The sequence below is a fragment of the Sporanaerobium hydrogeniformans genome (assembly GCF_002735925.1).
GTDB lineage: Bacteria > Bacillota > Clostridia > Lachnospirales > Cellulosilyticaceae > Sporanaerobium > Sporanaerobium hydrogeniformans.
Genome location: NZ_PEDL01000004.1, coordinates 1 through 115,343, shown reverse-complemented (window position 1 = coordinate 115,343; position 115,343 = coordinate 1). Strand labels below are relative to the sequence as shown.

General features: G+C 34.7%; 109 protein-coding genes, 4 tRNA genes, 1 rRNA gene and 1 riboswitch (1 of these 115 running past the window's edge). Of the genes, 106 read left to right on the top strand and 8 right to left on the bottom strand.

From position 1 onward, the window contains the following. From CS063_RS06245 to CS063_RS06185, 13 genes are all read left to right on the top strand, one after another. On the top strand, positions 1 to 1,367 hold the 3' portion of the coding sequence (locus CS063_RS06245) for a phosphodiester glycosidase family protein (protein ID WP_099448835.1). Its footprint begins 1,465 nt before the window's first position; the window shows 1,367 of its 2,832 coding nt (coding positions 1,466-2,832); its start codon lies beyond the left edge, outside the window; it ends in the stop codon at positions 1,365 to 1,367. Between the two features lie 29 nt (positions 1,368 to 1,396). Continuing rightward, positions 1,397 to 1,828, top strand: coding sequence for a hypothetical protein (locus CS063_RS06240; RefSeq protein WP_099448834.1), 432 nt, complete (start codon positions 1,397 to 1,399; stop codon positions 1,826 to 1,828). A gap of 291 nt (positions 1,829 to 2,119) precedes the next feature. After that, the gene (locus tag CS063_RS06235; protein ID WP_180270710.1) at positions 2,120 to 3,247 is read left to right on the top strand and encodes a glycosyltransferase; all 1,128 of its coding nucleotides are present in this window, start codon (positions 2,120 to 2,122) and stop codon (positions 3,245 to 3,247) included. Between the two features lie 58 nt (positions 3,248 to 3,305). Continuing rightward, entirely contained in the window at positions 3,306 to 4,406 is a 1,101-nt protein-coding gene (gene csaB / locus CS063_RS06230; protein WP_099448832.1) for a polysaccharide pyruvyl transferase CsaB, read from the top strand. 15 nt (positions 4,407 to 4,421) lie between these two features. Then, the gene (murJ, locus tag CS063_RS06225) at positions 4,422 to 5,948 is read left to right on the top strand and encodes a murein biosynthesis integral membrane protein MurJ (protein WP_099448831.1); all 1,527 of its coding nucleotides are present in this window, start codon (positions 4,422 to 4,424) and stop codon (positions 5,946 to 5,948) included. Positions 5,949 to 5,958: 10 nt separating this feature from the next. Beyond that, on the top strand, positions 5,959 to 7,815 hold the full coding sequence (locus tag CS063_RS06220; protein WP_099448830.1) for an O-antigen ligase family protein: 1,857 nt from the start codon (positions 5,959 to 5,961) through the stop codon (positions 7,813 to 7,815). Beyond that, positions 7,812 to 8,963, top strand: a complete 1,152-nt coding sequence (locus CS063_RS06215; protein ID WP_099448829.1) for a glycosyltransferase family 4 protein — start codon at positions 7,812 to 7,814, stop codon at positions 8,961 to 8,963. Before CS063_RS06220 ends, CS063_RS06215 begins: the two co-directional genes overlap by 4 nt. Continuing rightward, a complete protein-coding gene (locus CS063_RS06210; RefSeq protein WP_099448828.1) occupies positions 8,956 to 9,465 on the top strand; it encodes a DUF4330 domain-containing protein in 510 nt (169 codons plus the stop codon). Before CS063_RS06215 ends, CS063_RS06210 begins: the two co-directional genes overlap by 8 nt. A gap of 30 nt (positions 9,466 to 9,495) precedes the next feature. Beyond that, the gene (locus tag CS063_RS06205; protein WP_099448827.1) at positions 9,496 to 9,984 is read left to right on the top strand and encodes a DUF4330 domain-containing protein; all 489 of its coding nucleotides are present in this window, start codon (positions 9,496 to 9,498) and stop codon (positions 9,982 to 9,984) included. A gap of 93 nt (positions 9,985 to 10,077) precedes the next feature. Then, entirely contained in the window at positions 10,078 to 10,746 is a 669-nt protein-coding gene (locus CS063_RS06200) for an HAD family hydrolase (protein ID WP_308415441.1), read from the top strand. Between the two features lie 636 nt (positions 10,747 to 11,382). After that, positions 11,383 to 12,408: a TRAP transporter substrate-binding protein DctP gene (gene dctP, locus CS063_RS06195; protein ID WP_099448826.1), complete on the top strand. Its 1,026-nt coding sequence runs from the start codon at positions 11,383 to 11,385 to the stop codon at positions 12,406 to 12,408. Positions 12,409 to 12,417: 9 nt separating this feature from the next. Further along, positions 12,418 to 12,888 carry a TRAP transporter small permease gene (locus CS063_RS06190; RefSeq protein ID WP_099448825.1) on the top strand — a complete coding sequence of 157 codons (471 nt, stop codon included), beginning with the start codon at positions 12,418 to 12,420 and terminating at the stop codon, positions 12,886 to 12,888. Next, positions 12,889 to 14,196, top strand: coding sequence for a TRAP transporter large permease (locus CS063_RS06185; RefSeq protein ID WP_099448824.1), 1,308 nt, complete (start codon positions 12,889 to 12,891; stop codon positions 14,194 to 14,196). On the opposite strand, the gene CS063_RS06180 is transcribed toward CS063_RS06185, so the two are convergent. Beyond that, on the bottom strand, positions 14,186 to 15,094 hold the full coding sequence (locus CS063_RS06180; protein WP_099448823.1) for a helix-turn-helix transcriptional regulator: 909 nt from the start codon (positions 15,092 to 15,094) through the stop codon (positions 14,186 to 14,188). The genes CS063_RS06185 and CS063_RS06180 overlap by 11 nt on opposite strands. A 122-nt stretch (positions 15,095 to 15,216) precedes the next feature. Between CS063_RS06180 and CS063_RS06175 the strand changes: the two genes are divergently transcribed. From CS063_RS06175 to CS063_RS06050, 26 genes are all read left to right on the top strand, one after another. Next, positions 15,217 to 16,338 (top strand): glycoside hydrolase family 88/105 protein, encoded by a 1,122-nt coding sequence (locus tag CS063_RS06175; protein WP_099448822.1) that lies wholly within the window; start codon positions 15,217 to 15,219, stop codon positions 16,336 to 16,338. Positions 16,339 to 16,424: 86 nt separating this feature from the next. Next, positions 16,425 to 17,894 carry a protein adenylyltransferase SelO gene (locus tag CS063_RS06170; protein WP_099448821.1) on the top strand — a complete coding sequence of 490 codons (1,470 nt, stop codon included), beginning with the start codon at positions 16,425 to 16,427 and terminating at the stop codon, positions 17,892 to 17,894. 188 nt (positions 17,895 to 18,082) lie between these two features. Beyond that, positions 18,083 to 18,260, top strand: a riboswitch (Lysine riboswitch). Positions 18,261 to 18,394: 134 nt separating this feature from the next. Then, positions 18,395 to 19,933: a Na+/H+ antiporter NhaC family protein gene (locus tag CS063_RS06165; protein WP_099448820.1), complete on the top strand. Its 1,539-nt coding sequence runs from the start codon at positions 18,395 to 18,397 to the stop codon at positions 19,931 to 19,933. A 173-nt stretch (positions 19,934 to 20,106) separates the two neighbouring features. Then, complete coding sequence (locus CS063_RS06160) at positions 20,107 to 20,421, top strand: ArsR/SmtB family transcription factor (protein WP_099448819.1); 315 nt, start codon at positions 20,107 to 20,109, stop codon at positions 20,419 to 20,421. 2 nt (positions 20,422 to 20,423) lie between these two features. Then, on the top strand, positions 20,424 to 21,428 hold the full coding sequence (locus CS063_RS06155) for a permease (RefSeq protein WP_330400985.1): 1,005 nt from the start codon (positions 20,424 to 20,426) through the stop codon (positions 21,426 to 21,428). 17 nt (positions 21,429 to 21,445) lie between these two features. Beyond that, positions 21,446 to 21,682: a thioredoxin family protein gene (locus CS063_RS06150; protein ID WP_308415440.1), complete on the top strand. Its 237-nt coding sequence runs from the start codon at positions 21,446 to 21,448 to the stop codon at positions 21,680 to 21,682. A 38-nt stretch (positions 21,683 to 21,720) separates the two neighbouring features. Then, positions 21,721 to 22,131, top strand: a complete 411-nt coding sequence (locus tag CS063_RS06145) for an arsenate reductase ArsC (protein WP_099448817.1) — start codon at positions 21,721 to 21,723, stop codon at positions 22,129 to 22,131. 125 nt (positions 22,132 to 22,256) lie between these two features. Then, the gene (locus CS063_RS06140) at positions 22,257 to 24,197 is read left to right on the top strand and encodes a DUF5693 family protein (RefSeq protein ID WP_099448816.1); all 1,941 of its coding nucleotides are present in this window, start codon (positions 22,257 to 22,259) and stop codon (positions 24,195 to 24,197) included. Between the two features lie 26 nt (positions 24,198 to 24,223). Beyond that, positions 24,224 to 24,964 (top strand): WecB/TagA/CpsF family glycosyltransferase, encoded by a 741-nt coding sequence (locus CS063_RS06135; protein ID WP_099448815.1) that lies wholly within the window; start codon positions 24,224 to 24,226, stop codon positions 24,962 to 24,964. Positions 24,965 to 25,248: 284 nt separating this feature from the next. Next, positions 25,249 to 26,361: an ABC transporter ATP-binding protein gene (locus CS063_RS06130; RefSeq protein ID WP_099448814.1), complete on the top strand. Its 1,113-nt coding sequence runs from the start codon at positions 25,249 to 25,251 to the stop codon at positions 26,359 to 26,361. 181 nt (positions 26,362 to 26,542) lie between these two features. Then, positions 26,543 to 27,640 (top strand): PucR family transcriptional regulator, encoded by a 1,098-nt coding sequence (locus tag CS063_RS06125; protein WP_099448813.1) that lies wholly within the window; start codon positions 26,543 to 26,545, stop codon positions 27,638 to 27,640. An 18-nt stretch (positions 27,641 to 27,658) separates the two neighbouring features. Then, complete coding sequence (gene ftsE / locus CS063_RS06120) at positions 27,659 to 28,366, top strand: cell division ATP-binding protein FtsE (RefSeq protein ID WP_099448812.1); 708 nt, start codon at positions 27,659 to 27,661, stop codon at positions 28,364 to 28,366. Further along, a complete protein-coding gene (ftsX, locus tag CS063_RS06115; RefSeq protein WP_180270709.1) occupies positions 28,335 to 29,228 on the top strand; it encodes a permease-like cell division protein FtsX in 894 nt (297 codons plus the stop codon). The genes ftsE and ftsX overlap by 32 nt, the downstream gene beginning before the upstream one ends. A 9-nt stretch (positions 29,229 to 29,237) precedes the next feature. Next, a complete protein-coding gene (locus CS063_RS06110) occupies positions 29,238 to 30,362 on the top strand; it encodes a murein hydrolase activator EnvC family protein (RefSeq protein WP_099448810.1) in 1,125 nt (374 codons plus the stop codon). A gap of 155 nt (positions 30,363 to 30,517) precedes the next feature. After that, entirely contained in the window at positions 30,518 to 31,690 is a 1,173-nt protein-coding gene (locus tag CS063_RS06105) for a S41 family peptidase (RefSeq protein WP_099448809.1), read from the top strand. 87 nt (positions 31,691 to 31,777) lie between these two features. Further along, positions 31,778 to 32,938: a S41 family peptidase gene (locus CS063_RS06100; RefSeq protein ID WP_099448808.1), complete on the top strand. Its 1,161-nt coding sequence runs from the start codon at positions 31,778 to 31,780 to the stop codon at positions 32,936 to 32,938. A 9-nt stretch (positions 32,939 to 32,947) separates the two neighbouring features. Next, positions 32,948 to 33,589, top strand: coding sequence for a hypothetical protein (locus CS063_RS06095; RefSeq protein WP_099448807.1), 642 nt, complete (start codon positions 32,948 to 32,950; stop codon positions 33,587 to 33,589). A gap of 125 nt (positions 33,590 to 33,714) precedes the next feature. Beyond that, the gene (locus CS063_RS06090) at positions 33,715 to 34,227 is read left to right on the top strand and encodes a hypothetical protein (protein ID WP_099448806.1); all 513 of its coding nucleotides are present in this window, start codon (positions 33,715 to 33,717) and stop codon (positions 34,225 to 34,227) included. Positions 34,228 to 34,537: 310 nt separating this feature from the next. Continuing rightward, positions 34,538 to 35,800, top strand: coding sequence for a glycoside hydrolase family 3 protein (locus tag CS063_RS06085; protein ID WP_099448805.1), 1,263 nt, complete (start codon positions 34,538 to 34,540; stop codon positions 35,798 to 35,800). A 17-nt stretch (positions 35,801 to 35,817) separates the two neighbouring features. Continuing rightward, complete coding sequence (locus tag CS063_RS06080; RefSeq protein WP_099448804.1) at positions 35,818 to 38,319, top strand: ABC transporter permease; 2,502 nt, start codon at positions 35,818 to 35,820, stop codon at positions 38,317 to 38,319. Between the two features lie 13 nt (positions 38,320 to 38,332). Next, entirely contained in the window at positions 38,333 to 39,004 is a 672-nt protein-coding gene (locus CS063_RS06075; protein WP_099448803.1) for an ABC transporter ATP-binding protein, read from the top strand. A gap of 55 nt (positions 39,005 to 39,059) precedes the next feature. Next, on the top strand, positions 39,060 to 40,211 hold the full coding sequence (locus CS063_RS06070; RefSeq protein ID WP_099448802.1) for an HlyD family secretion protein: 1,152 nt from the start codon (positions 39,060 to 39,062) through the stop codon (positions 40,209 to 40,211). An 18-nt stretch (positions 40,212 to 40,229) separates the two neighbouring features. Continuing rightward, positions 40,230 to 40,721 (top strand): DUF523 domain-containing protein, encoded by a 492-nt coding sequence (locus CS063_RS06065; protein ID WP_099448801.1) that lies wholly within the window; start codon positions 40,230 to 40,232, stop codon positions 40,719 to 40,721. Positions 40,722 to 40,841: 120 nt separating this feature from the next. Continuing rightward, positions 40,842 to 41,246, top strand: coding sequence for a PaaI family thioesterase (locus CS063_RS06060; RefSeq protein WP_099448800.1), 405 nt, complete (start codon positions 40,842 to 40,844; stop codon positions 41,244 to 41,246). 145 nt (positions 41,247 to 41,391) lie between these two features. After that, a complete protein-coding gene (locus CS063_RS06055; protein WP_099448799.1) occupies positions 41,392 to 41,814 on the top strand; it encodes a PBECR3 domain-containing polyvalent protein in 423 nt (140 codons plus the stop codon). 200 nt (positions 41,815 to 42,014) lie between these two features. Further along, entirely contained in the window at positions 42,015 to 42,212 is a 198-nt protein-coding gene (locus tag CS063_RS06050) for a DUF1858 domain-containing protein (RefSeq protein ID WP_308415439.1), read from the top strand. Between the two features lie 75 nt (positions 42,213 to 42,287). Here CS063_RS06050 and CS063_RS06045 read toward each other — a convergent pair whose 3' ends face one another. Next, on the bottom strand, positions 42,288 to 43,154 hold the full coding sequence (locus CS063_RS06045; RefSeq protein WP_099448798.1) for an SDR family oxidoreductase: 867 nt from the start codon (positions 43,152 to 43,154) through the stop codon (positions 42,288 to 42,290). Positions 43,155 to 43,378: 224 nt separating this feature from the next. Here CS063_RS06045 and CS063_RS06040 point away from each other — a divergent pair, with 224 nt between their 5' ends. The 7 genes from CS063_RS06040 to CS063_RS06010 all read left to right on the top strand — a co-directional run bounded on the left by CS063_RS06040 (position 43,379) and on the right by CS063_RS06010 (position 48,236). Beyond that, complete coding sequence (locus tag CS063_RS06040; RefSeq protein WP_099448797.1) at positions 43,379 to 44,380, top strand: biotin synthase BioB; 1,002 nt, start codon at positions 43,379 to 43,381, stop codon at positions 44,378 to 44,380. Positions 44,381 to 44,399: 19 nt separating this feature from the next. Next, positions 44,400 to 45,371: an ABC transporter substrate-binding protein gene (locus CS063_RS06035; protein WP_099448796.1), complete on the top strand. Its 972-nt coding sequence runs from the start codon at positions 44,400 to 44,402 to the stop codon at positions 45,369 to 45,371. Positions 45,372 to 45,373: 2 nt separating this feature from the next. Next, entirely contained in the window at positions 45,374 to 46,168 is a 795-nt protein-coding gene (locus tag CS063_RS06030; protein ID WP_099448795.1) for an ABC transporter permease, read from the top strand. Beyond that, on the top strand, positions 46,165 to 46,875 hold the full coding sequence (locus CS063_RS06025; RefSeq protein WP_099448794.1) for an ABC transporter ATP-binding protein: 711 nt from the start codon (positions 46,165 to 46,167) through the stop codon (positions 46,873 to 46,875). The genes CS063_RS06030 and CS063_RS06025 overlap by 4 nt, the downstream gene beginning before the upstream one ends. Before the next feature lie 34 nt (positions 46,876 to 46,909). Then, positions 46,910 to 47,302 carry a PadR family transcriptional regulator gene (locus CS063_RS06020; protein ID WP_099448793.1) on the top strand — a complete coding sequence of 131 codons (393 nt, stop codon included), beginning with the start codon at positions 46,910 to 46,912 and terminating at the stop codon, positions 47,300 to 47,302. 172 nt (positions 47,303 to 47,474) lie between these two features. Then, positions 47,475 to 47,672 carry a cold shock domain-containing protein gene (locus CS063_RS06015; RefSeq protein ID WP_099448792.1) on the top strand — a complete coding sequence of 66 codons (198 nt, stop codon included), beginning with the start codon at positions 47,475 to 47,477 and terminating at the stop codon, positions 47,670 to 47,672. A gap of 72 nt (positions 47,673 to 47,744) precedes the next feature. Further along, complete coding sequence (locus CS063_RS06010; protein WP_099448791.1) at positions 47,745 to 48,236, top strand: CarD family transcriptional regulator; 492 nt, start codon at positions 47,745 to 47,747, stop codon at positions 48,234 to 48,236. An 86-nt stretch (positions 48,237 to 48,322) separates the two neighbouring features. Here the strand turns inward: CS063_RS06010 and CS063_RS06005 are convergent, their stop codons facing one another. After that, positions 48,323 to 49,144 carry a rhomboid family intramembrane serine protease gene (locus CS063_RS06005; RefSeq protein WP_099448790.1) on the bottom strand — a complete coding sequence of 274 codons (822 nt, stop codon included), beginning with the start codon at positions 49,142 to 49,144 and terminating at the stop codon, positions 48,323 to 48,325. Positions 49,145 to 49,280: 136 nt separating this feature from the next. Between CS063_RS06005 and CS063_RS06000 the strand changes: the two genes are divergently transcribed. Then, a complete protein-coding gene (locus tag CS063_RS06000; protein ID WP_099448789.1) occupies positions 49,281 to 49,937 on the top strand; it encodes a hypothetical protein in 657 nt (218 codons plus the stop codon). Between the two features lie 34 nt (positions 49,938 to 49,971). Beyond that, on the top strand, positions 49,972 to 51,054 hold the full coding sequence (locus CS063_RS05995; RefSeq protein WP_099448788.1) for a hypothetical protein: 1,083 nt from the start codon (positions 49,972 to 49,974) through the stop codon (positions 51,052 to 51,054). A 58-nt stretch (positions 51,055 to 51,112) separates the two neighbouring features. Here the strand turns inward: CS063_RS05995 and CS063_RS05990 are convergent, their stop codons facing one another. Beyond that, a complete protein-coding gene (locus tag CS063_RS05990) occupies positions 51,113 to 52,150 on the bottom strand; it encodes an AP2/ERF family transcription factor (RefSeq protein WP_099448787.1) in 1,038 nt (345 codons plus the stop codon). 157 nt (positions 52,151 to 52,307) lie between these two features. Between CS063_RS05990 and tkt the strand changes: the two genes are divergently transcribed. The 6 genes from tkt (at position 52,308) to CS063_RS05960 (ending at position 58,421) form a co-directional block, all read left to right on the top strand. Beyond that, on the top strand, positions 52,308 to 54,290 hold the full coding sequence (gene tkt / locus CS063_RS05985) for a transketolase (protein WP_099448786.1): 1,983 nt from the start codon (positions 52,308 to 52,310) through the stop codon (positions 54,288 to 54,290). Positions 54,291 to 54,491: 201 nt separating this feature from the next. Then, complete coding sequence (locus CS063_RS05980; protein ID WP_099448785.1) at positions 54,492 to 55,178, top strand: SDR family NAD(P)-dependent oxidoreductase; 687 nt, start codon at positions 54,492 to 54,494, stop codon at positions 55,176 to 55,178. A gap of 15 nt (positions 55,179 to 55,193) precedes the next feature. Then, positions 55,194 to 55,502: a Dabb family protein gene (locus CS063_RS05975; RefSeq protein ID WP_099448784.1), complete on the top strand. Its 309-nt coding sequence runs from the start codon at positions 55,194 to 55,196 to the stop codon at positions 55,500 to 55,502. 491 nt (positions 55,503 to 55,993) lie between these two features. Next, positions 55,994 to 56,788 carry a basic amino acid ABC transporter substrate-binding protein gene (locus CS063_RS05970; RefSeq protein WP_099448783.1) on the top strand — a complete coding sequence of 265 codons (795 nt, stop codon included), beginning with the start codon at positions 55,994 to 55,996 and terminating at the stop codon, positions 56,786 to 56,788. Positions 56,789 to 56,944: 156 nt separating this feature from the next. After that, complete coding sequence (locus CS063_RS05965) at positions 56,945 to 57,685, top strand: amino acid ABC transporter permease (RefSeq protein ID WP_099448782.1); 741 nt, start codon at positions 56,945 to 56,947, stop codon at positions 57,683 to 57,685. A 13-nt stretch (positions 57,686 to 57,698) separates the two neighbouring features. Next, positions 57,699 to 58,421 (top strand): amino acid ABC transporter ATP-binding protein, encoded by a 723-nt coding sequence (locus tag CS063_RS05960; RefSeq protein WP_099448781.1) that lies wholly within the window; start codon positions 57,699 to 57,701, stop codon positions 58,419 to 58,421. A gap of 60 nt (positions 58,422 to 58,481) precedes the next feature. Here the strand turns inward: CS063_RS05960 and CS063_RS05955 are convergent, their stop codons facing one another. Then, positions 58,482 to 60,440 carry a diguanylate cyclase domain-containing protein gene (locus CS063_RS05955; protein ID WP_099448780.1) on the bottom strand — a complete coding sequence of 653 codons (1,959 nt, stop codon included), beginning with the start codon at positions 60,438 to 60,440 and terminating at the stop codon, positions 58,482 to 58,484. A gap of 271 nt (positions 60,441 to 60,711) precedes the next feature. Between CS063_RS05955 and CS063_RS05950 the strand changes: the two genes are divergently transcribed. The 3 genes from CS063_RS05950 to CS063_RS05940 are packed head-to-tail and all read left to right on the top strand — an operon-like array spanning position 60,712 to position 62,619. Continuing rightward, a complete protein-coding gene (locus CS063_RS05950; protein ID WP_330400984.1) occupies positions 60,712 to 61,071 on the top strand; it encodes a GntR family transcriptional regulator in 360 nt (119 codons plus the stop codon). 4 nt (positions 61,072 to 61,075) lie between these two features. Then, the gene (locus CS063_RS05945; RefSeq protein WP_099448778.1) at positions 61,076 to 61,978 is read left to right on the top strand and encodes an ABC transporter ATP-binding protein; all 903 of its coding nucleotides are present in this window, start codon (positions 61,076 to 61,078) and stop codon (positions 61,976 to 61,978) included. Continuing rightward, entirely contained in the window at positions 61,972 to 62,619 is a 648-nt protein-coding gene (locus CS063_RS05940; RefSeq protein ID WP_099448777.1) for an ABC-2 transporter permease, read from the top strand. Before CS063_RS05945 ends, CS063_RS05940 begins: the two co-directional genes overlap by 7 nt. A gap of 10 nt (positions 62,620 to 62,629) precedes the next feature. On the opposite strand, the gene CS063_RS05935 is transcribed toward CS063_RS05940, so the two are convergent. After that, on the bottom strand, positions 62,630 to 63,043 hold the full coding sequence (locus CS063_RS05935; protein ID WP_099448776.1) for an Lrp/AsnC family transcriptional regulator: 414 nt from the start codon (positions 63,041 to 63,043) through the stop codon (positions 62,630 to 62,632). 125 nt (positions 63,044 to 63,168) lie between these two features. Between CS063_RS05935 and CS063_RS05930 the strand changes: the two genes are divergently transcribed. The 13 genes from CS063_RS05930 (at position 63,169) to CS063_RS05870 (ending at position 76,110) form a co-directional block, all read left to right on the top strand. Continuing rightward, positions 63,169 to 63,702, top strand: coding sequence for a cysteine hydrolase family protein (locus tag CS063_RS05930; RefSeq protein ID WP_099448775.1), 534 nt, complete (start codon positions 63,169 to 63,171; stop codon positions 63,700 to 63,702). A gap of 64 nt (positions 63,703 to 63,766) precedes the next feature. Further along, positions 63,767 to 64,525: a 5'/3'-nucleotidase SurE gene (gene surE / locus CS063_RS05925; RefSeq protein ID WP_099448774.1), complete on the top strand. Its 759-nt coding sequence runs from the start codon at positions 63,767 to 63,769 to the stop codon at positions 64,523 to 64,525. A gap of 168 nt (positions 64,526 to 64,693) precedes the next feature. Further along, positions 64,694 to 65,581 carry a DMT family transporter gene (locus CS063_RS05920; RefSeq protein WP_099448773.1) on the top strand — a complete coding sequence of 296 codons (888 nt, stop codon included), beginning with the start codon at positions 64,694 to 64,696 and terminating at the stop codon, positions 65,579 to 65,581. Positions 65,582 to 65,818: 237 nt separating this feature from the next. Continuing rightward, positions 65,819 to 66,331: a QueT transporter family protein gene (locus CS063_RS05915; protein WP_180270708.1), complete on the top strand. Its 513-nt coding sequence runs from the start codon at positions 65,819 to 65,821 to the stop codon at positions 66,329 to 66,331. 147 nt (positions 66,332 to 66,478) lie between these two features. Further along, positions 66,479 to 67,018: a ribosome hibernation-promoting factor, HPF/YfiA family gene (gene hpf / locus CS063_RS05910; protein ID WP_099448771.1), complete on the top strand. Its 540-nt coding sequence runs from the start codon at positions 66,479 to 66,481 to the stop codon at positions 67,016 to 67,018. Between the two features lie 198 nt (positions 67,019 to 67,216). Next, a complete protein-coding gene (locus CS063_RS05905; protein WP_099448770.1) occupies positions 67,217 to 67,564 on the top strand; it encodes a hypothetical protein in 348 nt (115 codons plus the stop codon). Between the two features lie 315 nt (positions 67,565 to 67,879). Further along, a complete protein-coding gene (gene secA, locus CS063_RS05900) occupies positions 67,880 to 70,456 on the top strand; it encodes a preprotein translocase subunit SecA (protein ID WP_099448769.1) in 2,577 nt (858 codons plus the stop codon). Between the two features lie 359 nt (positions 70,457 to 70,815). Then, positions 70,816 to 70,892: transfer RNA gene (locus CS063_RS05895), tRNA-Met, on the top strand. 3 nt (positions 70,893 to 70,895) lie between these two features. Next, positions 70,896 to 70,967 (top strand) — tRNA-Val (locus CS063_RS05890). A gap of 86 nt (positions 70,968 to 71,053) precedes the next feature. Further along, complete coding sequence (locus CS063_RS05885) at positions 71,054 to 72,034, top strand: aromatic acid exporter family protein (protein WP_099448768.1); 981 nt, start codon at positions 71,054 to 71,056, stop codon at positions 72,032 to 72,034. Between the two features lie 144 nt (positions 72,035 to 72,178). Further along, positions 72,179 to 74,539 (top strand): stage II sporulation protein E, encoded by a 2,361-nt coding sequence (gene spoIIE / locus CS063_RS05880; protein WP_099448767.1) that lies wholly within the window; start codon positions 72,179 to 72,181, stop codon positions 74,537 to 74,539. An 89-nt stretch (positions 74,540 to 74,628) separates the two neighbouring features. Next, entirely contained in the window at positions 74,629 to 75,609 is a 981-nt protein-coding gene (locus tag CS063_RS05875) for a CapA family protein (RefSeq protein WP_099448766.1), read from the top strand. 138 nt (positions 75,610 to 75,747) lie between these two features. Next, positions 75,748 to 76,110 carry a hypothetical protein gene (locus tag CS063_RS05870; RefSeq protein ID WP_099448765.1) on the top strand — a complete coding sequence of 121 codons (363 nt, stop codon included), beginning with the start codon at positions 75,748 to 75,750 and terminating at the stop codon, positions 76,108 to 76,110. Here CS063_RS05870 and CS063_RS05865 read toward each other — a convergent pair. Then, positions 76,107 to 76,451, bottom strand: a complete 345-nt coding sequence (locus CS063_RS05865; RefSeq protein WP_099448764.1) for a phenylpyruvate tautomerase MIF-related protein — start codon at positions 76,449 to 76,451, stop codon at positions 76,107 to 76,109. The genes CS063_RS05870 and CS063_RS05865 overlap by 4 nt on opposite strands. A 104-nt stretch (positions 76,452 to 76,555) precedes the next feature. Between CS063_RS05865 and tilS the strand changes: the two genes are divergently transcribed. The 32 genes from tilS to CS063_RS05705 all read left to right on the top strand — a co-directional run bounded on the left by tilS (position 76,556) and on the right by CS063_RS05705 (position 112,358). Beyond that, complete coding sequence (gene tilS / locus CS063_RS05860) at positions 76,556 to 77,938, top strand: tRNA lysidine(34) synthetase TilS (protein WP_099448763.1); 1,383 nt, start codon at positions 76,556 to 76,558, stop codon at positions 77,936 to 77,938. An 8-nt stretch (positions 77,939 to 77,946) separates the two neighbouring features. After that, on the top strand, positions 77,947 to 78,465 hold the full coding sequence (gene hpt / locus CS063_RS05855; protein ID WP_099448762.1) for a hypoxanthine phosphoribosyltransferase: 519 nt from the start codon (positions 77,947 to 77,949) through the stop codon (positions 78,463 to 78,465). Between the two features lie 32 nt (positions 78,466 to 78,497). Then, positions 78,498 to 80,477 carry an ATP-dependent zinc metalloprotease FtsH gene (gene ftsH, locus CS063_RS05850; RefSeq protein ID WP_099448761.1) on the top strand — a complete coding sequence of 660 codons (1,980 nt, stop codon included), beginning with the start codon at positions 78,498 to 78,500 and terminating at the stop codon, positions 80,475 to 80,477. A gap of 62 nt (positions 80,478 to 80,539) precedes the next feature. After that, positions 80,540 to 81,541: a biotin--[acetyl-CoA-carboxylase] ligase gene (locus tag CS063_RS05845; protein WP_099448760.1), complete on the top strand. Its 1,002-nt coding sequence runs from the start codon at positions 80,540 to 80,542 to the stop codon at positions 81,539 to 81,541. A 3-nt stretch (positions 81,542 to 81,544) separates the two neighbouring features. After that, positions 81,545 to 81,985, top strand: coding sequence for a DUF6145 family protein (locus CS063_RS05840; RefSeq protein ID WP_099448759.1), 441 nt, complete (start codon positions 81,545 to 81,547; stop codon positions 81,983 to 81,985). Positions 81,986 to 82,149: 164 nt separating this feature from the next. Next, entirely contained in the window at positions 82,150 to 82,920 is a 771-nt protein-coding gene (locus tag CS063_RS05835) for a type III pantothenate kinase (RefSeq protein ID WP_099448758.1), read from the top strand. Between the two features lie 7 nt (positions 82,921 to 82,927). Beyond that, on the top strand, positions 82,928 to 83,914 hold the full coding sequence (gene dusB / locus CS063_RS05830) for a tRNA dihydrouridine synthase DusB (protein WP_099448757.1): 987 nt from the start codon (positions 82,928 to 82,930) through the stop codon (positions 83,912 to 83,914). 198 nt (positions 83,915 to 84,112) lie between these two features. Then, the gene (gene greA, locus CS063_RS05825; protein WP_099448756.1) at positions 84,113 to 84,592 is read left to right on the top strand and encodes a transcription elongation factor GreA; all 480 of its coding nucleotides are present in this window, start codon (positions 84,113 to 84,115) and stop codon (positions 84,590 to 84,592) included. Between the two features lie 29 nt (positions 84,593 to 84,621). Then, a complete protein-coding gene (gene lysS, locus CS063_RS05820; protein ID WP_099448755.1) occupies positions 84,622 to 86,163 on the top strand; it encodes a lysine--tRNA ligase in 1,542 nt (513 codons plus the stop codon). Positions 86,164 to 86,793: 630 nt separating this feature from the next. Further along, the gene (locus CS063_RS05815; RefSeq protein ID WP_180270707.1) at positions 86,794 to 88,281 is read left to right on the top strand and encodes an HD domain-containing phosphohydrolase; all 1,488 of its coding nucleotides are present in this window, start codon (positions 86,794 to 86,796) and stop codon (positions 88,279 to 88,281) included. Between the two features lie 269 nt (positions 88,282 to 88,550). Next, a complete protein-coding gene (locus CS063_RS05810; protein ID WP_099448753.1) occupies positions 88,551 to 89,795 on the top strand; it encodes a putative glycoside hydrolase in 1,245 nt (414 codons plus the stop codon). Further along, positions 89,792 to 90,229, top strand: a complete 438-nt coding sequence (locus CS063_RS05805) for a hypothetical protein (protein ID WP_099448752.1) — start codon at positions 89,792 to 89,794, stop codon at positions 90,227 to 90,229. Before CS063_RS05810 ends, CS063_RS05805 begins: the two co-directional genes overlap by 4 nt. After that, positions 90,216 to 91,241, top strand: coding sequence for a hypothetical protein (locus tag CS063_RS05800; RefSeq protein WP_099448751.1), 1,026 nt, complete (start codon positions 90,216 to 90,218; stop codon positions 91,239 to 91,241). The genes CS063_RS05805 and CS063_RS05800 overlap by 14 nt, the downstream gene beginning before the upstream one ends. Positions 91,242 to 91,432: 191 nt before the next feature. After that, complete coding sequence (gene cdaA, locus CS063_RS05795) at positions 91,433 to 92,260, top strand: diadenylate cyclase CdaA (RefSeq protein WP_099448910.1); 828 nt, start codon at positions 91,433 to 91,435, stop codon at positions 92,258 to 92,260. Further along, a complete protein-coding gene (locus tag CS063_RS05790; protein WP_099448750.1) occupies positions 92,253 to 93,545 on the top strand; it encodes a CdaR family protein in 1,293 nt (430 codons plus the stop codon). Before cdaA ends, CS063_RS05790 begins: the two co-directional genes overlap by 8 nt. A 206-nt stretch (positions 93,546 to 93,751) precedes the next feature. Further along, positions 93,752 to 94,762 (top strand): LacI family DNA-binding transcriptional regulator, encoded by a 1,011-nt coding sequence (locus CS063_RS05785; RefSeq protein WP_099448749.1) that lies wholly within the window; start codon positions 93,752 to 93,754, stop codon positions 94,760 to 94,762. Between the two features lie 365 nt (positions 94,763 to 95,127). After that, positions 95,128 to 96,489 (top strand): ABC transporter substrate-binding protein, encoded by a 1,362-nt coding sequence (locus CS063_RS05780; RefSeq protein ID WP_099448748.1) that lies wholly within the window; start codon positions 95,128 to 95,130, stop codon positions 96,487 to 96,489. A 115-nt stretch (positions 96,490 to 96,604) separates the two neighbouring features. Further along, positions 96,605 to 97,534, top strand: coding sequence for a carbohydrate ABC transporter permease (locus CS063_RS05775; RefSeq protein WP_099448747.1), 930 nt, complete (start codon positions 96,605 to 96,607; stop codon positions 97,532 to 97,534). Continuing rightward, a complete protein-coding gene (locus CS063_RS05770) occupies positions 97,531 to 98,376 on the top strand; it encodes a carbohydrate ABC transporter permease (RefSeq protein ID WP_099448746.1) in 846 nt (281 codons plus the stop codon). Before CS063_RS05775 ends, CS063_RS05770 begins: the two co-directional genes overlap by 4 nt. 106 nt (positions 98,377 to 98,482) lie before the next feature. After that, positions 98,483 to 99,502: a glycoside hydrolase family 130 protein gene (locus tag CS063_RS05765; protein WP_099448745.1), complete on the top strand. Its 1,020-nt coding sequence runs from the start codon at positions 98,483 to 98,485 to the stop codon at positions 99,500 to 99,502. A 17-nt stretch (positions 99,503 to 99,519) separates the two neighbouring features. Continuing rightward, positions 99,520 to 100,704 (top strand): AGE family epimerase/isomerase, encoded by a 1,185-nt coding sequence (locus tag CS063_RS05760; protein ID WP_308415437.1) that lies wholly within the window; start codon positions 99,520 to 99,522, stop codon positions 100,702 to 100,704. Continuing rightward, positions 100,697 to 101,872: a glycoside hydrolase family 130 protein gene (locus CS063_RS05755; protein ID WP_180270706.1), complete on the top strand. Its 1,176-nt coding sequence runs from the start codon at positions 100,697 to 100,699 to the stop codon at positions 101,870 to 101,872. Before CS063_RS05760 ends, CS063_RS05755 begins: the two co-directional genes overlap by 8 nt. A gap of 194 nt (positions 101,873 to 102,066) precedes the next feature. Further along, complete coding sequence (locus CS063_RS05750; protein ID WP_099448742.1) at positions 102,067 to 102,762, top strand: GntR family transcriptional regulator; 696 nt, start codon at positions 102,067 to 102,069, stop codon at positions 102,760 to 102,762. Between the two features lie 214 nt (positions 102,763 to 102,976). Beyond that, positions 102,977 to 104,044 carry a mannonate dehydratase gene (gene uxuA, locus CS063_RS05745; protein ID WP_099448741.1) on the top strand — a complete coding sequence of 356 codons (1,068 nt, stop codon included), beginning with the start codon at positions 102,977 to 102,979 and terminating at the stop codon, positions 104,042 to 104,044. 63 nt (positions 104,045 to 104,107) lie between these two features. Further along, positions 104,108 to 105,724 (top strand): mannitol dehydrogenase family protein, encoded by a 1,617-nt coding sequence (locus tag CS063_RS05740; protein ID WP_099448740.1) that lies wholly within the window; start codon positions 104,108 to 104,110, stop codon positions 105,722 to 105,724. Positions 105,725 to 105,799: 75 nt separating this feature from the next. Then, positions 105,800 to 107,149: a phosphoglucosamine mutase gene (gene glmM, locus CS063_RS05735; RefSeq protein WP_099448739.1), complete on the top strand. Its 1,350-nt coding sequence runs from the start codon at positions 105,800 to 105,802 to the stop codon at positions 107,147 to 107,149. Between the two features lie 173 nt (positions 107,150 to 107,322). Next, complete coding sequence (locus CS063_RS05730) at positions 107,323 to 107,628, top strand: DUF3892 domain-containing protein (protein ID WP_099448738.1); 306 nt, start codon at positions 107,323 to 107,325, stop codon at positions 107,626 to 107,628. Between the two features lie 567 nt (positions 107,629 to 108,195). Beyond that, positions 108,196 to 108,522 (top strand): hypothetical protein, encoded by a 327-nt coding sequence (locus CS063_RS05725; RefSeq protein WP_180270705.1) that lies wholly within the window; start codon positions 108,196 to 108,198, stop codon positions 108,520 to 108,522. 199 nt (positions 108,523 to 108,721) lie between these two features. Continuing rightward, positions 108,722 to 109,636: a ribonuclease Z gene (locus tag CS063_RS05720; RefSeq protein ID WP_099448737.1), complete on the top strand. Its 915-nt coding sequence runs from the start codon at positions 108,722 to 108,724 to the stop codon at positions 109,634 to 109,636. Positions 109,637 to 109,668: 32 nt separating this feature from the next. After that, positions 109,669 to 110,253 (top strand): hypothetical protein, encoded by a 585-nt coding sequence (locus tag CS063_RS05715; protein WP_099448736.1) that lies wholly within the window; start codon positions 109,669 to 109,671, stop codon positions 110,251 to 110,253. Between the two features lie 2 nt (positions 110,254 to 110,255). Continuing rightward, positions 110,256 to 111,272: a tRNA (adenosine(37)-N6)-threonylcarbamoyltransferase complex transferase subunit TsaD gene (gene tsaD, locus CS063_RS05710; protein ID WP_099448735.1), complete on the top strand. Its 1,017-nt coding sequence runs from the start codon at positions 110,256 to 110,258 to the stop codon at positions 111,270 to 111,272. Positions 111,273 to 111,293: 21 nt separating this feature from the next. Beyond that, positions 111,294 to 112,358, top strand: a complete 1,065-nt coding sequence (locus CS063_RS05705; RefSeq protein WP_099448734.1) for a PIN/TRAM domain-containing protein — start codon at positions 111,294 to 111,296, stop codon at positions 112,356 to 112,358. 115 nt (positions 112,359 to 112,473) lie between these two features. On the opposite strand, the gene CS063_RS05700 is transcribed toward CS063_RS05705, so the two are convergent. After that, on the bottom strand, positions 112,474 to 113,793 hold the full coding sequence (locus CS063_RS05700; RefSeq protein ID WP_099448733.1) for an APC family permease: 1,320 nt from the start codon (positions 113,791 to 113,793) through the stop codon (positions 112,474 to 112,476). Between the two features lie 215 nt (positions 113,794 to 114,008). On the opposite strand from CS063_RS05700, the gene ispD reads away from it, so the two are divergent. The 4 genes from ispD to CS063_RS05680 all read left to right on the top strand — a co-directional run. Beyond that, positions 114,009 to 114,698 carry a 2-C-methyl-D-erythritol 4-phosphate cytidylyltransferase gene (gene ispD / locus CS063_RS05695; RefSeq protein WP_099448732.1) on the top strand — a complete coding sequence of 230 codons (690 nt, stop codon included), beginning with the start codon at positions 114,009 to 114,011 and terminating at the stop codon, positions 114,696 to 114,698. A 219-nt stretch (positions 114,699 to 114,917) separates the two neighbouring features. Then, positions 114,918 to 115,003: transfer RNA gene (locus CS063_RS05690), tRNA-Ser, on the top strand. Between the two features lie 33 nt (positions 115,004 to 115,036). Further along, positions 115,037 to 115,128 (top strand) — tRNA-Ser (locus CS063_RS05685). A 143-nt stretch (positions 115,129 to 115,271) separates the two neighbouring features. Then, positions 115,272 to 115,343, top strand: a 16S ribosomal RNA gene (locus CS063_RS05680); the annotation flags it as partial.

Sequence of the window (115,343 nt, the reverse complement as noted above, 5' to 3'; positions counted from 1 at the left end):
CAAGTAAACTCCAAATTGATGAAAATAGCTCTAAGAGTGTGAAGGTATATGGCGTGGATGTAGAGGGCTATAAAATACCTATTTCTGCAAGTAAGCTCCATTGGGAAACCAATAATGGGGCTGTACAGGGAGTGGGTAATACCATTAGTGTAACGAACAAAGCTATCGCATTATTAAGAGCCGAGTATGGTAATGTATCTAGTGAAGTAGAGGTAATTGGCGGCGCCAGTGTTATTTTAGGTGATTCCTTTGAAGAAAGCGGCGCTAAATGGGGCGGAGATACCAGTACAGTAACAGGGAAGGTAGAGCACTCTAAAGAAGTTAAATATCACGGCACACAAAGTATCAAAATGACATATAACCTAGCTAAAACCAATAATAGGCAAACGGCCTTTATGAGCTTAATGAAGCCTATAACTGTTCCAACAGATGCAGCAACCATTAACCTATGGCTCTATGCCTCTAATCAAAAGGATGCTGTAAAACTTCAAGTGGAAGACAGTAAAGGGAGAAAGTACTACCTGAAAGTATCCGATAGCTTAACACATAATGGTTGGAAATACTTCTCGGTACCTTTACCACAAGGCATGCAATTACCTGCTAAAATCACCCGTGTCTATACAGTAGCACCTAAAGTAGCGGAAAAACGTACAAGTGCTATTTATGTGGATCATGTTTCCTTCACAAGAGGTAGTCGTAAAACTCAAGGGATTACCCTTTATGACCATTATAAATTTGACCCACTCTATCGCAGTGACTTAAGTGGTATAGAGGCTGGGCAGCAAACGCTTAATATAATTGGACCAACGGCTATTAATACACTTACCTTAGAAGAATCAACAAAGAAAACGATTGGTAAGGAGCTTTCAAAAGAGACTAACTTAGTAGTGCAAGCCTCTAATAAAAATAGTGAGCTACCTATTACAGCTTCTTTATATAGCTATAGGAATAAACTAGAGACACTGGATATGAATGCTACCAAAATTATGATGGTTGGTTCTGACTCTGGAAGTATTCGCCTAACTGATAGCTCAGCATGGGCAAAAATGACAAAACAAATTAATGAAACAAGTGCAAAAAATATTATCCTTATTACACGTGTAAATCCTTTAACTCAGTTTAATGACACAAGAGAGGGAATGGCTCTTCATGATGTTTTAAAAAGCAAAAGCGAAAAGGATGGTACCAATATCTTTGTTATTTTCACAGGTGGCAATGAAAGTGAAGTACGTATGGAAGATGGCATTCGCTATATCCGCTTAAATGGATTTGAATCTACAACCGATAATATTAATGACGCTATGTATCTACGTTTTAAAATAATAGGGGAAGATATTTATTATACCTTTAATAAGCTTATTAAATAATGAAAATAACTGGAGAAAAGGGGTGTCTTATGAAAAAGAGAACCAAGATTTTATTAGGAGTCATACTACTTGCCACCATTTCCACAGTCTATGCTGCACAGTATGGAGCAGGAACATCAGAAGACCCAGTGGTAACAAAAAGCTATGTAGACCAGAAGATAGCAGAGCTGAGCAAACAAAACACTACATCTACTACTTTTACTTATGAAGTAATGAGCCTAGAGCCAGGACAAATCTTACTTGGTAAGCAGGGGACAGAAATCATCATGCGTTCAGGTGAAGGACAAGTCATTGGTTCAGAAGCTGGAGGCGTACAAAATATTACAGCAGGCTCTGATATTGCAAATGGTAAACCAGTTCCTAAATACCACCTCTTACTCATTCCACGAGATGATGGTAGAGGAATTATCGCCACAAAACAGATGTATGTTATGGTGCGTGGGGGATATGTGGTGCAATAAATACAAAATTCTTTAAAGAAATAAGAGCATAGAAATAAGGCACTAACCTGTTAGAGATATAGGGTTAGTGCTTTATTTTATCCACACTGTGGAAGTCTGGAGGCGATTTGAATAAATTTTTACTTTCTTTTTAGCAGAATGAAAAGCTATGTACACCACAGATTTATGCAAAGGCTAGATTTGTATAGAGGGGGTATGCTATAATATAGGGTAAAGTTTTAGAGCAATAATAAAGCCATGTGTTTATAGGTACACCTAAAACCTAAATATATAATTGCAAGGATGAATAAGGTGCAAAAAGGTAAAAAAATCTTACTCGCATTAATGAGCTTTGATATAGGTGGGGTAGAAACCCATGTTTTAGAGTTAGCTTGTGGTCTTAAAAAAGCAGGACACATTCCCGTAGTTGTTTCCAATGGTGGAAGATTTGAAGAAGATTTAAGCAAGGAAGGCATTGGGCATATTAAGGTGCCTCTCCATAATAAAAATCCTCTCAATATGTGGAAGGCTTATAGAATGCTTAAATCCATTATAAAAGAAGAAAAAATTGATATTATTCATGCCCATGCCCGTATTCCAGGCTTTATTTTGGGCAAAATTCATAAGGAGACAGGTATTCCTTTTGTGACCTCTGCTCATTGGGTATTTAATACGGCTTGGATTTATCGTGTGACCACAGATTGGGGGCCACAAACTATTGCAGTTAGTGAGGACATTAAGAAATATTTGATGGATAACTACTCTATTCCAGAGTCACAGATTAAGGTAACCATTAATGGGATTTCCACTGAGCGGTTTAGTCCAGAGATTCCTCATGAAGATGTGGTTAAAGAGCTGGGGATTGATGAAAATAAAATAAAACTTGTTTATATTAGCCGCTTAGATGAAGATAGAAGTTTAGTTGTACATCATCTTTTAGAGGTTGCTACAGAGCTTTATGAAAAGCACCCTAACTTACAAATCATTATTGTAGGTGGTGGGAATGACTTTGAAAGGGTTAAGGCAAAGGTAGAGGCTATTAATAGCAAGCTAGGAGTTTCCTTCATTTTATTAGGAGGACCACGTACAGATATTAATAAGTTTACAGCTCTTGCAGATCTCTTTGTGGGAGTAAGCCGAGCGGCACTAGAAGCTATGGCTGCTAAATGTCCTACCCTTGTAGCGGGTAATGAAGGTTATATAGGGATTTTTGATGAAAGCAAATGGGCATCAGCAAAGGCTTCCAACTTTACTTGCCGTGGTGAAAAGATGTGTGAGCCATCCCTACTGAAAGAAGATTTAGAAAAACTCTTAGCACTTAATGAAGAAGAAAGAAAAAGGCTTGGAGAATATGGTTATGAGATTATTGAAAAGTATTACTCTGTAAAGAAAATGACAGAGGACAATTTAGCTGTTTATGAAAAGGTTTTAAAAGACTGAGAAGTACCAGGATAAAAGCAGCAATTAGCCAAATTGGTCAAGTTAGGAGTTTTACAAAATGATAGATGTATTGATATCAGGTTTTTATGGTTTTCGCAATAGCGGTGATGATGCCATTTTATTAGGTATGGTTCAGGAACTAAAAAGGGTTAATCCTCAAATCAAAATTGCTGTGCTTTCCAAGACACCTGAGAAAACAAAAGAAATTTATGGAGTAGAGGCTATTTCGCGTTTTAATATCCTTGAGGTCATTAAAGTGATGAAAAGGTCTCGTCTCTTTATAAGTGGAGGGGGTAGCCTCATCCAAGATGTGACCAGTACACGTTCGCTTCTTTATTATCTAGGGCTTATTAGGCTAGCTCATTTTTTAGGTGTGAGGGTTATGCTTTATGCCAATGGGATTGGACCTATTAAAGAAGAAAAAAACCGTAAGCTTTGCAAAAAAATATTAGATAAAGTATCGCTTATTACCCTTCGTGAGCCTATGTCTAAAGAAGAGATAGAAAGCTTAGGAATTACCCAGCCTCGTATAGAAGTGACGGCAGACCCAGCTATGCTTCTTAAAGAAGTAGAAGGAGAAAAAGTAAAGCTGCTTTTAAAAGAAATAGGTGTAGTAGAGGAAAAGCCTATTATCACCCTATCTGTGCGCCCTTGGGGTGAAAATATCGAAGAATATACCCAGGTTATCGCCCAAGCAGCTGATGAGATTTCCAGGAAATATGATGCTCAGATTCTACTTGCCCCTTTGCAGATGAGTCAAGATTTTGACGTTTGTGAGCAGGTGGCGAGTAAGATGCAGGCACCTAGCTATCTTTTAAAAAGAGAGTATCATATTACAGAATTACTCGCTATTATTAAGGCATCTGATTTAATGATTGGGATGCGTCTTCATGCACTCATTTATGCTGTGTCCATGTGTGTACCTATTGTAGGTATTGTTTATGACCCGAAGGTAGAGGGACTTTTACGTTATACCCATCAGCATTCGGCAGGAGCTGTAGAGGAACTTCATAAGGACAAGCTTCTAAGTGTCATTGAAGAGGTATGGACAAAGAGGCAGATCCTTAAAAAGGAATTACAAGATAAAAAGCCCGAGTTTGAGTGCTTAGCTCGGAAAAATACGGAAGAAGTTATAAAACTCATAGCTTCCTACAAATAATGAGGAGTGAAGAAGTTGGATTATAGTAAGACCATCAGAACCGCAGGGTTTATGGCCATCACCACCATACTTGCAAAAGTATTAGGATTGGTTCGAGATATGATTTTGGCAGCAGTCTATGCCACAGGTATGCAGGCCACAGCTTTTACAGCAGCTACAGAGGTACCGCTTAGGCTCTTTGATGTGGTCATCGGTGGTGTGATTACAGCAGCCTTTATTCCTATCTACAACTCTGTTTTAACCAAAGAAAACAAGAAAAAAGCGATGAAGTTTGCCAATGATTATGTAAATGGTGTGTTAGTCATTACCATTTTACTGACAATCTTTGGATTGGTTTTTAATAGATGGCTCATTGGCTTTATTGCACCGGGAATTGATGCTCCAACGACAGAGCTTGCTATTGGGCTTTCCCGTATTATGTTTGGAATGATTATTTTTACAGGGTTAACCTATGTATTTGTAGGCATACTTAACTCCAATGGTGAGTTTTATATTACCTCTATGCTGAGTGTAGTCTTTAATGCCCTTTTGATTGGTTATTTTTTGTTTTTCATAAAAAAAGGTGGTATTTATGGTCTTGCCATCACATGGGTATTAGCATGGGCGGCACAAGCCCTTGTACAGGTACCTCATTTAAAGAAGTTTGAATTTAAATATAGACCTACTCTAAGGCTCAATACACCAGAGATGCGTATGGCGCTTAAGCTAGCTGTGCCTATTTTGATTAGTTCATGGGCACCACCTATTGCTTCTCTTATTAACCTAAGAATGTCTTCTTACTTAAACGATGGAAGGGCATTTACAGCTCTTAGCTACTCTAATAAACTCTATATTGTTATTACAGGTGTCTTTGCTTTTGTAGCATCCAACCTCAGTTTTCCCTATCTTGCAAAGGCAGAGGCTTCAGGAAGAAAGGATGACATTAAGAAAATGAGGGGACTCTTACTAAGTACCATCACTTTTATTATGGCACCTATTATGATTGGACTTATTCTACTCGCCCTTCCCATTGTAAGGTTAGCCTTTGAAAGAGGAAACTTCACAGCAGCAGATTCAGCTCTTACAGCAGCTGCTCTTATGGGGTGTAGCTTCGGGATGCTGGCTCATTCTTACAATGAAATCCTTAATAAAATTTTTTATGCCCTTAAAAATTCCAAAACACCTATGTATACAGCTATGATTGGAATGGGCGTAAATATTATAGGGAGTGTTATCTTACCTCCCTATTTAGGAATCGTTGGTTTAGGGTATGCTATTGCACTTGGGTATATTGTAACAGCCATTTTAAATCTTATGATGATGAGTAGGGAACTAGGTGATTTTGCTCAGAAGGAAGAGCTTGTAGATCTGGGGAAAATGGTAATAGCTGTTACATTAATGGGCGGTATTGTTTTTGTAACGAGAGGATTTTTTGAGAATGCTATTTTAGGTGTAATCGTACCTACAATTATAGGTGCAACGGTTTATTTAGTAAGCTGTATCGGTTTAAAGGTGTCTACCGTTTGGCAATTTATAGACTTTATTCAATCAAAACTAAAGTGAGGTGAAATAAATGGAAAACAGCCTTTTTGGCTCAATGCTTCTTTATTTTTGGATGCTTTATAAGGACAGTTATCTTTATAAGCTACTTACTCATTTATATGCCTTTGTGGAAAGGTTATTTGTAAATAGCTTTTTTTATTCTTTACTAGTGAGGGAAGGTAAAAAAAGAGACTACAAAGAAAGTAGAACTTACAAGATTTTTTATACCCCCTTCAGGTGCTTAGAATGGATAGGAAACAAGATTTCTTTAGAGGGGGTAAGGCAGAGCTGTGTTTTAGGGGAATTACGCCGTTATATTTGGAGCGTTTTTTCTTTAAATACCAATCTAATAGGAGCTTTTTTGGTAAGCTTTACAGCTCTCTATGCCTTACTACATAGAGGGTTAAATAAATACGTAGTCATAGGAGCTATAGGAGTAGGAATAATAGGGATTCTTATGAACCGTGATGGGATGCGTATCATAGAGCATAGTAAAGTGATGCAAGCTGTATTTTATCTTTTAGACTTTAAGATAGACTTTGACTTTTACGTTTCTCAAGATAGGTTACGTCATCTGATTTATGGGATAGGCTTAGGTGTGCTGACAGCTGCTACAGGGGCACAGATAGGACCAGTTATGGCAAGTGTTTTAGTTGCAGCGTTTACAGCTTTATTTATGATTTTTTATCGTCCAGAGTATGGCCTTTATGCTGTCGTATTTGTTGCACCTCTTTTAGGTACTAAGTTTGTGCTACCTTTAGTCTTTTTAACGATTCTTTCTTTAGTAGTAAAAAGCTTTATGGAAAAAGGCTTTAAATGGGTATTAGATGAAGTAGGACTTCTTATTATGGGACTCCTAGTCGTGTTCTTTGTAGCAAGCTTATATTCCTACAGTCGTATGAGTAGCTTTGTACTTTGGTTTATTTACCTTTGTTTTATGGGCTTTTATTTGATAAGTGTGAATATAACTAATAAAAAAGAAGTGCTTATGAATGTGGTGAAATTCTTTATTTTATCAGGTACATTAGTTGCCCTTTATGGTATTATGCAATATGTATTTGGATGGAATGTAAATAATGGTTGGGTAGATCAAGAGATGTTTGAAGACCTTAAAATGCGTGCTTATTCTACCTTAGAAAATCCTAACGTTTTAGGGGCTTATCTGATTTTATCAACAAGTCTAGGAATGGGGCTTGTATGTACGAAACAAAAGTTACTACCTAAGCTTGTTTATTTAGGTTGTACAGGGATTATGATTCTTTGTTTAGCTTTAACTTATTCTAGAGGATGTTGGCTAGGGTTTGGGGTAGCCATTATTATATTTATGACCTTTTATAATGGCAGACTATGGGGTCTATTTATCCCCGCACTTTTAGTAGCTCCTTTGGTTTTACCAGATAGTATTATCAATCGTTTTGCAAGTATTGGTAATATGGAGGAGTCTTCTACTTTAGTTCGTGTGAAGATTTGGATGTCTTCCTTACGTATGGTAGGTGATTTCCTATGGACAGGCGTAGGGATGGGAACAGGTGCTTATGGATATGTCTATCCTTTCTATGCTTACTATTATGTATTTGCACTTCATTCACATAATACCTTTATTCAGCTTTTACTAGATGGTGGTATCATGGCACTTGTTTTATTTTTAGCTCTTATCCTTGTATTTATCAGGAAGATGGCAACGTGCTATACAAAGGCTATGAAGATAAAGGATAAAGATATAGCGATCATTACATTAGGAATGAGTGCTGGAGTGATAGGTTTCTTAGTGCAAGGCGTATTTGATCACCTCTTTTATAACTACCGCTTAATTCTTATCTTTTTTGTTTTTATTGCTCTAGCAATGAGTTTTTTACGTGTTATCAATAATAAGGAGGCATCCCTATGATAAAAGTACTGCATGTATGTAATGATACGAATATAGGGGGGGCAGGTAAATATTTAATAAACCTTTTGTCTGAAATAAATCAAGCTGCCTTTCAACTTATTTTAGCCTTACCAAAAGGTAGTTTGCTTAAGGGTTACATGGAAAACTTAAATATCAAGGTTATTGAATTAGATATTGAAGGAGACAAATCCTTTGCTCTTAAGGATATTATAAAGTTTAGGAAACTGATTCAAGAAGTTAAGCCAGATATCGTTCATGCACATGCTAGTTTAAGTACACGTATTGCTGCTAGGTTAGCAGGTGTAAAAGCAGTTGTTTATACACGGCATTATGTAGATACCTATGCATTAAAATCAGATAAAGGAATTAAGAAGGTACTAAAAAGTACTTTAAATAATGCTTTATGTGATGGTGTGATTGGGGTAGCCAATGAATGTTTACCTGTTCTTATGAATATGGGGCTTAAGGAAGAAAAGATAGACATCATTCTGAATGGTGTGGGGAAGCTTCCTCTTTTATCAGAACAAGAAAAGCTTGCGGTTCGTAAAAAATATAAGCTAGCGGAAGATGTTCCAGTCATTACGATTTTAGCAAGGCTTTCACCAGAAAAAGGACATGATATTTTTGTTCAAACAATGGCAGAGGTTTTTAAAGAGAGATCGGATGTAATTGCTCTTATTGCAGGGACAGGCCCCAATGAGGAAGCTATCAAAAAACAGATTGTAGAACAAGGACTTCAAGAGAAAATTCGAATGCTTGGTTTTGTAGAAAAGGTAGAAGAAATCCTTAGTATTACAACCATTCAAATGAATACAGCTTATACAGAGGCACAAAGCTTGGCGCTCTCTGAGGGGATGAGTATTGGTATACCAGCTGTTGTTACAGATGCAGGGGGGAATGCGAGTATGATTCGACATGGCATCAATGGTTTTGTAGCACCAGTAGGTGAGTATAAAATCCTAGCTCATGAAGTGCTTACTTTACTCCAAGACCAAGTGACTTATAATAAAATGAGAGAGAATGCCTTTATTGTTTATGAAGAAAATTATACGGCAACTGTTATGGCAAAAAAAACAGAGGCGTTTTATAGAAGTGTATTAGAACAAAAAGGTGTAAATAAGAAAATGGGTGGTGATAAAAGTGAGTAAGGAAATAAATAAAAAGAAAATGAAATTTAATATAATAGATGTAGTGGTAATCATTGTACTTATTGTTGCCTTTATAATAGGGAGCCGAATATTAGGCCTTGGCAAGAAGATGGGTATAGGCATGGAAGAAACAAAAGCAACTTTTACAGTAGAATTACGTGATGCACCCCTTGAGCTTTTTAATCAAATGCAAGTAGGCGATGAAGTTAATATTGCTATAGACAGTGTAGACTATGGCAGGATTACAGCTATCTCTGAACCAGAACCAACTATGGTTCAAGCTTTTGATACAACAACTGGAAAATATAACTTTGTAGCGCCACAAGATCCACGTTATACAGCCTATATTACAATTGAAGCAAATGCTAATGAGAGTGACGCCAGTGTTTTGGTAGGAAATACAGAAGTTAAAGTAGGAAAGGCTATTTTCGTCAAAGGGAAAGGCTATTCAGGAAAAGGCTATGTAGTAGAGCTTGATACAGCTAGTACACCTAACCCATAAGAGACTTTAAAGTGAAAGGAGTGGAGAAAGATGGATAAGAACGGGAAATTATTAGGTAAACTGAATATTATCGATTTATTAGCACTTTTAGTAGTCATTGTCCTCGTAGGTGGTGGCTTTTACCGCTTCTATGGTAAAATGGCAGCTGAGACTTCAACACCAGCTACCATTGAATATGTAATGGAAGTAAATAATATTAGACAGTTTACAGTAGATGCCCTCCAAAGAAAAGGAGATATTTTTACCCAAAAGACAAAATTGAATGGCGGAACAATTATAAATGTAGAGAGTGTGCCTTATGTGCAAGCGGCTACCATGCCTAATGGGACGGTTGTAAAAGCAGAGGTACCGGATCGCTATACAGCTTATGTGACAGTACGTACAGAAGGTCGTTCAGGTGAAAGAGTTTACCTAGATAGCTCCAATACAGAGATTTATGTAGGTGGAAATCTGGCGTGGGATACGAAGTGGGTGCAGCTTTCTGAGTGCAGTGTAAAGAGTCTTCAAGTGATTAAATAGTATTAAGAGGGTAGCGTACCTTTATTAGGAGAGGTAGGTTACTCTTTTTTAGACTAGACTAGAGGAAACAAAGCGAGTAAGGAGGAGGATTATATGTTGAAATATAAGTGCTTGGTTTTAGATCATGATGATACGGTGGTGAAGAGTACACCAGAAATTCATTTTCCCTCTTTTTTAAAAACATTAGAGAAGTTAAGACCAGAGCTTAAGATGACCTTAGAGGAATTTATGCTATACTGTTTTGAGCCTGGATTTAACAAGTTATGCTTTGAGGTATTAGGTTTTTCAGAAGAGGAAATGGCTTATCAGCTCCAAGTTTGGGAAGATTATGTAAATACACATGTACCTGTTTTTTATGAAGGAATGAGGGAGATTATTGCAAGATATAAGGCAGAAGGGGGGATTGTTTGTGTGGTTTCTCACTCTTCATCTTCAGCTATTCGTAGAGATTATAAAGAAAATGGAGGGATTCAGCCAGATAGGATTTTTGGCTGGGAACTAGGTGAGGAAAAGCGTAAACCTCAGCCTTATCCCTTACAGGAAATTATGCGTACTTATAAGCTTTTGCCAAGTGATCTCCTGATGGTAGATGATTTGAAGCCAGGTTATGATATGGCAAGGAGTTGTCAGGTGGATTTTGCTTGTGCAGGCTGGTCGCAAAGTGTGCCTTCTATCATTGAATACATGCATAAAAATTGTGATTACTATTTAGAAGAAGTAAAAGAACTTGAGAAGCTTTTATTTAAGAAAGAAGAGGAATAAACCGTTTTTAAATTGCAATTATGTTACTTTAGGTTACAACTAGAAGTCGATTAGGTTAAGGATAGATGAATACTCTTTTTACATAGGTTAACTTACTATATACTTTAATTAGTAAAAAAAGAAATAGTAGACTGTTCCATCATTAAGAAAAATTTTTTATTTATGATACCCCTTCATTAATAAATAGCTCTGACTGGTCTTTCATAAGACACGTCAGAGCTATTTCTATTGAGAAAAGAATTGTGGAAAAGTAGTAGCAAATAACTGTTTATATAAAAAGTATAGAAGAAATAAAAAATAAGGAGTATTTCATAAGCAATAAAGATTAAATAGAATAGATAAAGTGCATCTTTTTAAGAAGCTGGGTTAGAACTATTTTATAATAAATGAATGCGAAAAATAAAATCATAAGGAATAGTGTTCAATAGGCTTACCATAAAAGAGCAATATTATTTGAAAAGTGAAGGTCTTGTGCAATATAGGAAGAGAAGTATACTGTATTTCATGTTAAGATAGTAATATAAAAAATGCATACAAAACTATCTTTTTAAATGAGATAATATGTACAAATTGTACAATTTTATATGTGCAATATATACATATTAGAAGTCTAAATTTACTCGGAGGTTCATGAAAATGAAAAGTGTAAAAAAGGTTTTAGGCATTACAGCTGCAATGATTGGGCTCATTACATCAGTTTCTATATTTGGAAGTGTCTCTAGTGCAAACTATTCAGACAAAATACAAATTAGACTGGCACATAACCAAGCAAAAGAGTCAGAAATTGCGCAATCAATTGCTTTGTTTTCAGATTTTGTTGCCCAAGATCCAAGCAAGAATCTAGAAGTAGATATTTATGCAAGTGGTGTGTTAGGCTCAGAAAAAGAAGCTATTGAGATGGTAAAAGCAGGTGTATTAGATATGGCAAAAGTAAGTTCGAATACACTCGGACAATTTAATGATCACTATTCTATTTTTGCAATGCCATACTTGTTTACAGGGCAAGAACACTATTATGCAGCAATGGAAAAAAGTGAGGCAGTTAAGGCTTTATTTAAAGAAAATGAAGAAGAGGGCTACATTGCCATTGGCTATTATGCAAATGGAGCTAGAAATGTTTATTTAAAGGAAAATGTTCCTGCAACAGACCCTTCTGTACTGAAAGGGAGGAAATTGCGCTCTATGCCAAGTTCAGCTTCCATGAGGATGTTGGAATTAATGGGGGCTTCTCCTGTTCCAATGTCTGCAAGTGAAACGTATACCTCTTTACAGCAAGGTGTTATTGATGGAGCTGAAAATACAGAACTTGCCTTAACTGTTGATAAGCATGCAGAGATTGCAAAGTCTTATACATATACAGAGCATCAGTACTCACCTGATATTTATATCATCAGTACAAAGACTTGGAACGATTTAACAACAGAGCAACAAGACTATTTAGTAGCATGTCTTACTCAGGTTAATGACAATTTCAAGCAGATGTACAATCGTATGATGGAAGAGGCTATTGTAGAAGCAGAAGCAATGGGAATCACGGTATATCGTGATATTGATAAGAGTGCATTTATAGAAGCGGTACAACCACTACATGAAGAGTTTGTAGCAAAAGGTGAGGACTACCAAAAATTATATGAAGATATCCAACAATATAGTGGAAACTAGGGGAGGAATATGATGAAAGCATTAAATAAAATGTTAGGTACACTAATCGTTAGTTTAATGGGGATAATGGTACTAGGATGCTGTTGGCAGGTTGCAACAAGATTTCTCTTAAATAATCCAAGCAAGTATACAGAGGAATTTTTACGCTATGCACTGATTTGGCTAACGATGTTAGGGATGCCTTATGCCTATGGACAAGAAAAACATATTTCTATTAACTTGATAACGAAAACCTTCCAACTAAAAAATCTAATAAAAACAAAAATGATGATTGAAGTGGTTATTCTTATATTAAGTATTTTTGTATTAATTATGGGAGGAACCATGGTAATGCTAAATTCAGTTGGACAAATTTCTCCAGCTATGCAATTACCAATGCCTATTTATTACGCATGTCTTCCAATAAGTGGGGTACTTATGAGCTTTTACTGCCTAGTAAGATTAGTTGGATTTATAAAAGAAATGAAGGAGGAAAACTAGATGGAACTTCAAGTAGCATTAATGCTCGTTACTGTATTCTTCTTGCTCTTAGCATTTAGTGTACCAGTCTCTTTTAGTATTATTATCTCTGCACTCGTATCGATTATTGCATTTTTAACCCCACAATTTGGGATGTTCATTTCAGCACAAAAGTTAGTAGGTGGTATTGATAGCTTTACACTACTAGCTGTACCCTTTTTCATTTTAGCAGGGCTTTTAATGAGTAATGGTGGGATAGCAAAACGTCTTATTAATATGGCTTTATTAGTATTAGGTAAGGTACCAGGTTCTTTAGCCCTTACTAATATTGCTGGGAATGCTATGTTTGGTTCTATTTCAGGCTCAGGTATTGCCGCAGCAACAGCTATGGGAGGTGTACTTCATCCTCTTCAAAAGGAGCACGGTTATGAAGATGCTTATTCAGCAGCTGTAAATATTGCAACGGCACCTGTAGGACAATTAATCCCTCCAACAACGGCATTTATTGTCTTTTCTGCTGCCAGTGGAGGAACTTCCGTAGCAGCTTTATTCATGGCAGGCTGGATTCCAGGTTTGTTATGGTGTGCCTTATGTATGATTGTAGCCTTTATTTATGGTAAAAAGAAAGGCTATGTTATAAAAGGTGAGCATTTAACCACAAAAATTGTTTTAAAAACAATCTGGGATGCTATCCCAAGCTTATTCCTAGTTGTTATTATCATTGGTGGGATTTTATCAGGTTATTTTACACCAACAGAAGCATCAGGTATAGCCGTTGCATATGCGTTTTTCTTATCCGTAGTTGTGTATAAATCTATTAAATTAAGTAAAATCCCAGAGATTTTAAAAGAAGCAGGTGTTATGACGGCTATTGTTATGCTCATCATTGGTGCTTCTTCTGTACTTTCATTTGTTATGTCCTTTACAGGTCTTCCAGAAGCTATCAGTAACCTAGTACTAGGGATTTCCAATAATAAAATTATTATTTTACTTATTATCAATATTTTATTATTAATTGTTGGAACCTTTATGGATATGGCACCTGCCTTACTGATTTTCACACCTATCATTATGCCTATTGTAACAAGTATCGGTATGGATCCTATACAGTTTGGAGTAATGATGGTAATGAATTTATCAGTAGGTACGATTACCCCTCCAGTTGGGAACGTTTTATTCATTGGCTGTAGTGTGGCAAAGCTTCAAGTAGAAGAGGTTATGAAAACCTTAATTCCTTACTTTGTGGCTATCTTTATTGGTCTATTAATGGTTACCTATATTCCAGCTTTAAGTACATGGTTACCAACTGTATTAGGACTTATGGGTTAAGCTGTAGACCACTAGTAATAGGGAGATCGTTGGTATAAGTAACAATATTAAGTGTTTTACGGTATTTTAGGGGAGACAAAGTCATATAGGTTTTAAAGATTTTCTCAAAGTGAGTAAGGCTTTCATAGCCAAGCATTTGCGAGATTTCTGAAACACTAAGCTTAGTCTCCTCTAAAAGCTGTTTAGCCTTTTGAATACGATGAATGTGAATATATTCATTAATGCCATAGCCTGTTACTTCCTTAAAGCTTCTACACAGGTAATATTTGCTAAGAAAGAAGTAGCTTGCTAAGGATTCAAGGGAAAGTGATTCAGTATAATGCTCAGAGATATAATCAGATACAGCATAAATAGTTTGGTATTTGGCACTTGTATTGGAATTTATATCTGCAATTTTGTGTGCTTGATTTTTGCGCATAAATTCAATAAAATACATGATGATTTGCATAGCAATCATGGCATGAGAATGACGTTCTTTAGTATCAAACTCTTGTTTTAATGATTCGTAAAAAGTCATAAATTGCGTTTGTTGTTCTTCATTAAGGTGAAAAACACCATATTGCTCTCTGAAAAACTTTACAAGGTTAATAGTAGGAAAGAGGTTATCTAATTCCTTCATCTTTTGCTTATTAATGTAAAGAATAATCCGATCATGTCCTATATCCTCATCAGAATTTGCCCGAGTCATATGGATGGCATTTTCATTGACTAATATAAGGCTACCGGGTTTGATTTCATAAGCACGGTTATCAAAGAAAAACTGTCTTTTACCTTCTAATAAGTAGAAGATCTCATATTCATTATGAAAGTGTTTCACATTCATATCAAATTTACCTATACGTTGCATGCGTTCTAGTGCAATACCTTCTGTTTCAGCAAAATAAAGTAGTTTATCCAAGAATAGATTCCAGCCTTTCGTTAAATTTTAAAGTCATTATATTTAGTGATAGTATACAAGAAAACAAGATAACTTTCTAGAATAGTATCAGCTAGTTTTAAAAAAGATTGGAGAAAATAAGTATGAAAAAAATAAACCATTCAGTAATCCAAGAAAAATTAGACCGTGTGATTGACAAATTATTAAATTTAGAAGGACCTCAAAATGAAGAGGAATTAGCAAAAAAGGGTGGAGAAGCCATTGGTTACTTTAAAAGAGATTTTGGCATTAAAGAATGGGACTGGCCACAAGGCGTAGGTTTATATGGTCTTTTAAAGGTAATGAAAGCTAAAAAGAATAGTGAATATGAAGCTTTTTTATATGAGTGGTTTAAAGACAATATAGAGATGGGCCTACCCTCTAAGAATATTAATACGACAACCCCTTTACTGACCCTTGCATTGCTTAATGAAACAAAAAAGGATAAAGAGTTTGAAGCGCTTTGTCTCACTTGGGCAGATTGGCTTATGGAGTGTCTTCCAAGAACCAAAGAAGGTGGTTTCCAACATGTAACAAGTGCCAATGGAGATCGCCAAGGTGTACGTCTCAATGAAAATGAGATGTGGATTGATACTATTTTTATGACCGTACTATTTCTTAATAAAATGGGTCAGCTTTATAATCGCCAAGATTGGATTGATGAATCTATTCATCAGGTATTAATGCACATTAAATATTTACATGACAATAAAACCGGCTTATTCTATCATGGTTGGACATTCAATGGACGTAACAACTTTGGAGGTATATTTTGGTGTCGTGGCAATAGCTGGTTTACAGTAGGGATTCTTGAATATTTAGAGTTCTTCCAAGGCAGCTTAAATGCGGGTGTGAAACAAATCATCTTAGATACATACAAAATGCAAGTCAGCACACTTAAAAAATTACAAAGCAAATCTGGTTTATGGCATACGGTATTAGATGATCCTACTAGCTATGAAGAAGTTTCCGGTTCAGCAGCTATTGCAGCAGGTATTTTAAAGGGGATTCGTTTAGGTATTTTAGACGATAGCTATTTAGAATGTGCGCATAAGGCTATTGCTGCCATCCTTCAAAACATTGCAGAAGATGGAACGGTATTAAATGTTTCAGGAGGAACAGGAATGGGTTACAATAAAGAACATTATAAAAATATTTTGATTGCACCCATGGCTTATGGGCAATCTTTAACGATTTTAGCCTTATCAGAAGCACTTGAGCAATAAAAGAAATAATTTTTATAAACTAGGATAATAAGAAGGGAGATGTATAAACTAAGATAAAAATGAGTGTTAGGATAGGGGGAAACAAAATGAATAGAGCAGAAGTAGGAATAGATCAGTATGTAAACTTAAAGCATACGTACATTAAACTTCCTAAAAGTTTGTTTTCAGTACAAGCACCAAGTAAGGTACCGGAGCCTCGGCTTGTCCTATTTAATAGGCATTTAGCAGATAGTTTAGGTTTAGATAAAGCCTTTTTGCAGAGTCAAGAAGGAATACAGTTTCTAGCAGGTAACAAGGCTCCTAGAGAAGCTATCGCACAGGCTTACGCAGGACACCAATTTGGATATTTTACAATGTTAGGTGATGGACGAGCAATACTCTTAGGGGAGTACCAAGCAAAGGATAAGGAAGTCTATGATATTCAACTTAAAGGGGCTGGGAGAACACCTTATTCAAGGGGAGGAGATGGAAAGGCAGCACTAGGGCCTATGTTAAGAGAGTATATTATTAGTGAGGGAATGCATGCTCTTGGGATTCCGACGACAAGAAGCTTAGCAGTTATAACAACAGGTGAAAAGGTCATTCGAGAAGAAGCTTTAGAAGGTGCTAGATTGACGCGTATAGCCAAGAGTCATATACGTGTAGGAACTTTTCAGTATGTAGCAAGGTGGGGAACAGTCAAGGAGCTTAAGGCATTAGCAGATTATACCCTAACAAGACATTTTAAAGAGGGGATGAATGAAGAGAACCCTTACTTCTATTTGTTAAAAAGAGTGATAGAACGCCAAGCCATACTTATTGCAAAATGGCAACTTGTTGGATTCGTACATGGGGTTATGAATACAGATAATATGGCAATTAGTGGAGAAACAATTGACTATGGTCCCTGTGCTTTTATGGATAGTTATGATCTTAAAACTGTTTTTAGTTCTATTGATGAGTATGGGCGCTATGCTTATGAAAATCAACCCCCTATAGCAGCTTGGAACTTAGCAAGATTTGCAGAAACTTTAGTGCCTATTTTACATGCAGACAGGGAGGAGGCCATTCGGTTAGCGGAAATAGCCCTTTCTGATTTTAGGCAGCTTTATAGTAAAAATTGGTATGAGGGCATGAGAGCCAAGCTTGGTTTAGTTCATAAAAAAGAAGAAGATAAAAACTTAATTCAAGAGCTTTTAAAGCTTATGGAAAAATATAAAGCAGACTATACAAATACTTTTTTAAATCTAACTATTAATAATAGAGAAGGTATGGATTGGTTTAAGAATGAGGACTTTAAAAAGTGGTATACTATGTGGCAGAAGCGATTAGATGAGCAAAGAGAGTGTAAAGAGGTTATAAAAAGACTTATGGAAGCCAACAATCCAATGGTTATACCACGTAACCACAGGGTGGAAGAAGCCCTAGAGGCTGCAGCTGAGCAGAAGGATTATAGTGTAATAAAAGCACTTTTAGAAGCTATTACAGCACCTTATGATTATACAAAATATAATGCATACTATACTACTTTGCCAGAAAAAACAGAGAATAAATATAAAACCTATTGTGGTACATGAAAAGTATCCTTTATAGGACGAGGTGCTGTCTTATAAAGGATACTAATAAAAGGATAGCTGATAGATTACATAACTTCATGAGAGGTTTTACAAAAATTGTCAGACAAGAGCAAAGGTTTATTAAGTAAATTTTGCTTTACAACCTTTATATTATAAGTTATAGTATACATAAGATAACAACTAAATAGGAAGTAGATAGAGGTTGCGGTTTTTAAGAGTAAGCTTGTGGAGTTAAGCACATTGAAGCAAGCTGAAAGGAGAAATCGCCGAAGCGATGTAGTTAATGCTTTAGGACTATAACGTTGGGGTTATGTAGAATATATATAACACTGTCACAAATTAAATTTGTGGAGAGCTATCACTAAAGTCGATTTGTTGAATGAGAGGAGTGCCTGAGCGTTAGGCATTTACTTAGTCAGAAATGAAGCCTTGAGTGATTTGCTCAAGGCTTTTTTGTTATCTAAAGATTATAAAAATTAAGAGAGGAATAGGAAAAGATTATGGAAGCAATTGATGTTGGTTGGTTATCGATACTCCCACCTATTATAGCAATCGCACTGGCACTTATAACAAAAGAGGTTATTTCCTCATTGATTGTAGGTATTTTATCAGGGACACTTATTTATGCTTTTAACACAGGGGGAGGCATAGTTAAGGCCATGGATGTTACTTTTTCATTAATGGCTCAGAAATTAGGAGACAATGCACCCATCATTTTATTTTTGGCATTTTTAGGTGCACTTGTGGCTGTTATTACAATGGCAGGGGGTTCAAGAGCTTATGGTGATTGGGCAGGAAATAAAATTAAAACAAAAAAAGGAGCACAACTTGGAACCTTTGTTTTAGGGGGGCTTATATTTATTGATGATTACTTTAACTGCTTAACAATTGGTACAGTTATGAGACCAGTAGTAGATAAGCATAAGATTTCTAGGGCAAAGCTGGCATACATTATCGATGCAACAGCAGCACCTGTTTGTATTATTGCCCCTATTTCATCTTGGGCAGCATCTGTTATTTCAGCAATGGAAGGTTTAGAGGTAAATGGTGTACCACTTAATGGTATGGAAACCTTCATGGCGACAATCCCTTATAATCTTTATGCTATTTTAACTTTAATAATGGTCACTGTACTTTGTGTCACTCCTATTGAATTTGGCGGCATGGCTAAGTTTGAAAAGATGGCACGAGAAGGCAAGGAAATAGCAAATGCAGATACTGAAGAAGACGAGCTTTCTAAAGTGAAAATTTCTTCAAAAGGAAAAGTATATGATCTTATTATTCCTATTTTTGCGCTTATTGTATTTGCAATACTTTCTATGCTTTATGTAGGTGGCTACTTTGAAGGTGGTATGACATTAGCTGAAGGATTTGGTAACACAGATGCAGGACGAGCACTAGCTCTTGCAGGCTTTGGTGCACTCATTGTAGCCTTTCTTCTTTTTGTACCACGCAAACTCATAAGCTTTAAAGAGTTTATGGAAGGTATTGGTATAGGTGTTAAGACCATGGTAGGTGCGTTCATTATTCTTACTTTGGCATGGACTATTAGTGGTGTATGTAGAGAGCTGTTAAATACAGGAGGCTTTGTAGGGGGACTTGTAGCAAATTCACAAATGCCTGCAGCATTTATTCCAGCTAGCGTATTCTTAGTAGCAGGAGGACTTGCTTTTGCAATGGGAACTTCTTGGGGGACCTTCCTACTTTTAATTCCTATTGTAACAACAATCAGTGCAGCAGTAGCACCACAGCTTGTAATAGCAACTCTTGCAGCAACTCTTGCTGGAGCAGTATTTGGTGATCACTGTTCTCCTATTTCAGATACAACTATTCTTTCATCTACAGGAGCAGGGTGTCATCATATAGATCATGTCTCCTCTCAAATTCCCTATGCTTTAGTTGTAGCAGGCTGCTGTTTGGTAGGCTATATTGTCGCAGGTTTTACAGCTAGCTTGTGGATGACATTAGGAAGTTCAATTCTATTATTAGGGGTTACACTTTTCATATTCAATAAGTGGGATAAAGCAAAACAAAAATAGAAGGTAAAAAGTCTTACAATTACTTGGGTTTCAAGGATTGTAGGCTTTTTTTCTTTAAAAGAGGTAGTAAAAAATTTTAGTTAAACAGGAAATAATATATTGACACCTATCTATGTGCTAAGTAATATAATATATAGATAGATATCTATATGTTGTGCAAAGGAGAAATGAGTGTGAAATACAGTTATAGTGAATATGTGCCTTTACTCAAGGCGTTAGCAGATGAAACGAGATTAAAGATCATAGATATGCTTTCTTGCGGTGAGCTTTGTGCATGTAACATACTTGAAAAGCTCAACATTACACAGCCTACGTTATCCTACCATATGAAAATGTTAACACAATGTGAGCTTGTTAGTGCAAGAAAAGATGGGATTTGGATGAAATATAAGTTGAATGAAGCGAAGGTTATAGCGTATAAGCAATTTGTAGAAGAACTTTTATCGCATAAGGAGGATTGCATTTGTAAAGAAAAATGGGAGGGTTGAGGATGTTTACATGGATGAATGAACAGTTACTCCAGATGAAGTGGTTGTATGGCTTGATACAATGGTTTGTTGAAGAGGTGTTTGACCTAAATATTACAACTAGAATAGGAGGAAGCATACACTTCTTTATATATGACACCCTAAAGATTTTCATTTTATTAGGAGTACTCATCTTTATGATTTCTTATATACAAAGTTACTTTCCACCAGAGAAGACGAAAAAGATTTTAGGTAAATTTAATGGGATAAGTGGAAACATCATGGGAGCACTATTAGGAACAGTAACCCCGTTCTGTAGTTGCTCTAGCATTCCCTTGTTTATTGGATTTACACAAGCAGGCTTACCCATAGGAGTAAGTTTCTCATTTCTCATCTCTTCTCCATTGGTAGATTTGGCATCTGTCTTATTATTAGCTAGCATTTTTAACTGGAGTATTGCAATAACTTATGTAGTAGTTGGAATCATCTTAGCTGTAGTAGGGGGGACCATTATCAGTAGGTTAAAGGTAGAAAAGTATATAGAGCCATTTGTATTTGAACATGTAGAGGGGAAAATAGACATTACATTACCAACCTTAACTAAAAAGGACAGATTCAATTATTCCAAAGATCAAGTAAACGAGATTTTTATAAGAGTATGGAAATATGTACTCCTAGGAGTTGGAATAGGGGCACTTATTCATAACTGGGTGCCAGCACCCATTATTTCAGCAGTGCTCGGTCAAGAAAATGTTTTTTCAGTTCTCATTGCAACTCTTGTAGGTGCTCCTATGTATGCCGATATTTTTGGAACCATACCCATATCAGAAGCCTTACTCTATAAGGGAGTGGGACTAGGAACAGTTCTATCATTTATGATGGCAGTAACTACCTTATCTTTACCATCTCTTATTATGCTTAAAAACGTTATTAAGCCAAGGTTACTTGCTCTATTTGTAGGAATTGTTATAGTAGGCATTATCATTATTGGATACGCATTTAATATTTTTTCATTTTTAATGCTCTGAAAAAGAAAGGAGATAGGATGATGCATATTAAAGTTTTTGGAGCTTGTTGCTCAAAATGTACGAGGATGTATGCTTATGCAGAAGAAATTATCAAAGAACAAGGACTGGATGCAACACTTGATAAAGTAACAGACATTAAGGAACAGATGAGATATGGTATTATGAGTTTACCTGCCCTTGTAATTGATGAAAAGGTAGTTTCAGCAGGAAGAATGCTTTCTAAGAAAGACATGGAAACATATATGTGTAAATAATACTACAAAATGATTTGACAAAAAGGAGAATGAAATCGATGCAAAAGTTAAAAGTAGCTTTTATATGTGTTCACAACTCTTGTAGATCACAAATGGCGGAAGCCTTAGGAAAACATTTAGGGAGTGAAATTTTTGAAAGCTATTCAGCAGGTACAGAGCAAAGACCTGAAATTAATCAAGATGCAGTAAGGATTATTAAGGAGCTTTATGGCATAGACATGAATGAAACACAAAAGAGTAAACTCTTAACAGATATACCAGAGGTAGATATTGTGGTTACAATGGGATGTAATGTAGAATGTCCTAGTTTACCCTGTCGCTATAGAGAAGATTGGGGCTTAAGTGATCCGTCAGGAAAAGAAGATGCAGAATTCATAAAGACAGCACAGCTTATTGAAAAAAAGGTTTTAGATTTAAAGACTAGGATAGAGTCAGGTGTATTTAAATAAAACGAAATAAGTAGTTGATTGAAAAGGCATAGATAAAGTTTACTTATCTATGCCTTTTAATTGGTATGAATTTCCTCTCATTTGCACAAAATAGCTTTACAACGGAGAAGTGGGAGGAATAATGGATGAGAAAGCTAGAGCGAACATTCATACAGGGTTTGATGATGCTATCCTTTATAGTATGTCTGGTTATAGGGGGAAGACGTATAGCTATTGAAGGTCAAGAGCAAGGTGTGCGTATTGGTATTCGTTATGAAGATATTTTAAATATGTCACAAGAGAAGGATCAAGAAATTGGTGATTTGCTCATTCAGTTCAAAGAAGCAGGGGCTACAACTTTATTTATAAAAGAAAACACCTTATTACCTCAAGGGAAAGGCTCTTTAGATAATGAAGCAAAGCAGGGGCATATAAGGGTGTTAGCAGGTTATGAAGAAGCAAACATTTCAAAAGCCATACCACAGATAAAGGCACCTTTTATTTATATTGTGGTAAAAGAACCGGCTATCGCTGAACGAATAAAAGGACATTTAACTCATAAAGGAATTCCTAATAGAAGCTTTAACGTAGAGGATGAAACTTATATTGAGGTACGCGATGAAAGTAGTTTAACAACCATTGGTGTAGGTTTTCCAGAAGAAGGGATTCAGGTAGGTGCAAACCTGGGGTATGAAATTTGCTTAGGGCTTAGAGCTTGGCCAAAGGGATTAGAGGAAACAGCCGCCTATATAGTCTCAGAAATCAACAAACTTCCTTCTATAGGACCTTTGTATTTCTTAGAAGATAGGATTTCGGATTATGATTCACCTGAGCTTATCAAGTTAGTAGCTGAAAAAGGGGTGTTTTTTAGAGAATTCCTAGCTCATAAGCAAAAAGGATTTATTGCCTTGGTAAAAAGTGTTTATAATCATACGGGTACTTATCCTGTTGTTCGAGAATTTGGAGATGATAACCTTAAGAGCTTTTCTACATTAGATACATTGAATCGCTATAAATTAGCACTTAAGGAAAGGAAAGACCGTGCTTTTTTATTTAACCTACCTCAGCAGGAGCGAATGGCAATTCAGGATGAAGAAAGTTTGTTAGAGCTTATAACTTCATTTAAAAAAGAAGCAGAAAAAGCAGGCTATGAGGTAGGAGTTACTCAGCAGTATGATGAACTGAAACCAGGGGCTAGAACAGTTAGCACAGATATTCTAGTGAGTTTTATAGCTGGATTAGGTGCCATTGGTTTTTTTGTATTACTAATGGATGATTTTAATAGAAGAGGGCTGGGCTATGGACTGGCTATAGTGGGAATAATCGGTTATAGTCTTATACTTTATACGAGATGGGGATTAGGACTTAAGTTAATGGCTTTATTTGGGGCTATTATTTGTCCTGTTTATGCGGTTGTAACAGAGGTGAAACCTCAAAAACGTGATTATATTCAGGGAATAGGGGCATTACTTAAAATCTGCCTTATCTCCTTTGGTGGAGGTTTAACGATTATTGGAACTCTTTCAAGGACAAGTTATAGTTTAGGCATTGACCTTTTTAGTGGAGTAAAGCTTGCCTATCTTTTGCCTATACTAGGTATTGTACTGATTTTATTTTATAAATACCATGAGGAAGAGAAGCACTCTATAAGAGAGCTTATGCAATGCAAGGTGACGTATTTAGCGCTCATTATCATGGGTATATTAACACTTTTCTTTTTGATTTATGCCATTCGGAGTGGCAATAGTGCAGAGGTACCCCACTTTGAAAAAATCATCCGTGATACGCTTACCAAATGCTTAGGTGTTAGACCACGTACAAAAGAATTTTTAATTGGTTATCCCTTCCTATTGCTGGTTTTGTGTTGGGGTTACCAAGATAAGTATTTACCTTTAGTAGCATTAGGAGCCATAGGTCCAGTTTCATTAGTCAACACCTATGCTCATATTCATACGCCACTTCTTATTTCCCTATTACGTAGTAGTTATGGTATAATTCTAGGGATAGCTATAGGACTTGTTTTACTTGTTCTTACTAATTGGGTTATTTCTTACTTTCAAAAACACTATCCCTGTCACAAAGAGTGATAAGGTTTTAAGAAATGGGAGGCAACATGGATAAAAAACAATGTGAAAAAATAGTAATTATGGATATTCCAGTTTGTAATGTTACAATGAGAGAGGCAATTGGTCAAATTCAGCAGTTTACAAAAGGAGACAAAGTGCACTTAGTTTTTACACCTAATCCTGAAATTATTATGACTGCTAGAGAAAATGAACGACTTTCTTCTATATTAAATAAAGCAGACTTAGTAGTACCAGATGGGATAGGTGTAGTGATTGCATCTAAGTTTTTAAGAGGAAATACACTGAAAGAACGTGTAGCAGGTTATGACATGGTACAAAATACCATGAAAGAGGCTGTTTCTAATGGTTATAAATATTATTTTTTAGGGAGTAAGCCAGGTATTGCCAATAAGGCAGCAGAAGAAATGAGAAAGCTTTATCCAGGTATTCAAATCGTAGGTACTCATGATGGTTATTTTAAACCTGAGGAGAGTGAGAGGATTATAGAGGCTATTAATGCTTCGGGTGCCAACATTCTTTTAGTTGCATTAGGAGCACCTAAACAAGAAATTTGGATAGAAGAAAATAAAGATAAATTAACCCACATACGCGTTGCTATAGGGGTAGGTGGTAGTCTCGATGTAATGGCTGGAGTTGTTAAAAGGGCACCTTTTATTTATCAAAAGCTAGGCCTTGAATGGTTTTATCGTCTTGTGAAAGAACCTAGTCGTTTTGGAAGGATGTTAGTCTTGCCAAAGTTTCTTCTCTATGTTTTATTACGTAAATAATAGAGAAAGTACTTAAAAAAACGGAAAAAGATTAGATAAATTGTCTATAAGGCGGGTTTATGTCAATTAATTACTAAAATAGGCTATAAAATCTATAGAAAATACTACGTAAAGATGGTTTTTTAGAGGTACCCTATAAAGGTGTAAAGGGAGTTTGGGACTATTATCCAAAACAGGTAAAAGCTTTTTATAAAAATAGTCAATAGTTTGGCGAAGTCAAATATAGTATAGTAAATTAAGTCCAACGAGATAATAATTAATTCCAAACTAAGGGGGAAAATCTTATGGCAGGCTTAAAATTAAAAAACATTGTAAAAAAATACTCTAATGGTTTCGTAGCGGTTAAAGACTTTAACTTAGATATTGAAGACAAAGAATTTATCATTTTCGTAGGTCCTTCAGGCTGTGGTAAGTCAACAACGCTTCGTATGATCGCTGGTCTTGAGGAAATTTCTTCTGGTGAATTATGGATTGGTGACAAGCTTTGTAACGATGTGGCACCTAAAGATCGTGATATCGCGATGGTATTCCAAAACTATGCGTTATATCCACATATGACTGTATATGACAACATGGCATTTGGTTTAAAACTTCGTAAGACTCCAAAAGAAGAAATCGACCGTCGTGTACGTGAAGCAGCTAAAATCCTTGACATTGACCAATGCTTAGATCGTAAACCAAAAGCATTATCAGGTGGTCAAAGACAACGTGTTGCTATGGGTCGTGCAATCGTTCGTGAGCCAAAAGTATTCTTAATGGACGAACCTTTATCAAACCTTGATGCAAAACTTCGTGTGCAAATGAGAACAGAAATTTCTAAAATGCACCATAGATTACAAACAACATTTATCTATGTTACACATGACCAAATCGAAGCGATGACACTTGGTACACGTATCGTAGTATTAAAAGATGGTGTAATCCAACAAGTAGATTCACCAAGTAAATTATTTAGTGAACCACAAAACCTTTTCGTAGCTGGATTCATCGGTTCACCACAAATGAATATGATTGAAGCTAAAGTTGTGAAGAGAGGAGAAGGTCTTGCGCTTACCTTTGGTTCAGTAGAAGTACCAGTAGTTCCTGAAAAAGCTAAGAAATTAGCTCCTTACGTAGGCAAAGATGTTATGATGGGTATCCGTCCTGGCGATATCGCTGAGCCTTCAACTTTATTTGAAGAACAAAAACCAAATTATGCTTATGCAACAGCAACTGTAGAAGTAGTTGAAATGCTTGGTGCAGAAAAGAACTACTACATGGTTTGCGAAGGCAACAACATCACAGGTTGCTTCCCAGCATCTTGTACAGCTGTAGTAGATGATAAAGTGGATATTGCAATTGATATAACAAAAATCCACGCATTTGATTTAGAAACACAAAAGACAATTACAAACTAGTGATTGCTTAATGAATAGAGACAAAAGCCATAGGATACTTTAATATCCTATGGCTTTTTTGTAAGAAAGAAGAGATTACTGTAAGGTTTTTTTCATTTAAGCTTTTTTTTTGAACTATTATAGGATAAAATAGAAGGTAAGATAAAATAGTTATATCATTTGAATTTAGGAGCTGATAGATATGATTTCCAATCAAATTTTACAAAGTACAATAGACGGACTAAAAAATATTACACGCCGTGATTTTTGCATTATTGATGCAGAGTCAAAAATCGTTGTTTCTACAATTAGCAATAATGTAGGAGAATATGTACCACAAGTAGAAGCCTTTATTAATTCTCAAGCGGATAGCCAAGAGATGCAAGGCTCTCATTATTTCAAAATTTATGATGAATATTTAGTAGAGTATGTTTTATCAGTAAGTGGGGTAGATGATGAAGCTTATAAATTAGGTAAAATTGTAACCTTCCAAATTAAAAGTTTACTAGTAGCTTATAAGGAACGTTTTGATCGCGATAATTTTATCAAAAATCTTCTTTTAGATAACTTACTTTTAGTAGATATTTATACACGTGCAAAAAAACTTCATATTAAAAATAATGTACGTCGTGTTGTTTTTCTTATTGAATGTGATGATAAAAAAGATAACAATGTTTCAGATATCCTTCGTAATATTTTCCCAGACAAAACAAGAGATTTTGTAACAGCTGTAGATGAAAAGAACATGATTTTAGTAAAAGAAGTGATGTCAGATGATTCTGCTGAAATAGAAGGTTACGCAAAGATGATTTATGATACCTTAAGTGCAGAAGCTATGAGCAAGGTTTATGTAGCAGTAGGTGCAGCTGTTAATGACTTAAAAGATGTATCTAACTCTTACAAAGAAGCTACAATGGCTCTTGAAGTAGGTAAAATCTTTAACTGCGAAGGGCATATTTCACATTATGCAAAACTGGGAATTGGTCGTATTATTTACCAATTGCCACTTTCACTTTGCAAGCTTTTTATCAAAGAGGTATTAAAGGACAAGCGTGTAGATAGCTTTGACGAAGAAACCTTAACAACTGTTAACAAATTCTTTGAAAACAGTTTAAATGTGTCTGAAACTTCAAGACAACTTTATATTCACAGAAATACTCTTGTGTATCGTTTAGATAAATTATTAAAAACAACAGGTCTAGACCTTCGTCAATTTGACGATGCCATTGTATTTAAGATTACAATTATGGTAAGTCAATATATGGATTATATGGAGAGACAAAGTCAAAATAGAATGTAGAAACTTGGTGGATAGCATATGATTTACTTACAAAATGTATCAAAGGTTTATTCCAATGGGGCAGTGGGGTTAAATAATACAAACCTAAGTATCGAGAAGGGAGAATTTGTATTTATTACTGGGAATAGTGGCTCAGGGAAGTCCACCTTATTAAAACTTCTTTTAAAGGAAATTGAACCGACCCATGGTAAGATTATCATTAATAATAAAGATGTAACCAAGCTAAAACCAAAGCAAATTCCTTATCTAAGAAGAGATATAGGGATTGTTTTTCAAGACTTTAGGTTGCTTCCTAATAAAACGGTTTATGAAAATGTGGCCTTTGCCATGCAAATTGTAGGGGCAAGTGGGAGAGATATTCGTAAAAATGTCCCTATTGTGCTAGGGCTTGTTGGTCTTGCCCGAAAAGCAAGGTGTTATCCTAATGAGCTTTCGGGGGGGGAACAGCAGCGAACAGCCCTAGCACGTGCTATTGTCAACAATAGCCCTATTCTCATTGCAGATGAGCCTACAGGGAACTTAGACCCTGCTACGTCTTGGGAAATTATGAACTGCTTACAAGATATCAATAAAAGGGGAGTGACTATTGTCATGGCAACACATGAGCGTGAGATTGTTAACTCCCTTAAAAAGAGGGTCATAGAGATTAGAGAAGGCAATATAGTGAAGGATATACAAGAAGGAGGCTATGACGATGAAATGGAATACTCTCAAGTATTTATTTAAAGAGGGTATTATAAGCTTATGGAAAAATAGAATCATGGCGTTAGCTTCTGCAGGCACTATTGTACTTTGTTTATTGATATTAGGTGTTTCCTATGCTTTAGGAAGCAACATAGATACCATCTTGAAACAGGTAGAAACAAAGTTCGGTATTACCGCTTATGTAAAGGATGGAGTAGAAGAACAACGTATTTTAACCATTCAGCAAGAGCTTAATAACATTCCACATATTACCCATATAGAATATATTTCAAAGGAAGAAGCACTTAAGATTTTTAGTGATGACAGTGAAAGTGATACCTTATTTGAAGATTTTCAAAAAGATAATCCTCTTCCTGCATCCTTTGAACTTACGGTTGAAAGTATAGAATTTCAAGATCAAGTAGCAGAGAGTTTAAAAAAATATAGTGAGTTAGAAATTGTCTATTTGCAAAAGGAAACAGATATTTTTATGAAGCTTAATCATACAGTGAATTATGTTTCATGGGGGATAAGTGTTTGCCTAATTATTATTGGTTTACTGTTAATGGCCAACACCATTAAGTTAACAGTTTATATTAGACGAAAAGAAATTAATATTATGAAATATATAGGTGCCACAGACTGGTTTATTCGTTTACCATTTCTGATAGAAGGAATTGTCATTGGTTTTATAGGTTCCCTTGTTTCAATTGTATGTATAATTCTACTTTATAATAGTGTTCATGAGTTTATGATAACTCATCTATTAAGCTTATTAAATGGTTTCCATCTATTAGAAGTAAAAGAAATCATGAGAGAACTTATTCCTATTTACTTAAGTATAGGCATTGGTATCGGATTAATAGGTAGTGGCGTTTCTGTACATAAACATTTGAAGGTGTAGGAGGTAAATATGAGGAAAAAACTAGCTTTATTTTTGAGTTTTTTATTAATACTCACCCCTCTGTATGCTTCTAGTTTATCAAGTAAAAAAAATGAGTTAAGTAATACGCAAAAGGAAATAAAAGAAACTAAAAATAGCCTTGCTTTAACAGAAGAAAAAAAGAAGCAAATTAAAGAAGAAATTAAGAAGGTAGATACCCAGATTGTAGGCATTCAAGATAAAATTGATCAATTAGAAGTACAGTTAGCAGAAAAGGAAGAGGCTATTGAAAAGAGTGAGGCAGCACTGGAAGTAGCTACTGAAAAAAAAGAAGAGCAGTATGAGGATACCAAAAAGCGAATGGTACAAATGTACAAAAATCGCAAAATAGGGTATTTGCAAATTGTTTTTTCTTCAGGAAGCTTTTGGGAAGCGCTTAATCGCGTAGAATATATTAAACGTATTTCAGAAAAAGATAATAATACATTAGTGAGCTATGAAGAGCAAATACGGGTAATCGATGAGCAAAAAAAGCTTATTGAAGAAGAAAAGGTTGAGCTAGATACACTTTTTGAAGAGCAAGTAAGTCGTAAGCATGAACTGCAAGCTGCTAGAGAAGAAAAGGATAAAGCTATTAGCCAGCTAGCAGGTGAAGAAGATAAACTCAAGGCTCAGATTAAAGAGATGGAAGAAGAGTCTAAGAAGTTAGAAGCAGAGATAAAAAGGTTAACAGCTGCAAGTAACCTGAAATATGCAGGAGGAAAATTTGGGTGGCCAGTACCAGGTTTTTATCAATTAAGTTCACAGTACAATTCAAGAACAAGTCCTATTTCTGGACTTAGAGAATTTCATACAGGGATAGATATTCCTGCTTCCTATGGCTCACCTGTAGTAGCTGCTGCTGATGGAGTCGTTATTACTTCAGGTTGGATAAATGGTTACGGTTATACGATCATGATTAATCATGGAAGTGGTTTAGTAAGTCTTTACGGACACAACTCTTCCTTGGTAGTTCAAAAGGGTGATACAGTGAAAAAAGGACAAACTGTTGCTAAAATAGGGAGCACAGGGTATTCTACAGGTAATCATTGCCATTTTGAAGTACGTGTAAATGGTGCACATACAAGTCCTTGGAATTATCTTAGTAAAAAATAAGATTTTGGGTAAACTAACAGTATAAGAACATACATAAAAGAAGTAACTAATATATTATTATAGAGTTGCTTCTTTTTAAATGTTTAAGTATTGCTTGCTAAAGAAAAAAGGAATACAATGATAAAAAAATAATGGGCACATAAGGAGAGAGACCTTTGAAAATAAAAAAGATAATAGGGATTTTAACAGGGATGGTCGTAAGCGTAAGTGTAATGGGAACAATTGTTGGTTGCAATTTAGAACGTTTTACGGCTCCTCAGTATTCAAGAAGTAAGATGAATCAACTGAATAAGTATTTAGACTATAGCTTTTTAGGTGATATGGATCAGCAAAAGATCATGGATAGTTTGTATGCAGGTTATGTAAGTGGCTTAGAGGATCCAAGTACAGTTTATTTAAATGAAGAGGAATATGCGGCAGAAAAAATCTTTGAAAAAGGACAATATATAGGAACAGGTATATTTTTTACTTGGGGTATAAGTGGGAATGAAATTATAGTTACACAAGTATTAGAGAACTCACCTGCTGAAAAAGCAGGGATTAAGGTAGGGGATAAAATTATCCAAATTGATGAGATAGGTGTGCGAATGGCTAATCAAGTAGGGCTTTATGAAAAGTTAGCTTATACAGGTAGCCAAAAGGTAACTTATGTCATACAAGATAATTCAGGTAAAGAGAGTCGAACAGTAGAACTTGTTTCAGAGGTGATCCATATTCCGGGTTTAAAGACTGAGATTTTAGAGGGAAATAGAGGCTACATAGAAATGAAGACTATTACCCCAGATACCAGTGAGGAATTAGCAGAGGCCTTAAAAAGTTTTAAAGAAAAGCAAGTTAAAGATGTGATTTTAGATGTCCGCTATCTTACCAGTAGGAATCTTGAAGAAATTGTAGAGATTTGCGACTTGTTTATAGAAGATCAGCTTCTTTTCAAAGTACAAGACAAAACAGGTAACTTTAAAGAGTATAAAGGAAATGCAGGAATAAGTTATGATGGAAAAGTCGTTCTATTAGTAAATGAGGGAACAAGTGGTACTGTAGAGGCCATGGTAAGTACTTTAAAAGAAGTAAAGAAAATGCCAGTCGTAGGGAGTATTACCAGTGGAAATGGTGTGGTAACACAGTGTATAGATTTAAAAGATAAGACGGGGGTTCGTGTTACAACGGGTATTATTTACAGTATAAGTGAAGTCAGCCTAAAAGGTAAGGGCATTGCACCTGATATTGCTATAAAAAACACTGTTGAATCAGCTGTTGAGCTGATGACAAGTGGTGAAATATCTCTTAAAAATGATGCACAGCTTATGAAAGCTTTGGAGCAATTTTAAGCTTTAAAGGAAAAAACTGATAAGGATAAGAATGTTAAAATAAGGCACACTAAAAACAGTCACACATTTATAAAGGAGGTAGCATTGATGAAAAAAAATAGCTTTTTTCGAGGTGCTGCTATAGGTTTTTTATTGTCAACAATAGTATTGGTGGGAGCAGGTTTCATTGATAAGTACTATTATGTAGATAAAAAATTATTAGCGATAGAAGCAGTTATTAATGATTATTTTGTAGGCGAAGTTAATAAGGATAAGATGCAGGAAGGGATTTATAAAGGATTTGTAGCAGGAGTAGGGGATGTTTACACCAATTACTACACTTCAGAAGAATATGCAAGCTTTAAAGAAAAATCAAGTGGTGTCTATGCAGGGATAGGTGTACAGATGACAGTTGATGCTACTGACAATACCATTGTAGTAACAGAGGTATTTGAAAACTCTCCAGCTAAAGAAGTAGGCATTTTGCCAAAGGATAAAATTATTAAGGCAGAAGGTCAGACCATTACTGGGGATGATTTTGAAAATGTCCCTAAAATGATTAAAGGACCACCAGATACAACCGTTAATGTTAGCGTTTATAGGCCTTCAGAGCAAAAGGTTTATGATTTAGTGCTTACTCGTAAAAATATAACGTATCCTTCTGTAAGTTCTCGTATGTTAGAAAAACATATTGGTTACATCAAAATTACTCAGTTCGAAGAGTTAACCCATGAACAATTTGTAAAAGCTTTAAATGACCTGGAAAAAGAAAAAGCAAAAGGTATAGTTCTCGACCTTCGTAATAATCCAGGAGGGTTATTGCAAGTTACGACTAAAATTGTAGATGAACTTATACCAAAGGGACTTATTGTTTCCACAAAAGACAAAAATGGTAAGGTAGAAGAAATTTATGCAGATGATACCTACAATGCTATCCCTATCGTTGTTTTGGTAAATGGAGATAGTGCTAGTGCTTCAGAGGTGCTTTCAGGTGCACTTAAGGATCATAAACGTGCGCAGCTTGTAGGTGAAACCACATTTGGCAAAGGGGTTGTTCAAAGCATTGTACCCCTTACAGATGGTTCAGCCCTTAAGCTTACCACAGCTAAATATTTCACACCAAGCGGTGTGTGTATCCAAGGTATTGGGATTGAACCAAACTATAAAGTTAGCTTAACTACCAATGCACTTACAAAAGGCAAGCTAGAAGATAAAGAAGATACTCAACTCCAAAAAGCTATAGAGGTTGTAAAAAAAGAAATCAAATAGGAGGATGAGATGGAAAATAAATTAAAAAGATGGATAATGGGATGTTTTATAGGGATAGGTATTAGTTTTGTAATGAATAGAGTAGGAGGCCCATGGCCTCTTACTTTTAATTTATTTTGGTTACTCCCCATTAGTCTCATAGCTGGAGCTTTTCAAAGTAGGTGGTACTGTTTGGCATACAGTGTTCCTATTTTATATGGGGTTTATAACATAAGTAGTTATTTAGGGCTACCTAGCAAATGGTTTATAGTGCCTTATAGGCAGCTTATACTCTTAGTAGGATTATTACATATGGCAGAAGGGATAATGGCTTATTGGGAGGCACCCAAAGCTATAGTGCCTGTTAAGGGGTACAAAGGAAAAGAAAAAGTAGAGGGATACCAAACTTATTTAAGTTGGCTAGTCCCTCTTTTTTTATTTTCTTATAAACTTTTATTTATTCCTATGTTTATGGTATATAGTGATGATACAACTTCATTAAAACCAGTTAAGAAGTTTAAGTTCATGGGAGGATGCATTTTTTTATATGGTGCATGTATGACTTGCCTAGGTTGGATTTTAGTAAAAAAGAATCTCAGATTAGAGGTTGCACTTCTTTTCATGCCACTTTTGCATGAAATACTAACACTTATTCATTATAAAATAGAATAATATAGAAAATTTAATTTATTTTAAGTTGGCAGATAAAAAACATAGGATTATAATGAAGGAGAAGGAATGTTTGTAATTAATAGATAGAAAACTATGGGTAAACAGCACAGGAGGAGGAGAAAGGGATGACAAAACAAAGGCTAATAAGAAAAATTTTAACATGTATCATTAGGGAACAAAAACAGAAGTTTATTTGGCAGTTTGGGGTTTTGGGGAGAGCTATTGGACCTGCACTTATTGTGGAGGCTATAATAGGTATTTTTTTTGGAGAGCTGATACGTCATCCTCAAAACTTCTTAGTGAGTGTGTTTATTAAATTACTAGTACTTATGCCAATCGGTTTTATACAGGGTTTTATTTCTTGGGGGGTTTATAAGGAGCTACTTATCAAAGAAGTGTGGGATAAAAGTATGAAATGGCGCTATATTTTTTCAGAAGGTGTATTAGGTTGGGGACTTTTGTGTTGGATAGTTCTTTTTGATATATATCATTTTAGTGCTATTGCAGAAGGAGTTAGTTTCATTTTATTTATATTATGTGGAATAGGTTTTGGGGCAATGATGCGAATGACCTGGAACATTAAAGAGGTTCAAAAACTAGCTAATGACCTTAAAAAAGAGGGAAAAAGAGTAGCTTAAATAGAGAAATAAAGAAAGCTAAGTAAGAATTCATAAATTCTTACTTAGCTTTTTGGTGTAGAAAATTGATATGAGTTTAAAAATATTGTTAATAATGATTTTTTAAAAAATATACATTGACAGGTGAGGTATATATGAGTATCATATAAAATGTAAAATACTTCACTAGGTGAGGTATGTATAAAGTTAAAATAAATAATAATTGAATATAGTATAAGCAACAATAAGATGCATAGTAGGAAAAATAAAGAAGAGAAGTTGTCTTATGAAGTGTTTGTGTAGAATATGACGAATAAGCAGGAGGGATCAAATGAAGGGCTCATCAGAAAAAAGAAAAGTCAAAAAGAAGATATATGGTTTATTTTTGCTATTAGCTCTAGTTAGTATAGGGTGCTTTCTTATACTATTTTATAAGCTACCACAGAAAAAACAAATAGGGGAAGTTACATTAGAGATGAATAAAAAGCAACCAATAGAAAATGCACCTAAGGTGTTGGAAGAAAATAAAGTGATGAACTCCAAAGAGCAGCTTACAGCGTCAGAACCACAAACTGTCTTTAGATTTTATGAAAAGCAAGCAAAAGAAAAGCTACTTACAATGAGTTTAGAAGAGAAGGTAGGACAGCTTTTTTTAGCTAGATGTCCAGATGTAGGAGCTATTGAGCAAATAAAGAATCTAAAACCAGCTGGTTATGTGCTTTTTAGTCGTGATTTTAAAGATAAGACAAAGGAAGAAGTAATAAATACAATAAATGCTTATCAGGAAGCAAGTACCCTGCCCATGCTGATGGCGGTAGATGAGGAAGGAGGAAGTGTTGTGCGTATTAGCAGTAATCCACAGCTTGCCAAAGCACCTTTTAAATCACCACAGGCTTTGGAACAAGAAGGGGGGCTAGAAGCTATAAGACAAGATGCAGTTGCTAAGGCAAAGCTTCTTAAGGAGCTAGGGATTAGTCTTAATTTAGCACCAGTAGCAGATGTGACTAATGAGCCAAGTGCCTATATGTATGGGAGAGCCTTTGGTAAACAGGCATTAGAAACAGCAGAATACGTAGTAACTGTTGTAAAAGCTATGCAAAAGGCAAAGCTTGCTAGCACACTTAAGCATTTCCCAGGGTATGGAAGTAATGGAGATACCCATACGGATTTAGTAAGAGATACAAGACCTTTAAGAAGTTTTAAGGAAGTTGATCTTATTCCTTTTCAAAAAGGAATTGAACAAGGAGTAGAGAGCATATTAGTTTCTCACTCTATTGTAGAAGCAATGGATAGTGAATATCCAGCGTCTTTATCTTCTAAGGTACATAAGCTTTTAAGAGAGGAATTAGGCTTTACAGGTGTGATTATGACGGATGATTTAGCAATGGAAGCCATTTCCCTTTTTTCAGGAGAGATACACCCAGCAGTGTTGGCACTTCAAGCAGGCAATGATTTAATCCTTATTTCTGATTTAGAAGAGAGCTGTGCAGCAGTGTTAGCAGCTGTAAAGCACGGAGAGATAGAGGAAGCACTTATTGATGAAGCTGTAAGTCGTACTTTGGCATGGAAGTATAAGATGGAAATTATAAAATAGAGAAAGAGTAAGGGATTATGCAAATTATATTAAAATACTTGATAAAATCTATTACAGAAAAGAAAATGCGTACTTTTTTGGTAGTATTAGCTGTAGCTTTAGCAGGAGCTCTCTATTTAGCCTCTACAGCCTTATCTGCTTCAGTGGTTCAGATGCAAACAGATAAAATAAGGGAGACAGGAGGAAATGTAGAGATTCATATCTATGCAGGCAAAAAGATGGATACAAATCTCCTTAGTATGCATCCTGCACAGCAGCTAGAAGCTCTAGCAGACTATATTATTCCAGTGATTACAGGAAATGGGCTTTATGAAAAAAAAGACAAGGGCTATGATACGATTCAGTTAACAGGAATAGAACTTGAAGATTATATTAAAATGAATAAACTTGTCTTAAAACAACAGCTTTCAGGGGCAACCTTTGATGATAGAAGTCTTATTATCAGTCAAAAGACAGCTGAGAAATATAAGCTTCAAGTAGGGGATAGCTTTGAAATGCGAATTGGGGAGAAAAAAAGAAAGCTAGTGATTTATGGCATAGCTTATCCACAGGGACTATTTGGTAGTGAAACAGAAGAGGCAAAGGGATTAATGCGTTTTAGTGCTCTTAGCCAGTTCTTTGGAACGGAGCAAAAGCCTACTCTTATCTATATGAAGTCAGCTGCAGAAAAGATAACGATTGATGAGTTAATTGAGAAGCTAAGAGTAGCTTATCCTAAGGCAGAGGTAAAAGAGTTTGTTGATAGGAAGGATCTAGAAGAAAGCATTTCTTGGATTGCACAGCCCCTTCTCATGATGACTGTACTAGTTACTTTTATGAGTATCTATATTGTGCATTCTTCCTTTAAGGTAATTACCCTTGAAAAGCTTCCAGTAATAGGTACCTTTCGAAGTATAGGAGCAAGCAAACGCATGGTAAATAGGGTACTGCTTCTAGAAAGTATAGGCTATGGTATTATTGGTGGGATTTGCGCTATTTTACTAGGTTTTTTAATTCTTTTCCTAATGCTTCAATTTTTATCAACAGGGGAGCTAGAGGGTGCTAAAAAGATAAAAATGGAGGTTGGGGGAGTAAGATGCTTTATTACTTTCTGCTTTTCCCTTTTAGTTAGTGTAATAAGTAGTATGCTTCCTATTTTAAAGGTAGGGAAAATACCCGTTAAAGATATTGTGCTAGGTAATGGAGGCGGATATAAAAAGAAAAAGGTGAGAAAAAGTATAATAGGGACGGTAAGCTTATTCATAAGCATAGGGGTACTTCAACTAACTAACGGACAAAATATGATGATTTTATCATCACTCTCTCTCACCTTTCTGATTATAGGAGTTATCAACCTTTTACCAACCTTAGTAAGGTGGACTTCTTATACTTTACAAGGGATTTTTGAAGTTGTCTTTGGAAATATAGGGGTTTTAGCAGTAAGAAATATTAAAGCTAATAAAAATATGTTAAATAGTATTACCCTCATTACCTTAGGTGTGTCAATGCTTCTCTTTATTGTAAATATTAGTATCAATGTACAAGTAGAAGTCTTAAATTTCTATGACCAGACCTTCCAGTCCGATATGGTAGTATGGATGGAAAACATGGATAAAGGAGCGGCAAGAGCTTTAGAAAGTGAAAAAGGGGTAGAAGATGTAGTCCCTGTTTATGAGCAAGCAGCTATTAAAGTGCAGGAGTGGGAAGCAGAAATCTGGTGGGTAGAAGGTATAACTGGTCCTGAGTATGATAGGCATGTACAACTAGACTATATGGGAAAAAAGGAGGAATTACTAGGGAAGATTAATGAAGATCGATACCTAATTCTTACAAAGATCCTTAAAGATCGTTATGGTGTCAAGGAAGGAGATAAATTAAGCATTGCTACACCAAAGGGAAACCGTATTTACACAGTACTTGGCTTTATGAATACTTTTATGAACAATGGCAACTATGCCCTTATGAGTGAAAAATATTTAAAGCTCGATATGAATAAGAGATATTATGACAATGCTTACCTACTTACTAGTGACGATGAAGAGGAAGCTTTAAATAAATTGCAAAAAAAATATGAAAATCGTTATTTAAGTGGACGTTTGATCCGTTCCATGAAACAGAGTAACAAAGAGAGTAATGACCAAATGATGATGATGATGGTAGCTTTTTCAATATTAGCTGTTATCATTGGAATTGTAGGGATTGTTAACAATCTATTTATTAGCTTTATTGAGAGAAAGCAAAACCTAGCTGTTTTGCGTTCAATTGGTATGAGTAAGCGGCAAATCATGCAAATGGTATTTTTAGAAGCATTAGCCTTAGGGATACTGGGGGCAATTATTGGCATCGTTACAGGATGGGGCATGTTTAAGATTTCGCCTTATATATTAGAAGGTATGCAATGTCCAATACCTATGCATTTTATAAAAAGTGTACTATGGCTATATGTAATAGGGGCAATAGGTGTGACAATTATGGCTTCTATTACACCTGCAAGTAAGTCTTCAAAGTTCAATATTATTGAAGCTATTAAATATGAATAAGTGAGGGAAGTAAATGGAAAATGTAATAGAAACGCAAAACCTATGTAAGAGCTATGCATTAGGAAATGCAACAGTAGAGATCTTAAAAGATATCAATTTAGAAATTAAAAAAGGAAGCTTTTACTCTATTATGGGGCCTTCTGGTTCAGGTAAGAGTACTCTTCTTTATCTTTTAGGGGGATTAGATACACCTACATCAGGAAAGATTTTAATTAATGGTAAAGAAATGAGTAAGATGAAAGATGAGGAAGAGAGTAAAATGCGACGAAGTGATATTGGTTTTGTATTTCAGTTTTATAACCTAATTCCAAATCTAAATGTAGAAGAAAATATTATGCTACCTATTTTGTTAGACGGTAAAAAGATGAAAGCACATCAAGAGGATTTAGAAGCAATACTTGAAATAGTAGGGCTTAAGGAAAGACGAAAACATACACCTAGGGAATTATCTGGTGGGCAGCAACAACGAGTGGCTATAGCCAGAGCTCTTATTAATCAGCCAGATATTATTTTTGCAGATGAACCTATTGGGAATCTAGATAGTAAGACAGGGATAGAGATTATGGAGCTTTTACAACGTATTAATAAAGAACAAGATAAAACCATTATTCAAGTGACACATTCCAAGGAAGCAGCAGAGTATGGCACCCATCTTATCAAGGTAAGAGATGGGTACATTTGTTAAGAAGCTAGCTCAATAATAAGAGTGTGTTTCGTATGAAAGAAGGGGAGAAAGAGAAATGAAAAAGATGAAATGGGTAGTATGGATGCTAGTAGGCATACTTTTGGTAGGCTGCAATAAGAGTGAAGAAGCTAATAGTGGGCAGGTAACAACAGAAAAAATAGAAGCTGAGGTTCAAGAAGGCATTGATGTTTTTGGTGAAATTACAGCTAATCAGACAAAAGAAATATATATTGATTTTCCGGCTACTGTAGAGAAACTGTATGTGAAGGAAGGCGACTGCGTTAAAAAAGGAGATAAATTAGCAACACTTGATATAAAGAGCTATGAAACAAGTATCTTGAAAAAGGAAAAAGAAATGGAGCTTCTTGAGGTACAGTTGGGAGAGTTTGAAAAGAATTTAGATCCTACAAGTGTAGAGGCAAGTAAAATTAAGCAAGAGCTTCTTTTAAAAGAACGTCTTTTACAAGAGGAAACAGATCCTGAATTAAAGATGCAGACAGAGGAAATAGCTGAAGCTGAGAGAGTGCTTGCTAAGGCAAGGAAGGACTATGAGGTATTAGAAACTCTTTATGTAGCAGGAAGTCTAGCGAAGAATGAAGTAGATGAAGCTCAGCTTGGGATTCAGAGTAAAGAAAAGACTTTGAAGGAGGCAGAGGCTAAGCTAGAAAAAGCAAAGACAGAAAAACAGTTAGAACTTGATGCTTTAGCAGCGAGCTTAAAGGTTAAACAAACGCAGGCAAGCAATACCTCCTATTCAAATAAAAGTGAGATAGATGAGCTAATTATTAGGAGGAGTATAGCAGAGGTTGAACTTGAGGAAATGCAAAGTAGATTAAGGAAGAGTTATATAAAAGGTAAAGACATTATAGCAGAAACAGATAGTATTGTAGAAAAGCTAGGCATACAAGAAGGCTGCCTTGTGGGAAGAGATGGTCAAGGTGTCGCCTTAAAATTAGTAGATGAGACCAGTCTTGTGGCAACAGTAGATATACCAGAGAGCTTTATTAAAGATGTGAAATTAGGGAGTCAGGCAGAAGTAAAGTGTTATGCAGACGAAGAACAAGTGATAAAGGGACAAATTAGCCGTATTGCTCATAAAGCCATTGAAGAAAGTGGTGAAACGATTGTGAAGGCAGATGTTACTTTGGCAGGTCATGGTGCTTTTATTAAGCTAGGGTATGGTGTAGATGTAAAAATCTTAAAATAAAGATAGAGGAGTAATACAATGACCATTAAAGGGAGCAATCAAGTAAGAAGCAAGGAAAAACAAGCTCTTCTAGTAAGTGCATGTCTGTTAGGGATTAACTGTAAATACAGTGGAGGCAATAACTTTAAAGAAGAAATTTTAAATTTAAAGGGAAAATATCATCTTATTCCTGTATGCCCAGAGCAGCTTGGTGGTTTAACAACACCGAGAAATCCAGTAGAACTTAGAGGGGAAGAAAGAAGCGCATGGACGAGTTGTGGGGTAGAAGTAACAACGGCTTTTATTAAGGGAGCAGAAGAAACCTTGAAGCTTGCACAGCTATTTGGGTGTAAGGTAGCTCTTTTAAAAGAAAATAGTCCTTCTTGTGGTTTTGGGACAATTTATGATGGGAGCTTTTCAGGGCAAAAAAAAGAAGGAATGGGTATAACTGCAGAACTTTTGCATCAAAATGGCATCTTTATTTTAGGAGAGAATCAGTTAAGCGTTTTAGAGGAACAAATTAATGAATAAATGTTTTGCAGATTGTTTGTTTGCTATTTACAAGCTACTTGACGTATAATAAAAAAAACGAAGTAGGAGATACTGTAGTATATAGGTTGAATAAACTATAACGTGCAAGGAGTAAGCAACATGGATATTGAGAGAGTAAGGGAATTTTTTAAAGATGATAAGTTTGCGACAGGTGTAGGTATAGAAATTGAATGGGCAGAAGAAGGTAAAGCATGCTGTAGTATGCAAATACAAGAAAAACACTATAATGCCGGTGGCTCTGTACAGGGAGGAGCCATTTTTACTCTAGGGGACTTTGCTTTTGCGGTAGCCGCTAATATAGGTGGACAACTCACTGTTTCACTTAATAACAGTATTTCTTTTATTAGTGTGGCCAAGGGTAAAAAACTTATAGCAGAAGCAACAAGACTTTCAGAGAGCAAACGTATTGGTGTCTATGAAGTCATTATTACAGATGAACTTGGCACTAATGTAGCTCATATGGTAGTCAATGGTTATAAGAAAGATGTAACTATCCGTTTATAAAAACATAGGTAAAAAAACTACCCTTTTTGTCTAAAATAAAGACTAGAATTTTAGAAAATCTTGTCACAAAAGAATCAAAACGGAGTATAATAGAGATAAGACATACTCTAAATACCTCATGTGAACAGAGATTTAGGAGGGGCCTATGAAAGTACCAAAGGATGAGTGTAATGTAGTTGGTTTTATCAATCATGAAGTAGCTACCTTGGGAGAGTTTCCTTTTAGTGGAAAAGTGTATATGGCTCCGGGTGTAGTGAAACATGTCATGCGAAAGCATGGTAAGGATCTCGGGAAATACATCATCAGTCATATAGAAGATTATATCGAAGAGATTATCACAAATCCTGAGTATGTAGGTTGTCATCCTAAAAAAGTAGGCACAAGCTTAGAGCTGGTAAAGAAATTGGATAAAAACTTATTAGTAGCTTTAGAAGTAGATTTAGAGGAAGACTATATTTATGTAGCTTCTTTTTATCCCATTACACCAAGTAAGCTAGAAAACCGTATTTTTAGTGGTCGATTTAAAGAAAATTGCATTGACTGTGATAAAAAAGTGCAGTATAATTAGTGTATAAAATAGTATTAAAAAGTAATAATTTGAGGTGGGAAAGGGCTCCCCACGCGCTGCTTTTTGGTAGTAATCAGAGATGCAAGGTACGCCGGCTTGCCAAATTATTATTTTTGGATAGCACACCCAAGTGATTGGGTGTTTTTTACTATCAAAGTAAACAAATACATAGGTCTATGATGAAAGAAGGAGAAATAAAGATGATTACAAAAGAAATGGGAATTATAGAAGTCGTAGAAAAATATCCAGCAGCAGCAGGCGTATTTGCAGCTTTTGGTATGGGTTGCCTTGGTTGTGCAGCAGCACACTTTGAAACAATCGAACAAGGTGCAAATGCACATGGTATGGATATTCCATCTCTTATAGAAGCATTAAATAAAGTAGTAGTACAAGCTTAATAAAGAGTATAATAGTAAATAGTAAATAAGCTGTCCCAAAATAGTTTGGGCAGCTTATTTTTATGTGCTCTTTTATCAGCCGTTTACAATTTCACCGCCATTGATGTGGATAGTTTGACCAGTTATATAGGAAGCTGCTTCAGAGGCTAAGAAAACATAAGCACCGGCACATTCTACTGGTTGTCCAGCGCGACCAAGAGGTGTATTTTTCCCGAATTGTGAAACTCCTTTTGCATCCAGTGAGGAGGGGATAAAAGGTGTCCAAATAGGTCCTGGAGCTACTGCATTAACACGAATTCCTGAACCATTTTTAGCAAGGCAGATAGAAAGAGAACGTGTCATAGCCATAAGTGCACCTTTAGTCATAGAATAATCAATTAAGGTTTCATTTCCATGAAAAGCTACCACAGAAGAAGTCATGATGATACTACTGCCTGCTTTCATCACTTTAAGAGCTGCTTGCGTGAGGTAAAAAACCCCATATACATTCGTTTTAAAGGTTTTATCAAATTGTTCATCAGAAATGGCATCTAAAGTAGCTGCTTCGTATTGCACAGCTGCATTATTAATAAGGATATCTATTTTTTCAAAATGCTTAAGTGTAGTATCAACAATGGCAAGGCAGTCTTTTTTTTGTGTTAAATCGCAAGGGAAGAGGAGACATTTCCTACCTAGTGTTTCGATTTGTTGTTTAACGAGATTGGCATCGGCTGTTTCATTTAAAAAAGGGATAACGATATGAGCACCTTGTTTAGCATAAGCAATAGCAACTGCACGTCCAATCCCACTATCTCCTCCTGTAATGATAGCTACCTTGTCTTGAAGTAGTGTACCTGTTTGAAGATAGTGAGGGTCATCGTAGATTGGTAAAGGAGACATAAGTGATTCAATACCTGGATGTTGCTCTTGATGTTGCGGTGGAAAAGATGTTGGAAAGTTCATAGTAGTCCTCCTAGTTAAAATAGAGTCGTATGTAGTTAGTATGTGAATAAAAGTATATTTTATAACGTAAAGGGATATTTAACAAAATTTTTACAGAAGAATACAAAGTAAAAACGAAATAATTTATTAAAATCAAATAATATTACAAACATGAATGACCTAAAAAATTGTAGTATAAGTTTATAGTATATAGGAGTAAGTCTAATAATAAAGGAAGGTGCGATATGACAGATTTAGAAATAATTGCATATGCCGAGGCACAGGCAGAAACGGGAAAACTCTTACCGAGAGACTCTATTATTCAATTGCTTGCCATTGAAACAGGAAGCGAGACATGGAAGGAATTGGGAGCTGCAGCACGCCGTGTCACAAGCCGCTTAACACATGACCGTGCCTATCTTTGGGGAGCAATCGGTGTTGATTTTGCCCCATGCTCCATGAATTGTGATTTTTGTTCCTTAGGAGAGGCGTGGGGGATTGTTACCACTGAGAGGAAATATGACGAAGAGGAGACTGTAAAGCAAGTACGCGAGTATGTACAGCAAGGTGTACGTTGGATTGTTTTGCGTACTACGGAGTTTTATTCAAAAGAAGCACTGATGGATATGATTCGAGCTATCCGAACACGCGTCGTGGGCACATATGAACTAGGTCTTAATATTGGAGAATTTGATTTAGAGACAGCAAACTGGCTTCATACCTGTGGTGTAGATTTTATTTATCATTCTTTGCGACTAGGTGAAGGAAAAGACACTCACTTTGACCCTAAGGTGCGTATTGCAACTTTAGAGGCAGTAAAAGCATCACCACTGAAATTGGTATTTTTAGTAGAGCCTGTTGGGATAGAACATAGCAATGAGGAAATAGCAGATATTTGCTTACTTGCAGCTAATTGCAATGCCATTGTAACAGGTGCCATGGCTCGTATTCCTGTGCCAGGAACACCACTAGGAGTATATCCACAGATTGAAGAAGAGCGCCTTGCACAAATTATAGCTGTGACACGACTAGCTTGTGGCTCTCATGTACCAGATATTTGCGTGCACCCAGGCTCACAGCTACAGATGGAGTTTGGAGCCAATGTGACTGTTATTGAAACGGGTTCAGTACCACGGGATTCAAGCTGCTGCTGTGGTGGTAAGTGGAATCAGTTTGATGCAACAAAGGCTAAGGAATTGTTTCAAAAAGCGGGTTATACAGTTTATGCAACTGCTGAAGGAGAATAGAGAAAGGAATGTAGAGACAATGAAAAAGAAAGTTATTAGTTTATTAATAACTACTGTGACTTTAGTAGGGGTACTTGCTGGTTGTGAAAATAAGGTGAGTAACAATAGAGCTACTGAAAAAGTGCAGGCAACTGTAGGAACATGGAAAACAGCTCAAACACTTACACCCTTTTTCTATGAGGATTTTTTAACAAAAGGAGACCAAGTAGAAATTTTACCTTTTACAAATCCAGGTGATCAAAAGGTAGCATTACTTGCAGGAAGCTTAGATATGACAGGTACAACTCTTCCAACAGCTATTGCAGCTAGAGCAAGTGGTGAACCAATTAAAATTGTGGCAAGCTTATGTAATAAATGTTCAGCATTAGTGGTAAAAGAAGATTCAGCTATTAAAAAAGAGGCAGATCTTAAAGGCAAAACCATTGGGTATGTACCAGGAACCATGCATCATGTTTTGTTACTTGATGTACTTCAACGTGCAGGACTTAATGCCGATACGGATGTTACCTTAGTACGTATTGACTTCTTTGATATGGGACAGGCCTTGGCAAGTGGAGAAATTGATGCCTTTTTAAGTGGAGAACCTTATCCTTCTCAAGCAGTAAAAGAGGGATTTGGACGTATTTTAAGTTACCCTTATTTTGATGATAGTATTGGAACGATTAATGCAGCTATGATTGTGACAGAGGATATGATTAAAGAGAACCCTGGAAAGGTACAAAAGTTAGTGAATGCACATATTGCTGCAACAGAGTATGAAAATAAGAATCGTGATGCATGGTTAGAGAAAGCTGCCTCCTTTGGAACAGACAAGGCATTACTAGAGGTTTCAGCTGATAATATAGAGTTAGGCTGGGAGATTGATGAGATGTATATTCAAAATGCAAAAAATTTAGCAGAGCAAATGTTACAGTTAGGGATGATTGATAACATTCCAGATATTGATGCTATGTTTGACTTATCCTTTATTCAGCAAGCAAAGAAGAAATAGGTATGAGAAGATATAAGTTAGATGCTATGGGTGTAGTGTTACCAACGGTACTCGTATGTATATGGTTTATTGCAAGTGCCTCTGGTGCACTACCAGCCTATAAGCTGCCATCACCCCAGCGGCTCATAATGGTTCTTATAGATTTTGCAACAGGAACGTTAAACATAACACCCTACAGTGGAACCTTACTTTCCCATCTATTGTGTAGCTTAAGACGTGTACTTAGTGGCTTTACACTGGCTACGTTAATGGGCATATCCCTTGGATTTTTAACAGGGAGGGTATCTCTTTTTCAAAGGTTAGTAGATCCATTTTTAAATATGCTTCGCGCTATACCAGGCATTGGTTGGTTACCAGTTGCCATTGTTTGGTTTGGTGTAGGAGAAGGAAATACATTATTTCTTATTTCTCTAGCAGCATTTTTCCCTATTTATATGAATACAGCACATGGAGCAAAAGAAGTACCTGTTCTTATCTTGCGTGCAGGACGTATGATGGGGGCTAGGGGGCTTAACTTATTTGCTACTGTTATTTTCCCAGCAGCTTTTCCCCAAGTAGCGGTTGGACTAAGATTAGGGCTTGGCGTGAGTTGGGCCTATTTGGTTTTAGGTGAAGTTACAGGCGTATCTATGGGCTTAGGTGCAGTGATGTCAGATGGACGTATGCTAGGCCATGTAGATATTGTACTTGCTACTATGCTAGTAATTGCTATAATGAGTAAAGCAACAGATAGACTACTACTTTATTTGTGTAAGAAAATTTCTCCACAGTTACGTAAACGGAGGGAAGAAAGATGAAAAAAGGAATTTCTATTCATGAAGTAACCAAAAGCTTTTTAGGAACTAATGGCGATAAGGTGTATGCACTTGATAAGTTAACTTTTGAGCCACCACATGGAAAAATTACAGCTTTGATTGGTCCAAGTGGATGTGGAAAAAGTACACTTCTCAATATTATTGGAGGTTTTGAAACAGCAGATACAGGTGAGGTATGTCTACAAGCAATGAACGGGCAGAAACCGTGTATGGTTTTTCAGTCACCCGCATTGTTTGATTGGCTAACGGTTTCACAAAATGTGGAGTTTGGTCTTAAAAGGCAACACGTACCTATTAAGGAAAGGAAAAGAGCCGTAAGACAGATGCTTACTTGGGTAGGACTAGAGGCATTTAAAGATGCTTATCCTAATGAGCTTTCAGGTGGAATGAAGCAGAGGGTAGCACTCGCACGCGTTCTTGTCTTAAGACCTCCAATGTTACTTATGGATGAGCCTTTTGCAGCGCTTGATGCCCGGTTAAGAGAGAAAATGCAAGATTTACTTCTAACTGTATGGGAAAAGCTTCAATTAACAGTTCTTTTTGTGACACATGATGTGGAGGAGGCACTACGTATTTCAGAACAGGTTGTTGTATTTACTGAAAGACCAGGGCGCATACGTGCAAGTATAGAAGTAAAGAAAGATAAACTTTCAGAATGTAGAAGTGCTATTTATAAGGCTTTATTATAATCAGTTTTGTTATTTTAATAAAAGGAGAGAGAGTATGAAAGAGATAGATAGCAAATGTGCTTGCAAAGGAAGTACATTAGTGCGATTTATACAACCCATTATTCTTGCAAGCTTATGTGAAGGTCCCAATCATGGGTATAATTTGATAGAAAAAATTAGTCAAACAACTATATGGCAAGGAAATTCACCGGATGCAACAGGCATTTATCGTATACTACGTGATATGGAAAAGCGAGGCTTGGTGAAATCTTATGTAGAGGCAGAAACGAGAGCAGCTATAGGAAAACGAGTTTTTTCTATTACAGAGGAAGGGCGCCAATGTATAGGTAACTGGATACATACACTTCGTCAATACAATGAAGGGATTAAAGATATTATTACACGACTTGAACCATTCACTCCAGAGATAGAAAAAAATAAGAAATAAATATTTGACTTAGGGTGAAAAAGGTGATATAATCTATAGATATATACAGTAAACATTTATAGATTTCACATGTAATTAGAGATTATATAGACGCGTATATAATTTGTAATTGCATGTGAATTTTTTTGTTTAATGATGTATACAAAAAATTCATAATAGGAGGTACCTATAAATGACAGGTACAGTTAAATGGTTTAACGCAGAAAAAGGTTTTGGTTTTATTCAAAGAGAAAGTGGAAATGATGTATTCGTACACTTTTCAGCTATTCAAGGTGATGGTTTTAAATCACTTGAAGAAGGTCAAAGAGTTAACTTTGATATTACAAAAGGTGCTCGTGGTGAACAAGCAGAAAATGTTGTAAGAGCATAAACTTGTGAGTAAGCAGGTAGGACAGTAGTTCTACCTGCTTTTTTATAAAATAAAACGAATGGAGGTAGAATAATGTTTAAAGTTGGTGAAGTTGTTTTTTGTCCTATGAGAGGGAGTGGAGTGGTTGAAGCCATAGAGGTAAGAACCATGCTTGGTGAGTCAAGAGAATATGTGATTATACAAATGAAAGACCAAAATGTACTCATGATGGTGCCTACAGAAAAAATTCATAAATCTGGTTTTAGAAGGATGAATACCCTAGAAGAAGCAGATAAGGTAGAGAATATTTTGTTTAAAAAAGAAGTAGATATCGATTATTCAATAGATATCAAGAAAAGAATCAAGCAAAATCAAGAAAAGCTTCTTTCAGGTTCTTTTATGAGCTGCAGTGAAGTGGTTAGAGATTTAAGTTGTATGGAAACGATAAAAACACTTAACAATATGGAGAGGAACATTTTATCACAAGCTAAAAGACTTTTATTAGATGAATTTTCTAATATTAAAGCTATTTCTACCGAAAAAGCAGAAAAAATTATTAATAAGCTATTAGAAAAAAACATATAAAATGAACCCTATGGACTAGACACTCTTTTAGAAATGTCTTACTCATAGGGTTCATTTTAACTAGGAATAATTTTTTAAGGACTTTTTTATTCAACGTGTGTATGGTTTTTAAGATGCTCCATACAGTATTCATAGTTACCATTACATTTAGAGCAGTAGCGAAAATCCATGTCGGGATGAGTAAGCTCTGTTTTGCCACATATATGACATTTATGGAAAGCTACTTGGATGGGTTCACTTGAACTTGATTTATAGTGTCTCTGAGTGCTGCTTTGAGCACGTTTTGTTTTATTAAATTGTTTTTGTGTAGCTGTTTGACGCCCTCTTGTTAAGGTGCTTCCAAAGAAAAGGATATAGTTAAATAAGGAAATAATAATAAGTGCTTTACCTGCAAGTCCCTGCTGGATAAATTCAAATAATAAAAGAGCTACATCTAAATAAGCAAGATATTTTACTTTAACAGGAATAAGACCATAAAGTAAAAATTGAACATTAGGAAATAAAGTAGCATAGGCTAAAAATAAAGAAAGATTAATATAGTAAGTCGTACCAAAACCACCCAGTACGCCAGATGCAATCATGGTAAGTAGAGCACCTGTAAAGTAATAAACATTAAATTTAAAGGTTCCCCAAGCATGTTCAAGGGCACTACCAATAGAATAGTATAAAAAGGCCATAAAGATAAACCAGATAATACTGTAGCTATTAGGGATGAAAATAAAGGTAATAAGTCGCCAGACTTGTCCATGTAAAACAGCTTGCCAATTAAAAGCAAGTAAAAATTCAATTTGTGGTCCCATTAGATGATAGAGTAAGAAAACAATCCCATTTCCTAGTAGAATATAAAGCATCAGATTAGGAATGGCAAATCGTCCCCATTTACGTTCCATTTTGTCTAAAAAATTCATAGTTCCTCCTGCAATATTCATAAAAATAATATATTTTTACTGCATTATTATTTATAATAGGTTAAAATGTTGATATCAGTATAACACACTCTTTTCATTAGTCAAAGGGGAATAAAGTAAGCAGGGAGAAGAAAAGATGGAAAAGTATGGTAAGGACTTTAAGGAACTAAGTAGAAATGAAAAAATTTGGTATTTATGGGAATACTATAGAAGACCAGCCCTTGCTATAGTGATAGCAGTTATTTTAGTAGGGGGACTTTTGGTTAATATGTTAAAGCCACGTGAAGTAAATGAGGTAGATATTACTATTGCGGGAGGACTTATCACGAATGATGATTTAGATAATGAGATGACACGTTATAAGGAAGAGTTTAATACAGGACTTTTTGTAACGGCTATCGATTGGAATATGATGAGTGAACTAGTTATGGTTATGCAACAAAAAATCATGGTAATGATGCAATCCAAGGAGCTAGATATTTTGGTACTTCCTACAGATACCTTTAAGCAGAATTTGGCCAATAGTGCAGGGAGTATGTTTATCCCTTTAGATGAAATTCCAGAGTTAGCAGAGATAATAAAATCCCATGAAGTCATTCGTACTGGAGATGTGACGGCTGTGGATAGGAATGGTGAAGAACGGGAGATGGAAGAACATATTTGGGGAATTAAGGTTCCCAAATTAGCTCATTTAGCAGGTATTGATGAGCATGAAGAAATGGTAATTGGTATTACAGCTACAGCTAAGGATGTTACAAAGGCTGCCAATATGGTAGATTATTTAGTAGACTAGGAAGTGTTATAAAGAAAGTGAGAAGAGAAGAAATATGGAAAAAACAATAAATAAAATAGGTATAGTAGGCGGCGGTATGGGAGCTTTACTGTTTATGGCAGAAGCTGCCAAAAAAGGGATGGCTACGACTTTATTAGATCCTCGCATTAACTGCTTAGGAGCTACTTATGCAAATGAACATATGATTGCTGCTTTTACAAGTGAAAATATTAAAAAATTAAGCCTAAGAGTGGATGCAGTTGTTTTTAACACACTGACAGACTGTACGCTTAAGTTAGAAGCAGCTAGTTATCCTCAAAAGGACTCTATGGGTATACTTAGTAGTCCAAAGAAAATACTAGAGCTAGTAACTGAGCTAGAGGTTCCTTATAGAGATACCTATTACCAAGATAATAAAGGGGATACCTTTAATCGTATCGATGAAATCAATTTACCCTTTAAACTAGTTAAAGAGTATGAAGATCGCATTGAAACAGTAGAATTATTTAATCAATCAGAGCTAGCAGAAGAGATTCTTGAAATGAATGAAAAAATCAATAGTTTTATTCTTCAACCTATTCGTCAGTATAGTACTAAAATTATTTGTGTGGGGCTAGTAGATAATAAAAACAATGTGGTTTTTTATAATCCAGTAGAAGAATGCTACGATGAAGAAGGACATTTAATGAGCCTTACAACAACTACAAGTCTTTCTAAAACGATGCTTCAAAAGATTAATCGTTATAATAAAAAGCTTGTAAAAGAACTAAATAGCGTTGGCTTATATACTATTTGCTATGGTGTAAAAGCCAATAAGGGTGTAGAAATCTTAGAGATTACACCAGAGCTCCCTCTTGCAGCAAATCTTTTAGAAAAGGCTTATGATTTATCACCTTATGAGCAATATATAGGAGTTCTAATGGGAATGAATTGTATAGAACCCACTTTGCTACGTCCGATGCAGGGACATCTTTTAAAGGGTGCAAGGGTAAAAAGTTCTAAGGTAGCTTACCATGTTTATCAGTTAGAAAATGAACAGCTCTATATAGTACCTTTAAAACAGGCATTAGAACAGCCTACTCAAGGTAGTATTGAGCAAAAAAGAGACAAGACAAAAAAAACAACAAAAGAAATGTAAACAAAAAATGAGGAGATTGCTTCCAAAGCTTAGTATAAGCTGGAAAAGCAATCTCCTTTTATACTTTATTTTTAAGATCATATTTCTTAAGATAGGAGGCAATTTTTTGTGTATCGGCCTCATAAATAGTAGGAACAGTGGGGTTAACATGCCCATTATGCCCATACAGATAAAAAGAAGCAAAGTTATAAGCTTGAGCTGCTCTTTTTTCAGTAGGATAAATACCTAAATAAAACTGTTTTGATTTATAACCAATACTTGCCCTAAAACCACTTTTATCTTTAGAAATGCCACGGTATTTTTTGAAAGAAGTAACTCGTTTTCTTTGATTGCCTGTAAGCAAGACAGGAGAGATAGAAAGTCGGTCATAGATTTCTTTGTATTCGGGTAAAGTAAGATAGGCAATTTCATTTTTAATGTAATCCCGTGTGAACCCTTTACTCTTTAATAGGTCTATGGCTTTGTTATAAGCAATAGCAGCTTCTAACTCTGTTTGATAATGACCGATAATCAGATTATGCTTCACAAAAATGCGGGCACTATAAAAAATTTGACCATGGGCTTCTTCCTTACTAACACCTTTATAGCTATTAAAGATTTCGAGATTTTCAGCACGAAAATCATAACAGTCTTCATTTTTAAAGCGATAATCAACACCCATAACAGAGTGGGGAGGGATGCCAAAGCGAGAAAGGATGCTCTGCTGAGTAATAGCATCCTGCGTATAAATATAATTTCCACGCTTAAAAATTTTATAAGAAGAAAAATACATGAGTTCCTTCATATCAAAAGTTAATTTTAAAGAAGGAGATAAGAAGTAGCAAAAGTAGCGAGGATAAATATAAATAGGATTTTTTATATAAACTTTGTTATCTCTAAAATTACAAAGGGATATGTATTTCTTAAAAGGAATATAATAAGGAGTATAATCTAGGAGTGAAAAGTTACCTTGCATAATGGTCTGGGCTTCTTTTAAGGCAGCTTGTGCATCAGACTCTGTCTTGTAGTAGCCTAAATAAAGCTTTTTAGCATGGTGGACAAAGTAAAGTCTATAAACAGTTTGTCCATTTTGCAAGATAGGATAAATGTAAGGCATAAAATCACCCTCCTTATTGAATAGGAATAAATAGAAAACATAAGAATTTCTAATTTTAATAGTATCATAAATTGTCATATACATGAAGAAAAAAAAGAGGTATAATGTAAAAGTATGATTTTTTTGTACCTAATACCCTAAGGAGGAAAAAGATATAATGAGCAAGATTAAAGAGCAGTCGATTAATACCATTCGCGTTTTGGCAGCAGAAACTGTACAAAAGGCTAACTCAGGTCACCCTGGTTTACCATTAGGTTCAGCACCAATGGCATACACTCTATGGGCAGAACACCTTAAACACAATCCTAAATCACCTAAATGGGAAAATAGAGACCGTTTTATTCTTTCAGCAGGACATGGTTCAGCGCTACTTTATTCATTACTTCATTTATTCGGCTATGGGATTACAATAGAAGATTTAAAGAATTTCCGTCAAGAAGGAAGTCTAACACCTGGTCACCCAGAGTATGGGCATACTGTAGGGATAGAAACTACAACAGGTCCACTTGGACAAGGGATAGCAACAGGTGTAGGTATGGCAATGGCAGAAAAATACTTAGCCACTCATTTTAATAAGGAAGGCTATGATATTGTAGACCACTATACCTATGCTTTAGTAGGTGATGGTTGTCTCATGGAAGGTATTTCTTATGAAGCAGCTGCACTTGCAGGTACATTAGAGCTTGGTAAATTTATTGTGCTTTATGATTCCAATAATATTACTATTGAAGGAAATACAGATATTGCTTTTAGAGAAAATGTAAGAGCACGTTTTGAAGCACAAGGCTTTGAGACTTTCCTTGTAGAAGATGGTAATGATATAGAAGCTATAGGAGCAGCCTTAAAAGCAGCTAAAGCCAACCAAACTAAGCCAAGCCTTATTGAAATTAGAACACAAATTGGCTACGGTTGTCCTGCTAAACAAGGTAAAGCAGCCGCTCATGGTGAACCACTAGGTATAGACAATATTAAAGAAATGAGAACCTTCCTTGGGCATCATGAAGAGGAATTCTTTGTAGATGAAGAAGTAAAAACACATATGGAAAGTATTATTCAAAAAGGTGTGGCTGAAGAAGCTAAGTGGAATGCCTTATTTGAAAACTATGCAAAGGCTTATCCAGAGCTTGCAAGCGAATGGAAGAGCTGGCATGCAGATGAAGAAGTTTCTTTAGAAGAGCTTTATGCGAAATATGCAGATCCAGCAGGGAAAAAAGCAACTCGCGTCGCTTCTTTTGAAGTCATTAATGAAATGGTAAAAGCTGTACCTAATGTATTAGGTGGTTCAGCTGACCTTGCACCTTCTACAAAAACCTATATGAATGGTAAAGGAGATTTTAGTGCGGAAGATTATACAGGACAAAATCTACACTTTGGTATTCGTGAGCATGCAATGGGAGCTATTGCAAATGGTATCAGAGTACATGGGGGACTTAAAACCTTCTGCTCAACCTTCTTTGTATTTAGCGATTATATGAAAAATCCTATGCGTCTTGCAGCACTTATGAAGCTTCCTGTTATTTATGTACTCACACATGATAGCATTGGGGTAGGAGAAGATGGACCAACTCATCAGCCTATTGAACAACTTGCTATGCTTCGTAGTACACCTAACATGGTAACTTTTAGGCCGGCTGATGCAAAAGAAACAGTAGCAGCTTGGGAATATGCCTTAAACAGCAAAACAGAACCAGTAGCTATCGTTCTTTCAAGACAAGACCTACCTTACCTTGAAAAAACAGGAGCAGAAGCTAAAAAAGGTGCTTACGCTGTAGCAGGTTGTGAGCCAAAGGATGCAGATATTATTCTGATTGGAACAGGCTCAGAAGTACAGCTTGCAGTAGAAGCTGTAAAAGAACTTGAAAAAGAAGGCGTAAAAGCAGCAGCAATTAGTATGGCGTCAATGGATGTATTCGAGGAACAATCTCAAACCTATAAAGAGTCTATTCTTCCTCCTCACAAAACAAAAAGAGTGGCTATTGAAGCAGCAGCTTCTTTTGGTTGGCATAAATATACAGGCTTTGAAGGCCGTGTCATTGCCCTTGATACCTTTGGTGAATCCGCACCAGCAGGTGTGATTTTTGAGAAAAAAGGTTTTACAGTAGCCAATGTTGTAAAAGTAGCTAAAGAAGTTCTAGCATAATATTCAAAAAGAGTTGTCCTAAAAGGAGGGACAACTCTTTTTTTGAGAAATAAAGTAGACTTTTTTGAAGTTATTTATATTTTGCAAAAAAATCTACTAAATAGGCTTACAATTTTTGGTTTATATGATAAAATTAGTGTGAGTTTATAAAAGAAACGCTATCTTTCAAAATAAAATATAAAATAAAGTGAGGTAGGATATATGGCAGTTTTAGTAACAGGAGGAGCAGGTTTTACAGGCTCACATGTATGTATTGAATTATTAAAAAGAGGATATGAAGTGATTATAGTAGATAATTTTTTAACTTCTACAGCTCAAACTTTAACTCATATTCGTGAACAAAGTGGACATGACTTTAAACTTTATGCAATGGATTTAGAGCATGAAGATATGGTAGCACGTATTTTTAAAGAAAATGAAATAGAAGGTGTCATTCACTTTGCTGGAATTAAATCAACAGGTGATTATAAACGCAAACCTATTACATATTATCATACCAACCTTACAAGTACACTTATGCTTTGCAAGGTGATGAGTAAATACAATACTAAAAAAATGGTATTTAGTTCATCAGAAGGTTTTTATGGGGATAATGGTGCAGGAACTACACTTTATGGAACCGCAAAGACTATGATTGAAAGAATCTTAAAAGAAGTTTATCTTGAGGATCCTGAATGGGGGATTAAGATTATGCGTTATTTAAATAACGAAGAGAATATTTATACCAAGCAAGATATTAAAGTAGAAGAAATGTGTAGTATGTATATCAAGGCCTTTGAAGAAATTGAAGCAGGTTCTTTTGATACCTATGAGATTTCTCTAGCTAATAAACAAATTTCTACTACCAAAATAGTAGATTATGCAGGCTATGGTGTAGAGAATATCTAATGAGGAGAAGAGATAATGGTTAAACATATTGTCATGTGGAAGGTCAAGGAGCATGAAGTCCATGGTACAAAACAAGAGGTTATGATAAAAATGAAAAATGCTCTAGAAGGTTTAAAAGGGCAGATCAAAGGCTTGCAAGAGATAGAAGTAGGTATAAACTTTAATACAGGTGATGCAGCTTATGATGTCGTACTTTATAGTGTGTTTGATAATAAAGAAGCATTAGAGTATTACCAAGCGCATCCAAAACATCTAGAAGTAGCAAATGAATTAGTGAGGCAAGTGACAATTAGCCGTGTTGTAACAGATTATTGTGTAGAATAATCTCAATAAATCCCCTCTATGGAGATAAAAATCCTAAAAGAGTGGGATTTATTTTATGCACTTTATAAAAAATACAATTTTTTACTAAAAATATATAATTCTGAAATATAAAGGAGAATTTTCTTCACCTTTTTACATAAAATTTTAACGTAATTCCTATAACAAACATGATATCCACAGGTGGGGGTAAAAAATTTAACGTGTTTTCAAGTTATGCACAAAGTTATACACATTATCCACAGGTTCAAAAATAATTATAGGAAGATTATGTTAACACTATGGTGATAAAAATGGGGATAAAAAGGATAAAAAACTCATAATTTATGAGTCTCTAGGGCTTGATAGAATAAGGCCTCTTACCAAAGCATGAAAAAGAATCAAAAATAAGTATTGACTAATTATTCATCAATATGTATAATGATGCATATAGATGGTTTATGTATTAAAAATGAAGTGAAATAGGAATAGATAAAAAATAGGGAGGTTTTAAGATGAAGGCAAATAAATTAATAAAAGTTATAGCATTAGTAGGAATAGGTGTTTTAAGTATAGGTTTAATGGCAGGTTGTGGTGCAAAGAAAAATGAGGCTGAACCAGGAGTAGCCAGTGCATCACCATCAGAAGAAAAAAATTATATAGTAATGGGAACGAATGCAGAATTTGAACCTTTTGAGTACCGTGAAGGCTCAGAGGTAGTTGGTTTTGATGTTGAGATTGCTAAAGCTGTTGCAGCTAAAATGGGTAAAGAACTAAAAATTGAGGACATGGAATTTAACTCACTTATTGTAGCACTTAACAATAAACAAATTGACTTTATTGCAGCAGGAATGAGTGTCAATCCTGAACGTGAGGCACAAGTGGATTTTTCAGACAAATATTTCAAGTCTAAGCAAGCTATTATTGTTAAAGCAGATAATAATGAGATTCAAACAGCAGACGATTTAGTGGGTAAAAAAGTGGGAGTACAACTTGGTACAACAGGAGACTTATTTGTAAGTATGACAGAAGGCATCGAAGTGATTTCCTTTGATAAAGGACCTCTTGCAGTAATGGATCTTAAAGCAGGCAAAGTAGATGCAGTTGTTATTGATGCAGAACCAGCCAAAAAGCTTGTAGAAGGACAATCGGATGTTAAAGTTATTGAGGCACCTTTCGTAGAAGAGGAATACGCTATTGCAGTACGTAAAGGTGATACAGAACTTTTAACAGCTATTAATGAGACGATTAAAGAAATGAAAGAAAATGGAGAATATGATAAAGCATTAGCTACTTATTTTACTGAGTAAGAAAGAGATTAGCAAATAAAAGAGGAGATTCTATTAGAATCCCCTCTTTATCTATATAAGCATAAATTCAGAATAAAAAATAAATACACATAGAATAATTATGGGTTATGCTGTATAATAATACTAAAATGACAAAAAATGAGAAAGGGAGAGTTTATGCAAGAAATGTTAGCTGCATTTTTAGGAGAACAAACAGTAGCGTTTTTTAGGGCTTTTATGGAACAAAAATTTTACAATCTCCTTATTCAAGGGATGTTATGGACATTAGGTTTAACAGCCATTGCCACATTAATAGGGATTTTGATTGGTATTGTTGTAGCTATTATTCAAATCTGCCAGTTTCCTAAGCGTCCTGGCGTTTTAGGCTTTATTTTAAAGTGGGTAGAAAAGATTTTAAAATTTATTGCAAAGCTTTACGTAGATGTTATCCGTGGAACACCTGTTGTAGTACAAATTATTTTTATGTGGAGTGTTATGTTTGGACAATCTTCAATTCCTCGTATTGTTGTAGGGGGAATTGCTTTTGGTGTAAATAGTGGGGCCTATATGTCAGAGATTATCCGTGCAGGGATTATGGGCATTGATAAAGGGCAAATGGAAGCTGGTCGCTCTTTAGGACTTAAATATATTGATACAATGCGTTACATCATTATGCCTCAGGCTTTTAGGCAAATGCTTCCAACCATTGTAAGTGAGTTTGTTGTTTTGATAAAAGAAACAGCTATCGTTAGCTTTATTGGTGGATTAGACTTAATGAAAGCAGGTAATATCATTATTAGTCGTACCATGAATGCTTCCTTACCACTTATTATTGTAGCTTTATGTTATCTACTCATGACTGGTATATTTACAAAAATTATGCGTAGCGTTGAAAAAAAGCTAAATAGTTCAAGGTAGAGGAGTGGAGAGAATGATAAAAATAAATAACTTACACAAGAGCTTTGGTAACCTAGAAGTATTAAAAGGCATTACGGATTATGTGAATAAGGGAGAAGTCGTTGTTATTATTGGACCTTCTGGCTCAGGAAAATCCACTTATTTACGCTGTATTAATTATATGGAAGAACCCACTAGTGGGCAGATCCTTGTTGGTGATGTAGATATTACTGACCAAAATATGGACATTAATCTTATTAGAAGAAAGGTAGGGATGGTTTTTCAACACTTTAACTTATTCCCTCATATGACCGTATTAGAAAATATTACTTTGGCACCTATGAAGCTAAAGGGATTGTCTAAGAAAGAAGCAGAGCAAGTGGCATATAACCTTCTAGACAAAGTAGGACTTAGAGAAAAGGCAAATGAGTATCCTAATCGTTTATCAGGTGGACAGAAACAGCGTATTGCTATAGCAAGATCTCTAGCTATGAATCCAGAGGTAATGTTGTTTGATGAGCCAACCTCAGCTTTAGATCCTGAGATGGTAAAAGAAGTATTAGAAGTTATTAAAGAACTTGTTAATGAGGGAATGACGATGATGATCGTTACTCATGAAATGGGATTTGCTAAAGAAGTAGGCACAAGACTGCTTTTTATGGATGAAGGTAAGATTTTAGAGCAAGGTAATCCAAAAGAAGTTTTTGAAAATCCAAAGGAAGAACGTACTAAGCTTTTCCTGAGTAAGGTGCTATAATAGCTATTATTTGAAAAAAGAATAGGTAGTTAAACCTAAAGAAAGCTAGAGAAACAGGGGTTATTCCTGTTTCTCTAGCTTTCTTTTTTTACGTATTTGTTTTTGGGAATAGAGTAGTTTATCAGCTCTTGATAAGAGGCTTTCTAATGTAGCATTTTCATCAGAAGTGAAAGGCAAGGCACCTATGGAGATAGAGAGTTCATAGGGTTTATGGGAAGAATTATTAAAGTTATTACAAAGGTTCTGAATGTGGGCAGAAACACTCTCAATAAAGGAGCTATCTTTATTAATGCAGAAGATAGTAAACTCATCTCCACCCATGCGAGAGATAATGTCTTCTGAACTAAACGTTTCACGTAGAATATTGGCCATGGAGGAAATTGCAAAATCACCTTCATGATGTCCATAGGTGTCATTAATCATTTTAAGACCATCCATGTCCGCAAAGAAGAGGATACCTTTTAAGTGTTGTTTCTTGAAAAGTTTATATTTTTCTTCAGCACTATTAAAAAAACCACGTCTATTTAAAAGCCCTGTGAGTTCATTTGTCTGAGAAAGTGTTTCTAATTTTTTTTCGATACATTTTTGAGAAGCAAAGATAGAAGAGAGTTTAATTGCACAACCAATTTCGATTGTAAGTGTTTCAATTAAATAATAATTTTCAGGAGCAAGCTCTAAGACAATAACACCTAGCTGTTCATTAGAAAAGAAAATAGGATGAACAGAAATGGCATAGGGAGTTTCACGTCCTGCAAAGCCATAGGTTGTAATTTGCATAGGAGAAACTGGTATAGGGTCCAGATTTAAAGTAAGTGGCTCCTTATTAACGTATCCCATATAAAGATAAACAGTAGATGGCATTTGCCATTTGACATTTAGATGATGAGGTATTTCGGTAGGATATAAGTAAACCATGCAGGAATGGATACCACAGCTTATCAAGTCTGGAATTAAGGCTTCTAGTTGTGCTTTTTTATCAAAAATAGTGGAAGTCATACGTAGTAGTATTTGGCGTATAGAAGAAAAATTACTTTGAGAACGGTCCATCTGTTTACCAGCATATTTGAGTCTTGTATTAAAGAAATAATGCAGATTAGTAAGAGCATTAAGCTCCTCTTCAGGCGAATTGATATGTTGTCCACAAGAATCTCTTAGTACAAGCTGGGAAGGAATAAGTTTATTGTTAGCTGGCTGAGTATGAATCAGGTCAAATAGGATGTGAAAGGCTTCTTTAGCAAAGGCTTCATAGGGCTGTTGGATAGAGGTAAGACTAGGTACAGCGTACATGGAGCTACTGATATTATCAAAACCTGTTAAAGAAATTTGCTGAGGAACCTTGATTTGACGACGTTCTAATTCATTAAGAGCAGCTAAAGCCATAGAGTCATTGGCACAAACAATAGCATCAATGTCTAAATGACGTTTATCTAAAAAAACCTCAACAGCATCAATAGCAGATTGAGGGGTAAAATCCCCAATATGTATGAGTTCAGGCTGAAAGTTTAATCCATTTTCAGTGAGGGCATCAATATAACCAGCATAACGATCAAGAGCATCACGATTGCTACTTGGACCAGTGATGAAAGCAATCCGTTTACGGTTATGGCTTTTGATAAGATGAGAGACAATGGTTTTAAAAGCTTCTTTATTATCCGTATAAACACTAGGTAAACTTTTGATATAGGTACCTAAACTTACCATAGGTAGAGGGGAGTACTTGGAGTAGAAATGACTAAATTCTGTAGGGGTTAAAAAGGAAGATAGAACACCTGAAACGAGGATGATACCATCTAGATTTTCTGCATGAGCGTAGTCAAAGGCTACATTGTATTGATATTGGTATTTAGAATGATCAAGAGTAAAATCAGGATTAAGTGAACCACCTAAAAAGCTAATGAGATTAACATTATATTCCACAGCTACCTTCATAACGGTTTGAATGAGCATATGAGAATATTCAAGTTCAACGCCTGTGGTAAAAAAACCAATGTTATAATGTGCTCTACTACCTTTAGACATTTTATTTACCTCCAATCCTTTTTTGAATAAAAAGGATTTTTCTTATTAGAGAAATACATCTTAATTATACAATAATTAATAGTAAAAAAGTAGGGCGGAAAGAGGCACAAGTATTAGAAAAAGAAGAAAATGTTTAGGATTGACATATGAAAAGAAAAAGTGTACTATACTGTATATATATAATATATACAGATAGGTACTTTTGAAGAGGTTAACTGATAATGAATAACTTGTTTGAGAAAAGGCTAGGTGAAGTATGGATATTATTATTATGAGTGATAGTTCAATGCCGCTTTATGAACAAATCACGAACCAAATTAAAAAACTTATTTTAAGTGGCGAACTAAAGCAAGGAGAATTATTACCATCCATTCGGATGATGGCAAAAGAACTTAAAGTTAGCATTATTACTGTTAAAAGGGCGTATGAAGAATTAGAAATAGAAGGTTTTGTAGCAACCGCTCTAGGAAAAGGAACCTATGTATCTATGGTAAATACAGAGCGATTACGTGAAAGTCAAATCAGTCAAATAGAAGACCAGTTGGAAGGGATAGTTTTAGCAGCTAAAGGTATAGGGATGAACTTAGAGGATTTACAGGAACGTTTAAAAATAATTTTTGAGGAGGCGTAGTAAGATGTATGCAGTTACTTTTAATAATGTAAGAAAACGCTTGGGGGACTTTGAATTAAATATTCCTAAACTAGCAATAAGGCAAGGTTATATGACAGGGTTTATTGGAGAGAATGGAGCAGGAAAAACGACAACTATTAAGTTAATTTTAGATATGCTTCAGCTTGATGAAGGAAGTATTGAAGTTTTGGGGAAGAACATAAAGGGAGGTAGTGTGAGTATTCACCAAGAAATAGGATACGTAGGAGAACCTACAGGTTACCCAGAGGAAACACCTCTTGAGGCTATCAAAGATATGTTAGCTTTATTTTATAAAAATTGGGATGAAGTATTATATAAAAGCTATATGCAATTTTTTAATCTTAATTCAAAGCAAAAATACAAAGACCTTTCTACGGGGCAAAAGAAGCAATTTGCGATGATAATGGCACTTTCTCACCATCCGAAACTGATTTTACTAGATGAACCTACTTCTGGATTAGACCCGGTAGTACGTAATGAAATTTTAGATATTCTTATGGATCATATGCAGAATGAAGAAGTAACCATATTTTATTCTACGCATATTACCTCTGATCTTGAAAAAGCAGGAGATTACATCGTCTATATAAATGATGGACAGATTAAGTTAAATAGTGAGAAAGACACTCTACTTAATGAATATTCGTTAGTAAAGGGACCAAAAGCTTTGTTTAAGGGGGACATTTGCAAGGAATTTCTAGGGCTAAGAGAAAACAGTTTTGGGAGTGAGGCACTTCTGAAGAATAAAAAGGTAGCTTACGAGCTCTTTGGAGAAGAAGTCAAATACAGTAAACCTACTATAGAAGAAATTATGATTTTTTTATCTCATAATAACTCAAAAGTAGTAACAGAAAAAGCTCTAAGGGGAGGGAATAAACAATGCTAGAAAGTGTTATAAAATTATTAAAAAAAGATTGGATTTTTATTAAAAGTTCTTTGAAAAATTTGATTTTTGTAGCACTAATTTTTTCTTTAGTAATGCCTTGGGGAAATGGTGGGATGCTACTTGTTGTACCTATACTTGTTGGTTACCTCTTTAACTATGGACTTTTAGCTTATGAAGAAAAGTATAAAATGGATGTATTACTTTGTTCACTTCCTGTGGGACGTAAGGAGATGTGCCTAGCTAAATATATAGGACCTCTTTTATATACTTTAATTAGTACGTTAGTGATGATGGTGAGTTTAACTGTAAGGATGGTTGTACAAAGCAGCTGGAATGGGGAGGTTTTAGTAAATTTACTTTTAACAGTAATTGCAATAGCTCTTATTTATAATGCGGTTATTTTACCGATTATACTTTATTTTGGAGCCATTAAGAGTCGCTGGGTAATGATGGGAGGCTATGTACTGGCTTTTATTTTAATGGGGATGTCTAGTAGTGAATATAGTCAGCAACTTCAAGCGATTATTAGGCAAGGCTTTCATACTAAAATAATGTCCAGTTTAGTTCTTATAGGAGTTGTTTTGTACGGTATTTCTTATGGTATGAGTAGAGGTATTTATAATAGGAAAGAATTTAAATAAAGAAAGCAGGTTATTTAATACGCAGAGTAGAGGCGTTTAAGGAATAATTAGCATAGTGAAGTAATTCCTCTAAAAAAGTATTTACTTCCTCCATATCAGCACAACATATTTTAGCTAAATAGCAGCTGTGACCTGTTGTACGATAACATTCTCTAACAACAGGTTGATGCTGAATAAAATGAATAAAGGCCTGATGGTCGGAGGTGGTCATTATGATATTGACATAAAAAAGCAAAGACCTACCCAGGAGTTTTTCGTTCGTTGTAATCGTAAAATGGGTAATAACGCCTAGATGATAAAGGCGATTGATACGGTTAGATACAGCTTGAGGAGTAAGGTGAACTTTCTCACCAATCATTTTAAGTGAAGTACGTGCATCCTCTTGAAGAATCTCAATAATTTTAAAATCAACATTATCAAGCATATAAGGTAAAATCCTTTCATTTTTAAAATAAATACCAAAAGACTCTTTCACCTATCAAGTGATAAAAAAGTTAAAATAATTATAACAAATTAAATAAATATTAGATAGTTAGAGGAGGAAAAACAATGAAAAAAGCATTATTAGTTATTGATATGCAAAATATTTATTTTACAGATGAAATGTTAGTAAGCTATCCTAAAGGAAGTTTAGATAAGGTGTTAGAAGCCATGGATTTTGCAAAGGCGCAAGGGATACCGATTATTGTGGTACAACACAGTAGCATGCAAGGTGGCTTTAAAAAAGGCAGTAAAACCTGGGAAATTTGCAACCAGATAAAAAATAAATCTTACGATTATTATATAGAGAAATACAAGCCTAGTAGTTTCTATGAAACTCAACTTGAAGATATTTTAAAGAAAGAACAAATTGATACCGTTGTAATAAGTGGGTATATGACTCATATGTGTTGTGATACTACAGCACGAGAGGCATTTCACCTAGGTTATTATGTAGAGTTTTTATCTGATGCCACGGGAACCATTCATTTAAATACCCCAGGAGGACAAAAGCAAAGCAAGGAGATTCATGAAACAGTTCTGGCTATTCAAGCCTCACGATTTAGTAAAGTATTAACAGTAGAAGAATGGAAAGGCTTATAGGGCTTAAAGAATGGGTCTTCCTATGCTATAATAAAAGAAAAAGTTAAAAGCATAAGGAGGCAATATGAGACTACTTATTACTAACGATGATGGAGTAGATGCTAGAGGCATTTATACGTTAGCTCAAAGACTTTCAAAGGAGCATGATGTAACGATTGTAGCACCCAAGGAGCAGAAGAGTGCATCAAGCCATGCCATTACTCTTCACATGCCAATACGTGTGAAAGAAGAAAAATTAGAAGGATTAGATTGTAAGGTCTATAGTGTAGTGGGGACCCCAGCTGATTGTACACAAATGGGACTTAACTTGTGTGAAGGTAAGATTGACTTAGTTGTATCTGGTATTAATAGGGGACTTAATTGTGGTACAGATATACTCTATTCGGGGACTGTATCGGCTGCTATTGAAGGAGCTATTTATGGGGTACCCGCCATTGCCGTATCTATGGAGGTGGACTGGACACGAGAAGATGAGGATTATAGTAAGGCCGCAGAGTGGACTGCTAAGATTATTAGGGAAGTGGGTAGGGACTACTTAAAAGGGGAGAGAGTACTCAATCTTAACGTTCCTGATCAGCCCATGAATAAGATAAAGGGGATTAAGGTTTGTAAACTCGGCAAATCCACTTATGAAGGAAGTTATGAAATAACTGAGGAAAATGGAGAGCAGATTTATACCCTAAAAGGGCTTCATAAGAATATTAAGGTACACGATGCAGACCTCTACTATTTATCACAAGGCTATGTGACCTTGACACCTTTACAATTTGACTTTACTCATTTTAAGGAATTAGAAAAGGTAGAGAAAATTTTTGCAAAATAATCACTAAAAAAGGTTTCAAATGAGTCTAGCTAAAATAGAACTTATTTGAAACTTTTTTATGATAAAAATATAAAAATGCTTTATAATACAAAAACATTATGCTATACTTTCATCTAAATTGTTTATGTATAAGGACTATAATAGGATGCTAAAGGGTGGAAATAAGTGATGAAAGAGACTAAAAAAATCCCAGCTTGGGTAGGAGATTTAATGCTTTTTATAACAGCTTTAGTTTGGGGAGGGGGCTTCATAGGTGTAAAAGAATCTTTAAATACACTTTCTCCTTTTTATATGATCGCTGCCAGATTTGCCATTGCCAGTATATTATTGGTACTGATTTTTTGGAAGAAGCTTGGAGGCTTTACAAAAGAAGAAATAAAATATGGGAGTATAATAGGCCTTTTCCTTTTCCTTGGGTTTGGCTTTCAAACAGTAGGTGCCATTCATTTAGAGATGAGTAAATTAGCTTTCTTAACAGCACTGAATGTCATTATGGTGCCATTTCTTGTAAGGGTAGTATTTAAAGAGCCCATTAAAAAATATAACTTAATTGCTAGCTTTATTGCTGTTTTGGGATTTATCTTTTTAAACTTCAATGCAGCTACAGGTTTAACTATCGGTTACGGAGAGGTATTAGGAATTTTATGTGCCATTGCTTTTGCAGCACAAATAACTTCAACTGGTCATTTTGCTAAGAAGGTAGACCCTATTCGCCTAACAGTTATTCAAATGGTAGTATGTTGTCTGCTTGGTTTTATGATTGCCATTCCTTTTGAACCAATTCCACAGGCAGTAAGTAAACAGATGCTTATACCCGTTCTTTATTTAGGTGTATTTAGTACTTGTATTGCCTTTTTATTCCAAACTGTAGGACAAAAATACACTTCAGCACCTCGTGCAGCCATTATTTTATGTATGGAATCTGTATTTGGAACACTATTTGCAGTGTTGTTTTTTAAAGAGGTCATTACAGTATATACAGTGATAGGCGCTATTTTAATTATGGCAGGTGTTATTTTGTCGGAATATATGCATGCCAGAGGTGAAAGTAGATAACACTTGCACAATGGCTTTAAAACAGCTATACTTAATGAGGAAAATTGCATAGGACAGTTCGAAAGCCTCCTGTCGTTAAACAAAACTACGGTATCTGTAAACTAGCTTCTTCTTAAAAGGAGTTTGGTTTTAATTTGCATGTATATCGTAGGTGAAAACCTACGATTTTTTTAATTTTATCCACATGGCCCTGAACTTTTGACTATGCAAAATAATTAAATTAAGAGGGGAATAAAAATGAAAATGACCACACAAAGAATTGTAAAAACAGCTGCTATTGCAGCAATTTACGTTGCTTTAACACTAGCTTTTGCTTTTATGAGCTATGGGAATATCCAATTTAGATTATCAGAAGTTATGACACTTTTTGCCTTTTTTGATCCATTCTATATTCCAGGGCTTACGTTAGGTTGCCTGATTGCCAATTTATTAGGTCCTAATGGTATTCTAGATGCTGTAGTTGGAACAATAGCTACTTTAATAAGTGTTATTTTAATAGCTTTAACAGGTGTGAAGATGAGACAAAGCAGGGTGGGGATTTGGATTGCTTCTATTTGGCCTACCTTGATTAATGCAGTTATGATTGGTATAATGCTCAACAAGCTTTTTGAATTACCTCTTGCGTTAACTATGCTAGAGGTAGGAATTGGTGAATTTGTAGTGATTACTCTAGCTGGTGTACCACTTTTTAAATTTTTAATGAAAAAACATGCAATACTCTTTGATAAGCTTATCAAAGAAAAAAGATAGGACAGTATTTTTTTGGAGAAAAAAATATAAAAATGTATAAAAAAATCTTCAATAAAAAAAGGAAATCCATCACTTATCTCGAATATATAAAGTATAACTAGCTTATCTATAGATAGACAAGTAGGCTAGTTGAGAGGAGAGATGCATATGAAATACAACATTAGTGGAAAAAACATTGAACTTACAACAGCATTAGAAAATGCCGTAGCAGAAAAGATGGAAAAGCTAGATAAGTATTTTAATGACAATGTAGAGGCACAGGTTACATTAATTGTTGAAAAGCTGAGCCATATCATTGAGATTACTATTCCTTTTAATGGAACAGTTCTACGTGCAGAAGTAGAAGGTAAGAATATGTACAACATCATGGATGATGCTGTAGAAGTAATAGAAAAACAAGTAAATAAATTTAAAAACAAATTAAGAAGTAAACATAGAAATACAGCAACCGTACAATTTACACCAAGCTTTTTAAATGAAGAACAAATAGAAGACGATGTAACTCTTAAAATTGATCGTAAAAAGAGATTTGCCATTAAACCAATGGATGCAGAAGAAGCAGTGATGCAGATGGAGTTAGTAGGTCACAACTTCTTTGTTTATTTAGACAGTGAGACAGAAGAAGTAAATGTTGTTTATAAGCGTAAAAATGGAACCTATGGTCTAATTGAACCTACTTTAGATTAAAATTCTATCAATAAGCTACAATCCTAAAATACTATGAGGATTGTAGCTTATTTTTAATTTATAAATTTTATGAATGAGATAGGGAGATTCTAAAGCTTTTAGTATAAAATGTCGATACAATAGTATAAAACGAAAGAAGGGTAGGTGAATAGGAAATGAATAAAAAAACTTAGTTCATCCAAGTAGGAGGTGAAACTTATGATGCACATCATAACTAGTGTTGTGAACTCTTATCATCTTATGGAAAGCAGAGAGCCAGTTAAAAAAGCAATAGAGAAACAATCCTTTGATACCGTTCTAGATGAAAAGCTTAAAGTAGTACAAAAAGTAGAAGGCTCTCGTGGTTTAAGGCTACTAGATACTAGCAAAGGTAGGGAAACGAATACGAAAATTATAACGAATGAAGATGGCACAAAAGTAATGCTTGTTATACAAGAGGGGATTATAGTTAGTCAAATCATACTGACAAATAGCTTATCAGAAGAAGTAAAACAAAATGTAAACAAAAGCAAGGCTTTAAAAGCCTATGGACTTACTGAAAATTAAAAGACAAATGAGGTAAAAAGATGCAAGTTTTGGAAAGCATAGATGAATAAAAATCCCTAAGTATACATTGGAGTAACTTGGGGGTTTTTATTTGTTTAGGCTATATAAAAAATTCAAAAAGCTTGAAAAATAGTTAGTATTTACTTATAATAGAATGGTTATAATTGGATAAATAGCATAGTTGTAATAGATTACAATATTTGCTATACTTAATGATAGTGTAAAAGAATGTAAATGAAGATAGAACAGTATTTTGCAGTCTATAAATAAAACGATTATACGAGTCTATTAAAATAGAAGAAGAGGGTGAAGAATTTGAACTTAATTGAGAAAATATTTGGTACTCATTCAGAGAGAGAGTTAAAGAGAATTGAACCTATTATTACCAAAATTGAATCCTATGATGAAGCAATGCAAAAGCTATCTGATGAAGAGTTAAAAGCTAAGACAGCAGAGTTTAAAGAACGTCTTAACAAGGGAGAAACGTTAGATGATATCTTACCAGAAGCTTATGCGGTATGTAGAGAAGCAGGCTATCGTGTACTTAACATGAAGCACTTTAGAGTACAACTTGTAGGTGGGGTAATCTTACACAATGGGCGTATTGCTGAGATGCGTACAGGTGAGGGTAAAACTTTAGTAGGAACTCTTCCTGTTTACTTAAATGCATTAGAGGGTAAAGGTGTACATGTTGTTACTGTTAATGATTACCTTGCAAAACGTGACTCCGAATGGATGGGACAACTCTATAGCTTTTTAGGTCTTAGTGTAGGCTGTATCTTAAGCAGTATGGAAAATAACGAACGTAGAGAAGCCTACAACTGTGATATTACCTATGGAACTAATAATGAATTTGGGTTTGATTACCTTCGTGATAACATGGTACTTTATGCAGAAGAAATGGTTCAAAGAGATCTTAACTATGCTGTAATTGACGAAGTAGACTCTGTTCTTATCGATGAAGCAAGAACACCACTTATTATTTCAGGACAAGGTTCTAAATCCACACATCTTTATAAAGCAGCAGATATTTTTGTGCGTCGCCTTCAAAAAGGTAAACTTTTAGGAGAAGAGACAGCTATGTCTACTTTAATGCGTGAAGAAATTGAAGAAGAAGGGGACTTCGTTGTTGATGAAAAACAAAAGACTGTTACCCTTACCCAAGAAGGTGTGAGAAAAGCAGAGCAATACTTTGGTCTTGAAAACCTTGCAGATCCAGAAAACATGGATATTCAGCACCATATTACAATTGCCCTTAAGGCACATAACCTTATGCATATTGAAAAAGACTATATCGTTAACGATGAAGGTGAAATTGTTATTGTCGATGAATTTACTGGACGTTTAATGGATGGTCGTCGTTACTCAGATGGACTTCACCAAGCAATCGAAGCAAAAGAAGGTGTAGAGGTTAAGAAGGAAAGTCAAACTTTAGCAACGATTACTTTCCAGAATTACTTTAATAAATATGCTAAAAAGGCTGGTATGACAGGTACGGCACTTACAGAAGAGGCAGAATTTAGAGATATTTATGGAATGGACGTTATTGTCATTCCTACTAATAAACCTATTCAGCGTAAAGACCTTGCAGATGTAGTATATAAAACAGAAGCAGCTAAGTTTGCAGCTGTTATTGAGGATATTAAAGAGACACATAGTAAGGGGCAGCCTATACTTGTAGGTACAGTTAATATTGACACATCAGAGCTTTTAAGTAAGCTTTTGAAAAGAGAAGGTGTTAAACACCAAGTACTTAATGCGAAATACCATGCGAAAGAAGCAGAAATCATTGCTGAAGCAGGTAAAAAAGGAGCTGTAACCATTGCTACCAACATGGCAGGTCGTGGGACAGATATTAAGCTTGAAGAAGGTGTGCAAGACTTAGGTGGGCTTAAAATTATTGGTACAGAGCGCCATGAATCAAGACGTATTGATAATCAGCTACGTGGCCGTTCAGGTCGTCAAGGTGACCCAGGGGTTTCACGCTTTTATCTATCTCTTGAAGATGACTTAATGAGGCTCTTTACACCAGAGGCAACGCTTAAAATGTTTGATGCACTTGGTCTTCCTGATGATGAACCCATTGAACACAAAATCCTTTCCAAAGCCATTGAAAGAGCCCAAACGAAAGTGGAAGGCAATAACTTTGGTGTACGTAAGCATTTATTAGAATATGATAAAATCATGAATGAGCAAAGAGAAATCATTTATGCTGAACGTTTTAAAGTGCTTAAAAATGAAAATCTGCGTGAGAAGGTTATCGAAATGGCTAAAGCTGTAATAAGCAAAGTAGTAGATAACTGCACAAATGGTATCGAATATGCAGAAGAATGGGATATTGCAGGTATGATGGAACACCTTCGTACAATTATCCCTGTTGCAGATGTGAAATTTACGAAAGAAGAGCAAGAGAATCTTACCGTAGATGGTTTAAAAGAACTTCTTAGTCAAAAAGCGGAAGAGCTCTATAAAACAAAAGAAGAAGAAATTGGCGAACAGCTTAGAGAAATTGAACGTGTGATACTTCTTAAAGTGATTGATCAAAAATGGATGGATCACTTAGATAATATGGATCAAATGAAGCAAGGTATTAATTTACAAGCTTATGGTCAAAGAGACCCTCTTGTAGAGTATCGTTTCTTAAGCTTTGATATCTTTGAAGAAATGATTGAAAATATTCAAGAAGAAACAGTAAAAGCACTTTACCATGTACGTATTGTGGTAAATAAAGAAATCAAAAGGGAAAGAGTAGCGGAACCAGTAGCTACTAATCACTCAGATGAAAGTCTTGGTGCAAAACCAACTGTTAAAAAAGAAAAGATAGGTAGAAATGATCCTTGTCCTTGCGGCAGTGGTAAAAAGTACAAAACATGCTGTGGTAAAAATGAATAATTAAAAAGCAATTGTTTTAAGTAGTTGTTAATGAAGTAATATAAATGATTATAAAAAAAGTCGTGGATTATGAATTTATTCCACGGCTTTTTTATAATATATCTTTAAAATAAATAAGAAAATGAGATACTCCGATGTGATAAAAGATTATCACCTAATGATGCAACATACATCGCTAAAATGTATAGGATAAGATAGACGTCTTATGAAATTAGTATAACTTAAAGGAAGGCATATGATACAAGGAAAATACTGAGGATTTATAAAATGGAAATACTATAAAAAATAAATAAAAAAAGACTTGCATTATGACAAGTAATAGGATATAATCAAAAAGTGCTTGAAACAGAGTACAATATGGCGGAATAGCTCAGTTGGCTAGAGCACACGGTTCATACCCGTGGTGTCGAGGGTTCAAATCCCCCTTCCGCTACCAGTTGGTCGCTTAGCTCAGCTGGGAGAGCACTGCCTTACAAGCAGGGGGTCATAGGTTCGAGCCCTATAGCGACCATTTTTATAAGCCTTACCACTTGTTGGTAAGGCTTTTTGTGGTTTAATAAATAAGTTTGAAAAAGGAGAAAGAATAAAGGAGACGTTATGAGCAAATGGATTGGGTTTCGAACTTTAAAAACAGGGATAGGTGCTACTATAGCCATTATTTTTGCACAACTACTTGGCCTAGAGTATGCTTCTTCAGCTGGAATTATTACCATATTAAGTATTCAAAATACTAAAAAAGAGTCTTTAAATATTGCTCTTAAAAGACTTATTGCCACTATTATAGCTTTAGTACTGAGTAGTTTACTTTTTAAAGTACTAGGATTTAATTCCATTGTATTTGGGATATACATTATTTTATTTATCCCATTAGCGGTGCGACTTAAAGTGTTAGAGGGTATTGTCCCAGCTTCCGTTTTAGTCACTCATGTATTAGCTGCCAATAGACTCTCTAGTAGTTTATTTATAAACGAATTACTACTGTTACTTATAGGAGCGGGTATAGCATTGATATTAAATTTATATATGCCTAATCTAGAGCAGCAGCTTCTAGAGGACAAAGGTTATATTGAACAAACCTTATATGATTTAATGAAGGATATGGCAAAGGCTTTAGAGACCCAACAGGTAGATAGACGTTGTGGGGAGTGGTTAGATGGGCTTGAAGAAAGATTAAAAGAAGCAAGATTTAGAGCAAGGCAAAATAATAATAATCATTTTACTCAAACCATTAATCATTATGAAAAGTATTTTGAGATGAGAGAGAGGCAGTTTCAATTGGTTATATACATGCGGAGGCATTTTGAGAAGTTTTATAAAACCTTTGAACAAACAAAAAAAGTAGCAGAATTTACAGAACATGTAGCCTTATCTATTTATCGTAAAATAACAGTAGAAGCACTTCAAAAAGAATTAGAAGATTTAAGAATCTTTTTTAAGGAAAATCCACTCCCTATTACGAGAGAAGAATTTGAAAATCGTGCAATGCTTTTTCAGTTTTTAAATGACATCGAACAATTTTTAAACATTAAAAAAGAATTTAAAGAAAAACTTACATTAGAAGAAAAAAAAGTTTTATGAAGAAGAGAATGTATTTTTCGACAGATAAAGAATAAGTAAATAAATTTATAAATAATGTCGTAAAGTTTTAAGAATTAATTTCCATATATTTACAAAATAATAAAAACCTCCTCTGTATAATTAATAATACTGTAGGAGGGAGAGATGATTTTGACAAGTACAAAAGAGAAAAAAGAAACAGTACAGGTTGAGGGATGGACAAAGGTTCAATGGTTAACATTACTGCTGGCATTAATAGGGATAATGATTAGCCGCGTTAGGATATGGGAGAGCTTTTATACATTAGGTGTATGTTATATTGGGGCTCTCTATTTCGATAAAAGGATAAGAAGGTGGGGGATAAGTGGTGGGCTCATAGGTCTTATACTATCTGGCTTTTGGGATACTATGGTACTTAAATATTTACTCGTTTTAGCTGTAATAGGCATTTTACGTATTTATATGGAATGGACAAAAAAAGTTTTTGATTTAAAAAGTCAAATCTTTATAACGAGTTTGGCATTTTTAATAATCAATATGTCTTACTTACTCACCACCCAGTGGAATAGAGTGATATTATTTTCATCTGTATTGGAAGTGGTAGTAAGTTGTGGGATAGTAGCGATTTTTGGATATAGCACAGAAATTATTTACAAAGGTAAAGGAAACTCTTTAAATAGTAAAGCGTTGTGTAGTATGGCTTTTTTATTGGCTATATTTACAGGAGGTATGATTGATTTTTATATACGTGTACCTATTTTTAAAAGTATTTATTTTAGAGATACAGTAGTATTTTTAATACTTATTATGGTGACCTATCTAGGAGGAAGCAATATAGGAGTAAGTCTTAGTTTGCTTATGAGTACAGTGCTAGTCGTAATGGGTTATATGCCTACACAGTTTGTAGCTGTTTATGGAGTAGCTGTTTTAATTGGAAGTATTTTTAAGGTATTAGAGAAGTTGGGTGTAATTTTTGCAATGGGAGTAGGATTATTAGTGGGTTTTGTTCTATTTAATGAACGGGTGGTAGATATGCCTATTTTGGGAGCCTACACTCTTGCTGCTGTTATTAGTCTTTTTTTACCCAGTAGTTATTTTGGACTAGCTGGTTGGTTTGGAGAGGGAGACGAAGGAGAGGAAAATAGACATCTAGAACGTGTACAAAAAGTGATTACAGAAAAACTTAGTCATTTTGCAGAAGCTTTTTATAAACTCAGTCATACCTTTGAAAAGATATCAGATACAAAAGTTCACCTCAATGATAAAGACATTCAATATATTATTGAGGATACGGGAGAGAGTATGTGTAAGGGTTGTTCGATGAGAGAATTTTGTTGGAAGGATTATTTAGAAAGAACTTATAAGTGTGCCTTTCAAATGTTAGAACGTATTGAGGAAAAAGGTCAATTGGTAGCAGCAGATATACCAGAACCCTTCCGTAAAGGCTGTGTGAGCCCAGAGAGTTTTGCATGTACCTTAGGGTTTAAATTAGATTTATTTAAACAAAATAGGATGTGGAAAAATAGGATGGTAGAGAGTCGCAAATTGATGGGTGAACAGTTTCATGCAATAGCAGAGAGTATTAGTGGGCTAAGTAAAGAGATTACTCGGAATGTTTACTTTAATAAAGAAGATGAAATACTTCTTAAAGAAAGCCTAAGGAGCAGTGGGATACGCACGAAAGATATCATGGTAGTGGAAAATAAGAATCGCAAAGAAAACATACATATTTATACTCCTTATTATAGACAAGCAGGAAATTTAGAGGATTCTATTAAGAACGTGATTTTTGAGAGCTTAAATTTATCTGTAGAACTTGAAAAAAGAGAAGTAAATGAGGAGGAGGACTATTGCTATTTTAAGTTAAAACCTACCAAGGTTTACCATGTACTTGCAGGAGCTGCCTTTCAGGCAAAAGGAGAAATCTCTGGTGATGTGTATAGCTTTATGGAAGTGGAAGGAGGCCGTTATTTATTAGCTTTAGCAGATGGAATGGGAAGTGGTAAGCTGGCCATGGAGGAAAGTACAGCTACGATAGAACTTCTAGAAAGCTTCATGGAATCTGGTTTTAGAAATGAGTTAACAATGCGTATTATTAATTCAGTACTGGTACTTAAGTCAGAAGTAGAAAACTTTTCTACCATGGATATGACACTTATTGATGAGTATACAGGTGTAGCCGAGTTCTTAAAGATGGGAGGGGCCACTACTTTTATCTTAAGAGATGGTCAAATTACTACAGTACAAGCCAATACCTTGCCTATAGGGATGCTTAAAGATGTAGATATACAAATAAGTAAGAAGCAGTTAAAAGATGGAGATGTCATTATTATGGTAACTGATGGATTGTTGCAGGGAGATGATGATTTATTAGGAAAAGAAGAGACTTTTAAACACTTTATTTTAGAAGTAGGAACAGGTAATCCATCCTATATAGCAGAGCATCTCATGCAAAAAAGCAGTGATTTGTTAGGAAATGCACATAAGGATGATATGACGATTATTGTGGCACGGATATGGAAATAAGATTTGATAAAGATATTTCGACAAATTAGAAAATATGATAAGATAATAGAAATAGGACAAATGATGTGACATAGAGTGAGGTGGGAGAAATGAAGAAAAAAAAGCTTCTTATTCTGTTGATAAGTATAATGATTTTATTGCCAATACATACAGTAGCAGAGGAGGCAAAAAAAACAATTACAGTATCAGCAGCAGGAGATTGTACACTCGGTTATTATCCTAAACAAAGTACATGGAATCGTTTTGATACGGTAGCAAAAGCTAAAGGGTATTCCTATTTTTTAGAAAATGTTAAACCTATTTTTGAAAAGGATGATTTAACCATTGTAAATTTGGAAGGTCCATTAACTCTAAATGGTAAACCGGCAGATAAGGAGTTTGCTTTTAGAGGGTTACCTGCTTATGTAGAGATTTTAAAAAGTGGAAGTATAGAATCGGTCAACCTAGCCAATAACCACACTTTAGACTATGGAACTATAGGCTATACAGATACTCAAAAAGTATTAAAGGATAATAAGATAGGTTATTTTGGAGGAGAGCGTATCGAATTTAAAACCATTAATGGTATTCGAGTAGCCATGATAGGAACAAAAGGATGGTACTTTAATGAGGCAACTAAGGATTTTTTAGCTAAACAAATAAAGATAGCTAAAGAGAAATCTGATTTAATCATTGTAGAGTTTCATTGGGGAGAGGAAAGGGTTTATTACCCGAATATAACCCAAAAGAAATTAGCTCGTTATGCGATTGATCAAGGGGCTCATCTTATATTAGGGAGTCATCCACATGTAGTACAAGGTATTGAAAATTATAAAGGTGTTAATATTGTTTATAGTTTAGGTAATTTCTGCTTTGGGGGCAATCGGAATCCCAGTGATAAAGACAGTTTTATTTATCAACAAAGCTTTGAGTTAACGGATAAAGGTATTGTATTAGGTGAAAGTGAAATCATTCCTTGTTCCATTTCTTCAGTAAAAGATAAGAATGACTATAAGCCAACACCTCTTGTAGGTACAGAAAAAGAAAGGCTTTTAAAAAGAATTCAAACGCTTAGCAGAGGAATAAAGTAAAAAACGAAAGACTATTACAGTGGCATCAACCAAAGTAGTAGTTTTTTTATGTAAAAATATTTGGGAATCAAGATAAGAGATGTATAAATAAAAGGTGATTTGGCAACTTTCTAAATAAGATTAACAAAGGAGGAGAACATGAAAAAGCAGATTACCTTAGATGGAGAAAACAGTGATTGGTTTGAAAAAGCCATTTTTGTTTTAAAGGATAAACCCTCTTATATGATTCCTAATAATCTTTTTAAGCATGCAGAAGAGCTTATAGAAAATTATATGAAAAAGAATCCTTCAAAAGCTTATATAAATCACTATGAAAAAATGCAAAGAGCTTATGGAAATAGTAGGCCTATGCATCAAGCATGGGGGAAAAAACAAAACATAGAAATGATAAAAACAAAAAATACCTTAAGAAAACCTCAAGGTATTGATTATTTTTTGAATTTTTGTATAGTGGTATTGAGTATTGGCATTGTTGTGGTACTTAGTTTGATGCTTTTTTAGAAGTTTACACCGTTCCATCCCCAGTTAGCAACTTCTTCATATTTCACATATACAGCGCTAGGAGGGATATGAAGCTCTTTCTCATAAAGGCAGCAGATAGCGGCTGTTACTTCACTTAAGGCAGTCTTAGAAGCAGTACCAAAGATTTTAACTTCTACAAAAGCACCGTATTCAAGCTTGTTCCCTTTAAAATATAAAGAGTAGTTGTCTTCAAAACCAATCATTAGGTAATTTTCGCTTTTGCCTGGGATAAGGGTAATAATTTTACCAAGTTCTGATTTAAGTAGTTCTTTTTTCTCTTCTGTAAGCTTAACAGTTACTTTAGAATCAATAAAAGGCATTTTCATCTTCCTTTCTAAATAGAGATAGTGATAAAGTTTAATTTATATTATAATATATAAATATTCATAAGAAAAGTAAAAGCCTTAAAAGTAAGGAGAAGAGCATGGTGCATAAAGTAACAAAGAAGGTAAAAGACTTTATCGAGGAGCAGGGACTTATTGAAAAAGGAGATACTCTTGTTGTAGGGGTGTCGGGTGGTGCTGATTCAATGATGCTGCTTCACTTTTTATATACGCATCAGTTGTATTATGATATAAGTCTTAAAATAGCTCATGTACATCATGGGATAAGAGAAGAGGCAGAGTTAGATGCTAAGCTTGTTGAAGAGGTTTGTAAAGAGTGGGGACTTGCTTACTTTCGCAAAAATTGTGATGTAAAAGCTACAGCAAAAAAACAAGGTTTGTCTGAGGAAGAGGCAGGACGAAAAGAACGTTATAGTTTCTTTATATCTTTATTAAATCCAAATGATAAAATAGTAACTGCCCATCATATGAATGACCAAGCAGAGACACTGATTATGCGTTTTTTTAGAGGAACAGATTTAAAGGGGCTAGGAGGTATTTTGCCAAAAACACCAGAAATGATAAGACCATTATTATGTCTGGAACGAAGTGAGATTGAAGACTATTGTCAAAAGCAAAAGGTTCCTTTTAGAGAAGATGCGACAAATCTACTGCCTATTTATACAAGAAATAAAATTCGTTTAGAGTGCATACCCTATATACAAGACACTATTAATCCTAATATAGTAAGAACTTTAGGTGAGCATAGTCAGCTTTATAGAGAAAGTGAAACTTTCCTTAAAGAATATACTTTAGAGCGTTTTAAAGAGACTGTTCAAATAGTAGATCAAGCATTAGTTTTTGATTTGGGACTTTTTAGCCAAGAGGCATCCTATATACAAAAGCGTTTAGTCTATCTAGGGATAGAAAAACTCGTAGGAAGTAGCAAAGATATTACACTAAAGCATATACAAAGTAGTATAGCTTTAACACAGCAACAGACAGGTAAGAAAGTGCATTTGCCATATGGAATTGTTGTTAGCAGGCAGTATAATAGGCTTATGCTAACAAAGAAAGAAGGGAAGAAGGAACACGTAAGCTTGAATCAAGCTCTTCAATTAGGTGTTAATCAAGTTGAAGCTTTTCAGATACGTATTACCTTGACTAAAGTAAAAAAAGAAACAATTGAGCAAAAAAATGAAAAGATGTATACTAAATATATCGATTATGGTAAAATAAAAGACAGCTTGCAAATTCGTACAAGACAGCCTCAAGACTATATTGTCACTGCAGGTGGAACAAAAAAAATTAAAAAATTATTTATTGATGATAAGGTTCCAAATGAAAAGAGAGACTATACACCACTTATTACTCAAGGGCAAGAAGTTATATGGGTAGTAGGAGGAAGATTAAATACGGATTATTATATTACTGAAGCAACACAAGAGGTGCTAGAAATAAAATTACAGATGGATGAATCGTAGGAGGTAGTATGTTAAACTTAGAGACGCTTATATCAGAAGCGGATTTACAAAAGCGTATTAAAGAATTAGGAACAGAAATTACCAAGGATTATGAGGGTAAAGAGATTGTTGTGCTTTGTGTACTTAAAGGCGGCGTTATGTTTATGACAGATTTAGCGAAACATATTGGTGTGCCTATGAAAATGGAATTTATGGTAGTTTCTAGCTATGGCGATGAATACAGAAGTAGTGGCGTAGTTAAAATTCTTAAGGATTTAGATGAGCCAATTGAAGGTAAACATATCCTGATTGTAGAAGATATCATTGACTCAGGGCGAACACTCCAATATCTTAGCAATATTCTAAGTGAAAGAAAGCCTGCAAGTATTAAAATTTGTACATTACTTGACAAAAAAGAAGAACGAGTAAGTGATGTGGAAGTAAGCTATATTGGTTTCCCAATTGGTAATGAATTTGTTATTGGGTATGGATTAGACTATAAGCAATACTATAGAAATCTCCCTTATATAGCTGTAAATAAAGAATAATTGGAAAGGAAAATGGAAGGAGGAAATAGAATTTGAAAAAAAATTTAAAGAGCACCTATTTATGGCTAATTATTGTAGGAGTACTTTTCCTAGCTGTATTTTATGGAACAAGTAGAGATACATCTCAAGCAAGTACATCACTTACTTATAGTCAAGTATTAGATGCTATTCAAAACAAACAAATTGAAAAAATTACAGTCGATATATCAGAAGGTTATGCAAAGATTGTAAGTAAGTCTGGGCAAGTAAGTAATATTGATGTAGTACCTTCTGTATTTACGACATACTACCAAAGCTTACCAGAAGATATACGTGCAAGTTTTATCTTTGAAACCAAGCAGACGCAGCCTAGTTTATTCTTACCTATTATGCAAATTGTACTTATAGTAGGGATGTTTATCTTTATCATGGTCTTTTTTGTACAGCAAATGCAAGGCGGTGGTGGAGGCGGCGGTGGTCGTATCATGTCCTTTGGCAAGAGTAAGGCCAAGATGACCATTGACGAAAAAGGAAATATTACCTTTAAGGATGTAGCAGGCTTAGATGAGGAAAAGGAAGAGGTTGCAGAAATTGTAGATTTCCTTAAAAATCAAAGTCGGTATATCCAAGTAGGTGCTAAAATTCCAAAGGGTGTACTTCTTGTAGGACCTCCAGGAACAGGTAAGACCTTACTTGCTAAAGCAGTAGCAGGAGAAGCAGGAGTCCCTTTCTTTAGCATTTCAGGTTCTGACTTTGTAGAAATGTTTGTAGGTGTGGGTGCTTCTCGTGTAAGAGATTTATTCGAACAAGCTAAGAAAAATGCACCTTGTATTGTATTTATTGATGAAATTGATGCCGTAGGGCGTAAACGTGGTGCTGGTCTTGGGGGAGGTCATGATGAAAGGGAACAAACCCTTAATCAACTCCTTGTAGAAATGGATGGTTTTGGTGCCAATGAAGGTGTTATTGTGTTAGCAGCTACCAACCGTGCAGATGTTTTAGACCCTGCTCTTTTAAGACCAGGACGTTTTGATAGGCAAATTGTTGTAGGTAGACCAGACATTAAAGGACGTTCAGCCATTCTAAAAGTACATGCAAAAGGTAAACCACTTCAAGAAGATGTGGATATTGAAACCATTGCCAGAACAACATCAGGTTTTACTGGTGCAGACCTTGCAAACTTAATGAATGAAGCAGCCCTTCTTACAGCTAGACATAACAAGCGTGCTATTGATATGGAAGAGGTTCAAAAGGCTTTTATTAAAATTACAGTAGGTACAGAAAAGAAGAGTCACATTATTACAGATAAAGAAAAACGTATTACAGCTTATCATGAGATAGGGCATGCTCTTATTCATGAAGTATTAGATTTATTAGACCCTGTTCATAGTATATCTATTATTCCTACAGGTTTTGCAGGTGGTTATACAATGCCTATCCCTAAAGAAGATAGAATGTATATGACAAAGACCAAGATGGTTCAAGAGATTATCTCCTTATTAGGTGGCCGTGCAGCAGAAGAAATCGTATTAGGAGATATCACAACAGGTGCTTCTAATGATATTGAAAGAGCAACTCATATTGCAAGGGATATGATTACCAAATATGGTATGAGTGATCTTGGACCTATTAAGTTTGGGGATGAGCAAGAAGAACCATTTTTAGGCAGAGACTTTAATCATATGCGTAATTATAGTGAAGCTTTGGCAACTGAAATCGATAGAAAAATTGGTGAGCTTATTCATGATTGTTATCTCAAAGCAAAAGAAACTCTTGAAAAGCATATCGATATTCTTCATAAGGCATCAGAAGTTCTAATGAAGAAAGAAAAGCTAACAGGTAAAGAGTTTAGGAAGCTTATGAAAGGTGAAGCAATCGATACTGAAAATGTGGCACAATTTAACCTTTTTGACTTTGAAGATAGAAAAGATGTTAAGCAAAGTGAAGAGGTAGAACAAGTTAAAGAAGAGAGAGAAGAGATTAAGGAAGAAGCTATCTCTCCAGTTATAACTTCGGAAGAGAAAGAAGAATAGAGAGTAAAATAAAAAGCCGAAGTATTTTTCGGCTTTTTATTTTTGAAAAATGAGGTGGCATAGTGGTAAATGAAGTACTAACCCTTCTAAAAAATGCAGAAGATTATTTATCTGGTGAAGAAATGAGTAAGGTATTAGGTGTAACAAGAGCAAGTATATGGAAAACGATTAATAAACTTAAAGAGCAAGGCTATACCATTGAATCAAGCACAAGAAAAGGTTATCGTATAAAAGAGGTTCCTAACATTATAACAAAGTCTGAAGTATTAGAGGAGCTTCATACTCAGTTATTAGGTAGAGAGATTGTTTATTACGAAGAGATAAGCTCGACGAATGAAGAGGCAAAACAGTTAGCTAGAGAGGGTTGTCAAGAAGGACTAGTAGTCATTGCCGATCAGCAATTGTTAGGTAAGGGAAGATTAGGGAGGAACTGGTCTTCTCCAGCAGGAACAGGTATATGGATGTCTTTAGTCTTAAGACCTCCTATCTTACCCCTACAAGCTAGTACCCTCACACTGGTGGCAGGATTAAGCCTATGTGAAGCGATAGAAGCTGTAACAGGCTTAGAAGCCCGTATTAAGTGGCCAAATGATATTGTAGTAAATGGCAAAAAGGTATGTGGTATTTTAACGGAGATGAGTGCAGAGCTAGAAGGTATAAAATATGTGATACTTGGTATAGGTATTAATGTGAATACACCCCATTTTCCAGAGGATTTACCGTATGCATCCTCTCTTTATTTGGAAGGAAAGCAGCAATATATTCGGAAAGATATTTTAAAAGAATTTCTTATGCGGTTTGAAAAAGATTATTTTACTTATCTAGAAGTTCCGACATTTCAAAACTTTATTCAGCGTTATGAAGCTAAGTGCATTACTTTAAATAAAAAGGTAAAGATATTAGCCTCTTCACAAGAGTATGTAGCCTATGCAAAGGCCATTACAGAAGAAGGCATGCTTAAAGTAGTGACGGAGCAAGGTGAAGAAAAAATTATCTTAGCAGGAGAGGTATCTGTAAGAGGATTATATGGGTATGTGGATGAGGAGAAAGAAAAAGGAGTATAATAAATGGGAAAAAAAATATTAATCTCTGTATCACCTTATGTTCAGAAGTATTATTTTAATGAAGAGTTTAAGGGGTTACCTGAAAGCATTAAGGATGAGGTGCGAGCTAAGCTTGCTATCATAGCAGAAAAGGTAAATTGTATTATGACACTTGGTTTTAATGAAGAGGGGGAAATCTTCATTGAAGAGCGCTATGAAGATCCTATGAATTATGATGAGATTGGTGCAGGATTAGAAATTAAGAAACTGCAAACAGAAGAAAAAGAAATGTTCCGTTCTCTCAAACTTTGGTATATGATTTATGCAACACAAAACGGACAGATCGTAAGAGAGATTTTAGTTCTTCAACAAGCAAAGAAAAAAGCAGAAGAGATCATTGACTATATCACGGACAAATATGATGAAAAAGCAGGGGAATTTGCAAGGGAACTATTAGCAGAATAATAGTTTTACTTGAAAAAATAAAAAGTATCCCTTATAATTAAAGCGCTAATTAAATAGTATACTTTTTAAGATTAATAGTTAGAGCTAGCAGACACCTTGAGTGTCTGCTTTTTGAAATGTAAAAGACCCGATAAAAGGCCTAAAAGTGAAAGAAGGAATAAACTATGATACTAGTCATTGATGTAGGTAATAGCAATATTGTACTTGGGGCTATGGAAAATGGAAATTTATTAGGCATCTATAGATTAACAACAAGAATGCCTAGGACTTCTGATGAATATGGTGTAATGATGATTGAACTTTTAAGACAAAAGTCTATTACACCTAAAGATATTGAAGCGGTTATTATTTCATCTGTTGTTCCCGATATTATGTATTCACTTAATAACAGTATTAAAAAATACTTTGATAAGACGCCTCTTGTAGTAGGTAAAGGGCTAAAAACAGGTATAGCTATTCGGACAGATAACCCAAGAGAAGTAGGAGCAGACCGCATTGTAAATGCGGTAGCAAGCTTTGAACTTTATGGGCCACCTTGTATGGTCATTGACTTTGGCACAGCTACAACCTATGATATTGTTAATGAAAAAGGAGAATTTATAGGTGGCATTACTTCACCAGGAATACGTATTAGTGCAGATGCACTATGGCGAAGTGCAGCACAGCTTCCTCATATTGAAATTAAAAAAACTAAGAATATTTTAGACTGTAAGAACACTATAACTAGCATGCAAGCAGGACTTGTTTATGGTTATATTGGACAAGTAGAATATATTGTGAATAAAGTAAAGGAAGAATTAAATGCACCTCATCTAAAGGTTATTGCTACTGGAGGTCTTGCAAGAGTCATTCAAGATGGAACAAATGTAATTGATCATTATGATGGGCTTCTTACTCTAAGAGGGTTAGAGCTTATTTACTATAAAAACAGGTAGGAAAAAAATGAAATTTGGAAATATAACAACCCCCAATAATGTATTTTTAGCACCTATGGCTGGCGTAACAGATTTACCTTTTCGCTTACTATGTAAAGAATTTGGGTGTGGTATGCTCTATTCAGAGATGGTGAGTGCTAAAGGACTTTTTTATGAAAATGAAAAGACAAATAACCTTATTTATATTGATCCTAAGGAACATCCTGTAGGGATACAACTTTCAGGGAGTGACCCACAAATTTTAGCTGAGATGGCTAAGAAGATTGCTGAAAGTGAAGTAGACTTTATAGATATTAATATGGGGTGCCCAGCACCTAAAATTACTAAAAATGGAGAAGGTTCAGCGCATCTTAAAAATCCAGAACGTATCGGTGAAATTGTCTATACAGTGGCGAAAGCTCTTCATAAGCCACTTACAGTTAAAATTCGTAAAGGATTTGATGAAGATTCGATTAATGCCCTTGAAGTTGCTAAAATTATTGAAGAAGCGGGAGCAAGTGCTTTAACCTTACATGGGCGTACTCGAGAACAGTTTTACAGTGGTAAAGCAGATTGGGACATTATAAAAGCTGTTAAAGAAAGCATAAGTATACCGCTTATTGGGAATGGAGATATTAAATCTCCAGAAGATGCGAAGAATATGTTAGATTATACCGGCTGCGATGCAGTTATGATTGGTAGAGGAGCCCAAGGTAATCCATGGCTCTTTAAAAGAACGATTCATTATTTAGAGACAGGGGAAATACTGCCTGAACCGAGTTTTGAAGAACGAGCCGAACTTATTTTGAGGCATGCTAAAATGCTTATAGAATATAAAGGTGAATATACGGGTATTCGTGAAATGCGTTCACATTTAACTGCTTATGTAAAAGGTGTTCATGGTGCTGTAGAATTTAGACGCATGCTTACGAGTGTTGAGTCATATGATGATATACAAAGACTTTTAGAGATGTGTCAGGCGAAGATAAACAGTAGGCTGAAAGGTCATATTTAACAATATAAACTAGGTATAGTATTTAAAGCTTAAGGAAATATATAAGCAAACAGAAGGAATTCCAAAGCTAAGTTGACAATATGTGTTACCTAGGGTATAATTGTGAAATTAAAAAATTTAATGCTCACTAGGTAGCGGCGTTTTAAGGCTAGAAAGATATAAAAAACTTCTATTACGTTTATGAAAGGAAGCAAAGAAATGGCAAGTAAAAAAGTATTACTCACCTATGAGGGGATTCAAACATTAGAGGCAGAACTTGAAAATTTAAAGACCGTACGCCGAGCTGATGTAGCTCAAAAATTAAAGGAAGCCAGAGCACAAGGTGACTTATCTGAAAATGCAGAATATGATGCAGCTAAAGAAGAACAAGCAGAAATTGAAACACGTATTGTAGAATTAGAGACGATGTTGAAAAATGCAATGGTTATAGATAGTGATGAAGATACACATGTAGGTGTTGTAAAGCCAGGGTGTAAAGTAAGGCTATATGACTATACTTTTGAAGAAGAAGTATCTTACTTAATTGTTGGTTCTACAGAAGCAGATCCTGCAAATGGTAAGATTTCTAATGAATCACCAGTAGGAGAAGCACTTTTAAATCGTGCAGTAGGAGAAGAAATTGAAGTAGAGACAACTGATGGGGTAGATAAATATAGAATATTAGATATTACAAACTAATAAAGGAAAATGGCAAAGGAGGAACAACATTGTCTGAGCAAATAGAGAGTCAAAATGGATCAGAAGTGCTACAAAACACAAATGAACTTATTAAGGTAAGATATGATAAGTTAAAGGTTTTACAAGAAAAAGATAAGGATCCTTTTAAAATCACCAAATTTAATGTAACAGCTTATAGTGAAAGTGCAAAAAGTGCATTTGAAGCTTTAGAGTTAACAGGTACTTTAGAAGAACATGAGATGTCAGAACGAACACAACTTTCGGTAGCTGGACGCATCATGGCAAAACGTGATATGGGAAAAGCATCTTTCATTACCATTCAAGACCAAGAAGGACGTATCCAATCCTATGTAAGAAAGGATGAGCTTGGTGAAGAGGATTATGCAGATTTCAAAAAGTATGACATTGGGGATATTATTGGAATAGAAGGCTATATTTTTAGGACACAGAAAGGTGAAATTTCTGTAAGAGCAAAATCAGTTAAGCTTTTGTCGAAAAGCTTACAAATTTTACCTGAAAAATATCATGGTTTAAAAGATACAGAGATGCGTTATCGTCAACGCTATGTAGATCTCATTGTAAATCCAGAAGTAAAAGAAACCTTCTTGAAACGTAGTGCCATTATTCGCTCCATGAGAAACTTCTTAGATTCACAAAACTTTATTGAAGTAGAGACACCTGTTCTCCATTCAATTGCAGGTGGAGCGGCTGCACGTCCATTTGTAACCCATCATAATGCACTTGATATAGATATGTATATGCGTATTGCGCCAGAGCTTAAATTAAAACGTCTCATTGTAGGTGGTTTTGACCGTGTTTATGAAATTGGTCGTGTATTCCGTAATGAAGGGATGTCTATTAGACATAATCCAGAGTTTACAATTATGGAATTATACCAAGCTTATGCTGATTATAACGATATGATGGATATCACAGAAGCTCTTATCCGCAATGCTTCTCATGAGGTAAATGGTACAGGAGTTATTGAGTATGATGGTATTACTATCGATTTAGATAAACCTTTTGAAAGGTTAACAATGGTAGATGCTGTAAAGAAATACGCAGGTGTGGACTTTGATGAAATAACTAGCCTAGAAGCAGCGAGAGCTATTGCTAAGGAAAAACATGTAGCTTTTGAGGAGTATCATATGAAAGGTGATATCTTAAATCTCTTCTTTGAAGAATTTGTAGAAGAGCACCTTATCCAACCTACCTTTATTATGGATCATCCAGTAGAAATTTCACCTCTTTCTAAACGTAAGCCAGAAAATCCTGATTACACAGAGCGATTTGAGTTATTCATTGTAGGTCGTGAGCATGCCAATGCATTCTCAGAACTAAATGATCCTATTGACCAAAGAAGCCGTTTCAAACGTCAAGAAGAACTACGTGCAGCAGGTGACGATGAAGCTTGTGAAATTGATGAAGATTTCTTAACAGCACTTGAATATGGATTACCTCCAACAGGAGGTCTTGGAATTGGTGTAGACCGTATAGTTATGTTACTTACAAATTCAGCGTCTATTAGGGATGTTCTACTCTTCCCAACAATGAAACCTTTGGATAAATAAAACGAGTAAAATTTAATTTAAAATATTGCACTTAGAGGACACTTTTCAAAAAATCTTTTGAAAAGTGTCTTTTTGCGTTGGAGTCAAATAATATTAATCACATTTTATTTTGAAGAGAGAATAATGTTGTGCCAGATTTAAAGTAGGCTTTAAATAATTTATCTATTAATAAAGGTAAAAATAGGAATATAGAAATTGTTTACTTTTATATATAAAACATTGCAAAATAATCTAATAATTCTAAAACATTGTAGAAAAAAGTGGTAAATAGTAGTATAATTATTTAATGATAGTTACAAAAAAGTAAATATAAGGTTTTTGATAAATTATTTAGGAGTATATTTATCACATTTAAGGTACAGCTAGACCTAAAAGGAACAAATATATAGGATAAAAACTATTCTAAGAGGTAGGTGAGAATTTTTATGTACATTAGAAGCTGTCATAAAAAAAAATATTATATTAATAATTACATTGCTAATATTAAATATATTATTAGTACTTCTAGGAATATTTGGGAATATAATCTTAGTAAATGAGGTGTTTGAGAAAAATATAGAAAAAGGAATTTCTAAATCTATAGAAAGTGTCAATTACTTGGATAGCATTATATATATAGGAGAAAATATTGTGAATTTTGTGGAAAGGGATTACCGGTATATGAAAAAGATACCGGACGATTTGCTAACTACAAAAGACCTTGTTGATGATACTTTTAAGATGATTAATGAAAACCCCAATTGTTTTTATAATCTCTATATTGCTTGTAATGGTAAAGTGGTAGGTACTAGGGATGAGAGGTATATAAATAGTAATCCTATTGGAAGAGAATGGTATGATCTTGCCATAAGTAGAGGTGACCTTGTAATAACCAATCCTTATGAGGATATTATTACGAAAGAAAAAGTAATTACGATTTCAAAAAAAATTAAAGATACAAATAATTGTGTTGTTGGGTTAGATATTAAGCAGAGTGAAATCAATTCTATATTAAACCAAATGGTAAGAGAGGAAGAGTCGATTGCGGCTGGATTTATATTAAATAGAGAGGGTGTATTTGTAGGGCATACAAATGAAATATTTATAGGAAAGACTATATTTGATCAAAGTATTGACAAGCAGGAACTCATTGCGCCATACATTGAGGATTTATTAATGAAGGAATCTGGAAAAATTGATTTTGATAACATAGGCTTTCCCTATTCGCTTATTTATCATGAGACAAAGTCCGAATGGCATGTTGTATACGTAGTGGACAAAGCAGTTATGAGTACTGCTACCAATGAATACAGTAAGAGACTTATGATAACCTATATATTGTGTGTAGTTTTATTAAATATAGTTATTCTGGTTTATTATACAAAAAGACAAAAAGCAATCCGATTACAAAAAAGAGCAGAGCATGCAGAAAAAGAACTACGAAAATATAAGGAAGATCTTGAAGTTATGGTGGAAACTAAAACAGAAAAAATCAAGATACAAAGTGAAAAACTAAAAACTCTAAATATAGCTATTATTGATAATCTAGCAGATATCGTAGAATTTAGAGACTTAGAATCTGGGCAACATATTAAAAGAATCAAGAGGTTTACATATATCTTAGCAAAAAAGGTAACAGAGTTATATCCAGAATACAAAATAGATGAAGAAAAAATTGATTTACTCTGTAATGCTTCAGCTCTTCATGATATAGGGAAAATAGGGATTTCCGATAGCATACTTTTAAAACCAGGAAAGCTAACGAAAGAAGAGTTTGAAGAAATGAAAACACATACTATTATCGGAGACAATCTCGTATTGAGGATATTAGAGAATTATGATAAGTATCTTGCAAAAATAGGGCATGAAATATGCAGATATCATCATGAAAGATTTGATGGGAGAGGGTATCCAGACGGTTTGAAAGGCGATGCTATTCCTATATGTGCCCAAATTGTTGGAATAGTTGATGTATATGATGCTTTAATAGAAAAAAGAGTATATAAAGAAGCTTTTAGTCATGAGAGAGCCATTCAGATGATAAATGATGGAGAATGTGGGATTTTTTCACCTAAATTACTTCATTGTTTAAATTTAGTAGAAGATGAATTTTATAATATAAGTAAAATGTATGAATGACTTTTGAAAGCATAAAAGAAAATTCAATTTTACAAATAGCTTCATTAAAGGACAAATTTCCTTAGTGAAGCTATTTTTTTGTAAAATATTTAATGCTTTTTTTACATAGCTTATCTTGAATACGACATAAGAGAATGGGTATAATTTAAAGGTACAGTAATTTAGAAATATTCACAATTACTAATAATAATATTAGGCAGAATAAATAGTCGTATCAGAAAATGATATATGATATAATGTAAAGAGTATGAGTAGGAGTGCTAATACGAATGAAAAAATACAAGGTAAAAACACAAAATAGTTACTATCACTACAAGCAGCATAAAATGTGGATGAGAAGGATTTTTGTTATTGTGGCTGCTTTTGGCATTGTAGGATTAGGTGCAGTGATTGTAAATCAAAAAGATAAGAATGTATTAGCTATTCCTGAAATAAAAGCTGTTTGGCTTTTAGAACAAAAAAAAGAAGCAGAGCCTGTTTACTTAAGTGGTAATCAAGTGAAATACGACCTATATAAAGCACCTGAAATAGTAAGGGGGATTTATATCCCGGCTAGCAAAGTAGATAAGTATGAAGACTATATAGCTCTTGCAAAAAAGACACAAGTGAATGCCTTTGTTATAGATGTAAAAAATGATTATGGCTATTTAACCTTTCCCACAAATAATCCTAAATTACAAGAAAAAGGGTGTGTTTTAAAGGAGCCTCCTATTGAGAACTTACCTAGGGTTATGTCGAGACTTTATGAAGAAGGGATTTATCCTATTGCACGTATTGTGGCATTTAAAGATAGTGTGGTAACAAATAAATATCCAGAATTAGCTATACAAGCAAAAAAAGGAGGTATTTATACAAACAGTGTAGGTGATAAATGGCTTAATCCTTATAATAAGGAAAACTGGGAGTATTTACTTGAGATTAGTAAAGAAGCCATTCATATGGGTTTTAAAGAAATACAATTCGACTATATTCGTTTTCATGAATCCATGAATGAAGAGAGAGTTCAGTTAGAACCTAATATAACTAAAACACAGATTATAACTGAGTTTACTAAATATATGCATGAGCAGTTAAAAGCATATGATGTCTATATTTCAGCGGATGTATTTGGGACAATCATCACGAGTAAGATTGATGCGGAAATTGTAGGGCAAGATTTTAAGGAATTATGTAAATATCTTGATTATATTTGTCCTATGGTCTATCCATCTCACTATGGCCCGGGATGCTTTGGAATAGAGTATCCACATCTTGCTCCATATGATATAATATTAAGGTCTATGGAGATAGCACAAGATGAGATCAATAAAAATGAGAGACAAGATAGAAGGGCGATTATTAGACCTTGGTTACAAGATTTTACCATGTCTAAGCAACAGCCTTATCAGCTTTATGGAGAAAAGCAAATTAAAGCCCAAATTCAAGGGACCTATGATGCAGGTCTTTCAGAGTGGTTATTTTGGAATGCAGCAGGTCAATATACTCTTGGGGGACTAATTGGAGATAAGGAGTGAGGGGATTGGTAGACCAAAAGAAAATTATTCTTATGACAAAACTTGCTATATATGAAAAGAATTATGGAAAAGAAGATAGAAGACGTAATCGCTACTATTTAGAGGATTATATTTATATAAAGAACTTTAAAACACGATTGTCAGTTACATTAGTTGTATTCCTTGTTATAGGTTTTCAGTTATTAAAGCTTTTAGAAGAAGGGATTATTATTCCTACATCTTTAATGGAATTTGTTAAGCTATATATAGCACCCTATAGTTTACCTTGGATAGTAATGATGATTATTTACACCATGATTTCTACGGTGATTTATGGAAAACGTTATGCAAGTACACAGAAAAGGCTTATAGGGTACAGAAATTTGCTTAAAAAATTAACAAACTATGAACAAACGAAGAGAAATGAAGAGGGGGTAGAAGATGAAGGGAAATGAAGCTTTATTTATAATGAGACAAAATGTTATTAAGCTATTTAAGCAGTATGAATATATCCTTTTACCTAGCATAAGGTTTGTAATAGCTGTACTCGCTATTAACTTGCTTATAACTACCATAGGTTATGTGGGACCCCTTAGTAAAATACCATTAGTATTATTTATGGCTCTTTTAGCTACGTTCCTACCTGATAAGTGGATGATTTTAGGCTGCGTTATTATTATACCACTTTTTTTAATAAGCAGTAATTTGATATTAAGTGTGATTGTATTCATCTGTTTATGGGTTATGTATTTACTTTTTATGCGCTTATTTCCTAAAGAAAGTCTCCTAATTATTGGAACGATTTTGTGTTTTAGTATGGGACTTGAAATTTTAGTACCTGTTCTTGCAGCTTTATTTGGAAGTTATGTAAGTATTATAGCTATTTTGTTAGGTGTGATTCTTTGGTTTGTAATGCCTCAGATGGCTATTAGTTTACAAACCTCAGGAACTAGTAAAGGTGAAATGATAGATGTACTAACACGTTTCTTTACTGTAGAAATGAAGGGACTTTTTGCTCATAAAACCATGCTTTGTACAATGGTTATTTTCTTTATAGTGTTTTCTATCATCTATATCATTCGTAGACAAGCTTTAGATTATGCACCTTATATTGCAATTAGCATTGGAGCAGTGATGAATTTAGCAGGTTTTGGCCTGGCTATTTTGTTTTTAGATATGAATGTGGGGATGTTAAGTGTTGTACTTATGACAATTTTAGTAACATTAGTAGCTACAATCTGTCAATTTTTCTCCATTGCTCTAGACTACCAAAGAGCGGAAATTGTGAGCTTTGAGGATGAAGAAAATTATTACCATGTAAAGGTTATACCTAAGATTCAAGTAAGCACAAGTAATACAAGGATAAAAACTATTTATAATACTAAAACAGAAAATAAGGATTATATAGAAGATATTTTAAATAGTAGAGTACATTCTGACAAACAAAAACTATTTGAGCACGAATAAAGAGACCTAGGTCTCTTTATTTTTTAATGAATAAAATGTAATAGATATTTTAAGCTTTTTAAGGAATAATAAATGTATAAAAAATTTTATCTGTCGTAGTCCTGTTACATAAAACATGATATAATAAATGCAGATAGCCTATAATAAAGGAGTTTTGTTACGTGGATGTAATTAAAGAGTTTTTTAATCGAATGGCATTTATAAGTCTTCCCCAAATTGGGATAAGAGACATTTTAGATATTCTAGTAGTTGCTTATTTTCTTTACATTGTTTTAATGTGGATTAAAGATACAAGAACATGGGCCCTTTTAAAAGGTGTTGTAATTATTCTAGTAGTGGCTATTCTCTCTTATGTTTTACAATTACATACCGTATGGTGGATTATATCCAACACCATTACAGTAGGTACAATTGTACTTATTGTAGTGTTTCAACCAGAGCTTCGAAGAGCCCTTGAACAAATTGGTAGAGGGAGAATTTTTAACTCCTTATTAAATGCAGGAGATGCAGATGAGGGAGAGCTCACAGATGATGCGATTAATGGTTTGGCAAAGGCTTGTATGCATATGTCTAAATGTAAAACAGGAGCGCTTATCGTTATAGAGCAAGATACCAAATTAGGTGATGTAGAACGAACAGGCATTCCTATTGATGCAGTCATTACAAGTCAGCTTCTTATTAATATATTTGAAAAAAACACACCACTTCATGATGGTGCAGTGATTGTTCGTAATAATCGGGTATCAGCTGCAACTTGTTTCTTACCCTTATCAGATAGTATGGAAATTAGTAAAGACTTAGGAACTAGACATCGTGCTGCTATAGGTTTATCGGAAGTGACCGATGCTATTGTACTAGTTGTCTCGGAGGAAACGGGTAATGTATCTTATGTGCGTAATGGAAAGATCAAAAGAGGTTTAGATATGGAGCTTATCAAAAAAATCTTAACAGCTACCCGTAAGAAGAAACGTAGTGAAATAAAAATGTCAATATGGAAGGGGAAACGAAAAGATGAATAGAATTTTTACTCATAACCTTTCCTGGAAAATAGGATCTTTAGTTTTGGCGGCTATTTTATGGGTTTTTGTTATTAATAGCCAAAATCCTACTCAACCTCAAGAAATAAGAAATATTCCTATTGTTATAAAAGGCTTAGATGAATTAGAAAGCAAAGGTTTTGTACTTAAAAACCAAGATAAAATAAAAGATCAAAAGTTTAAAGCAGTTATTAGAGGACCTCGCTTGCAAGTAGATAAGGTATTAGCAAACAAATCACTCATTAAAGCAACTTTAGACTTAACACCCTATATCAATGAGTTAACTGTAGATTCAATTATTAATGTAGCAGAATACACAGTAACGGTTTCATTAGAAGGAGTAAGTGTTATTAGTACAGCGCCAGAAGTAACAAGTGTAATACTTGAGAAAGAAAAATCTGTAGAAAAGAAGATTACTTATCGTAAGATAGGTGAACCGAAAAATGGGTATATGGACTTAGCACCTATCATTACCCCTAATACAGTAGTATTAAGTGGTGCACAGTCAGATATTGACAATATTAAAGAGGTAAGTGTAGAAATTAATATTGATAAGTTTTCGCAGGATTATCTTATCGATCGTGTACCTATTAAAGTATACGATGCAGAAGGGAAAGAAATAGCCAATCTTAAAAAATCTGTGCAATTAGTAGATGTAAAACTTCCTATAGGGAAGACTAAGACTGTTCCTTTAGAAGCAACTTTTACAGGTACCTTGCCAACAGACTATGTGCATACAAATACGCTGATTAGTCCAAAGGAAATAACCATTGTAGGTAAAGAAGAACTTGTGGATCAAATTGAAAAGATTGAGTTAAAACCCATTAGTCTAGATAATCTTATACAAACAAGTATTATAAAAACAGAGATTGTCCTACCCAAGGGAATTGAGTACATTGATGCAATTGATAAGCAGGTAGATGTTACCTTGGAAATTAAGAAAGAAAATACCTATCCTTTTGATGTATCTACTACAGGAATGCAAATAGAAGTAATAGGTATGAATGAGACATTAGGGTACGAATTATTAACACATCAGATAAGCATTATTTTAAAAGCAACAGCAGAAGAGTTAGTAACATTTGATACGGCTGGGATTACAGGTAAGTTAGATTTAACTGGATTAGATGAAGGGGATTATACAATCCCCATTGAGTTAACAGTTCCTGAAAACTTCGTGATTATGAATAAGCCCATAAATGTAGATATACGCCTTACTCGTATAGTAGAAGTTTCACAAGAAGAAGCAATAGAAGAAGCTGAATAGTAGAAGGAATAAAAGCAGATAACATGAAGGTGTTATCTGCTTTTTTATTTGAGAACATAGAAATATAAAGTATAAAGATTATTATTAAAGTAAAAAGCAATAAAAATACAGTAATTAAAGTAAAAAACTTGTAAAGTGTATTTAAATATTGTATGATTTAAGTGAAATGTATGAATGGTAGTGGAAAGCATAGAGGAGAAAAGAAGATGGCTAAAAGGGTAACAATGGGGGATATTGCAAAAGTTTTAGATGTGAGTATTGTAACGGTTTCTAAGGCTCTTTCTAATAAAGAAGGGGTGAGTGATGAGGTGCGAGAGCGCATTATTAAAAAAGCCCAAGAGATGGGATATGTTTATAATGGTTCTATTAAACAGGTAGAAAAGTTAGAAAGCTATACTGTGGGTATACTTGTACATGAGAAGTTTATGGATTTGTTAGGAAATAGCTTTTATTGGAAAATTTATCAGAGTATTAGTCGTATTTTAAAGGAATACAATTGCTTTGGGATATTGGAACTTATAGATGAGACATGTGAACACACAAGTAAAATGAGTAAGCTTATTACAGAAAATAAGGTAGATGGAATTATTTTATTAGGGCAAATGGCAGACCACTATATAGAAACTTTATACAGTAGCAACCAGTCTACTATCTTATTAGATTTTTATAATGAGAATCCTAGCTATGATACGATAATCAGTGATAGTTTTTATGGGTCCTATATGCTAACAAATCATTTGATTGCAAACGGTCATCAAGAGATAGCTTATGTAGGGGATATTCATGCTACTAGTAGTATTTTAGATCGCTATTTAGGATATTGCAAAGCGTTAATTGAGCATAATCTTTTACTTAAAGATGAGTATGTTTTAAATGATAGGGATAGGGAAGGTAAATTTATTGATATTTCTTTGCCAAAAAAGCTTCCTACAGCCTTTGTCTGTAACTGTGATGAGGTGGCCTATATCCTTATTAATAAGTTGAAAAGTGAAGGCTATAGTATACCTGAGGACATTTCGGTAGTAGGCTTTGATAATTATCTTATCTCTACTCTTATGGACCCTCCTCTTACAACCGTGCAGGTAAATATTGAAGAAATGGCAAAAGCAGCAGTAAAAGCTATTTTAAGAAAGATAAAGGGAAAAGGGAATGGAGTAGAAAGACGAGTGATTAATAATAATATTATATATAGGGGTTCTGTAAAAAATATAAAATAAGAAGAAAAGACTAAGTATAAGTGTATTAAAACTAATATTTAGTCTTTTTTGTTTTTAAATTTACTTAAAAAATAAAAATTAGGAAAATAATCGAATAAAAACAAATAGGAAGGATAAGGATATTCTTTAGAAGAACTACTAATAAATAACGCAGGATATAAAAATTAGTTATAATAAATTACAAATATATATTAAATTAAATAATTTTATAAAAAATTAGTTTAAATTTATAATTTAATATTGCAATTAATTTGTTGATAATATATAATTAATTTAAGTTAAAAACTAAATTAATTAACTTAAATTACATCGGGGTTAAAGCTAAAAATAGAAAGTATATTTTAAGAAAATAAGGGGGAAAAGAAATGAAAGTAAAAAAGATGTTAGCATGTACATTAGGTACGGCTATATTAAGTACGAGTTTAATAGGATGTGGTGGTAAAAAAGAAGAAGCACCTCAGCAAAGTACAGTACCTCAAACACAAACATCAGCAACAGATAGTAATAAAGAAGAAACAGCAGTACCAACAGATATTTCAGGAGAAATTACAGTCCTTACTAATAGAACAGATATTGTTGATACTGTTTTTGTTGAATATGCTAAGAAATTTAATGAAAAGTATCCTAATGTTAAGGTGAACTATGAAAGTATGACAGATTATGAAGGGGATGTACTTGTTCGTATGAGTACAACAGAATACGGTGATGTATTATTATTACCTACTATGGATGCAAAGCAATATCCAGATTTCTTCTTACCATTAGGAGATCAAGCAGAATTAGAAAAAACTTATAGAACATTAACTAAAGCAAGTTTTAATGGTGTATGCTATGGTATTCCAACTTTTTATGTGACAAATGGTATTGTTTATAATAAAAAAGTATTTGAAAATGCAGGTGTAACAGAACTTCCAACAACGCAAGAAGAATTCTTAGCTGCTATGCAAAAGGTTAAAGATAAAGGTGAAGCTATTCCATACTATACTAATTATAAAGATAGTTGGCCACTTAGCCAGTGGGAAGATCTTAGGAATGCTGTAGCTGGTGATCCTGCATACATGAACAATATTGATGAAGATGATACACCATTTTCATCAGGTAAACCACATTATCAAATCTATAAGCTAATGTATGATTTAGCAAATAAAGGACTTATTGAGCCAGACCCTGTGACAACAAACTGGGAACAATCTAAAAAAGATATGGCTGAAGGTAAAATTGGTGCCATGGTACTTGGTGCTTGGGCTGTTTCTCAAATTAAAGATTTATCAGCTACGCCAGAAGATATTGGCTACATGCCATTCCCACAAGCTGCTCCAGATGGTAAGCTCTATGCACCTATTCAACCTGACTATTGCATGGTTATTAATAAAAACACAAAATATCCAGATGCTGCTAAAGCTTACTTATGGTGGTTTATCAATGAATCAGGCTATGCGACTTCTACAAATAATATATCACAAAAAGTGATAGATCCACTCCCAGAGACACTAAAGCCCTTTGAAGAATTAGGTGTAACATTCTTTACAAATGCACAACCAGCTCCAGAAAAAGAAGGTTTGGCAGAAAGAATTGATAATGCAGCTCAAATTGGTTTCTACCAACCAGATTTTAAGACACGTATCATTGATGCAGCAGTAGGAAATACACAAGAAACCTATGATGATATTATGAATGATTTAAATACAAAATGGCAAAAAGGTAAGAAAGAAGTAGCAGCGCAATAGATTAGTTGCTACTTCCTAGCAAGGGAATGGAATGAATAGCCATTCCCTTTTCAGATTATTTGAAAAAGAGTTTTTATAAATATATTTTTGAAGGACTCTTTAAGAGGGGGATAGAATGAACGTAGGTAGGAATACAGTCAAAGAACCAGTAAAAATAAGTAAAGAGTATAAGGTGAATCAGTTTAAAAAAGGAGTTTTTATTAGTGCCTTTGCTAGTGTACCGGTTGCCTTGCTTATTACTTTTTCTTATATTCCGTTATGTAACATGTTTTATTATAGCTTTACATCATGGGATGGACTAGCAAAAACGAAAAAGCTAATAGGTTTTAGTAATTATATTACTATTTTTTCAAATCCGGAGTATTTTATGGTATTTAAAACATCACTTTATTATTTAGTAGGGGCTTTTATACAGATGGCCATTGCCTTATACTTTGCAACATTATTAACCAATAAAGTGAAGGGAGGTAATTTCTTTAAAGGTATATTATTTTTCCCCAATTTAATCAATGGTGTAGCGATTGGAATGGTATTCTTATGTTTTTTTCAAGTAGGTGGAACCTTAGATATGGTACTTAAAGCTTTGGGACTCCAGGATTGGATACATAAATGGCTAGGTGATAGAAGTATTAATAATATGACGTTGGCAGCTACATCTATATGGCGTTATATGGGGTTTAATATGGTTATCTTTGTAGGAGCTATTCAATCTATATCAAGTGAAATCTACGAAGCAGCAGAATTAGATGGTGCTAATAGGTGGCAACAATTTAGATACATTATTATGCCAAGTATTAAACGTATTATCCAGCTTAATTTGCTTTTGGCGATTAACGGGGCTCTTGCTGTATTTGAGATTCCTTATATTATGACAGATGGTAATAATGGAACAGCTACTTTTGTTATTCAGACAATTGATACAGCTTTTAAGTATAAAAAGGTTGGCTTAGCATCAGCTATGGGAATGGTTTTATTCATAATAGTTATTTTAGTAGCTATTATTCAGACGCTATTTTTAAATGATAAAAGAGAGGAGAGACTATGAATAAATTAAAGAGTAACCCGCTGGGATTTTTATTTATAATCATTAAATATATAAGCTTGATAGTAGGAGCTATTATAACCCTCCTTCCTTTAGCAGTTATTTTTTTAGCCTCCTTTAAAACCAGTGCAGAATATGGGTCAACAGGTATATTGGAGCTACCTGCTAGTTTCTTAAACTTTGAAAATTATATCATAGCCTTTACGAAAGGAAACATGCTAGTAGGTTTTGCGAACACCTTTATCAATGTAAGTATTACTTTATTAGGTTCTATGATTTGTGGAACAATGATTGCATATATTCTTCATCGTTTTCAGTTTGCAGGAAGAAAAGTGATATTAGGATTATTTTTAATTGCTACCTTTATACCAGCTATTACAACGCAAGTAGCAACCTTTCAAATTATGAATTACTTTAAGCTATTTAATACACGTTGGTCTGTTATTTTACTGGGTTTAGGAACAGACATTGTATCAGTATATATATTCCTTCAATTTTTAGATGGTATTTCTTATTCCCTTGATGAATCGGCAATGTTAGAAGGAGCTTCTATGCTTAAAATTTATACACGTATTATTTTACCTCTTTTAAAACCTGCTATTGCTACAGCTGTTATTTTAAAAACAGTGAATCTTTACAATGATTTTTACAGTGCCTTTCTTTATATGCCAAAGCAAAGATTACATGTAGTATCCACAGCTCTTTTTAAATTTAAAGGTCCTTATGGGAGTAATTGGGAAGTTATTAGTGCAGGCGTTGTTGTAATTATTGTTCCTACACTTATTCTATTCCTTGCTCTTCAAAAGTACATTTATAATGGTGTAACAGCAGGTTCTGTAAAGTGAGTATTTGGATTTTAAAATAGAAGGTGGAGATTAGGGGAACTAGAATAATTAGACAAAAAGAGAAAACGTAGACTAAGAAGAGCTATTAAATAAAAGGAGAAATAATATGACAGAGATAAAATTATTAGTAGAGGAATTAAATAATATACCATGGCAAGACAAACCTGAGGGATGGGAAAGACCTGTGTGGAGATATACACAAAATCCTATTATTGATAGAAACCCGCTCAAAAATGTAGCACGTATTTTTAATAGTGCAGTAGTGCCTTATCAAGGAGAGTTTATTGGTGTGTTTAGAGGGGAGACACTAACTGGGATTCCTTATCTTTACTTAGGCTATAGTAAGGATGGCATCAATTGGCACTATGAAGAAGAAAAAATTCACTTTGTAGATCAAGAAGGTAATGACTTTATGCCTAAATATGCTTATGATCCACGTCTTATTAAAGTAGAAGACATGTATTATATTATTTGGTGTACAGATTTCTATGGTGCAGCTTTAGGTTTAGCAAAAACAACTGATTTTAAAACTTTTGTGAGGTTAGATAATCCGTTTTTACCTTTTAACCGTAATGGTGTATTTTTCCCAAAGAAGATTAATAATCGTTTTATTCTTCTTTCAAGACCAAGTGATAGCGGGCATACACCTTTTGGAGATATTTTTATTAGTGAGAGTCCAGATTTAGAATTTTGGGGTAAACATAGGCACTTAATGACAAAAGGAACAAACTGGTGGGAATCTCTTAAAATTGGTGGAGGTGCTGCACCTATTGAAACAACAGAAGGATGGCTCCTTTTTTACCATGGTGTAACAGGGACTTGTAATGGTTATGTCTATAGTATGGGAGCAGCTATTTTAGATAATGAGAATCCTTCTATTGTAAAATATCGTTGTCAAAACTTTATCTTAACACCAGAAGAATGGTATGAAGAGAGAGGATTTGTAGGTAATGTAATATTTCCTTGTGCAACCTTACAAGATGGAGCAACAGGTAGGATTGCGATTTACTATGGTGCGGCAGATAGCTATGTAGGATTAGCCTTTACAACGGTGAAAGAGATTGTAAGTTATATTAAAGCAAACCATAGCATTGTTGGAGATGATGAAGAAATAGGTATCCGTTAAGAGAAGGAGTGACACCAGTGATTGCTGAAATAAAACAGAATCTTTTAGAGACGATTTCACCTTTTTGGAAAAAATTAAAAGATGAAAAATGGGGAGGGTTTTATGGTTTAGTCAATTATGATCTAGAGTTAGATAAAAAAGCACCTAAGGGGGTTATTTTAAATTCACGTATACTTTGGTACTTTGCTAATCAATATTTACTACTAGCCAATGAAGAGGATCTAACCTATGCTAGACATGCCTATACTTTTCTAAAAGATTATTGCTTAGATAAAGAGTATGGTGGTGTTTATTGGATGATGAGCTATGATGGAAAGGTGATAGAAGATATGAAACACACCTACAATCAAGCTTTTGCTATTTATGCCTTATCATCCTACTATGATGCTACTAAAGAGCAAGAAGCTCTTGATATAGCTTATACACTTTTTTATAAAATAGAAAAGGTGTGCCGAGAGAAATATGGCTATGGGGAAGCCTTTACAAAGGAGTGGAAGGCAACCTATAACAATAAGCTTTCTGATAATAGATATCTTTGCTCAGAAGGGATAATTGCAGAGAAAACCATGAATACACTTCTACATATACTTGAGGCTTATACAGAATTTTATAGGGTAACAAAAGATAAAAAAGTTAAAGAAAGGCTTGAAGATTTACTCGTTATTTTTAAAAACTATGTGTATAATGAAAACACAGAAAGTTTAGAAGTATTTTTTGATAATCACATGCAGTCTATTACAGACTTACATTCCTATGGACATGATATTGAAGCAGCATGGTTATTAGACCGAGCAGCAGAAATAGTAGAAGAAGAAGCCCTTATCCAAATGACAAAAGCTTATACCATTAAGTTAGCTTATAAAATTAAAGAAGTAGCTTTTGAAGAGGGGGCGCTTAATAATGAACGGTATAAAAAGCAAATAGATAAGACAAAGGTTTGGTGGATTCAATCGGAAGGAATAGTAGGTTTTATCAATGCTTATGAAAAAACAGGGGATGAAGCATTTTTAGAACTTGCAGCTGCCTTATGGCAATATATTCAAACATATCTTATTGATAAAAGGTCTAATAGCGAATGGTATTGGGAAGTAAATGAAAAAGGAGAACCAATAAGTAAAAAGGCTATAGTAGAGCCTTGGAAATGTCCTTATCATAATGGAAGAATGTGCTTTGAAGTAATGAGGAGGAATAAAGATGTTTAAAGAAAATTATGAAAGAGAACTTAAGAAATATGAGACACTTATCCAAAGAGAAAATGTAGTAAGTGATGCGTATAATGGGATTTACGAACGTTATGAATATCCTGTGCTTACAAGGGAACATGCACCACTTATTTGGCGGTATGATTTAAATCCAAAAACAAATCCTTACTTTATGGAACGTTTAGGCATTAACGCTATTTTTAATGCAGGAGCAATAGAGCTAGATGGTAAATTTTATGTTGTAGCTCGGGTAGAGGGCAATGATAGAAAATCTTTTTTTGCAGTGGCAGAGAGTTCTAATGGGGTGGATCATTTTAAGTTTTGGGATTATCCCATCTTACTTCCGGATACAGAAGAAGATGAAACAAATGTGTATGATATGCGCCTTACTAAGCATGAAGACGGTTATATTTATGGTGTCTTTTGTTCTGAAAGTAAAGATAAGAAAAGTAAGGATTTATCAGCAGCAGTCGCACAAGCAGGTATTGTACGTACAAAGGATTTAAAAACATGGGAGAGATTACCGAATCTTAAAACACAAGCTGCTCAACAACGTAATGTTGTATTACATCCTGAATTTGTAGAAGGTCAGTATGCTTTTTATACAAGACCGCAAGATGGCTTTATTGAAACAGGAAGTGGTGGGGGAATTGGTTTTGGAATATGTAAAGATATCACCAATGCACACATTTTAGAAAGGGAAACGCTTATTAATACTAGAAAATATCATACGATTACAGAAGCTAAAAATGGAGCAGGGGCAATACCTATTAAAACAGACAAAGGATGGATTCACATTGCTCATGGGGTGAGAAATACAGCAGCAGGTCTTCGTTATGTTATCTATGTGTTTGTAACAAGTCTAGATGATCCCACAAAATGTATTGCAGAGCCATCTGGTTATTTCATTGCTCCTTTTGGGGAAGAAAGAGTAGGAGATGTATCAAATGTAGTATTTACTAATGGGGCTATTGCTACAGAACAGGGCAGGGTTTATATTTACTATGCTTCTTCTGATACGAGGCTTCATGTGGCAACAACGACTATTCATAGGTTATTAGATTATGCATTTAACACACCACAAGATCCTTTACGTAGTAGTGACTGTGTAAAACAACGTTGTAATCTAGTTGAAGCAAATTTAAAATTTTTAGCTAATCAAATATAATCAAATAAAAAAGTCTAGGTAAGAAACAGGATAATTACTGTTTATCTAGACTTTTTTTGTTGCTAAAAATATTCAATTCTAAAATATTTTGGATAATTTACGAATAGATATAAAATTAACAGTTGAAATAGGAGAGTATAGTATACTAATATAATAGATAAGAAGACTAAGCTATAGGATAAGGAGTTAAGTGAATGAAAGTAATGGGTTCAGGAAGAAATAAAGGCTCTAGTGGTCTATACGTTTATGAAGCATTAAGTGAAAAAATTATCAATTTAGAATGGCTACCAGGGCAAGCTATATCCGAAAAAGAAGTAGCAGAGTGGTTAGGAGTAAGTAAAACCCCTATACGAGATGCTATGAATATGTTAGCGGCCCAAGAGCTTGTGGATGTCTATCCTCAGAGAGGAACTTATATATCCTATATTGATTTAGATTTAGTACAAGAAGTACGTTTTGCAAGGCGTGTATTAGAAGAGGCAGTTTTATTAGAAGCTGTAAAAGAATTTCCAAAGGATAAATTATTTGAATTAGAAACTATTTTAAGTTTATCTAGTTTATCGATTCGCAAAAGAATGTATAGAGAGTTTTTTAAGTATGATGAAGATTTTCACCGTATTTTATTCGAGGGATGTAATAAACGACGTATTTGGCAAAGTACTTATGCCTTAAATGCCCAGTTTAGAAGGCTTAGAATGTTAAGTTTAATAAGTAGTGATGAGCAAAGTTGGAATAAGATTGAAAAAGAACATGAGCAGATGTTCCAAGCTATTGTGAGTAAAGACAGTTCCTTTGTGAAGCAAATTATAGATGATCACCTAAGTCCTGAAAAGAATCCACACACATCACTTATGGAAAAATATCCAGAATACTTTAAACATTGTAAATAAAACAAAGTATAATATAGGCAGAAGGAGGCAACCTTATAAGTAGTTGTCTCCTTTTTTGTGAAAAATACTAAAAAATTTATAAGTAAATATAAAAAATAACTATTGAATAGTATATAAAAATAATGTAATATAAGGGTACTAGAATACTAATATATTAGTCAAAAAACTTTTTTAAATTATTAAAAATAACACATACTTATAAGGAGATGGGCTTATGAAAATGACATTAAGATGGTTTGGACCAGGTTTTGATAGTGTAACGTTAGAACAGATTCGACAAATTCCAGGTGTAAAAGGTGTAATTAGTACATTATATGATGTGCCAGCAGGTGAGGCTTGGACGAGAGAACAAGTAAGAGCACTTAAAGAGACAGTTGAAGCATCAGGACTTGAACTTTCTGGTATTGAAAGTGTCAATATTCATGATGCCATTAAAGTAGGGACGCCAGAACGAGATAAATATATTGCTAATTATATTAAGTCGCTTGAAGCATTAGGAGAAGAAGGTATTGATATGGTATGCTATAACTTCATGCCTGTATTTGACTGGACCCGATCTGACCTAGCAAAAATGAGAGAAGATGGTTCAACCGTTCTTTCGTATGATCAAGAAATAATTGACCAAATTGATCCTACAAGTATGTTCGAAGCACTTGATGGTAAGTCAAATGGTTTTGTACTTCCTGGCTGGGAACCAGAGCGTATGGCAAGAATCAAGGAGCTTTTTGAAATGTATAAAGAGGTGGATGATGAAAAACTTTTTGAAAACCTTGGTTACTTTTTAAAAGCTATTATGCCAACTTGTGAAAAGTACAATATTAAGATGGCGATTCACCCAGATGACCCAGCTTGGTCTGTGTTTGGTTTACCTCGTATTGTCATTAATAAAGAAAATTTATTAAGGCTTGTTAAGCTTGTGGATAGCCCATGTAATGGGGTGACTTTATGTACAGGTTCATTAGGCTCCAATCCAGCAAATGATATCCCAGATGTAATACGTGCGTTAAAAGGAAGAATTCATTTTGCACATGTAAGAAACCTTATTCACCATGCACCAGGTAAATTTGATGAGGCGGCACATCTTTCAAGTGATGGTTCTATGGATATGTTTGAGATTATGAAAGCTTTCTACGAAATTGGGTTCGAGGGACCAATGAGACCTGACCATGGCCGTGCGATTTGGGGAGAGATAGCTATGCCAGGTTATGGATTATATGATAGAGCTTTAGGAGCAACTTATCTAAATGGTTTATGGGAAGCTCTTAGTAAAACACTCAAATAAAACGAATGTCATTAAGAGAATTTATCCAAAAAGTTATAAATACTATAAATGAGGTGATCTGTAATGAAGTTAAGTAATAAAGGGATTGAAAATAGGCAGGAGTGGGAAACCCAAGGTTTTGAACTGCCACACTATGATAGAGAAATTATAAAAAGAAAAACCCTTGAAGCACCTACCTGGTTACACTTTGGAGCAGGGAATATTTTTAGAGGTTTCACAGCAGCTTGCCACCAAACTCTTTTAAACGAAGGAAAGGCGGATACAGGCATTATTGTAGCTGAGGGCTATGATTATGAGTTAATTGATAGAGCCTACAAACCTTATGATGACTTAAGTCTATTAGTTATTCTAAAGGCAGATGGCAGTACAGAGAAAAAAGTGATAGGAAGTGTAGTAGAGTCTTTAAAGGCAGATAGTAACAATGAGAAAGACTGGAATACGCTTAAGGAACTATTTAAAAAACCTTCTTTACAAATGGTAAGTTTTACAATTACTGAAAAAGGGTATAGCCTTAAACAAAATAATGGTGACTATTTTGGTATTGTTGAAAAAGATTTTGAAAAAGGGCCTAGTGAACCTCAATATTTTATGGGAAAATTAACAGCTTTATGTTATGAACGTTATCTAAATGGAAAAAAACCTATTGCTTTAGTCAGTATGGATAACTGTTCACACAATGGAACAAAGCTTTATGAAGCAGTAAGCACGTATGCAAAAGTATGGGCAGAGAAAGGTTTAGTAGAAGCTGACTTTGTAAATTATATTAATAATCCAGAGTGTATATCTTTCCCTTGGAGTATGATTGATAAAATCACACCTCGTCCAGATGCCAGTGTAAAAGCTGACTTAGAACGTTTAGGTTTTGAAGATACAGACATTATCTGTACAGACAAAAATACCTATACAGCTCCATTTGTTAATGCAGAGGCACCACAATACTTAGTTATAGAAGACTTATTCCCTAATGGAAGACCCTGCCTTGAAGAAGCAGGCGTTATTTTTACTGATAGAAAAACAGTTGATAAAGTAGAAAAGATGAAGGTTTGTACGTGTCTTAACCCACTGCATACTGCACTTGCAGTTTATGGTTGTTTACTTTCACATACACTGATTTATGAAGAGATGAGAGATCCACTTCTTAAAAACTTTATTGAAAAGCTAGCTTATGAAGAAGGGATTAAAGTAGTAGTAGACCCAGGCATTATTCGTCCAAGTGACTTTATTAAAGAAGTAATCGAAGTACGTTTTCCTAATCCCTTTATGCCAGATGCACCACAACGTATTGCAACAGATACTTCTCAGAAGCTACCTATTCGTTTTGGTGAAACCATTAAAGCCTATGCAGCAAGGGAAGATCTTGAGGTGGCAGACTTAAAGCTTGTTCCATTGGTACTTGCAGGTTGGTGCAGATACCTTTTAGGTGTAAATGATGAGGGTGAACAATTTGAAATAAGTCCAGATCCAATGCTTGAGGTAGTAAGCAAATATTTAGAAGGCATTAAGTTAGGGGCTAAAGGGCCATTTACCCATCAATTAAAGCCTATTTTAAGTGATAAAACCTTATTTGGAGTAGATCTTTATGAAGTAGGTTTAGGTGAAAAAGTAGAAGGTTATTTTGAAGAATTAGTGGCAGGCATAGGTGCTGTTAAAAGAACTTTAGCAAAGTATACAGCTGAATAGGTTGTAACCATCAGTAAATCAGTTTATAATAAACAGGATAAACTATAATACCTCAAAGAAAGTGAGGAAGTATTGATGGGAAAATTATTTGGAACAGATGGTGTAAGAGGTATAGCAAATACTGAAATTACAGGGAAGTTAGCCTTTCAAGTAGGGCAGGCTGGCGCCTATGTTTTAACTAAAGAAACAAAGAAACAGCCTAAAATTATTGTTGCTAGAGATACACGTATTTCAGGGACAATGTTAGAGGCAGCATTAGTAGCAGGGATTTGTTCAGTAGGAGCAAAAGCCATTTCAATTGGTGTAGTCCCTACACCAGCTGTTGCTTATTTAACACGAGAATTAGATGCGGATGCAGGAGTTATGATTTCGGCATCTCACAATCCTTTAGAGTTTAATGGTATTAAATTCTTCAACTCAGAAGGTTATAAATTAAGAGATGAACTAGAAGAAGAAATAGAGAATCTTATTCTTACAAGAAGTGATAATATTCCTCTTCCTACAGGTGAAAATGTAGGAACCTGGGATATGGATCATTCTGTTATTGAGAAATATATAGATTTTGTATGTAGTACAATTCCTGGTGATCTTAAAGGAGTTAAAGTGCTTATAGACTGTGCCAATGGCGCAGCTTCAGAAATAGCTCCCATTGCACTTGAGAGATTAGGTGCTGATGTAGAGGTGATCCATTACAAACCTAATGGTGTGAATATTAATAAGCTCTGTGGCTCTACCCATATGGGAGATTTGCAAAGACAAGTAGTAGGCCGCAGTATGGAAGTTGGTGTAGCCTTTGATGGTGATGCAGATAGGTGTTTAGCTGTAGATGAAAAAGGTGAAATAATTGATGGTGATCAGATCTTAAGCATCGTGGGACTTGATATGAAGAAATCGGGTACACTAAAGAGAGATACCCTTGTAGCAACTGTTATGAGCAATCTTGGGCTTACTATGATGAGTAAAGAAAAAGGTGTTAATCTTATTCAAACTCGGGTAGGGGATAGATATGTATTAGAAAAGATGCTAAAGCATAACTATAATCTAGGTGGTGAACAATCTGGTCATGTCATTTTTTTAGATTTTAATACAACAGGGGATGGACTCATTACAGCAATTCAGCTTTTATATGTGATGAAGAAAACAGGAAAGCCACTTTCTGAACTTAAAAATTGCATGCAAGTATTTCCACAAGTTCTTGTGAATGCTAAGGTTAAGAATGAAGATAAACATGCTTATTTAGAGGATTTAGAAATTCAACGAGCTATTGAAGAGTTAGAAGAGAAATTTAAAGGTGAAGGAAGAGTACTTATCAGACCTTCTGGAACAGAACCTTTGGTAAGGGTTATGATAGAGGGGAAAGATAAAGCTGTTATTGAAGAGGAAGCTCAAAAATTAGCAGAGCTTATTGAAGAACGTCTTAATTAAATAGCTAGAGGGCATTAAAGAGCTGTTATATTAGTAGAATTTAAAAATACTAGTATAGCAGCTTTTTTATTTCAAAGGTTAGAATGAGGGGAGCCTTATTAATAGGTGAATAGAAAAGGATGTATTACAAAATAATATGTAGTGGGCATATTTATATATTGGAGGTATAAGAAATGATTGAAAAAGAAGAAAGTCAAACATTAAGCTTCCCTCATACAGTTAACAAGGTTGTATCAGAAGGTGGAGAAAATGCTAAAGAAATTACAAAACTTGTAAAGCAAGATGGAAAGGTCATAGGGTATGAGCTTTCAAATGGACAGCACATTTCTGTAGCAGAAGCTATTTCTATGGCAAAAAATAATGAGCTTCAACATGTAGGTGTATCTACTTCTAAAGATGGAAGTGAATACATCCGTTCTTTAGCAGATGGCGATGAATCTAATAATTTAGGAAATTTACCTTCTATTACATTAGAATAAGAAACCATCATTTATTTGTAAAAAAGAAAGAAGCGATAGGGGGGCTATCGCTTAAAAGATATAGAGTCTATTGATTTCTCTAAACAATATTGGGGTTTATGAGATAATTTTAATGGGGAGGAATCATAATTATCTCGTGATTAGTATATCCCTATTAGTATAAAATATGTGACTAGGAATCATTCCTTAATATGGTAATCAAAAATGGGTAATTAAAAAGTGATAACTATGTAATGCCTTCAACTAGGAAGGTAAAATGTAGAAAATAGGATAAATAGACAAAAAACAAAGGGTAATAAAATGGAGACTTATTAATATAATGAGTATGGGGACTAGCATTTTTAGAATAGGTCATAGTTGGTTAAATAGTTAAAGAATTAAAAAATAAAAGTTAAATCAAGTTTAAATAATATATAAAATTTACCTATATACTTAATAGGGGAGAAGCGTATATAATATGAGTAAGGAATGTCCCTCTATTAAGGGACTGAGTAAACTTCAAATAGAAAGCCATAGGTTATATAATTGTATTATGTCACCGTGCATTATACGGAGGGGGTGCCAATATTGAATGAGTACAAAAATAGAGATGAAGATGGAGAAAAAACCATCTACTGTAATTGCTGTGGGCAATCAATTATAAAAAACAATAGAGTGAGTGAATATGTAGATTATCTACATGTTGAAAAGATTTGGAGTTATTTTTCTTCAAAGGATTTGACAGGGCACACTTTTAATATTTGTGAAGGATGTTATGATAAGTGGGTAGATAGTTTTGCTATTCCGGTAGAGGAGCTCGCTATAGAAGAACTTGCTATAGAGGAACTAAGGATTTGTTCGGAGGAAGAAATGGAACAACTTAATAAAGCTTATGCCCAACAATTAGCCAAATAAGGTATACTCTATTTGAGAAGGTAGCCTAATTAATGTAAAAAAGAGATAGGGAATTTCCCTATCTCTTTTTTGCGTTATGCATAATTGATCTAGCTTAGGTAACACTTTAAACAGCAACCTTCATTAAAATCTAGTGTTATCATTGTAACCATTTCTATAAAAGGCTATAATAAAAAAGTAATAAGAAAGGAAAGTGAATATGCTCGATATATGTTTATTAGGGACGGGTGGAATGCTTCCACTTCCAGACAGATACTTAACAGCGTTTTTAGCCAGATTAAATGGTAAAAAACTACTTATTGATTGTGGAGAAGGCACACAAGTAACCATGCGCCTTTTAGGATGGGGGTATAAAACAGTAGATATTATCTGCTTTACTCATTATCATGGAGATCACATAACAGGACTTCCAGGTCTTTTACTTACTATAGGCAATGCAGGAAGAAAAGAGCCTCTTACACTTATTGGACCTCCAGGTTTAAAAAAGGTAGTAGAGGGACTGACTGTAGTTTGCAAGGATTTAGCTTTTGAGCTTAATTTGATAGAATTGCCTTATGAAGAGCAAGAGTTGCAGATAGGAGAATTTTATATTTCTATTTTACCAGTGCCCCATAATGTTAAATGCTTTGCATATACTATTGAAAATAGAAGAAATCCTAAATTTGTAGTAGAAAAGGCAAGGGCTAATAATGTACCTCAAAAGTACTGGAAGACATTACAACAAGGTAAACCAGTAACAGAAGGGAATGTGACTTATACACCGGATATGGTACTTGGACAAGCAAGAAAAGGAATTAAGGTCTCTTATTGTACAGACTGCAGGCCGATACAAGAATTAGAAGACTTTATAAGAGGTGCAGACTTATTTATCTGTGAAGGAATGTATATAGAAGATACGTACTTAGATCAGGTGAAAAAACATAAACACATGTTAAGTAGCGAAGCTGCAAAGCTTGCAAAGGCAGGAAATGTGAAAGAACTGTGGTTAACTCATTTTAGTCCTGCCCTTCCTCATAATTATATGAGTATTGACCATATTAAACCCATATTTAATAATATTCATATTGGTCAAGACCGTATGACAACAACTTTAGAGTTTAGTGAAGAAGAGTAAGAAATAAGTGAAATAGGAACGGGGGGAAATGGATGAAAAAGGGGCTTTTAATACTAGTAATGATTGCTTTATGTGGTATTTATTTTGTCTCCATGCAAAATAGAGGTGCTAAAATCGTTAGAAAAAGTCAAGGAATAAGTGTAGAAGAAAAGCTTAAAAAGGCTCAAGAAGAGATTGTAGGGAAAGATTTTAGTTCACCAACAGATATTATTGAAATGAACAATGAGCTAATGAAGATATTTTATTCAAGCTATAGTGCGGACGAAGATATAAGTACCTATGTCGAGACGATACGTATGCTCTATACAAATGAGTTAAAAGTCTTAAATGAGAAGGCAGAACAGGAAGCAGAATTACGTAGAGAAAGAGCTTTGCATGATTCAAAACCCCTAGTCCTATTATCAAGTGAGATTAAAGAGACTCAATTAAAAGGGAATCAAAATGGCGATGCTTCTAAAGAAGCTTTAAATACGGAGGGGATAGTAAGCGTCTTACATTATACAAATAAACAAGATATTAATCGCGACTATTTTATACAAAAAGAAGACAGTGAGTGGAAAATAGCTGGTTGGGAAGATCGTGTAGATAACATAGAAGAGAAACAAGTGGAGGAATAACAATGAAAAACATCAAAGTACTAGCGATAGAGACTTCTTGTGATGAGACAGCTGCAGCAATAGTGCAAAATGGTAGAGAAGTACTTTCAAGTATTATTTCGACTCAAATTAATCTGCATGAGAAATATGGAGGTGTTGTACCTGAAATTGCATCACGTATGCATGTAGAAAAAATTAACTTAGTGATTAAAGAAGCACTAGAAGCAGCTCATGTTACATTGGATGAGATAGATGTCATTGGGGTAACTTACGGGCCAGGACTTGTAGGAGCTTTACTAGTAGGTGTAGTAGCAGCAAAGTCCATAGCTTTTGCTAAAAACAAACCATTAGTAGGTGTACATCACATAGAGGGGCATATTGCAGCGAATTACATTTCACACCCTGATTTAGAACCACCTTTCCTGTGTTTAGTTGTATCAGGCGGACATACACATCTTGTTAATGTAGAAAGCTATACCCAGTATGAAATTATTGGGAGAACAAGAGATGATGCAGCAGGGGAAGCCTATGATAAAGTAGCACGGGCTATTGGTTTAAGCTATCCTGGTGGGCCTAAAATAGATAAGCTAGCCAAAGAAGGAAATAAAGAGGCTATCAAATTTCCTCGTGCTATGATGGATGAAGGCTATGACTTTAGCTTTAGTGGTGTAAAATCAGCAGTTCTTAACCATGTTAATGGAGCTAAAATGAAAGGGGAAGAAATAAATCAAGCAGACATTGCTGCGGCTTTCCAATCCAGTGTAGTTGACGTATTAGTAGGAAAAACCATGGCATTAGCTAAAGAACGTCACCTAACTAAAGTAGCTCTTGCAGGAGGTGTAGCTTCTAATCAAGGATTAAGAGAAGCTATGGAAGCGGTCTGTACTCAAAACCATATGAAGCTTTATTATCCTGATCAAATACTTTGTACAGATAATGCAGCAATGATTGGATGTGCAGCGTATTATGAATACCTTAAAGGAAGTAGGGCAGGAATGAATCTTAATGCTGTACCCAACCTTCCATTAGGGAAAAAATAAATCAAAGAAAAGGAGGACACAATGAAGCAGATTATTAGAATTCTATTTTCTGGAATCATAGGGGGAATAACTGCACTTGGACTAGTAGAATTAGAAGCTGTTGGTGCGATTACTGTGCCTACAGAGCAGGGAATACTGCGATTATTATATGTTAATAAAGAAATTATAGTATTTATTATGGCCTTTGCACTTATTTATATGACAATAGGTATTCCCATTTCGCAGAAGATAGCTAATAAGATAGAAAGTGCACTTAGTAAATATCCTATGCAAGAAATACTTATGTATATCATTGGTTTGGCTATTGGTTTGGGTGTAGCCAATATGGTTAAAACTGCATTTGCATTAGAAAAAGCAAAACCTATAAGTAATATTTTTATTGTGCTTCTTTACTTAGGTCTAGGTTGCTTTGGTATTTATCTTGTACACATTAAAAAAGAAGAGATAAAAGGATGGATAAGTAAAAAGGGAGAAATCATCCAACCTTCTCACATTAAGCTCTTAGACACGAGTGTTATTATTGATGGTAGGATTTTAGATATTATCCAAACGGGATTCATAGAAGGTAAAATTATTATTCCTTCTTTTGTCCTTGATGAACTAAGGCATATTGCAGATTCATCAGATAGTTTAAAACGTAATAGAGGACGTAGGGGGTTAGATTTATTAAATGAACTTAAAGCTGTAAAAAATATTTCAGTAGAAATACTAGATATTGATTACAGTGAACTTGATGAAGTAGATAGCAAACTTCTTAAGCTTGCTAGCCAGCTCCAAGGGAAAGTAGTTACTAATGATTTTAACCTTAATAAGGTTGCTAAGATTCAAAAGGTTCAAGTGCTCAATATTAATGATTTAGCCAATGCTGTAAAGCCTATTTTGCTTCCAAATGAGGAACTTGTAGTAACGATTGTTAAAGAAGGTAAAGAGCAAGAACAAGGACTTGCTTACTTAAATGATGGTACAATGATTGTAGTAGAAGGTGGCAAAAAATATGTAGGGACAACTATTCAAGTACTTGTTACAACAACTCTTCAAACCTCAGCAGGCAGGATGATTTTTGCAAAGGTTAATCAGAAGGTGTAAACAAAAAAATGAGAAGTAAATTATTTTACAATAAAAGGGTATCTTTTTGATACCCTTTTTAGTATTATTCTAAAAATTCTCAGTTTATCTAGGGGATATAAAATAGGGTTAAGAACTAAGCTACATTTTTCTTCCAAAACAAATAAGCGGCAATCATAAAAGCAATACAAATAATAAGGTACATCCAAAAAAGTGGATTTTGCATACCAACATATAGAATAATAAGTGAGCCAATTGTAGCTAGTAGAGGATTCATTTTACTTTTCCAAAAACCTTTGATTTCACCTTTTAAACCTAACCGAAAAACATGAGCATAAAGCAAGATAAAACCAATATAGTTAAAGGTGATGGCAATTTCTGATACATCGGAGTTAGGTAGTAGATTGTATTTCTGAGTAATATAGTGAAGTAATGTCCAAAACAAGATAATAGCTAGAGCTACCACACCAGAGGTACAAGGTGTTCCAAAACGTGAATGAATCTTAATCATTTTACTAGAACAAGGAAACATTTTACGAAGTCCTAGTGAATAAGGGAGCTGGAAAAGTGCCATCATCAGACCGTTAGCGGTACCAGCAACAGAAATAATAATAAAAACAAGTAAGGCTTTAGCTGCCCAAGGACCAAATAAACTTATAGCTGCATTATTTACGTGTATATCTCCTTGAGTCATAATTGTTTCCGGTCCAAGATAAATACTCATTCCAATAAAGTAAGCTAAATAAATAATGAGGATAAATATAGGAGAAAGAATGAGTGCAAGAGGAATATTTTTTTTAGCATTTTTGATTTCATGAGAGATAGAAGTTGTTACAATCCACCCATCAAAGGCAAAAACAATAGGTGCTAAAGCAGCTATCCAAGAACTTGATTGGATAGTTTCTACATGAGTAACTGTTTCAAATTGAGGGTTTCCAAAGATAAAACCAGAGACCCCAATAAGGATGAGCGGAATAAGTTTGATGATTGTAGCTATATTTTGAAAGTAAGCTGGAATTTTAGTAGAAAGCAAGTTAACGAGAAAGAAAAAAAGGACAGTAGTTAAGCCTATAAGGATATGAATTTCCAGACTTCCTTCTATATTAAATAAAAGACAGCTATAAACACCAACAATGTAACTTACTACCGCAATTAATGTAGGATAGTAGAGAAACATTTGAAACCATCCAAAGGCACAACCAACACCGCCGTTATAGGCGCTTTCAGCGTAGCTTATAATACCACCGGCTGTATCATTACGGGCAGCTAACTCAGCAACAGTTAAACTACCAAAAATAATACTAATGGCAGCAATACAAAAAGCTAAGACACCTAAACCGATATTGCCTCCTGTAGCAATAAGTATATTATCACTTTTGAAAAAGATGCCTGATCCAATAACTACTCCAATAATCATAGCTATGGCAGTAAAAAGGCCATACTTTCTTTGTTTCATAAATAACCTCCTTGAAAAAGTAAAAAATAGGATATACTGTAATTAAATCCTAACAATATGATACTTATTATATAAAGGAAAAAGCAACTTTACAACAAATAATCTACAAAAATCTCCTTTGAAATGATAAACTAAAAAGAAATCTTACTATTTGGATGAAAGAAAACGCGTTTTTGAAAGAAAGTAATCAATAAATGAACAGAGGAGTAAAAGAAATGAATAAAGTGACAGCAATTATTGTGGCTGGTGGTAGCGGTAAAAGGATGGGAACAGCAGTAAAGAAGCAATATATCCAATTAAAAGGGAAGGAGATATTAGCTTATACAATAGAAGCATTTGAAAACTGTTCTTTTATAAATGATATTATTGTAGTAGTGGCAGAAGAAGAAATAGACTATGTGAGAGAAAATATTATTAGGAAATATAAGCTCAATAAGGTAAGTCAAATTGTAGGAGGTGGTAAAGAAAGACAAGATTCTGTTTATAATGGTTTAAAAGCTACCAAAGGTGAAAGTACTTATGTCATGATTCATGATGGGGCAAGACCATTTGTAAAAAAGGAGACAATCTATAAGTGTTTATTAAATACGCAAAAGAATAAGGCAAGTATTGTAGCCGTCCCCGTTAAAGATACCATTAAAGTTTGCAATACTAGGACGCATAGAGTGGAAAGTACACCAGATAGAAAAAAATTATGGAGCATACAAACTCCTCAAAGTTTTGAGTATGAACTTTTAATGAAAGCTTATAGTTATGCAAAGAAACAAAATTTACAAGTAACAGATGATAGTATGATTATAGAGGCATTTGGAGAAGATGTATATATTACTGAAGGAGATTATACAAATATCAAAATAACTACGCCAGAAGATTTAATAATAGGAGAAGTTTTATTACAAAAATAAAAGAGAAATTATGTTATCCAGGTTATAGCCAATAGTCCTAAAAAAATGCAAAAAAAGAGTTGACGTATGACAAATGCTATGCTATATTAAATAAGCACTAACGCGAGCGACTTTGGCTAAAATAGCTAGTCAAAAAACTTTAGAAAAGTTGTTGACAAGAAGCATCAAGTAGTGTAAGATGTATTAAGTCAGCAGCTTGGCTGATTGATAACATAATAAGGAGAGATGGTCGAGTTGGTTTAAGGCACCGGTCTTGAAAACCGGCGAGGGTAACACCTCCCTGGGTTCGAATCCCAGTCTCTCCGTTGATCTGAATAGTTAAGTGTGGAGAAAAATGTGGAGAAGTACCCAAGTGGTCGAAGGGGCTCCCCTGGAAAGGGAGTAGGTCGCGAATAACGGCGCGAGGGTTCGAATCCCTCCTTCTCCGCCATTTAATAAAACAGATTAGTAAATGAACATTGAAAACAAAATAGTAACCATAAAACCAGTCGATTCATAACTTACTTGTAAGTTCAGTGAGTACTATAAAGTACTAAGTAATAAGTCAGCAACCTAGGTTGCATGGACAAACTTTTTTATGAGAGTTTGATCCTGGCTCAGGATGAACGCTGGCGGCGTGCTTAACACATGCAAGTCGAACGAAGC

Coding starts and splice junctions, on each gene's coding strand:
- CS063_RS06240 (WP_099448834.1), top strand. CDS start 1,397: ATGAAAAAGAGAACCAAGATTTTATTAGGAGTCATACTACTTGCCACC.
- csaB (WP_099448832.1), top strand. CDS start 3,306: ATGATAGATGTATTGATATCAGGTTTTTATGGTTTTCGCAATAGCGGT.
- CS063_RS06220 (WP_099448830.1), top strand. CDS start 5,959: ATGGAAAACAGCCTTTTTGGCTCAATGCTTCTTTATTTTTGGATGCTT.
- CS063_RS06215 (WP_099448829.1), top strand. CDS start 7,812: ATGATAAAAGTACTGCATGTATGTAATGATACGAATATAGGGGGGGCA.
- CS063_RS06205 (WP_099448827.1), top strand. CDS start 9,496: ATGGATAAGAACGGGAAATTATTAGGTAAACTGAATATTATCGATTTA.
- CS063_RS06200 (WP_308415441.1), top strand. CDS start 10,078: ATGTTGAAATATAAGTGCTTGGTTTTAGATCATGATGATACGGTGGTG.
- dctP (WP_099448826.1), top strand. CDS start 11,383: ATGAAAAGTGTAAAAAAGGTTTTAGGCATTACAGCTGCAATGATTGGG.
- CS063_RS06190 (WP_099448825.1), top strand. CDS start 12,418: ATGATGAAAGCATTAAATAAAATGTTAGGTACACTAATCGTTAGTTTA.
- CS063_RS06185 (WP_099448824.1), top strand. CDS start 12,889: ATGGAACTTCAAGTAGCATTAATGCTCGTTACTGTATTCTTCTTGCTC.
- CS063_RS06175 (WP_099448822.1), top strand. CDS start 15,217: ATGAAAAAAATAAACCATTCAGTAATCCAAGAAAAATTAGACCGTGTG.
- CS063_RS06170 (WP_099448821.1), top strand. CDS start 16,425: ATGAATAGAGCAGAAGTAGGAATAGATCAGTATGTAAACTTAAAGCAT.
- CS063_RS06165 (WP_099448820.1), top strand. CDS start 18,395: ATGGAAGCAATTGATGTTGGTTGGTTATCGATACTCCCACCTATTATA.
- CS063_RS06155 (WP_330400985.1), top strand. CDS start 20,424: ATGTTTACATGGATGAATGAACAGTTACTCCAGATGAAGTGGTTGTAT.
- CS063_RS06150 (WP_308415440.1), top strand. CDS start 21,446: ATGATGCATATTAAAGTTTTTGGAGCTTGTTGCTCAAAATGTACGAGG.
- CS063_RS06145 (WP_099448817.1), top strand. CDS start 21,721: ATGCAAAAGTTAAAAGTAGCTTTTATATGTGTTCACAACTCTTGTAGA.
- CS063_RS06140 (WP_099448816.1), top strand. CDS start 22,257: ATGAGAAAGCTAGAGCGAACATTCATACAGGGTTTGATGATGCTATCC.
- CS063_RS06135 (WP_099448815.1), top strand. CDS start 24,224: ATGGATAAAAAACAATGTGAAAAAATAGTAATTATGGATATTCCAGTT.
- CS063_RS06130 (WP_099448814.1), top strand. CDS start 25,249: ATGGCAGGCTTAAAATTAAAAAACATTGTAAAAAAATACTCTAATGGT.
- CS063_RS06125 (WP_099448813.1), top strand. CDS start 26,543: ATGATTTCCAATCAAATTTTACAAAGTACAATAGACGGACTAAAAAAT.
- ftsE (WP_099448812.1), top strand. CDS start 27,659: ATGATTTACTTACAAAATGTATCAAAGGTTTATTCCAATGGGGCAGTG.
- ftsX (WP_180270709.1), top strand. CDS start 28,335: ATGAAATGGAATACTCTCAAGTATTTATTTAAAGAGGGTATTATAAGC.
- CS063_RS06110 (WP_099448810.1), top strand. CDS start 29,238: ATGAGGAAAAAACTAGCTTTATTTTTGAGTTTTTTATTAATACTCACC.
- CS063_RS06100 (WP_099448808.1), top strand. CDS start 31,778: ATGAAAAAAAATAGCTTTTTTCGAGGTGCTGCTATAGGTTTTTTATTG.
- CS063_RS06095 (WP_099448807.1), top strand. CDS start 32,948: ATGGAAAATAAATTAAAAAGATGGATAATGGGATGTTTTATAGGGATA.
- CS063_RS06090 (WP_099448806.1), top strand. CDS start 33,715: ATGACAAAACAAAGGCTAATAAGAAAAATTTTAACATGTATCATTAGG.
- CS063_RS06085 (WP_099448805.1), top strand. CDS start 34,538: ATGAAGGGCTCATCAGAAAAAAGAAAAGTCAAAAAGAAGATATATGGT.
- CS063_RS06080 (WP_099448804.1), top strand. CDS start 35,818: ATGCAAATTATATTAAAATACTTGATAAAATCTATTACAGAAAAGAAA.
- CS063_RS06075 (WP_099448803.1), top strand. CDS start 38,333: ATGGAAAATGTAATAGAAACGCAAAACCTATGTAAGAGCTATGCATTA.
- CS063_RS06070 (WP_099448802.1), top strand. CDS start 39,060: ATGAAAAAGATGAAATGGGTAGTATGGATGCTAGTAGGCATACTTTTG.
- CS063_RS06065 (WP_099448801.1), top strand. CDS start 40,230: ATGACCATTAAAGGGAGCAATCAAGTAAGAAGCAAGGAAAAACAAGCT.
- CS063_RS06060 (WP_099448800.1), top strand. CDS start 40,842: ATGGATATTGAGAGAGTAAGGGAATTTTTTAAAGATGATAAGTTTGCG.
- CS063_RS06055 (WP_099448799.1), top strand. CDS start 41,392: ATGAAAGTACCAAAGGATGAGTGTAATGTAGTTGGTTTTATCAATCAT.
- CS063_RS06050 (WP_308415439.1), top strand. CDS start 42,015: ATGATTACAAAAGAAATGGGAATTATAGAAGTCGTAGAAAAATATCCA.
- CS063_RS06045 (WP_099448798.1), bottom strand. CDS start 43,154: ATGAACTTTCCAACATCTTTTCCACCGCAACATCAAGAGCAACATCCA.
- CS063_RS06040 (WP_099448797.1), top strand. CDS start 43,379: ATGACAGATTTAGAAATAATTGCATATGCCGAGGCACAGGCAGAAACG.
- CS063_RS06035 (WP_099448796.1), top strand. CDS start 44,400: ATGAAAAAGAAAGTTATTAGTTTATTAATAACTACTGTGACTTTAGTA.
- CS063_RS06030 (WP_099448795.1), top strand. CDS start 45,374: ATGAGAAGATATAAGTTAGATGCTATGGGTGTAGTGTTACCAACGGTA.
- CS063_RS06025 (WP_099448794.1), top strand. CDS start 46,165: ATGAAAAAAGGAATTTCTATTCATGAAGTAACCAAAAGCTTTTTAGGA.
- CS063_RS06020 (WP_099448793.1), top strand. CDS start 46,910: ATGAAAGAGATAGATAGCAAATGTGCTTGCAAAGGAAGTACATTAGTG.
- CS063_RS06015 (WP_099448792.1), top strand. CDS start 47,475: ATGACAGGTACAGTTAAATGGTTTAACGCAGAAAAAGGTTTTGGTTTT.
- CS063_RS06010 (WP_099448791.1), top strand. CDS start 47,745: ATGTTTAAAGTTGGTGAAGTTGTTTTTTGTCCTATGAGAGGGAGTGGA.
- CS063_RS06005 (WP_099448790.1), bottom strand. CDS start 49,144: ATGAATTTTTTAGACAAAATGGAACGTAAATGGGGACGATTTGCCATT.
- CS063_RS06000 (WP_099448789.1), top strand. CDS start 49,281: ATGGAAAAGTATGGTAAGGACTTTAAGGAACTAAGTAGAAATGAAAAA.
- CS063_RS05995 (WP_099448788.1), top strand. CDS start 49,972: ATGGAAAAAACAATAAATAAAATAGGTATAGTAGGCGGCGGTATGGGA.
- CS063_RS05990 (WP_099448787.1), bottom strand. CDS start 52,150: ATGCCTTACATTTATCCTATCTTGCAAAATGGACAAACTGTTTATAGA.
- tkt (WP_099448786.1), top strand. CDS start 52,308: ATGAGCAAGATTAAAGAGCAGTCGATTAATACCATTCGCGTTTTGGCA.
- CS063_RS05980 (WP_099448785.1), top strand. CDS start 54,492: ATGGCAGTTTTAGTAACAGGAGGAGCAGGTTTTACAGGCTCACATGTA.
- CS063_RS05975 (WP_099448784.1), top strand. CDS start 55,194: ATGGTTAAACATATTGTCATGTGGAAGGTCAAGGAGCATGAAGTCCAT.
- CS063_RS05970 (WP_099448783.1), top strand. CDS start 55,994: ATGAAGGCAAATAAATTAATAAAAGTTATAGCATTAGTAGGAATAGGT.
- CS063_RS05965 (WP_099448782.1), top strand. CDS start 56,945: ATGCAAGAAATGTTAGCTGCATTTTTAGGAGAACAAACAGTAGCGTTT.
- CS063_RS05960 (WP_099448781.1), top strand. CDS start 57,699: ATGATAAAAATAAATAACTTACACAAGAGCTTTGGTAACCTAGAAGTA.
- CS063_RS05955 (WP_099448780.1), bottom strand. CDS start 60,440: ATGTCTAAAGGTAGTAGAGCACATTATAACATTGGTTTTTTTACCACA.
- CS063_RS05950 (WP_330400984.1), top strand. CDS start 60,712: ATGAGTGATAGTTCAATGCCGCTTTATGAACAAATCACGAACCAAATT.
- CS063_RS05945 (WP_099448778.1), top strand. CDS start 61,076: ATGTATGCAGTTACTTTTAATAATGTAAGAAAACGCTTGGGGGACTTT.
- CS063_RS05940 (WP_099448777.1), top strand. CDS start 61,972: ATGCTAGAAAGTGTTATAAAATTATTAAAAAAAGATTGGATTTTTATT.
- CS063_RS05935 (WP_099448776.1), bottom strand. CDS start 63,043: ATGCTTGATAATGTTGATTTTAAAATTATTGAGATTCTTCAAGAGGAT.
- CS063_RS05930 (WP_099448775.1), top strand. CDS start 63,169: ATGAAAAAAGCATTATTAGTTATTGATATGCAAAATATTTATTTTACA.
- surE (WP_099448774.1), top strand. CDS start 63,767: ATGAGACTACTTATTACTAACGATGATGGAGTAGATGCTAGAGGCATT.
- CS063_RS05920 (WP_099448773.1), top strand. CDS start 64,694: ATGAAAGAGACTAAAAAAATCCCAGCTTGGGTAGGAGATTTAATGCTT.
- CS063_RS05915 (WP_180270708.1), top strand. CDS start 65,819: ATGAAAATGACCACACAAAGAATTGTAAAAACAGCTGCTATTGCAGCA.
- hpf (WP_099448771.1), top strand. CDS start 66,479: ATGAAATACAACATTAGTGGAAAAAACATTGAACTTACAACAGCATTA.
- CS063_RS05905 (WP_099448770.1), top strand. CDS start 67,217: ATGATGCACATCATAACTAGTGTTGTGAACTCTTATCATCTTATGGAA.
- CS063_RS05885 (WP_099448768.1), top strand. CDS start 71,054: ATGAGCAAATGGATTGGGTTTCGAACTTTAAAAACAGGGATAGGTGCT.
- spoIIE (WP_099448767.1), top strand. CDS start 72,179: ATGATTTTGACAAGTACAAAAGAGAAAAAAGAAACAGTACAGGTTGAG.
- CS063_RS05875 (WP_099448766.1), top strand. CDS start 74,629: ATGAAGAAAAAAAAGCTTCTTATTCTGTTGATAAGTATAATGATTTTA.
- CS063_RS05870 (WP_099448765.1), top strand. CDS start 75,748: ATGAAAAAGCAGATTACCTTAGATGGAGAAAACAGTGATTGGTTTGAA.
- CS063_RS05865 (WP_099448764.1), bottom strand. CDS start 76,451: ATGCCTTTTATTGATTCTAAAGTAACTGTTAAGCTTACAGAAGAGAAA.
- tilS (WP_099448763.1), top strand. CDS start 76,556: ATGGTGCATAAAGTAACAAAGAAGGTAAAAGACTTTATCGAGGAGCAG.
- hpt (WP_099448762.1), top strand. CDS start 77,947: ATGTTAAACTTAGAGACGCTTATATCAGAAGCGGATTTACAAAAGCGT.
- CS063_RS05840 (WP_099448759.1), top strand. CDS start 81,545: ATGGGAAAAAAAATATTAATCTCTGTATCACCTTATGTTCAGAAGTAT.
- CS063_RS05835 (WP_099448758.1), top strand. CDS start 82,150: ATGATACTAGTCATTGATGTAGGTAATAGCAATATTGTACTTGGGGCT.
- dusB (WP_099448757.1), top strand. CDS start 82,928: ATGAAATTTGGAAATATAACAACCCCCAATAATGTATTTTTAGCACCT.
- greA (WP_099448756.1), top strand. CDS start 84,113: ATGGCAAGTAAAAAAGTATTACTCACCTATGAGGGGATTCAAACATTA.
- CS063_RS05810 (WP_099448753.1), top strand. CDS start 88,551: ATGAAAAAATACAAGGTAAAAACACAAAATAGTTACTATCACTACAAG.
- CS063_RS05800 (WP_099448751.1), top strand. CDS start 90,216: ATGAAGGGAAATGAAGCTTTATTTATAATGAGACAAAATGTTATTAAG.
- cdaA (WP_099448910.1), top strand. CDS start 91,433: ATGGCATTTATAAGTCTTCCCCAAATTGGGATAAGAGACATTTTAGAT.
- CS063_RS05790 (WP_099448750.1), top strand. CDS start 92,253: ATGAATAGAATTTTTACTCATAACCTTTCCTGGAAAATAGGATCTTTA.
- CS063_RS05785 (WP_099448749.1), top strand. CDS start 93,752: ATGGCTAAAAGGGTAACAATGGGGGATATTGCAAAAGTTTTAGATGTG.
- CS063_RS05780 (WP_099448748.1), top strand. CDS start 95,128: ATGAAAGTAAAAAAGATGTTAGCATGTACATTAGGTACGGCTATATTA.
- CS063_RS05775 (WP_099448747.1), top strand. CDS start 96,605: ATGAACGTAGGTAGGAATACAGTCAAAGAACCAGTAAAAATAAGTAAA.
- CS063_RS05770 (WP_099448746.1), top strand. CDS start 97,531: ATGAATAAATTAAAGAGTAACCCGCTGGGATTTTTATTTATAATCATT.
- CS063_RS05765 (WP_099448745.1), top strand. CDS start 98,483: ATGACAGAGATAAAATTATTAGTAGAGGAATTAAATAATATACCATGG.
- CS063_RS05755 (WP_180270706.1), top strand. CDS start 100,697: ATGTTTAAAGAAAATTATGAAAGAGAACTTAAGAAATATGAGACACTT.
- CS063_RS05750 (WP_099448742.1), top strand. CDS start 102,067: ATGAAAGTAATGGGTTCAGGAAGAAATAAAGGCTCTAGTGGTCTATAC.
- uxuA (WP_099448741.1), top strand. CDS start 102,977: ATGAAAATGACATTAAGATGGTTTGGACCAGGTTTTGATAGTGTAACG.
- CS063_RS05740 (WP_099448740.1), top strand. CDS start 104,108: ATGAAGTTAAGTAATAAAGGGATTGAAAATAGGCAGGAGTGGGAAACC.
- glmM (WP_099448739.1), top strand. CDS start 105,800: ATGGGAAAATTATTTGGAACAGATGGTGTAAGAGGTATAGCAAATACT.
- CS063_RS05730 (WP_099448738.1), top strand. CDS start 107,323: ATGATTGAAAAAGAAGAAAGTCAAACATTAAGCTTCCCTCATACAGTT.
- CS063_RS05720 (WP_099448737.1), top strand. CDS start 108,722: ATGCTCGATATATGTTTATTAGGGACGGGTGGAATGCTTCCACTTCCA.
- CS063_RS05715 (WP_099448736.1), top strand. CDS start 109,669: ATGAAAAAGGGGCTTTTAATACTAGTAATGATTGCTTTATGTGGTATT.
- tsaD (WP_099448735.1), top strand. CDS start 110,256: ATGAAAAACATCAAAGTACTAGCGATAGAGACTTCTTGTGATGAGACA.
- CS063_RS05705 (WP_099448734.1), top strand. CDS start 111,294: ATGAAGCAGATTATTAGAATTCTATTTTCTGGAATCATAGGGGGAATA.
- CS063_RS05700 (WP_099448733.1), bottom strand. CDS start 113,793: ATGAAACAAAGAAAGTATGGCCTTTTTACTGCCATAGCTATGATTATT.
- ispD (WP_099448732.1), top strand. CDS start 114,009: ATGAATAAAGTGACAGCAATTATTGTGGCTGGTGGTAGCGGTAAAAGG.